General features: G+C 41.8%; 111 protein-coding genes, 6 pseudogenes and 1 other annotated feature (1 of these 118 running past the window's edge). Of the genes and pseudogenes, 21 read left to right on the forward strand and 96 right to left on the reverse strand.

Translation table 11 applies throughout. The features are described 5' to 3' along the window. From I4V44_RS17420 to I4V44_RS05350, 34 genes and pseudogenes are all read right to left on the reverse strand, one after another. Positions 1 to 214, reverse strand: a 214-nt coding sequence (locus I4V44_RS17420) for a hypothetical protein (protein WP_207744230.1), incomplete at its 3' end; no start/stop codon positions are given. Between the two features lie 400 nt (positions 215 to 614). Continuing rightward, a pseudogene (locus I4V44_RS05185) lies at positions 615 to 1,662 on the reverse strand (acyltransferase family protein). 5 nt (positions 1,663 to 1,667) lie between these two features. Then, positions 1,668 to 3,011 (reverse strand): lipopolysaccharide biosynthesis protein, encoded by a 1,344-nt coding sequence (locus tag I4V44_RS05195; RefSeq protein WP_118567162.1) that lies wholly within the window; start codon positions 3,009 to 3,011, stop codon positions 1,668 to 1,670. 7 nt (positions 3,012 to 3,018) lie between these two features. Then, positions 3,019 to 3,318: a hypothetical protein gene (locus I4V44_RS05200; protein WP_173679636.1), complete on the reverse strand. Its 300-nt coding sequence runs from the start codon at positions 3,316 to 3,318 to the stop codon at positions 3,019 to 3,021. A gap of 159 nt (positions 3,319 to 3,477) precedes the next feature. Next, positions 3,478 to 4,353, reverse strand: coding sequence for a hypothetical protein (locus I4V44_RS05205; RefSeq protein ID WP_118567164.1), 876 nt, complete (start codon positions 4,351 to 4,353; stop codon positions 3,478 to 3,480). 9 nt (positions 4,354 to 4,362) lie between these two features. Next, the gene (locus I4V44_RS17875) at positions 4,363 to 5,634 is read right to left on the reverse strand and encodes an O-antigen ligase family protein (protein WP_118567165.1); all 1,272 of its coding nucleotides are present in this window, start codon (positions 5,632 to 5,634) and stop codon (positions 4,363 to 4,365) included. A 42-nt stretch (positions 5,635 to 5,676) separates the two neighbouring features. Then, positions 5,677 to 6,462, reverse strand: coding sequence for a glycosyltransferase family 2 protein (locus I4V44_RS05215; RefSeq protein ID WP_118567166.1), 786 nt, complete (start codon positions 6,460 to 6,462; stop codon positions 5,677 to 5,679). Positions 6,463 to 6,489: 27 nt separating this feature from the next. Next, a complete protein-coding gene (locus I4V44_RS05220; protein ID WP_173679635.1) occupies positions 6,490 to 7,662 on the reverse strand; it encodes a glycosyltransferase family 4 protein in 1,173 nt (390 codons plus the stop codon). A 31-nt stretch (positions 7,663 to 7,693) separates the two neighbouring features. After that, complete coding sequence (locus tag I4V44_RS05225; protein ID WP_118567168.1) at positions 7,694 to 8,125, reverse strand: 4Fe-4S binding protein; 432 nt, start codon at positions 8,123 to 8,125, stop codon at positions 7,694 to 7,696. Further along, entirely contained in the window at positions 8,106 to 9,068 is a 963-nt protein-coding gene (locus I4V44_RS05230; RefSeq protein WP_118567169.1) for a Coenzyme F420 hydrogenase/dehydrogenase, beta subunit C-terminal domain, read from the reverse strand. The genes I4V44_RS05225 and I4V44_RS05230 overlap by 20 nt, the downstream gene beginning before the upstream one ends. A gap of 32 nt (positions 9,069 to 9,100) precedes the next feature. Beyond that, a complete protein-coding gene (locus I4V44_RS05235; RefSeq protein ID WP_118567170.1) occupies positions 9,101 to 10,201 on the reverse strand; it encodes a glycosyltransferase family 1 protein in 1,101 nt (366 codons plus the stop codon). A gap of 11 nt (positions 10,202 to 10,212) precedes the next feature. Beyond that, complete coding sequence (locus tag I4V44_RS05240) at positions 10,213 to 11,214, reverse strand: polysaccharide pyruvyl transferase family protein (RefSeq protein WP_118567171.1); 1,002 nt, start codon at positions 11,212 to 11,214, stop codon at positions 10,213 to 10,215. Further along, on the reverse strand, positions 11,211 to 12,275 hold the full coding sequence (locus I4V44_RS05245) for a glycosyltransferase family 4 protein (protein WP_202017211.1): 1,065 nt from the start codon (positions 12,273 to 12,275) through the stop codon (positions 11,211 to 11,213). The genes I4V44_RS05240 and I4V44_RS05245 overlap by 4 nt, the downstream gene beginning before the upstream one ends. Before the next feature lie 170 nt (positions 12,276 to 12,445). Next, positions 12,446 to 13,345, reverse strand: coding sequence for an acyltransferase family protein (locus I4V44_RS05250; protein WP_196002443.1), 900 nt, complete (start codon positions 13,343 to 13,345; stop codon positions 12,446 to 12,448). Next, positions 13,345 to 14,133 (reverse strand): WecB/TagA/CpsF family glycosyltransferase, encoded by a 789-nt coding sequence (locus tag I4V44_RS05255; protein ID WP_226839744.1) that lies wholly within the window; start codon positions 14,131 to 14,133, stop codon positions 13,345 to 13,347. Before I4V44_RS05255 ends, I4V44_RS05250 begins: the two co-directional genes overlap by 1 nt. 35 nt (positions 14,134 to 14,168) lie before the next feature. Next, a pseudogene (locus I4V44_RS05260) lies at positions 14,169 to 14,450 on the reverse strand (glycerol-3-phosphate cytidylyltransferase); the annotation flags it as partial. A 56-nt stretch (positions 14,451 to 14,506) separates the two neighbouring features. Then, positions 14,507 to 15,508, reverse strand: a pseudogene (locus I4V44_RS05265) (NAD(P)H-dependent glycerol-3-phosphate dehydrogenase); the annotation flags it as partial. A gap of 832 nt (positions 15,509 to 16,340) precedes the next feature. Then, positions 16,341 to 17,795: a sugar transferase gene (locus I4V44_RS05270; protein WP_118567175.1), complete on the reverse strand. Its 1,455-nt coding sequence runs from the start codon at positions 17,793 to 17,795 to the stop codon at positions 16,341 to 16,343. Between the two features lie 84 nt (positions 17,796 to 17,879). After that, a complete protein-coding gene (gene loaP, locus I4V44_RS05275; RefSeq protein ID WP_226839743.1) occupies positions 17,880 to 18,386 on the reverse strand; it encodes an antiterminator LoaP in 507 nt (168 codons plus the stop codon). Between the two features lie 235 nt (positions 18,387 to 18,621). Next, positions 18,622 to 19,248 (reverse strand): hypothetical protein, encoded by a 627-nt coding sequence (locus I4V44_RS05280; RefSeq protein ID WP_008704454.1) that lies wholly within the window; start codon positions 19,246 to 19,248, stop codon positions 18,622 to 18,624. A 140-nt stretch (positions 19,249 to 19,388) separates the two neighbouring features. Then, complete coding sequence (locus I4V44_RS05285; RefSeq protein WP_227219277.1) at positions 19,389 to 20,426, reverse strand: LCP family protein; 1,038 nt, start codon at positions 20,424 to 20,426, stop codon at positions 19,389 to 19,391. Between the two features lie 30 nt (positions 20,427 to 20,456). Beyond that, positions 20,457 to 21,419, reverse strand: a complete 963-nt coding sequence (locus I4V44_RS05290; protein ID WP_226839742.1) for a hypothetical protein — start codon at positions 21,417 to 21,419, stop codon at positions 20,457 to 20,459. 63 nt (positions 21,420 to 21,482) lie between these two features. After that, positions 21,483 to 22,193: a polysaccharide biosynthesis tyrosine autokinase gene (locus tag I4V44_RS05295; protein WP_118566290.1), complete on the reverse strand. Its 711-nt coding sequence runs from the start codon at positions 22,191 to 22,193 to the stop codon at positions 21,483 to 21,485. A 21-nt stretch (positions 22,194 to 22,214) separates the two neighbouring features. Continuing rightward, on the reverse strand, positions 22,215 to 22,994 hold the full coding sequence (locus I4V44_RS05300; protein ID WP_055059399.1) for a YveK family protein: 780 nt from the start codon (positions 22,992 to 22,994) through the stop codon (positions 22,215 to 22,217). A 140-nt stretch (positions 22,995 to 23,134) separates the two neighbouring features. Next, positions 23,135 to 23,881 carry a CpsB/CapC family capsule biosynthesis tyrosine phosphatase gene (locus I4V44_RS05305; RefSeq protein ID WP_055057883.1) on the reverse strand — a complete coding sequence of 249 codons (747 nt, stop codon included), beginning with the start codon at positions 23,879 to 23,881 and terminating at the stop codon, positions 23,135 to 23,137. A 147-nt stretch (positions 23,882 to 24,028) separates the two neighbouring features. Continuing rightward, the gene (rpsA, locus tag I4V44_RS05310; RefSeq protein WP_008704462.1) at positions 24,029 to 25,105 is read right to left on the reverse strand and encodes a 30S ribosomal protein S1; all 1,077 of its coding nucleotides are present in this window, start codon (positions 25,103 to 25,105) and stop codon (positions 24,029 to 24,031) included. Then, entirely contained in the window at positions 25,086 to 25,964 is an 879-nt protein-coding gene (ispH, locus tag I4V44_RS05315) for a 4-hydroxy-3-methylbut-2-enyl diphosphate reductase (protein ID WP_196002444.1), read from the reverse strand. Before ispH ends, rpsA begins: the two co-directional genes overlap by 20 nt. A gap of 18 nt (positions 25,965 to 25,982) precedes the next feature. Further along, a complete protein-coding gene (gene cmk, locus I4V44_RS05320) occupies positions 25,983 to 26,654 on the reverse strand; it encodes a (d)CMP kinase (protein WP_196002445.1) in 672 nt (223 codons plus the stop codon). 185 nt (positions 26,655 to 26,839) lie between these two features. Then, positions 26,840 to 28,183 (reverse strand): NAD(P)/FAD-dependent oxidoreductase, encoded by a 1,344-nt coding sequence (locus tag I4V44_RS05325; protein WP_196002446.1) that lies wholly within the window; start codon positions 28,181 to 28,183, stop codon positions 26,840 to 26,842. Between the two features lie 216 nt (positions 28,184 to 28,399). Continuing rightward, entirely contained in the window at positions 28,400 to 29,812 is a 1,413-nt protein-coding gene (locus I4V44_RS05330) for an oxaloacetate decarboxylase subunit alpha (RefSeq protein WP_008704465.1), read from the reverse strand. A gap of 142 nt (positions 29,813 to 29,954) precedes the next feature. Next, on the reverse strand, positions 29,955 to 31,103 hold the full coding sequence (locus I4V44_RS05335) for a sodium ion-translocating decarboxylase subunit beta (protein ID WP_008704466.1): 1,149 nt from the start codon (positions 31,101 to 31,103) through the stop codon (positions 29,955 to 29,957). A 16-nt stretch (positions 31,104 to 31,119) separates the two neighbouring features. After that, complete coding sequence (locus tag I4V44_RS05340; protein ID WP_008704467.1) at positions 31,120 to 31,488, reverse strand: biotin/lipoyl-binding carrier protein; 369 nt, start codon at positions 31,486 to 31,488, stop codon at positions 31,120 to 31,122. Between the two features lie 27 nt (positions 31,489 to 31,515). Next, positions 31,516 to 32,271 carry an OadG family transporter subunit gene (locus tag I4V44_RS05345; RefSeq protein WP_055201366.1) on the reverse strand — a complete coding sequence of 252 codons (756 nt, stop codon included), beginning with the start codon at positions 32,269 to 32,271 and terminating at the stop codon, positions 31,516 to 31,518. Positions 32,272 to 32,285: 14 nt separating this feature from the next. After that, positions 32,286 to 33,722: an acyl-CoA carboxylase subunit beta gene (locus I4V44_RS05350; RefSeq protein WP_008704469.1), complete on the reverse strand. Its 1,437-nt coding sequence runs from the start codon at positions 33,720 to 33,722 to the stop codon at positions 32,286 to 32,288. 559 nt (positions 33,723 to 34,281) lie between these two features. On the opposite strand from I4V44_RS05350, the gene I4V44_RS05355 reads away from it, so the two are divergent. The 3 genes from I4V44_RS05355 (at position 34,282) to aroD (ending at position 38,227) form a co-directional block, all read left to right on the forward strand. After that, entirely contained in the window at positions 34,282 to 36,279 is a 1,998-nt protein-coding gene (locus tag I4V44_RS05355) for an oxidoreductase (RefSeq protein WP_022381144.1), read from the forward strand. Between the two features lie 39 nt (positions 36,280 to 36,318). Further along, entirely contained in the window at positions 36,319 to 37,197 is an 879-nt protein-coding gene (locus I4V44_RS05360; protein WP_196002447.1) for a shikimate dehydrogenase, read from the forward strand. 268 nt (positions 37,198 to 37,465) lie between these two features. After that, on the forward strand, positions 37,466 to 38,227 hold the full coding sequence (gene aroD, locus I4V44_RS05365; RefSeq protein ID WP_196002448.1) for a type I 3-dehydroquinate dehydratase: 762 nt from the start codon (positions 37,466 to 37,468) through the stop codon (positions 38,225 to 38,227). Positions 38,228 to 38,380: 153 nt separating this feature from the next. On the opposite strand, the gene I4V44_RS05370 is transcribed toward aroD, so the two are convergent. The 5 genes from I4V44_RS05370 to I4V44_RS05390 all read right to left on the reverse strand — a co-directional run bounded on the left by I4V44_RS05370 (position 38,381) and on the right by I4V44_RS05390 (position 45,253). Then, positions 38,381 to 39,769, reverse strand: a complete 1,389-nt coding sequence (locus I4V44_RS05370; protein WP_196002449.1) for a hypothetical protein — start codon at positions 39,767 to 39,769, stop codon at positions 38,381 to 38,383. 248 nt (positions 39,770 to 40,017) lie between these two features. Continuing rightward, positions 40,018 to 41,217, reverse strand: coding sequence for an MFS transporter (locus I4V44_RS05375; protein WP_055059408.1), 1,200 nt, complete (start codon positions 41,215 to 41,217; stop codon positions 40,018 to 40,020). A 20-nt stretch (positions 41,218 to 41,237) separates the two neighbouring features. Beyond that, entirely contained in the window at positions 41,238 to 42,122 is an 885-nt protein-coding gene (gene aroE, locus I4V44_RS05380) for a shikimate dehydrogenase (protein ID WP_062808294.1), read from the reverse strand. 228 nt (positions 42,123 to 42,350) lie between these two features. Then, positions 42,351 to 44,276, reverse strand: a complete 1,926-nt coding sequence (locus I4V44_RS05385; protein WP_055057866.1) for an oxidoreductase — start codon at positions 44,274 to 44,276, stop codon at positions 42,351 to 42,353. Between the two features lie 134 nt (positions 44,277 to 44,410). Continuing rightward, positions 44,411 to 45,253 carry a sugar phosphate isomerase/epimerase family protein gene (locus tag I4V44_RS05390; RefSeq protein WP_022381137.1) on the reverse strand — a complete coding sequence of 281 codons (843 nt, stop codon included), beginning with the start codon at positions 45,251 to 45,253 and terminating at the stop codon, positions 44,411 to 44,413. 298 nt (positions 45,254 to 45,551) lie between these two features. Between I4V44_RS05390 and I4V44_RS05395 the strand changes: the two genes are divergently transcribed. Next, complete coding sequence (locus I4V44_RS05395; RefSeq protein WP_008704500.1) at positions 45,552 to 46,460, forward strand: LysR family transcriptional regulator; 909 nt, start codon at positions 45,552 to 45,554, stop codon at positions 46,458 to 46,460. A gap of 151 nt (positions 46,461 to 46,611) precedes the next feature. Here I4V44_RS05395 and I4V44_RS05400 read toward each other — a convergent pair whose 3' ends face one another. From I4V44_RS05400 to I4V44_RS05460, 13 genes are all read right to left on the reverse strand, one after another. Further along, a complete protein-coding gene (locus I4V44_RS05400; RefSeq protein WP_196002450.1) occupies positions 46,612 to 47,400 on the reverse strand; it encodes a shikimate kinase in 789 nt (262 codons plus the stop codon). 255 nt (positions 47,401 to 47,655) lie between these two features. After that, the gene (locus I4V44_RS05405; RefSeq protein WP_243101917.1) at positions 47,656 to 48,888 is read right to left on the reverse strand and encodes a D-alanyl-D-alanine carboxypeptidase family protein; all 1,233 of its coding nucleotides are present in this window, start codon (positions 48,886 to 48,888) and stop codon (positions 47,656 to 47,658) included. Between the two features lie 180 nt (positions 48,889 to 49,068). Beyond that, positions 49,069 to 49,863: a zinc dependent phospholipase C family protein gene (locus tag I4V44_RS05410; protein WP_119252691.1), complete on the reverse strand. Its 795-nt coding sequence runs from the start codon at positions 49,861 to 49,863 to the stop codon at positions 49,069 to 49,071. Positions 49,864 to 49,882: 19 nt separating this feature from the next. Further along, positions 49,883 to 50,452 carry an SMC-Scp complex subunit ScpB gene (scpB, locus tag I4V44_RS05415; RefSeq protein ID WP_008704505.1) on the reverse strand — a complete coding sequence of 190 codons (570 nt, stop codon included), beginning with the start codon at positions 50,450 to 50,452 and terminating at the stop codon, positions 49,883 to 49,885. Between the two features lie 22 nt (positions 50,453 to 50,474). Further along, on the reverse strand, positions 50,475 to 51,287 hold the full coding sequence (locus I4V44_RS05420; RefSeq protein WP_062807616.1) for a segregation and condensation protein A: 813 nt from the start codon (positions 51,285 to 51,287) through the stop codon (positions 50,475 to 50,477). A gap of 67 nt (positions 51,288 to 51,354) precedes the next feature. Beyond that, the gene (locus I4V44_RS05425; protein ID WP_118331287.1) at positions 51,355 to 52,164 is read right to left on the reverse strand and encodes a metallophosphoesterase; all 810 of its coding nucleotides are present in this window, start codon (positions 52,162 to 52,164) and stop codon (positions 51,355 to 51,357) included. Positions 52,165 to 52,222: 58 nt separating this feature from the next. Then, positions 52,223 to 53,257 carry a molybdopterin-binding protein gene (locus I4V44_RS05430; RefSeq protein ID WP_055053455.1) on the reverse strand — a complete coding sequence of 345 codons (1,035 nt, stop codon included), beginning with the start codon at positions 53,255 to 53,257 and terminating at the stop codon, positions 52,223 to 52,225. Positions 53,258 to 53,371: 114 nt separating this feature from the next. After that, a complete protein-coding gene (locus tag I4V44_RS05435; protein ID WP_118758917.1) occupies positions 53,372 to 54,571 on the reverse strand; it encodes a D-alanyl-D-alanine carboxypeptidase family protein in 1,200 nt (399 codons plus the stop codon). Between the two features lie 167 nt (positions 54,572 to 54,738). Then, a complete protein-coding gene (cls, locus tag I4V44_RS05440) occupies positions 54,739 to 56,226 on the reverse strand; it encodes a cardiolipin synthase (RefSeq protein ID WP_173744649.1) in 1,488 nt (495 codons plus the stop codon). 189 nt (positions 56,227 to 56,415) lie between these two features. After that, positions 56,416 to 56,592: a 30S ribosomal protein S21 gene (gene rpsU, locus I4V44_RS05445; protein WP_004222305.1), complete on the reverse strand. Its 177-nt coding sequence runs from the start codon at positions 56,590 to 56,592 to the stop codon at positions 56,416 to 56,418. A gap of 289 nt (positions 56,593 to 56,881) precedes the next feature. Continuing rightward, positions 56,882 to 59,521 carry an alanine--tRNA ligase gene (alaS, locus tag I4V44_RS05450; protein WP_055053453.1) on the reverse strand — a complete coding sequence of 880 codons (2,640 nt, stop codon included), beginning with the start codon at positions 59,519 to 59,521 and terminating at the stop codon, positions 56,882 to 56,884. 68 nt (positions 59,522 to 59,589) lie between these two features. Beyond that, positions 59,590 to 60,819 (reverse strand): tyrosine--tRNA ligase, encoded by a 1,230-nt coding sequence (gene tyrS / locus I4V44_RS05455; protein ID WP_118758916.1) that lies wholly within the window; start codon positions 60,817 to 60,819, stop codon positions 59,590 to 59,592. Positions 60,820 to 60,866: 47 nt separating this feature from the next. Next, positions 60,867 to 61,159 (reverse strand) — a binding site (T-box leader). 97 nt (positions 61,160 to 61,256) lie between these two features. Continuing rightward, positions 61,257 to 62,630, reverse strand: a complete 1,374-nt coding sequence (locus I4V44_RS05460; RefSeq protein ID WP_055201388.1) for a cell wall hydrolase — start codon at positions 62,628 to 62,630, stop codon at positions 61,257 to 61,259. 267 nt (positions 62,631 to 62,897) lie between these two features. Here I4V44_RS05460 and I4V44_RS05465 point away from each other — a divergent pair, with 267 nt between their 5' ends. Then, complete coding sequence (locus I4V44_RS05465) at positions 62,898 to 63,218, forward strand: hypothetical protein (protein WP_022381125.1); 321 nt, start codon at positions 62,898 to 62,900, stop codon at positions 63,216 to 63,218. 74 nt (positions 63,219 to 63,292) lie between these two features. Here I4V44_RS05465 and I4V44_RS05470 read toward each other — a convergent pair whose 3' ends face one another. Then, positions 63,293 to 63,478, reverse strand: a complete 186-nt coding sequence (locus I4V44_RS05470) for a hypothetical protein (protein ID WP_118568681.1) — start codon at positions 63,476 to 63,478, stop codon at positions 63,293 to 63,295. Between the two features lie 178 nt (positions 63,479 to 63,656). Between I4V44_RS05470 and I4V44_RS05475 the strand changes: the two genes are divergently transcribed. Both I4V44_RS05475 and I4V44_RS05480 read left to right on the forward strand, forming a co-directional pair. After that, complete coding sequence (locus I4V44_RS05475; protein WP_118670038.1) at positions 63,657 to 64,022, forward strand: hypothetical protein; 366 nt, start codon at positions 63,657 to 63,659, stop codon at positions 64,020 to 64,022. Further along, complete coding sequence (locus tag I4V44_RS05480; protein ID WP_008704527.1) at positions 64,015 to 64,287, forward strand: hypothetical protein; 273 nt, start codon at positions 64,015 to 64,017, stop codon at positions 64,285 to 64,287. The genes I4V44_RS05475 and I4V44_RS05480 overlap by 8 nt, the downstream gene beginning before the upstream one ends. 155 nt (positions 64,288 to 64,442) lie before the next feature. Here the strand turns inward: I4V44_RS05480 and I4V44_RS05485 are convergent, their stop codons facing one another. The 7 genes from I4V44_RS05485 to I4V44_RS05515 all read right to left on the reverse strand — a co-directional run bounded on the left by I4V44_RS05485 (position 64,443) and on the right by I4V44_RS05515 (position 69,107). Then, positions 64,443 to 64,958 carry a CinA family protein gene (locus I4V44_RS05485; RefSeq protein WP_119252698.1) on the reverse strand — a complete coding sequence of 172 codons (516 nt, stop codon included), beginning with the start codon at positions 64,956 to 64,958 and terminating at the stop codon, positions 64,443 to 64,445. Between the two features lie 16 nt (positions 64,959 to 64,974). Then, positions 64,975 to 65,514: a CDP-diacylglycerol--glycerol-3-phosphate 3-phosphatidyltransferase gene (pgsA, locus tag I4V44_RS05490; protein WP_008704529.1), complete on the reverse strand. Its 540-nt coding sequence runs from the start codon at positions 65,512 to 65,514 to the stop codon at positions 64,975 to 64,977. Further along, the gene (gene rimO, locus I4V44_RS05495; RefSeq protein WP_055053449.1) at positions 65,498 to 66,835 is read right to left on the reverse strand and encodes a 30S ribosomal protein S12 methylthiotransferase RimO; all 1,338 of its coding nucleotides are present in this window, start codon (positions 66,833 to 66,835) and stop codon (positions 65,498 to 65,500) included. The genes pgsA and rimO overlap by 17 nt, the downstream gene beginning before the upstream one ends. 88 nt (positions 66,836 to 66,923) lie before the next feature. Beyond that, entirely contained in the window at positions 66,924 to 67,283 is a 360-nt protein-coding gene (gene rpoZ, locus I4V44_RS05500; RefSeq protein WP_118670019.1) for a DNA-directed RNA polymerase subunit omega, read from the reverse strand. Positions 67,284 to 67,325: 42 nt separating this feature from the next. Further along, entirely contained in the window at positions 67,326 to 67,949 is a 624-nt protein-coding gene (gene gmk, locus I4V44_RS05505; protein ID WP_055150107.1) for a guanylate kinase, read from the reverse strand. After that, on the reverse strand, positions 67,942 to 68,214 hold the full coding sequence (locus I4V44_RS05510) for a DUF370 domain-containing protein (RefSeq protein WP_008704535.1): 273 nt from the start codon (positions 68,212 to 68,214) through the stop codon (positions 67,942 to 67,944). The genes gmk and I4V44_RS05510 overlap by 8 nt, the downstream gene beginning before the upstream one ends. A gap of 11 nt (positions 68,215 to 68,225) precedes the next feature. Next, positions 68,226 to 69,107 (reverse strand): YicC/YloC family endoribonuclease, encoded by an 882-nt coding sequence (locus I4V44_RS05515; RefSeq protein ID WP_118670018.1) that lies wholly within the window; start codon positions 69,105 to 69,107, stop codon positions 68,226 to 68,228. Positions 69,108 to 69,703: 596 nt separating this feature from the next. On the opposite strand from I4V44_RS05515, the gene I4V44_RS05520 reads away from it, so the two are divergent. The 3 genes from I4V44_RS05520 (at position 69,704) to I4V44_RS05530 (ending at position 74,542) form a co-directional block, all read left to right on the forward strand. Next, positions 69,704 to 71,449 carry an Rqc2 family fibronectin-binding protein gene (locus I4V44_RS05520; protein ID WP_196002451.1) on the forward strand — a complete coding sequence of 582 codons (1,746 nt, stop codon included), beginning with the start codon at positions 69,704 to 69,706 and terminating at the stop codon, positions 71,447 to 71,449. A 144-nt stretch (positions 71,450 to 71,593) separates the two neighbouring features. After that, entirely contained in the window at positions 71,594 to 73,150 is a 1,557-nt protein-coding gene (locus I4V44_RS05525) for an ABC-F family ATP-binding cassette domain-containing protein (protein ID WP_026650392.1), read from the forward strand. A 27-nt stretch (positions 73,151 to 73,177) separates the two neighbouring features. Continuing rightward, positions 73,178 to 74,542: an MATE family efflux transporter gene (locus tag I4V44_RS05530; protein ID WP_008704539.1), complete on the forward strand. Its 1,365-nt coding sequence runs from the start codon at positions 73,178 to 73,180 to the stop codon at positions 74,540 to 74,542. Between the two features lie 78 nt (positions 74,543 to 74,620). Here I4V44_RS05530 and leuS read toward each other — a convergent pair whose 3' ends face one another. Together leuS and I4V44_RS05540 are read right to left on the reverse strand one after the other, a co-directional pair. Then, entirely contained in the window at positions 74,621 to 77,023 is a 2,403-nt protein-coding gene (gene leuS, locus I4V44_RS05535; protein WP_022381115.1) for a leucine--tRNA ligase, read from the reverse strand. Between the two features lie 586 nt (positions 77,024 to 77,609). Then, complete coding sequence (locus I4V44_RS05540; protein WP_055053442.1) at positions 77,610 to 79,700, reverse strand: elongation factor G; 2,091 nt, start codon at positions 79,698 to 79,700, stop codon at positions 77,610 to 77,612. A gap of 513 nt (positions 79,701 to 80,213) precedes the next feature. Between I4V44_RS05540 and I4V44_RS05545 the strand changes: the two genes are divergently transcribed. From I4V44_RS05545 to I4V44_RS05555, 3 genes are all read left to right on the forward strand, one after another. Beyond that, complete coding sequence (locus I4V44_RS05545) at positions 80,214 to 81,305, forward strand: prephenate dehydrogenase (protein ID WP_025576901.1); 1,092 nt, start codon at positions 80,214 to 80,216, stop codon at positions 81,303 to 81,305. Between the two features lie 119 nt (positions 81,306 to 81,424). Beyond that, positions 81,425 to 82,699 (forward strand): 3-phosphoshikimate 1-carboxyvinyltransferase, encoded by a 1,275-nt coding sequence (gene aroA, locus I4V44_RS05550; RefSeq protein ID WP_196002452.1) that lies wholly within the window; start codon positions 81,425 to 81,427, stop codon positions 82,697 to 82,699. Between the two features lie 453 nt (positions 82,700 to 83,152). Next, on the forward strand, positions 83,153 to 84,142 hold the full coding sequence (locus I4V44_RS05555) for a 2-hydroxyacid dehydrogenase (protein WP_118330288.1): 990 nt from the start codon (positions 83,153 to 83,155) through the stop codon (positions 84,140 to 84,142). A gap of 63 nt (positions 84,143 to 84,205) precedes the next feature. On the opposite strand, the gene I4V44_RS05560 is transcribed toward I4V44_RS05555, so the two are convergent. From I4V44_RS05560 to I4V44_RS18150, 3 genes and pseudogenes are all read right to left on the reverse strand, one after another. Next, entirely contained in the window at positions 84,206 to 84,583 is a 378-nt protein-coding gene (locus I4V44_RS05560) for a hypothetical protein (protein WP_196002453.1), read from the reverse strand. 60 nt (positions 84,584 to 84,643) lie between these two features. Further along, positions 84,644 to 85,195: a flavodoxin family protein gene (locus I4V44_RS05565; RefSeq protein WP_196002454.1), complete on the reverse strand. Its 552-nt coding sequence runs from the start codon at positions 85,193 to 85,195 to the stop codon at positions 84,644 to 84,646. A 57-nt stretch (positions 85,196 to 85,252) separates the two neighbouring features. Continuing rightward, positions 85,253 to 85,384 (reverse strand): annotated as a pseudogene (locus I4V44_RS18150) (DUF6783 domain-containing protein); the annotation flags it as partial. On the opposite strand from I4V44_RS18150, the pseudogene I4V44_RS18155 reads away from it, so the two are divergent. Next, a pseudogene (locus I4V44_RS18155) lies at positions 85,322 to 85,495 on the forward strand (DUF6783 domain-containing protein). The pseudogenes I4V44_RS18150 and I4V44_RS18155 sit on opposite strands and share 63 nt — an antisense overlap. A 224-nt stretch (positions 85,496 to 85,719) precedes the next feature. Continuing rightward, the gene (locus tag I4V44_RS05570) at positions 85,720 to 87,114 is read left to right on the forward strand and encodes a CapA family protein (protein WP_196002455.1); all 1,395 of its coding nucleotides are present in this window, start codon (positions 85,720 to 85,722) and stop codon (positions 87,112 to 87,114) included. 177 nt (positions 87,115 to 87,291) lie between these two features. Here the strand turns inward: I4V44_RS05570 and queA are convergent, their stop codons facing one another. The 11 genes from queA to I4V44_RS05625 all read right to left on the reverse strand — a co-directional run bounded on the left by queA (position 87,292) and on the right by I4V44_RS05625 (position 95,165). After that, positions 87,292 to 88,317, reverse strand: coding sequence for a tRNA preQ1(34) S-adenosylmethionine ribosyltransferase-isomerase QueA (gene queA / locus I4V44_RS05575; RefSeq protein WP_025576906.1), 1,026 nt, complete (start codon positions 88,315 to 88,317; stop codon positions 87,292 to 87,294). After that, the gene (gene trmD, locus I4V44_RS05580; RefSeq protein ID WP_008704678.1) at positions 88,314 to 89,072 is read right to left on the reverse strand and encodes a tRNA (guanosine(37)-N1)-methyltransferase TrmD; all 759 of its coding nucleotides are present in this window, start codon (positions 89,070 to 89,072) and stop codon (positions 88,314 to 88,316) included. Before trmD ends, queA begins: the two co-directional genes overlap by 4 nt. After that, complete coding sequence (gene rimM, locus I4V44_RS05585) at positions 89,073 to 89,576, reverse strand: ribosome maturation factor RimM (protein WP_008704681.1); 504 nt, start codon at positions 89,574 to 89,576, stop codon at positions 89,073 to 89,075. A gap of 144 nt (positions 89,577 to 89,720) precedes the next feature. After that, complete coding sequence (locus tag I4V44_RS05590; RefSeq protein ID WP_008704683.1) at positions 89,721 to 89,951, reverse strand: KH domain-containing protein; 231 nt, start codon at positions 89,949 to 89,951, stop codon at positions 89,721 to 89,723. Positions 89,952 to 90,015: 64 nt separating this feature from the next. Next, the gene (gene rpsP / locus I4V44_RS05595) at positions 90,016 to 90,261 is read right to left on the reverse strand and encodes a 30S ribosomal protein S16 (RefSeq protein ID WP_008704685.1); all 246 of its coding nucleotides are present in this window, start codon (positions 90,259 to 90,261) and stop codon (positions 90,016 to 90,018) included. A 113-nt stretch (positions 90,262 to 90,374) separates the two neighbouring features. After that, positions 90,375 to 91,730 (reverse strand): signal recognition particle protein, encoded by a 1,356-nt coding sequence (gene ffh / locus I4V44_RS05600; protein WP_008704686.1) that lies wholly within the window; start codon positions 91,728 to 91,730, stop codon positions 90,375 to 90,377. A 3-nt stretch (positions 91,731 to 91,733) separates the two neighbouring features. Continuing rightward, entirely contained in the window at positions 91,734 to 92,057 is a 324-nt protein-coding gene (ylxM, locus tag I4V44_RS05605; protein WP_008704687.1) for a YlxM family DNA-binding protein, read from the reverse strand. Positions 92,058 to 92,272: 215 nt separating this feature from the next. Beyond that, positions 92,273 to 93,487, reverse strand: a complete 1,215-nt coding sequence (locus I4V44_RS05610; RefSeq protein ID WP_196002456.1) for a tyrosine-type recombinase/integrase — start codon at positions 93,485 to 93,487, stop codon at positions 92,273 to 92,275. A gap of 492 nt (positions 93,488 to 93,979) precedes the next feature. Beyond that, positions 93,980 to 94,276 carry a hypothetical protein gene (locus tag I4V44_RS05615; protein ID WP_196002457.1) on the reverse strand — a complete coding sequence of 99 codons (297 nt, stop codon included), beginning with the start codon at positions 94,274 to 94,276 and terminating at the stop codon, positions 93,980 to 93,982. Further along, positions 94,263 to 94,610: a hypothetical protein gene (locus I4V44_RS05620; protein ID WP_055149864.1), complete on the reverse strand. Its 348-nt coding sequence runs from the start codon at positions 94,608 to 94,610 to the stop codon at positions 94,263 to 94,265. Before I4V44_RS05620 ends, I4V44_RS05615 begins: the two co-directional genes overlap by 14 nt. Positions 94,611 to 94,841: 231 nt before the next feature. Then, a complete protein-coding gene (locus I4V44_RS05625; protein WP_196002458.1) occupies positions 94,842 to 95,165 on the reverse strand; it encodes a hypothetical protein in 324 nt (107 codons plus the stop codon). A 326-nt stretch (positions 95,166 to 95,491) separates the two neighbouring features. Between I4V44_RS05625 and I4V44_RS05630 the strand changes: the two genes are divergently transcribed. From I4V44_RS05630 to I4V44_RS05645, 4 genes are read left to right on the forward strand one after another with little or no spacing between them, the layout of a single operon-like run. Then, the gene (locus I4V44_RS05630) at positions 95,492 to 96,217 is read left to right on the forward strand and encodes a restriction endonuclease (RefSeq protein WP_227240330.1); all 726 of its coding nucleotides are present in this window, start codon (positions 95,492 to 95,494) and stop codon (positions 96,215 to 96,217) included. Next, on the forward strand, positions 96,217 to 96,405 hold the full coding sequence (locus tag I4V44_RS05635; protein WP_118046005.1) for a hypothetical protein: 189 nt from the start codon (positions 96,217 to 96,219) through the stop codon (positions 96,403 to 96,405). The genes I4V44_RS05630 and I4V44_RS05635 overlap by 1 nt, the downstream gene beginning before the upstream one ends. A 30-nt stretch (positions 96,406 to 96,435) precedes the next feature. Continuing rightward, on the forward strand, positions 96,436 to 96,621 hold the full coding sequence (locus I4V44_RS05640) for a hypothetical protein (RefSeq protein WP_196002459.1): 186 nt from the start codon (positions 96,436 to 96,438) through the stop codon (positions 96,619 to 96,621). A 44-nt stretch (positions 96,622 to 96,665) separates the two neighbouring features. Further along, positions 96,666 to 97,379 (forward strand): hypothetical protein, encoded by a 714-nt coding sequence (locus I4V44_RS05645; protein WP_118587298.1) that lies wholly within the window; start codon positions 96,666 to 96,668, stop codon positions 97,377 to 97,379. Positions 97,380 to 97,700: 321 nt separating this feature from the next. On the opposite strand, the gene I4V44_RS05650 is transcribed toward I4V44_RS05645, so the two are convergent. The 15 genes and pseudogenes from I4V44_RS05650 to I4V44_RS05720 all read right to left on the reverse strand — a co-directional run bounded on the left by I4V44_RS05650 (position 97,701) and on the right by I4V44_RS05720 (position 110,327). Continuing rightward, complete coding sequence (locus tag I4V44_RS05650) at positions 97,701 to 98,063, reverse strand: hypothetical protein (protein ID WP_118587296.1); 363 nt, start codon at positions 98,061 to 98,063, stop codon at positions 97,701 to 97,703. Positions 98,064 to 98,079: 16 nt separating this feature from the next. After that, a complete protein-coding gene (locus I4V44_RS05655; RefSeq protein ID WP_243176367.1) occupies positions 98,080 to 98,811 on the reverse strand; it encodes a Rha family transcriptional regulator in 732 nt (243 codons plus the stop codon). Between the two features lie 243 nt (positions 98,812 to 99,054). Continuing rightward, entirely contained in the window at positions 99,055 to 99,363 is a 309-nt protein-coding gene (locus I4V44_RS05660) for a hypothetical protein (RefSeq protein WP_022380613.1), read from the reverse strand. Between the two features lie 53 nt (positions 99,364 to 99,416). Then, on the reverse strand, positions 99,417 to 103,334 hold the full coding sequence (locus tag I4V44_RS05665; RefSeq protein ID WP_196002460.1) for a hypothetical protein: 3,918 nt from the start codon (positions 103,332 to 103,334) through the stop codon (positions 99,417 to 99,419). A gap of 103 nt (positions 103,335 to 103,437) precedes the next feature. After that, the gene (locus tag I4V44_RS05670; RefSeq protein WP_196002461.1) at positions 103,438 to 103,869 is read right to left on the reverse strand and encodes a hypothetical protein; all 432 of its coding nucleotides are present in this window, start codon (positions 103,867 to 103,869) and stop codon (positions 103,438 to 103,440) included. Next, positions 103,847 to 104,119: a hypothetical protein gene (locus I4V44_RS05675; protein WP_196002462.1), complete on the reverse strand. Its 273-nt coding sequence runs from the start codon at positions 104,117 to 104,119 to the stop codon at positions 103,847 to 103,849. The genes I4V44_RS05670 and I4V44_RS05675 overlap by 23 nt, the downstream gene beginning before the upstream one ends. 633 nt (positions 104,120 to 104,752) lie before the next feature. Then, positions 104,753 to 105,037 carry a hypothetical protein gene (locus tag I4V44_RS05680; RefSeq protein ID WP_178703850.1) on the reverse strand — a complete coding sequence of 95 codons (285 nt, stop codon included), beginning with the start codon at positions 105,035 to 105,037 and terminating at the stop codon, positions 104,753 to 104,755. Positions 105,038 to 105,434: 397 nt separating this feature from the next. Beyond that, positions 105,435 to 105,752 (reverse strand): annotated as a pseudogene (locus I4V44_RS05685) (BRO-N domain-containing protein); the annotation flags it as partial. Positions 105,753 to 106,305: 553 nt separating this feature from the next. Then, positions 106,306 to 106,602: a hypothetical protein gene (locus tag I4V44_RS05690; RefSeq protein ID WP_196002464.1), complete on the reverse strand. Its 297-nt coding sequence runs from the start codon at positions 106,600 to 106,602 to the stop codon at positions 106,306 to 106,308. A gap of 79 nt (positions 106,603 to 106,681) precedes the next feature. Next, positions 106,682 to 106,915 (reverse strand): hypothetical protein, encoded by a 234-nt coding sequence (locus I4V44_RS05695; RefSeq protein WP_196002465.1) that lies wholly within the window; start codon positions 106,913 to 106,915, stop codon positions 106,682 to 106,684. 1 nt (position 106,916) lies between these two features. Next, positions 106,917 to 107,117 (reverse strand): hypothetical protein, encoded by a 201-nt coding sequence (locus I4V44_RS05700; RefSeq protein WP_196002466.1) that lies wholly within the window; start codon positions 107,115 to 107,117, stop codon positions 106,917 to 106,919. Positions 107,118 to 107,271: 154 nt separating this feature from the next. Continuing rightward, a complete protein-coding gene (locus I4V44_RS05705; protein ID WP_196002467.1) occupies positions 107,272 to 107,430 on the reverse strand; it encodes a hypothetical protein in 159 nt (52 codons plus the stop codon). A 252-nt stretch (positions 107,431 to 107,682) separates the two neighbouring features. Beyond that, the gene (locus I4V44_RS05710; RefSeq protein ID WP_196002468.1) at positions 107,683 to 109,824 is read right to left on the reverse strand and encodes a VapE domain-containing protein; all 2,142 of its coding nucleotides are present in this window, start codon (positions 109,822 to 109,824) and stop codon (positions 107,683 to 107,685) included. A 98-nt stretch (positions 109,825 to 109,922) separates the two neighbouring features. Continuing rightward, complete coding sequence (locus I4V44_RS05715; RefSeq protein ID WP_005427344.1) at positions 109,923 to 110,117, reverse strand: DUF6462 family protein; 195 nt, start codon at positions 110,115 to 110,117, stop codon at positions 109,923 to 109,925. Between the two features lie 18 nt (positions 110,118 to 110,135). Further along, the gene (locus tag I4V44_RS05720; protein WP_005427342.1) at positions 110,136 to 110,327 is read right to left on the reverse strand and encodes a helix-turn-helix domain-containing protein; all 192 of its coding nucleotides are present in this window, start codon (positions 110,325 to 110,327) and stop codon (positions 110,136 to 110,138) included. A gap of 131 nt (positions 110,328 to 110,458) precedes the next feature. On the opposite strand from I4V44_RS05720, the gene I4V44_RS05725 reads away from it, so the two are divergent. After that, complete coding sequence (locus I4V44_RS05725; protein ID WP_196002469.1) at positions 110,459 to 110,839, forward strand: helix-turn-helix transcriptional regulator; 381 nt, start codon at positions 110,459 to 110,461, stop codon at positions 110,837 to 110,839. A 127-nt stretch (positions 110,840 to 110,966) separates the two neighbouring features. Next, entirely contained in the window at positions 110,967 to 111,608 is a 642-nt protein-coding gene (locus I4V44_RS05730) for a hypothetical protein (protein WP_196002470.1), read from the forward strand. Positions 111,609 to 111,970: 362 nt separating this feature from the next. On the opposite strand, the gene I4V44_RS05735 is transcribed toward I4V44_RS05730, so the two are convergent. The 5 genes from I4V44_RS05735 to ftsY all read right to left on the reverse strand — a co-directional run. After that, entirely contained in the window at positions 111,971 to 112,648 is a 678-nt protein-coding gene (locus I4V44_RS05735; RefSeq protein ID WP_118587270.1) for a hypothetical protein, read from the reverse strand. A gap of 147 nt (positions 112,649 to 112,795) precedes the next feature. After that, entirely contained in the window at positions 112,796 to 113,056 is a 261-nt protein-coding gene (locus I4V44_RS05740) for a Txe/YoeB family addiction module toxin (RefSeq protein ID WP_022380597.1), read from the reverse strand. Continuing rightward, positions 113,053 to 113,304: a type II toxin-antitoxin system Phd/YefM family antitoxin gene (locus I4V44_RS05745; protein ID WP_022380596.1), complete on the reverse strand. Its 252-nt coding sequence runs from the start codon at positions 113,302 to 113,304 to the stop codon at positions 113,053 to 113,055. Before I4V44_RS05745 ends, I4V44_RS05740 begins: the two co-directional genes overlap by 4 nt. A 351-nt stretch (positions 113,305 to 113,655) precedes the next feature. Then, positions 113,656 to 114,867 (reverse strand): threonine ammonia-lyase, encoded by a 1,212-nt coding sequence (gene ilvA, locus I4V44_RS05750; RefSeq protein ID WP_008704690.1) that lies wholly within the window; start codon positions 114,865 to 114,867, stop codon positions 113,656 to 113,658. A gap of 74 nt (positions 114,868 to 114,941) precedes the next feature. Further along, a protein-coding gene (gene ftsY / locus I4V44_RS05755; protein WP_055200711.1) for a signal recognition particle-docking protein FtsY crosses the window boundary here: on the reverse strand, positions 114,942 to 115,343 show its end. It continues 555 nt past the right edge of the window; only the last 402 of its 957 coding nucleotides appear in the window; the start codon falls outside the window, past its right edge — the gene reads right to left on this strand; its stop codon occupies positions 114,942 to 114,944.

Consider the following 115,343-nt stretch of genomic DNA (forward strand, 5'->3'; position numbering starts at 1 on the left):
AAAAATCCAGAATATAAGCCCAGAATCGTTGAATTTTCAGCATTCTGGGCTTAAGTTGACCACATTGGGGTCTGACCCCAATGTCACTCCTAAAACATACTCTCGCCGTTTCTGTATCTTCCTCATTAATTGTGTTGTCTGGTATTCTCGGAATAAATTTCTTATATAATGGCTCATCCACGTTAAAACTTACATGATACAATGTAATTGGCATTTTTCATACCTCAATAGATTTCTATTTCCACACACTGTCAACTATCGGTCAGCTATTTATAGCTGTCTATCATCCGCCACGCAGAGGCTGTTGACTTGGATGACTACCGCACAGGTTGTGCGGCGTGTTTATAAAACTTTTAGACTTTCTTTATGAAAAATTTCCGGTACCTGACCCTTTCTATGGACCCTAGCTTAATGGCATTGCCTTCTATGTGCATAAACGAAAGGGCAGTTCACTGGAATGTCAAAACTGCTTTTTCGTTTACCCCATCATCGATTCTAACCTAAAGAATTTATTTGTATCTGCATAACATGCCTCAAACGGGGGGTATATCCGTTACAAGAATGTGAACAAACATGCTTAAAGATCATATATGCAAATTCTTCTATAAAGTATTCTATCTTCCACCTAATAAGCAAATGCTTAATGGTTTTATCTTTTTTAAAAAAAGCGTTATTCCACAGCAAATGCCCAAAATCAACAGCGCCTCAACAATTACCAATATAAAAGGAACATCTACTCCTACTATTGCAAAGACTGGTATTATGACATATTGAAAAACATATCCCTGTACTGCATAAATTCCCATAGAGAGCGTTCCCACCACCCCTAGATATTTGGCGGTTTTGAATTTATTCACTGTCACATTCATTAATAAATTAATTCCTGAAAGCACAAATACCGATCCAGCAAAGCCGATAGTCCATCGGTATAAATCGTAATACATTTGTATCCATGGATTTTCTTTTCCTAATATTGCAAATCCAGAAATATAAATATAAGTGCCCGTCTGCATAAAGTGCAACAAGATTAAAAGCACAAAGCCTGATACTATCAATACAACCTTCTGAATTTTATTTCTGACTCTTACACCATGTAAATTCCACATATAACCAGCAACAAAAAATGGATACAAAAATTTCATATACCCTAAATTGAATTTATCCGGAGTAATAAAGAAGGCAATCATCAAAAGCAACATTACAGCCTTATTGTCCCTAAATAGATAATGGATTCCGGCTACTATAGCAGAGCATAGCAATATCGCCCACAAAAACCAAAGCGTTCCAAACAAAGTAATCACATAACGCTTAACCCACCAGATGATTCCTGACCCGTTCAATTGCCCCGTTAATATTCTGACTGCAAAATCGATTGTTCCCCAGCAGATAATAGGAAGTACAAGCGTTTTCACACGGTTTATAACCAGCTCTTTCGGAGTACGCTTCTATTGTATAGAAGAACAAATATCCACTCAACAATGCGAACAGAGGCATATGAAAACTGTAAATCAGCTTAAAAACCGGATCATTAAAAAACAGCCTACTTCCCACATAAGAAATCTTACTTCCATATTGAATGGAATGTCCGAGAAGTACTAGAAAAATTGAAATGCCTTTCATAATGTCCAAATATAAATTTCTCTGTTTCTTATCCAAGTTCATCTTTGCTATTCCTCAATTTTATTCTTCAATTTCTTTATAGTGAATATAGGTGCCAAAACTTCGTATGGCAACATAGCTAGCACATTAGCAAGAACAACGGCTATCCAACTTCTAGTAATCTGAACCAAAATATAGGCCAACGGTATAAAAATAATTCCAGCGAACGTCATCCAAATCATTTGTAACTTAAAATATGACATACCGTTGCCTATCGTAGTATTCACATTATGTGCAACAAAAACGACACTTGAACATACAAATACTAACCCGTATACTAAGTTTGCACGAATTACCCCTGTACCAAGCCAAATATCAAATACTACACCCAAAAAAGGGACAATCAGAAGTTCCGCGACAAAGCATGCCAATGTTAAAATTAAAAATATACGGTATATTTTCAATATCCAGACATAATTCTTTTGGGCTTGTGCTTTCGTTACTGCTGACCAAACAGGAGTTAATGCAAGTGAAATTATCATTGCGGCGGTTTTAAATATCTTGAAATACGCCTGATATTCAACAACATATTCTGGTGCAGTAAAATTTGAAATCAAAAATTCATTTGCCGAAGAAACAACCATAAAAACGATCTGAAGCCAAAGAAGTGCTATTCCCACGTTACAAATTTGCTTGATGTAATTTTTATTGAAACATTTGAAACTAGGAACCTTACCTTTTAACATGGTTGAAAATACTACAATGCTACATATTATGTAGGGAACGTTAGCCGCCAATACGTTAACCCAAGACATCATAAGAAGGTTTTCAGAAATACTTTTCGATGGCAAAACCAAAAGGAAAAGCAGAATTAGAATATTCGTGAACAGGGCTAAAGCATTAACTATTGCAGAACGTTGATATGCATACAGGATAGATGTAATAATTTTCAAAACAATCTGCAACATTATCCCAATAAAAACAATTCGAACACATTTGACTAAAATGAAATTTTCAACCAATGATGAAGAGACATTGAAAATACTGTTCCAATCTGCTAAAGGAATACAGGCATAGCCTGCTATTCCAATCACGATAGCAATGATTGACATAAGAATATATGTCGTTGAAATACTATCCCTTATACCTTTTTGATCATTTTTTTCAATAAAAGCAGGAAGCTGATTTCTTAAACCTTGCCCTAAACCTAGATCAAAGAGCACCACCCAATTTAATATAGAAAGAATTGTATACCAAATTCCCAGAACAGTTTGGTCTCCAAAGAATCTAAGATACAATGGAAGAAGCACGACAGAAACAATTAAAGATCCTCCTTTAACCACAAATGCCCCGATAATATTTTCAAATAATTTTTTATTGTTTGTAATTATTTCCTTCAGCTGATCAATCATATTTTTTCTATCCTTCAAATTGTATTTCATAAGCTTTTTTGTTTTCAATCTTTCGTGCAAAATACATGAAAAATGTGGTAAACAATAATGTCATATAATGGGGTTCAGTATTTATAATGATTAATGTAATAATAAGAATCACAGCAGAAATACAACGATTATCCGTCATCTTAAAACACGCTTTTATCTGCAATAATAAATATAAAAGTCCCGGAAGCACTCCGTAATATAACATCATAGTAAACGTAGTATTTATATTTGAACCATCTACCACATATCCCAATCCCCCCACCGTCTGAACTCTCATACTATCAATTTCCAATATATCGATTCCAAACGGATGTCGTACAACAAGGTTTACGTCTATCAAAGTACGCTGAACAACACTGCAAAAACAAACCAAAGCGATGCCTTTACTGGTGCAGACATACTACTATATTTTGTAAATATTTTGTTCATAAGATTGCTATCGTCCTCCGGTTTTTTTTATTTTCCGAATAGTCTTTTTTACCATTCGACCGCAAATATAGGGTATACTTTCCATAGGACTATTGGTTGCAAACATGAATCTTTCTGGGCTAATTTTTCTTTTATTGTATTTTTTGAAAAGATTATCCAGCTCACAGTACGACATACATAGTACTTCTCTAATAGAAATACCATACAAAGGTGCTCCATGCACTTTCCCATTAATTGAAAAGAATCTTACATTCTCCAGATCTGCAATATGCTCATATTGTGCAATATCTTCGTCACAGGCATTCGCATAGAAGAAATACAATGTACCCTTGTATTCATTTATCAACTGTTTCAAATCCATATACTGCTGCTCAACACGATATTTATCGAAATATCTAATTGGATGATATTTGTTATAGATTTCCAGCGATATCTGTGGGGAAAAAGCATAAATTGCTTCTGCATTCAATAAACATCCAAATAGTATTGCCATGAATCCACCTGCCGAAGATCCAACTGTAACTACTTTATATCCTTGAGTTAACATTTTCAGTTTTTCAGCGACCTTATAATGGCTGTTAAATTCCGCGTTAATCCCTTCAATACAGAAATTTTTATAAATATCCCTAACAAAAATCTGCTTTGCAGCTTTTTCTTGAAGTTTTTGTTCGCTTCCAATATTCATCCATTCAAATTTATCTTTTTCAACAACTTCTTTTTTAAATTCTGAAATTGTTGTTGGAAAAAACAAACCATGGGAAGTAAAAAATATGTAACAGTACTCCCCCTGCCTGTCAAAATTCAAAACCTTATAATTTTGTAAATTTGAATAAGCTTCAAATATTTCTTGATTGTCTCTTGCATTTTCAAATATTTCATACATAATATGCGTCTACCTCTCCACTTCTATTGCGTTCCTTTTTCTATTGGCTCCATCCAATAAATAAGGTAACAGAATTAAAAACGGATAAATATATCTTGATTGTGCTAAACTTGTATTCAGCCACACCAGTGCAAATACTAATCCTAATATAATATTCTTCTTTTTGAGAATTGGCTTTAGAATATACGGGTAATAAACAAATATTGCCACAGGGATTCCTGCTACTGTTGCAAAACTTACAATAAACGCACCTGTCGCATAAACCCCACTAGTTACAATAGCATTGGTTAATGCAGTAAATCCTGAGCCTAAGAACAACGCCAAAGGATTATTTTTGATTATCTCACCACATACATTCATCATCGATAATCTAGCATTCCCTGATGCATTTTCAAAACTTTGCATCTCATTAAATTTTGAAAACACAAAAATATTCAAAATACTATCTGTACCACGCATACTGTTGTTAATAATTAAGAAAATCAGAACAACAACTATAATGCCAATAACATATCTTCGTGCTCGCCGATTTAGTATATCAGTATTACGCTTGACAAGAAATCCAACAATAATAATCCCCAAAGACATATATCCAGTCGTACTACCAGTTGTTAAGATGGTAATGATGAGAAGCAATATGCTTATTGTATAATGTTTCTTGGGCATCTCAAGATATTCCGGAAAGTAAAGTTCAATCATCAGCGCCGCATTAAGTACCATTTGATATAAACCTGGTTCTGTAAAAATCCCATTATTTCTGAAACCGGCATACACTCCACGATAGGTATAAAAAAGCGTACCATAAAAGTCACTCAGTTCCCAACCAGGAACTTGTACCAAATATTGTTTTAATTTACTGGCATCAAAAATCTGAACAAGATAGAATCCTAAGCTTATTACTGCAAAGAAGAGAATAGCCTTCACAACTCTATTAAAAAAATGCTCTTTATCGATATTAAATGCAGTAAATAAAAGGATGAGTGGTTCTATAACCTTGATTGCAGCAGTGACAAAATATGGCTGACTGTGAACAAATACTAATACAAACATTAAAACAGCAATAAGCAGCATATGGACAATATATTTATTTTGAAATTTATTTCTATTCATCAGAATGTACACAACACCGATAATTAAACTCATGTATGTAAATGTCCATTCATTTAACGAATAGATTTTTGCGCCGTGTGATATTATCAGTAAATATATCAAGAAATACTGCAAAATAGTATTGATATTAGTATTACATATCACCTTGTTTTCACCAATCGTGATTTTCACTTTACTCCCCCTTAAAACGCCAATCAGGATATATTTAATTGATTACAACTCCTCTACATGAATCGCCAAATCTTTACTCCTGACTGAAACAATCCTATCAATAATCTTATAAATCTTCAGTTTCGCCAGCACTCTTTCGTAAGATTTCATGCCGCCTTCTTCATTTAGGTATGCCAACCTATCGCCTGACTTCTGTCCTTCGTGAATTCTAAAACCAGAAACAACGGAATTGATGCTATACAATCGCTCCTTTTCCGCAAAACGCTTCCACAAATCAAAATCACCAGCGAGTTTAAAATGGGTATCAATACCACCAACAGATTCATACAATGCTCTACTCCAAAAACTTGATTCTTGTTGCAGACATCCCAATTTAGGTCCATTGTGCCAGCCTTTACGAATAAATTGATGTGGAAACACCTGAATGCCTTTACCAACGACATAATTAATTCCATCCTCAGTATACCGTGAACCAAGTCCTACACACCACTGAACTTTATGTCCGTTGACCTCTTTATTGATTACCTTATTGATGGTAGCAAGCGTCCAAGGCATATACATATCATCGGAATTAATCCAACAAAAGACATCTCCTTTTGCCATTTTGAATCCTTTTGAAATAGCATCATACATACCATTATCCTTCTCACTTATCCAGCGCATCGGATATTTTCCTTCATATTTCTTTATAATTTCAAGCGTCCCATCTTTAGATCCGCCGTCTACAATAATGTGTTCAAAATCTCGATAAGTTTGAGACATCATACCTTTAATACACTCTTCTAAATATTCTTCTGAATTATATGTAGGTGTTATTACACTGATCATGCGTTACTCCCTCTTTATTTCTGACATTCACACTTCAAGAAACTTATTCAATCTGTTACTCCAACTTCTATAATCAAACATTGTTTTCGAATTTTCTTTGGAGTTATTTTTTAATTGTTGTCTTTCTTCAAAAGACTTTGATATAGCTCTTCTTATTGCATTTGCACAATCTTCTGGTTCGCAACCATCAAAAATGATGCTGTCAACATTGTCTGTCAAAAAGTCTTCCGTATAATCACCTACTCTGGTACAAACCGGTACGATTCCATAATTCATCATTTCAGGAACCTTACTCGGAAAATTTGATATCGTATATTGATTATTCGGTCTTGCTAACAACAAATAGTCTGCAGTAGAATATAAGCTCATCAATTCTTCGTATTCGAGCCATCCGTGAATATGAAGAATATTTTTAAATTTATCTAATATGTATCCGTATTTTCCCAGATATTCTTTGATCTGCTCAGGTTTATTATTTGTTATGTGAAATTGGAACTTCTCCAATTCTTCACCGGAAAGTAAATCCAAGGCAATTAACATGCTATCAAGTGCATCTTTCTTAGAAAACGCACCAGCATAGATAAATTTAACTGGGTTACCATTTTCACAAACTTCACCCAAGCCGGATTCTTCCGAATCGATTAAAGGCGGTAAATAAAAAGTACTACAACTCAAAGCATCAAAATGCCTTTGAAGATTTTTGCTAATTACAATCACTTTTCCCCAATATGGCATCCATTTATAAAATATCCTATGCCATAATAGATACACAGGATCTAGCTTGCCAAACTTATACTGGCTTGCCATCGGCCATTCTACTACGCATGTAATTATATGTTTTTTAGGAATGCATTGATATTTTTTTGCTATTTGTGAAAACAAACTAATATATCCGCCATACAAGATGAAATAATCATCTGAATTAATATTCCATTTGCTCAACTCACGATGTATTAGATTTCCAAATAACAGCGTTCCCTTGATTTTCATTGGCATCTTTTTCTTCTGAAACGGAATATTAACACAAATTAAATTTTCGTCAACTTGTACTTCGGTTCTATCTTCACCATTATGGCTTCCGATTGCAATTACATCCCATCCGGCATAAGCTAAGGCTTTGCTCATATATAAAATATAATTAGAATTAGCATCCCCATGTGGCAATTTGCTGTTACTTAAAATAAAAACTCTCTTCTTCATTATGCTGTGTTCCTCACATTCCGTTACACAATCAATGGTTTGGACACGCATTGATACATTTGTAACATCTTATACAAATTTCGGCATCAACAACGGGGTATAAAAATCCCTCTTCGTCAGGCAAGAGAGTTATTGCGCCGGTATGAATATAATCCTTCACAAGATTTTTTCCTATTTGGCAGCTAAAATTATAACCATCTTCACCGTTAAGATTTCCTTCTATATTCCGTTTTGCTCGAATTGGTCTGTCATCTCCACTCAAGGGACACACCGCATAACATGCACCGCATCCACAACATTCTTCACGCTTTGCGTATAGTTCCGGTAGCTTTTTCTCATTTTCAGAATCTTTCACAAAAACATAGCGCACCGATTCGTGTGGTCTATATTTCTGCCACTTATTTGATACTGGTTGGCACTCATCTGGTAAATACACTCCAGCCTTATTTTGATAAATTTTCATCGTTTTTTCCCAATCTTCTAAATAATTGATATGCTGCTTTTCTCACATATCGTTTAACCTTGAACAGGCCAGTTCCATTTTCAAATAACATTACATCTAGAATGTCAGACGAATGATATTTTCTCCAAAATGCGTTTCTATCCGCAGGTTCCTTAAACGATTCTGTAAGTGCAGGCTGCATATAATTTTGAATATCTACTTTTCTTACATACAAGTCTACATCTTCCATCATTTTTTCTCCGCGATTGGAATTAACCAAAACCAGTGATATGCCTTTTTCATCAAAGAAATCTGCTTCTCCTACTCCCCAAGCGTCTCCCAATGTTATATCTGATACACGATTCAGCCCTCTATACAAGCACTTGTAACAGCTAGGTCGTATCATGTTATGTCCATAAAATAATTTTGCATATTCATCACTATCATACTGTTTGGAGTTTGTGTAAATTGTTTCCTTAGCTGCCGCCCATCCGAATTTAGATTTATTCCGAAAATCGAATTGAACCAACTCTTCATCAATACTTTCCATTTTCTTATTAAGCCATGCGGTGCATACACCAGGGCTCGGAATTCCCCGACATACTATATCCAGCGTAAAAAGATTATTCTTTTCAACCTTAGGGCACGCACTAATTATTCCTGCAACTTGACAAGCTGTTCCTGAAAACAGCACTTTTTTACCATTATGTAAATCTATCAGTGCTTGTTTCATTCCCTCTGAACTGTCACTTTGTACATATTTAGACCCCTGCAATTTAGGCAGATCCGCCGAATTATCTATTCTAATATGTTTAGCTGCTTTTTCACCGATTTCAAAATAGCACCCATACACTACACCATCGTATTCATCCATAAATCGCTGTGCTATTGCAAAAAAAGCACCGCCGGATCTCGATTTCATCCTAATATCATCTGTTGTATGTTTTGCAACATAAGCCTTCATGATGTTCCCCTTTATGTGTCTATACTACAAATCTAAATACTTTCAAACCACGCAAAAAGTTTCTGAGAAGCTACTTTGATATCAAATCCATGTTCAATAACGCTTGTGCACTCATCTTTTCTTTTGAAGTCGTAAAACTTTTCTATTTGTTTTGACCACTGTTCTGCAGATGTCCCTAAGCTCAAATAAACTGCATTTTCCGTCACTTTTGTTTCATGTGGAATTACATCAGACATAATACAAGGCAATCCAGCCGTCTGTGCTTCAATCGCAACAATTCCTAATCCTTCAAATCGGGATGGCATTAAAAACACATCCATAGCCTGAAGCAAATCCGGTACATCTTTTCTTAATCCAAAAAAATGTATATTATCTTCTAAACCGTATGTTCTTACCTTTTCTTTTAATCTCTTCTCATCTTCTCCGCTGCCAATCAACAATAAGACTGCATTTGGTATTTTCTTAATTAATTCACGAAAAATTTCTATCATGAAGTCCTGATTCTTCTGAAAGTGTAACCTACCGACATTTCCTATAACAAAGTTATCTTCCAAGCCCAAATCTTTTCTCATCTTACAGCGTACCTCTTCCCGAAAGCGGTAATTTATCGTATTGATTGCGTTTGGAATCACTTTGTAGTTTTTATTCTCTTTCACAGAATTGGGATAGCTCCATTCAGCCGCCAAATCAGAGCAAGCCCAAAAATCAGTTGCATATTTCACCACAAAATTTTTATTTATCGTATGACGAATCAGCTGTGATTTACTTCCCATTGCTTCAGAGTTATGAGCATGTATAATTCTTGTTTTAATACCAAATTTCTTTGCGAACTTTAACAAATCTAAATTACAGAACATACAGTCATTCAGCCATACGGCGTCATACTCATTAGCATGTTCCTGCATATACTCTTTGAATCTGCGATGGTATTCAAAAAATGATTTTTTTCTGCTCGGAAGATGGTATACTTTTCCCCCAAGGGCAATTACTTCTTGTTCAATTGCAATTTTTTCATACGGGGCAATAAAGTCAAACACAATATCGTTATCCTGCATCCCTCGTATATAACTCAGCATAAAAGTTTCCATACCGCCCAGATTATCAGTCATTCCATATACAAGAACCCGCTTCATTACTAACCTCCTTAAGAAATAAATCCTCTTAAGTACTGCTGAGATTTATCTCTTTTTTCTTTTAATTCTTCTGAAACTTTTTCATAATCCACTGGAACCTGCTCCATTTCACTCAGTGTTCCATACCTACAAGCATTTCTGTGTTCTAAATGAAATTCTTTAATGAGCTCAAGTATTTTTTCTTTTCCATCTGCAAATGTACAGAATTGCCTATGAAAATGAATCGACAATGCAGTTCCATGAAATGTATCCGTCACCACATATTCTGCGTTCATAAAAAGCCCTAAAACTTCAAAAGGTGATGCTGGAAGGCTAAAATCGCACCAATCAAACTTATTTCCAACCGCTACAATCTTTAAGCCTTTCTGCTTTGCAAACTCTTTTGTTCGTTTAATTTTGTCCGCATCAAAAGAATATGTATAGACTAAAAGATACTTGTCCAATTTGGGCTTAACAGCATACTTTCTTAGATCGATTAAAAATGTAGGGTCTACATGCACACCGATTTCTTTATCTGTTAATGCTTGATAGGCGCTCTGAGTTCGTGTATCACGAACAGAAATACTATCCAATTTACGAATGCCATCCATTACAAACTGATATCCTCGTGCCTGCTCTGAAGATGTCCCGTTAGAACAAACCGCATAAGTGATAATCTTTTTGCTGTCGATACCCACGCCCCAATATTCTGGTAATGGTTTTACCGTCTTTCCATTTAACTGCCACATCTCATCACTTCCAATGATGACAAGATCGTACCCGCTCTTTTTCTTCGTCTTTTTTAATTTCTTCTGTGCTTTATTCCATTTATGTCTGAACTCATTTCTGAAAGCAATTCGGTCCAGATGATACGCATATAAATTGTGAATATTCCAATAAAATGACTTCAAAGATCTTGTAGTAATATATTCCACATCCTGATCGTTTTCTTTCAAAAATTCACCTAATGAAAACGCCTGTAAAAAAGCACCATAATTCACAGCTTCGCAGAATGTAATTATTCCAATTTTCATTTGCAAATTACTCCTTCATACACTTTCTCAATTTCCTCAATATGCTTCTCCAGCGAATATCTTTCTTTAACAATTTTCAGACTCTGCTCACCCATATTTTGTCTCATACTATCATCCGTCAGAATTTGAATAATCTTCTCCGTAAAACCAGTCATATCTCCTGGCTCACGCAGGAAGCCATTTTCGCCCTCATGCACAATTCTCGGAATCCCCCCAACATTGGTAGAAACAATCGGTAAACCATATCCCATTGCATCCAGCACCGACATGGGCATGCCTTCCGTATAGGATGGCAGGAAGAAAATATCGCTCTCTTTCAGTAGTTTTTCTTTCTGTTCTCCACGAACCCAGCCTGGGAAAACAAAATGCCCAGCAACACCTTCTGCTGTCGCTTTAGACGTTACCTGCTCGATTTCACCTGCACCTGCGACTACCATTTTTACATCCGGTACAACTTCAGCTACACGCTTGGTCACATCGACCATATCATAACAGCCCTTCATCTGGTTAATTGCTCCTAAAAACAACACCTGATTGTGGCACAGACTTCTGTCAATTCCATCTTTTACGATACTGTAATTTTCAATAACCGTCATTTTCTCGGTTGGAATAACTTCTGAAAATCGCTCTTTCCAACTTTCTGACAAAACAATAAATCTGGCACATTTACTCCACGCCTTCCGAACCAGCTTCTTTTTTCGCTCAGATGCGTTGGTGTAAAGCTTATCAAACTCCGAACCGTGAATATGATTAATCATCGGTTTCTTTGCCCAAGATGACATATAGATAAAGGGAAGTGAACGATAAAAAGAAGGACCAAAGGAAGAATGCATATGTACAATATCAGGACTGTCTACCAACAATACTTTAGCAAAGTGGAAATATCCGCAGATACCCTTGAATAACTTTGTCAGTTTTCCACCATCTTTGTAGGACTCGACATATATCATGTCATAGTCCTGTTCCAACTTAGAGCCATAATATCCGCTTACTACAGCAGCAATACCACCCTTGACCATTTTATTCTGTACAATCATGCAAACCTTAGTTTTCTTTTGCATTCATATTTCCTCTCAGTTCATTTTATTTAAAATTCGTTTAATCAGTTTTCCTGATGCCCTTCCTACAAAACGCCAGGAAAGCCATGCAAGAGCAAATGTTACTGTAACAAGCAGTAACAAGCACCAACCCCAGTCCCACAGGTTAATCAAGTCATAATGCACAATTACATTCAGCACAACCCAGTGATAGAGGAAAATTCCGTAGGTGAGGTCGCATTTGATACGAATCGCAGGTAAGCAGTACCCCCCCCCCCAATAGCAATTAGCGGTGCTAGAATTCCAACCATAATTCCCGCATAGTATCCCGGAAGATTCCAGTTTAAGAGTCGCAGAACTGTATATACAGCCAGTAACGGCAGTGTCAGTTTTTTTAGAACTGGAATAAGTACATCACGCTTATGGTAGATAAAGCATCCCAATAGGAACCAAATGAAATACGGCACAAATGCCCGTTCAATCATCTTGGCAATCGCCCCGCCGAAGTATTTTGCGGCATAGTCACAGCCCACATTGACTGCAACACTTACTGTCAGCGCAATTCCCCACTGCACATTGTTCATCTTCTTCAAAAACCCATTGAAAAAGCAAATGACAATGTAAAGTTGAATTTCCGTGAAGATTGTCCAAAGGGAACCATTTACACTGCCTGTTGCGAAATTTGATAGGCAGCTAGGGGTGTTGGCAACACCGAAAACCTGCGTTCCAAGCCAAACAATAATACTTTTATCCAGCAAATTCGGCACTACGATACATAGCATAATAAGATTCACAATAGTACATACCCACAGTTCCGGGTATAGACGTACAACTCGTTTGAGCATATATTCCTTTTTTGACTTAGAACGCTCCAGAGAAGCTGTAACAAGAAATCCGCTAATTGCAAAAAGCAATACGACTCCCGGGAAAAAGTGCATGATAGATACCATTGTATCCATCGCCTTTATTGGCGTATTTGTAAAGGCCTGTGCCCTCCATGCAAAGTGCCCGAGCATTACGCTAATAGCAGCCCAATAGCGTATCAAGTCAAATCCATTATTATAAAAATCTTTGTCTTGAAATTTTTGAACCATTATTTTCCCCTTATCACAGCATTCCAAATGAACTTCGTGTTCGTCACCAAGTATCTTTTGAACAGTCTCTTCGGATCCTGCATCAATCTATACACCCATTCCAGATTGCACTTCTGCATCCACTCCGGGGCTCTCTCAATATTTCCAGCAAAATAGTCAAAACCAGCACCCACACCGACCATAAAACCATCAATCACACCCTGATGTGCTGCCATCCACTTTTCCTGCTTCGGAGCGCCAAGACCAACCCAAACGAAATCCGGTTTTGTTTCATTGATGCGTTTCACCACAGCAGCATCTTCTTCCGGAGTTGTCGGTCTGAATGGTGGGCTGTACATTCCGGCAATCTGAATGCCGGGATAACTGGCGGTCAGTTCTTGATACAATTTCTCCAAAGTTTCCTCTGTAGAACCATAAAAATAATGCCGATATCCCTTTTCAGCAGAAATTTTCAAAATTTCTCCCATATAGCTCGGACCCGTGGTCCTTTCCATATTCGTGCATCCGCGTTTCCGACCAACCGAAGACAGAGGACCACCATCTGGAATAGCCATGATACCGCCGTTCTGGACAGCACAGTAATCCGCATCACCAGAAGCTGTAACAGTGGTATGTACGTTTGAAACACACATATAATCACCGGACAAATCTTTAATATTCTTATCTGTAAAATCCAGCAACCACTCCATATTGATGGCCGCAATATTTACACCCATGATGTTGCATGTGGGGATCTGGGTCTTATCCACTATGCGATTATAATTTGGGGCAAAGGTTCCTATATTCATACTCAGTGGACTCCTCCCTGCTTTTCCAGTTTAATTTACTTCTTATTCAGATCATTCTTAATCTGTGTCGTACTGATTTCAGGTGTTCTTGGCAGATAAACAACTTCCACGCCTTCATCTTTTAAGAAGTCAAATTTACCTTTCCAGTCATCGCCCATTACAAAAGTATCTACATGATATTCATGCACATCTGTTCTCTTCTGTTCCCAATTTTCTTCAGGAATAACAAGATTGACATAACGAACAGACTCCAGCAATGCTTTTCTCTCTTCATATGTGAAATAACATTTTTTCTGCTTCTCATTCCAGTTGAACTCCTTCTATTTTTTAATATTGTACTTTCAAAATTGATGTCCAAAATGGACTTTGGCAACTCACTCTTTTTATCTCTGCTCATGAGGCGGGTCACTATTTCTTTCGGATCTGCCCCTTCATTGACAACAGCATTAACCGCAGTAACAATCGGCATATCAATGTCATATCGCTGCATTAGTTGCATAACTGCTGGAAGTGCATTAACGCCTTCAACAACCATGCCAACTCGTTTGATTGCATCCGAAGGTGAACAACCATTTCCAATCAACTGTCCAGCTCGATTATTTCTACTGTGTTCACTAGTTGCGGTCACAATCAAATCGCCAATACCTGCAAGACCATTAAATGTCTGTTCCATGCACCCCATGGCAACTCCTAATCGAGATATTTCTGCCATACCTCTTGTAATGAGTGCCGCCTTAGCATTATCGCCATAACCTAATCCCTTAGAAATACCGGCTGCCAATGCGATGATATTTTTCAATGCACCACACAATTCAACACCGTGTACATCCACATTGGTATAAACACGCATACAGGTGTTCATAAAAACATCCTGTACTTTCTCTGCCACGTCCAAATCAGTACAAGCAGAAACGATTGTAGTTGGCATGTCGCAGGCAACTTCTTCTGCATGAGTGGGTCCCGACAAAGCAACAATCTTCGCATTAGGGTGTAATCCATCTTTCTGTATTTCATCTCGAATTACTTCCGACATCGTGTAAAGTGTGTCAGCTTCTATTCCCTTCGCAACATCAACTACAATCTGACCATCTGGGATATATTGACGTGCTTTTTCTGCTGTACTACGAACAAAAACAGAAGGAACTGCGAACAAAATAATATCCTTTTGTACACATACTTCTTCAATTGATTTCGTGAATACTATAGTGTCTGGGATAATCATATCTGGTAAGTTTGGATGACACCTTGTTGAAGACAAATCATCTATTTCCTTTTTTATTGCCGACCACACAGTAACATCCTGCCCGCTATTTGAAAGCATTCTGGCTAATGCCATTCCCCATGTGCCTGCACCTAATACTCCAATTGAACTCATTCTCAAAGCCTTTCTTTTGTGAATAGATTTTATTTAAACCGCTATGCAGCGAAATGAATCTCATTTAACTAATCTTCATAGGATAGACCCATGTACTATTTTCTTTTTTATTCTCAACAATGAAGCGATTTGGATACAGACCACAGCAAAATACCTTCGCCACTTCTCCGTACCCATCTACCGCAAAACCCTTGATTTCACTACATTTTCAGCCATAACTACCTTTATCACTCTCTGCACCCCTCTATCCAAAATGCAGAAAATCACCTTTTTCCCCCGCGTCTGACTTCCTCATTTCGTGTTAAAATGATGTTATCACCGTGAGCAGTATGTCTATCCAAAATGCTGATTTTTACAGTTTCTGGGGTGGGTTCCACCCCTGTGGACATGATTTTTCCTGTCATTTTAAGCCACTAATTTCAGAGGATAGACATTGCGTAACATCAAGTGTAGCAAGATATGTAGCCATGTACACATCCTTTTGGATGTTGCTTTTTAATAATTGTGTCTTGTTTAGACCACCACTGAATCTTTCATGTGGACCTGTCATTGGCTACTCACTCATTTCGCTTCAACTGAAACTTTATGGTAAACACCTTCATACCAGCTCACCAACAAAGTGTTAAGTCTTATTGTCATAACTCGCAGTCGCACTTCTCCATTTTTCAAAGTGCTGACCCTTATTGTCATAACCTGTTCGCCAGCTCGCTTTGTTAAAACTGTACACATCTTTCAATCCATATTCTATAGGTAAACCCATCCATAATAACAACAAAATTCGCTCCACTTCATGCTCCTTTGCATTCCATGTGCGGACTTTGCCGAATTTTCTTCATACCGATCCTTCCCTCTTCAGAACCATAATTACTGTTTTAAACAGTATTTTAATATCCAAGCCAAAATTCCAGTTACTGATATATTCTGTATCCAGTCTCACAACTTCTTCGAAGTCAGTGATGTCACTTCGTCCGCTTACCTGCCACATACCAGTGATTCCCGGTTTAATAGCGATTCGAGCCCTGTGATGTAATTCATATTGACGCAGTTCGTCCTGAAGGATCGGACGAGTTCCTACAAGGCTCATGCTCCCATTTAGCACATTCCAGAACTGTGGAAATTCATCAAGGGATGTTTTCCTGATAAATTCGCCGATTCCGGTTTTTCTGGTTCCGTCCGGCAAAATCTTATTTCCGATTACTCGGGGATCGAAATCGAGTTTGAACATACGTCCATCACTCATTTTGTTCTGAGCCATCAATTCTGCTTTCCGTTCTTCTGCATCCATATACATACTCCGGAATTTGTACATCTTAAATGGCTTTCCGTTTTTTCCAATCCTTGTCTGTGAGAAGAAAATCGGACCCGGAGAACTGATGTAGATAGCCGGTGCTATGAAAATAAAAATGATTCCTGTCAGGAAGCAGCCTACCAGTCCCCCCAGAATATCCAATACTCTTTTGGCAAGTGCCTGTCTGTCTGTGGCATAGTTCATGGTGGTTGTCAGAACTGTATATCCGCCAATTGCCTCCACAAATTGTTTCTGTCCGGGAGTACTTCTGACTTTTGCCAGGTTTACATGGACCGGCATTCCCATTTCCAGCAACTCTTCTATCAGTTCCTGAGGGTATGGATATGTTTCATCTACATTTACAAAGACCTCATCTACCCACTGCTGACAGATAAAGGATGGTGCGTTATTTAAGTCTGCTACTACCTGGACTCCTGCAATTTCTTTCCCTGTCATATCTTTATCAATGAGTATCAGACCATTGATGTTGTAACGGTTATAATTGTGTTCTTTTACATTTTGGATTACTTTTGATGCAAGGTCATAATTGGTTACAATGTAGAGAGAATGCTCTCCACCTTCTGCCATTTTATGCAGCAGATGTTTTTTCCATATTATTCTTGTACAATAGGATAAAAGCACATAGAAAATTCCCATAAGATAAAGGATTATTCTTGAAAAGGTATGTCCGCCACTGACAGTAAACAGGTACAGACCACTTGCCAGTTCGATCAGGATCATCTGCCGGATAACAGAGCGCAGCTCCTGATAACGTCCTCTTCTCAGAACTCCTTTATAAGATTCAAACAAAATGATCAGGAACAGATCCACCAATATGACAAATATCATCACATTGCGATAAATTCCCAGTGTAAACAGGTTCCTGACAGAACCGTTTCGAATCAGATACGCCAGTATTAAAGCCATAAATAAACACGCAAGATCAATTAATATGAAATCTTTGTGTTTATACCATCCTCTTGATTTTTTCCTGTACATACGTTTTCCTAACCTCTCCTTCTTTTTTATTCAAAAAGGCATATTTACAGAATCGTTTTCCTGTAAATATGCCATCATTTTTTATTATTCTTTTCTTATAATTTCCAATCCCACCTTCATTTCTACTGTTCTTCCAAACATTTCTATTTCCATATATGCCATTCTTTTGTGCCGGTCTATCCTGCAGATATTTCCTTCCATTCCCATCAGAGGACCTGCCAGGATCTGCACTCTGTCATTCTCGATAATGCCGGAAGACATCTCTACAAGCTGTTTGTCTGTGCCTATTTTCATAAGCAAATCTATTTCTTCCTGAACCAGTGGGACGATCTCATCGCCGGTTCCGATCAGCTTCGTCAGTCCGATGACTTTCCTGAGTCCATTTACCAGTTTTTCCGGATCTTGGGTAATTAAAAAGACATACCCGGGAAAGAGGATTCTTTCCTGGATATGCCATTCGCCCTGAAATCGTTTCTTCTGTTGGTAATATGGGATAAAGCAGCGTTCTAAGACATTGCTGCTTATTAACCGCTGACACTGACAGCGGATGTTTTCTTCGGTGCCTGTGCGCACCTGCATCACATACCACACTGGATATCTTACCTCCGTATTCTGGGTATGCTTCGCCATTCTGCCTGTGTTTCAAGGCAGACTCATACTTCAAGATATGTATTATCCATATCTTCAAACGCGGCAAAGCGACGATTTAAAGACAAAAGATTTACGTCGTGTTTTATTATAACTACGTCAATAAAAAAATGCAACATATTTCTACAAAAAAACAGCCGCCATCTCTGGCGACTGCGTTCTGATTCCGAATTATTGATTATTTCGCATCTGCGATTACCATGAAGAAATCTCCATCGTTTAAGTTAACAGTAAGAGTTTTGCCCTCTTTGTCAATATTAACCGGATCAATGACTACAAACTTCTTTGTGCCGTCTTTGCTGTAGACCCAAAGCTGAATACCTTCCATAGTGTCTGTAAGACTCGGAACATTAAGCTTTACTTCATATGTTCCGTCATCATTAGGCTTTGCTTCTTCTGGCTTCAGTACGTTGAATTCATTGACAAATGTAACAATCATTTTTCCTTCGAGTTTAGCAATGGCATCTTCAAGGTCTGCTTTGTCTGCTTCATCTACGGAAAGGGATTTCAATACTTTTATGAAATCTTCCATCTTCATTGTTCCATCATTGATTTGTTTAAAAGCATCTGCCAGATCTTTATATTTTGCCTGCAGATCAGCAAAGCCCTGTGTTTTCTCAAGTTCCTTAACAACTTCATAAATTGAAGAATGTTCAGAATCCACAGTAGTTTCGCTTGTCCTACTTGGCGCTACCGCGGCCAGATCACTCGTGTTGCTTGGCGCTGCACCGACACCTACAGTAGCACATCCTACTCCAAGGGCAGCTGCTAAAGCAAGTGTCATAAATTTCTTTGCGATTTTCATAATGCACCTCTCCTTTTGGATTAATTTTTATATAGATAACCGTACAGAATGTCTGCACGGACTATCTCTGAATAATAACAGTGATAATTATTTATCACAGTACAGTGTATTCTGTATTCATCATACTATGACTAATACAATCAAATTTTCTCATAAAACATGGAAATAATCAAATCTGACAATGCATCTTCATCGATATGATACTCATCAAAGTTCTCCCCATGTGTTCCCTCACCCGGTACTGTCTCTGTATCAGTGATTCCATTCTGTGATGCAGCCAGCAATTTGGCAAATATATCATTTCCCATATTTGTAACTGTATAGCTTTTAACACTGTCATAGAGACCTGTCACAAATCCGGCGTCCTCTCCTGCTTTTTCCTGAGCCTTCTGCACCAGTGCCTGAAGAAAGGTTTTCTGTCTCTCCTGACGGACCAGAGCACTCTGGGTTTTGTCAATATCACGATATCTTACAAACTGTTCTGCAGTTTCCCCTGTAATATCCACAACAGCACCTTTTTTATATTCCGGATTCACATCTGCGAGACTGTCATCAGGGATTGTGAGCTGTATTCCACCTACGAAATCTGTAATCACTGAAATGCCATCCATGTTCATGGAACAATACCCCTGGATCGGAAGTCCATCCAGCATATCGGAAACTGCTGTTTTCATCAGTTCACAGCTTTTCTCTTTTCCGTCCCCGAAGGCATACTGTATATTCAGATGATCTGTTGTCTCTCCAAGGCTCTGACCATATGGATTAAATACTTCTATCCTGGTCATGGAATCTCGTGGAATAAACAGAACTTTTATCTTTTCTGTTGCACGATCCATGGACACCAGGAAAATTGCATCTGCCTGCCCGGCATCTGCCTGTGACTGATAAGTATCTACAGTTTCCCTTGTATCAATTCCCAGGAATAAATAATTGCTGAGATGATCGTTATATTTGTATGTCTCACCTTTATATTCCACGGTATCACTGTTTTGGTTCAAATCCGTCTGATTCCGGCTGTCACTGTTCTGACCGCCGGCTTTTGACGATGCAACATTTTTCTGGCTTAACAGATAATAACCGCCGCCAAGAATGGAAAGAACTATGATCAGGATAATAATCAAAAGCATACAGATCTTACGCTGTCTGATGGCTTTTCTTGTGGTTTTTTTCATTTTCATTCCTTCAATCTCTGTATTTCAGTTATCTCATCAGTTTTTGCTGATATAATTAAGCTCCTGCAATTTCTGTAATATTGCCTCTGCCATTGCCTGCTGAGCCTCATAGGTAGAAGACGGCTGTGCAGTCACATCTGCAAGACTGATATAGTGTTCTCCCCATTTCTGGCTGAGCACCTGATCCAGTGCTTCAGAGGTTACGCTTCCGTCCATAGGGCGTGTTCCTACTACAATAAACTGATCTTTATTCTGAAATGTATTTAAAATCTGTTCCTGCTGGTCTGCCAGTTCTGCAGGATCATGATTCCAGCCGCCATAATAGCCCATGAAGATAACAGGAATACAATCCATATCATTTCTTGTAGTCTGTTCTTCTGTCAGATCACGTATTCCGGTCTCTGTTACATTCAGCTGGGCACCGTTTGCAGCCTGCTGATGTTTAGTAATATAGCTCTGAATAGTTTCATCACTTACACCAGCCATCTTCATCATGGAGAGAGTGCCGCCTCCCTGAAGCGTTTTATTGAGCACTGTCATATTATAGCCATTATCGGTCAGAAGCTTCTGAAGTACTGTCATATAGGAATATGTATTGGATTCTTCCCCATTGATCAGATCATCTCCCCAGCACACAATACCTGAAGCAGCTGCCGTCGCATCTTTTGTATCTTCTGTCTTATCTGCATCTTCTGTGTCAGCTGTATCCGTTTTTTCTGTGTCTTTTGTGTCTTCTGTGTTCTTTGATTTAATGTCTTCTGTATCTTCTGCTTCTTCGGAAGATATCTCCTCCAGCTCTTTTGCACGTTCTTTTACTGCTTCGTAATCTTCAATCCCACTCTGCTGGTCGTCCGCAATTTCTGACAGGTGTCTGGATTCCTTCTGTTCCGATTTATAACTGGTCACAAGAATAAAGCCCAGGAGAACTGCCAGCAGAATGCAGATAAAGCCCAGTAAGATATTCGTCTTTTTTATTTTTTTATTCCTTATTTTGCTCACTTTTCCAAATTCTCCTTTATCATTAATCATGGTTTCTGTCTTACTGCCAGATAACAGCCCGTATTATTTAATCTGGGCTTCTTCGTCACTTCTGCGATAATACTCTCCATAATGCTTATAATAAGAAGAATAATATTTGTCATCACTGGTATCTATCTTGTTCATAACAGCTCCAAGAATACGGCATCCGCTTCTTTCCAACTGTTTAAATGCTTTCTGTGCATCCCGGTACCTGACATTTCCCGGTTCGATCAGAAAGACTGCACCATCGCAGCATCTTCCGATCACTGCCGCATCAATTACTGTTCCGATAGGCGGTGTATCGATCAGGATATAATTATAATATTCTCTGATTTCCTTTAAGAATACCTTAAAGATATTCTCACTGAGAAGTCCTGACGGGTTCGGTGCATTTGGACCTCCGAATATGATATCCATATTCGGAAAGTTTGTAGAATAAATAACCTCCTGTAATCCCACCTGACCGCTCAGAAGCTGTGAGAGACCTTTCACTTCCTCTTCCACACCCAGTCGTCCGGCATATGCAGTCTTCCTGATATCCGCATCCAGAAGGAGAACCTTCTTGCCAATGCTCCCAAGCTCCTGGGCAAGACTGAGTACTATATCACTCTTACCTTCGTTTGGATAACAGCTTGTAACCAGAATTGTCTTTATGCTCTGACCCGACAGCTGAATATTGGTACGCAGAGTTTTGATCGCCTCACTGTAAAAATAATCCGGATTTCTTTTATCTGTTAAATTGAGTTTCTTCATTGCTCAGATTCCTCCATCAGTTTAATGGTGCTTCTTATTCTTGTTCTTTGATTTCCTGTTCTTCGAATTTATAAAATCTTTTCTGTCAGGAACCTTGGCAAGAACAGAAACTCCCAGGTATTTCTCAATATCTTCCTCTGTCTTAATAGTATCATCCATTACAGCGTATACAACCACGATTGCCGCACATGCAAGGAAACCGAGTAAGAAGCCGAGTGCTGCATTCTTCTTTACGCTTGGAGAAGTTCTTACAGTAGCAATCTTACCAACTTCAATAATCTTTGGCGGAATAACTTCCATTTTATCGCCAATATAGGATGAAGAAACATTCGCAATCTCATCTACGATCTTCTTTGCCATTTTAGAATCTGTATTATTGACAGTAATCTCAAGGATACGGGTATCTGTAGGATTATTGATACTTACGCTTCCTTTCAGCTGTTCTGCAGTCATATCCAGATCCAAATCTGAAATCACCTGTTCCATCACAGGGGTACTTGTGATCAGAACTGTATAATCACTGGTCAGGCTGGCACCTAACTGCAGATCCGCCAGTGATGTCAGTGTGGTTTCTTTCGAAAGTACAAGGATACTGGATGTGGAGCTGTAGATCGGTGTCATTAAAAACTGCGTATATGCTGCTGCAATACAGCCTCCGACAAGAGCAACCATCAGTACCAGAAGGATTTTTTTCTTGAGCGCATAAAATATTTCCAGTAAGTCGATTTCGACTTCATCATCATTTGCATCGGGTCTCTGTGCTTTGCTGCTCTCAAAGTTACTGTTCAAATTGTCTAACATCTGATAATTTCCTTTTCCCTTTTTTCTTTATAGTTTTGTACATTACTGTTCACAGGTAATATTCTGTCTTATGTATTTCTGAAAGTAAACAGCAAAATTGACATAAACCGATTTTATTGTATATCAGCCAATAAAAAAAGTCAATCTGTAGCCTCATGTTTTTGTTTCTGTTTCAGAATTTCTGCAGGATTATGAATAAACAGTTCATCTGCATAGTCCTGCCCGAATTTCGCTGAAACCATACGATATGCCTCTCCAATCCTGCTGCTCCTCTTTGCACTGTTGTGACAGTCTGATCCGACGAAATGAAGGAGTCCGTCTTTCATGATTTTATTACAGTACCGTTTAGTAAAAAATCCGTCTTTTCCTGTGATGCTGTCTGCATTGATCTGCATATAGACGCCCATATCTGCCAGTTCTTCCACAAAATCCAGACTATTGCGTGTGGCTTCGTAACGTTCTATATGTGCCATGATCGGCTTATATCCTCCGGAGAGCAATGCACCGAGACGTTCCCGTATATAGCTTTCTTCCGAGTTATGGGAAAATTCTGTAAGAACATACCGCGAACCGGCCATTGTCATTACTTTCTGTTCTCTGAGCATGGGAAGCATCTCCATATTAGCGTGAAACTCACATCCCAGATACACATGGAGATCCGGGCTGATCTCTGATGCCGCTTTCTCCACCAGTCTGAACTGCTCTCTGACTTTCTCCGCAGGTGTTTCAAACATCCGAAAGCGGAAATGGGGAGTTGCAATAACCGTCCGCACGCCCTGTTCATATTCCATCCGGAGTAATTTTACGGTTTCTCCTATATCTGTGGCTCCATCGTCTACACCGGGTACAATATGACAGTGTATATCATAAATTCCTTTTATGGACATCCTATAATTCCTTCCTGACTGTCTGCAGCATTTCTGATGCTCCTGTAACTGCTGACCACATTCGTAATCTAAAAAAACAATCAACCGGCTCTGTATGATCATCCTCATACAAAGCCGGTTTCTGAATATTTATGAGTATTCTCTTGATTATTCTTCTGTAGCTTCCTCAGCCGGTGCCTCAAGAGCTTTCATGCTCAGGCTAATCTTCTTGTCTTCGCCGTTGAAGTCAACAACCTTAGCTTCGATCTCCTGTCCGATGGAAAGTACGTCTGAAGGTTTGGCAACGTGCTCTCTGGAAATCTGGGATACGTGAAGGAGTGCGTCTACTCCTGGTGCAAGCTCTACGAATGCGCCGAAGTCTGTCATACGTGCAACTTTACCTTTTACTACGTTTCCTACAGCGAAGTCCTCAGCTGCTGTGAGCCATGGATTTGCTTCCGGGAATTTAAGGGAAAGTGCAATCTTCTCTCCGTTGATCTCTTTGATAAGAACTTTAACTTTATCGCCAACAGTGAATACTTTCTTCGGGTTCTCTACTCTGCCCCAGGACATTTCGGAGATGTGAAGAAGTCCGTCTGCTCCGCCAAGATCGATGAATGCACCGAAATCTGTAACGTTCTTAACTGTTCCTTCAACTGTGTCGCCAACATGGATCTTCTCCATTAATTCTTTCTGTTTCTCTGCTTTCTCAGCAAGAAGAAGCTGCTTACGGTTACCGATGATGCGGCGTCTTCTCGGGTTGAATTCTGTGATAACGAATTCGATCTCCTGATCTGCATATTTGGAAAGGTCTTTCTCGTATGTGTCGGAAACCAGACTTGCAGGAATGAATACTCTTGCTTCGTCTACGTTTACACAAAGTCCGCCGTCAAGTACCTGAGTTACAGGAGCTTTTAATACTTCCTGATTCTCAAATGCTTCTTCAAGACGTTTGTTGCCTTTCTCTGCTGCCAGTCTCTTGTAAGTAAGAGTAACCTGACCTTCTCCATCATTTACTTTGAGAACTTTTGCTTCCATTGTGTCTCCAACGTGAACAGCATCTGTGAGTACAAGGCTTGCATCGTTAGAGTATTCGTTCTTTGTGATAATACCGTCTGCTTTATAACCGATATTCAGAATAATCTCATCTTCTTTAACATCGATGACAGTACCCTGTACAATCTCTCCATTTCTGATAGTCTTTACGGAATCTTCCAGCATTTGTTCAAAACTTAATTCTGACATGTTCTTGAACCTCCTCAATAATTTTGTTTGGGGTGGAAGCCCCTGCTGTAATACCTACATAACTACTGCATTGGAACATTTCAGAATCCAAGTCTACAGGTGTTTGTATATAGTAAGTATTTCCACATTCCTTTTTACATATTTCAAACAGCTTTTGAGTATTGGAACTATGCCGGCCGCCTACGACCAACATAGTGTCTACCTCTCCGGCTATGTTTTTTGCTTCTCTCTGCCGTTCTTCGGTAGCATTACAAATAGTGTTTAAAATATTGAGAATATTTAAAACATTATTATCATACCTCTTTTTGCAAAGAATTTCAACTAAATCTTTAAATTTGTTGTAATTAAATGTCGTCTGGGACACAATACTTATTTTTTTGCCTTTTGGGGGTACAAATACTTCGGCTTCTTCTTTGTTTCTGATCACCGTGTACGGTCCCTGACACCAGCCACAGATGCCCTGTACTTCGGGGTGGTCTTTGTCGCCGATGATGATGATGTGGTTTCCTGCAAGGCTTTCTTTTTCCACGATCCTGTGGATTTTCAGAACGAAGGGGCAGGTCACATCTACATAAGAGATGTTTTTTTCTTTCAGCTTATCGTAGATGGCTTTGCCTACACCGTGAGAGCGGATGACTACTGTTCCGTTCTGCAGGGTATCATCCGGGAAATCCAGGTCTGCTTCTGTGATAACGTGGACGCCACGAGCTTCCAGATCCGCTACTACGCCTTCGTTGTGGATGATCGGGCCCAGAGTGAAAATAGGTTTCTGTTCTGTGTCTATGAGTTCGTAGACTTTGTTCACTGCACGTTTGACGCCAAAGCAGAAGCCTGCTGTTTCTGCTACTTTTACTTTCATAAAATAATCCTTCTTAAATTATTTCTGCACTTTTTCCTTATATACATTAAGAATCGCATTTACAACATCATCAATTCCCATTTCCGAAGAATCTACAAGCACTGCGTCCTCTGCCTGTTTCAGAGGGGAGATTTCGCGGTTCATGTCGCGTTCGTCGCGCTCGATGATGTCTTTTCGGATCTGGTCCAGGTCGAAGGGTTCTCCCTTCTGCTCATATTCCAGTGCTCTTCTTTTTGCTCTGGTGTCTGCGCTTGCTGTGAGGTAGATTTTTACTTCTGCGTTTGGAAGAATGGTTGTGCCGATATCTCTGCCGTCCATGACTACGTCGTTTTTCTCTGCCAGAGTTCTCTGAAGTTTCAGAAGATGAGCTCTGACTTTCGGGTTTGCGGAACTTTTGGATGCCATGTTTCCTACTTGTTCGGTGCGGATCATAGCATTTACGTTCTCTCCGTTGAGGATGACAATCTGTTCTCCGTTTTTGTATTCGATGGAAATGTCAGCGCCGGAACATACGGCTTCGATCTCTTCCTGATTTTCTCCGTTTACGCCATGGTTCAGAAGATATAAAGCCATTGCCCTGTACATGGCTCCTGTATCTACATAGATAAATGATAATTCTTTCGCTACTTTCTTTGCGATGGTGCTCTTTCCTGCTCCTGCAGGTCCGTCGATGGCTATGTTACATCCCATTTTCGTGGTTCCTCCTGTTTCTATTATTCAAACAGATTTTCTCTGTTTTATTATTAATGTTTATTAATCAGTCAAGCGGATATTCGCAATCCACTTCGCTACTTGCTCATAACCGAATCATAGATATAATTCGCATACACGGTACTCATCATCTGCTTGTTTCTGTTGTTTCTATAGTAAGCAGCTTACTGTATGGCCTGTGCTGCCAGATATGCGGTAGACCAGGCAATCTGTAAGTTATATCCACCTGTCACTGCATCCAGATCCAGTACCTCGCCTGCGAAGTAAAGACCTGAGATTTTCTTTGATTCCATCGTTCCGGGATTGATCTCTTTGACAGAGACGCCGCCTCTGGTGATGATGGCTTCTTTAAACTCACCCATTCCTGTGATTGTGAAGGGGAAGGCTTTGATAAGGTCAATGAAGTGCTGGCGTTCTTCTCTGGAGATATCGTGGATTTTCTTCTCTGCGGGGATTCCACCCAGTTCCAGCATTACCGGCGTCAGAGATGACGGGAAAAGTACGCCAATCACATTCTTGAACTGTTTGTTTGGTCCTGCTTCAAATTCACGCAGGATCCTGGCATCCAGTTGTTCTCTGGTGAGTGCAGGCTTCAGATCCAGATATGCGGACAGTTCGCCGTTTGGTGCTTTTGCCAGTTTTGCACCGATGTGGGCACTGGCGGAGAGGATCATGGGGCCTGTGACTCCGAAATGGGTGAACATCATCTCTCCGAAATCCTCATAGAGTACTTTCTTTCCATTCTTTATGGTGAGTCCTGTGTTCTTAAGGGAAAGTCCCTGAAGCTTAGGGACATAGTCTTCTTTTGTCTTTAATGGCACAAGGGAGGGAGCAATGTCCGTGACTTTCAGTCCCAGTTCTCTTGCGAAGCGGTATCCGTCACCTGTGGAGCCTGTACTCTGATAAGAGAATCCACCGGTTGCCACGATGACTGCATCTCCTTCCATGAAGGTTCCATCTGTAAGGATGACTCCTGTGATCTTCTCCTGCGGTATGTCAGGTGATTTTTTTCCTTTTCTGCCTTTTCCTGCACCAGATCCTGATTCTGTTAATGTAGCTTCTGATTCCAGGGTATTTGCCGAATCTGTTACAGGTTTCTTTACGATTTCCTGCACAGCAGTGTGAAGATGAATCTTTGCTCCTGCTTTCTTCAGCTCACGCTCCAGAGCGCGGATGATGTCTGAAGAATGGTCAGACTGTGGGAATACTCTGTTTCCACGCTCTACCTTCAGAGGGACACCTGCTTTCTCAAAGAACTCCATTACATCCTGAGGGGTAAATGAATAGAAACTGCTGTAGAGGAACTTGGGATTGCTCATCATTGCAGGAAAGAGTTCTTCTGTGTCGCAGGCATTTGTCACATTGCATCTGCCTTTTCCTGTGATGAAGACTTTCTTTCCCAGTTTCTCGTTCTTCTCTAATATATGAACTTCATGATGATTACGGGCTGCAAAAACCCCTGCCATCATTCCGGCGGCTCCGCCGCCGATTATTATAACTTTGCTCATGGAATATTCTCCTGTATTTATTTTACCCTGCAGATTGTCTATTTCATCATAGTTCCACGTTTCCGCTTCACTAAGATCAATATAGATATGTACCACTGGCAGCATATACCCATTGGCACATTATATTCCCGGGTATCATATTCTTTCATAATAACGCAAAGGAGCCTGCTTACGCAAGCTCCTTTTTTCGTTTGGACATATTTAATTACTGATCAATTATACAGGATATGCTCCGTTCTTTTTATCAGCTGCTTTCTCGTCAACTTTTGTTTTCTGAGCCTGACGGTATTTGAAGAAGTCCATAGCTACCTGTGGGAACAGTGCGTATGTTAATACGTCTTCATCCTGTTCCTTGTACTGAGCCATTTCGCTCTCAAGTTTCTCAAGCTCGTTGTCAAGAAGGTCTGCCGGACGGCATGTGATCGGTTTCTCATCGCCGATGCACTTCTTCTGTACTTCCGGATTAAACGGTTTTACAGTTGCGCCGTATTTTCCTAACAGGATATCTTTTGTTTCTTTTGTAACCATTTTGTATCTCTCGCCCATGAGTACGTTGAATACAGCCTGTGTACCAACGATCTGTGAAGACGGAGTAACAAGTGGCGGTTCACCAAGGTCTTTACGTACACGCGGAACTTCCTCGAGAACATCGTAGAATTTGTCTTCTGCGTGCTGTTCTTTTAACTGGGAAGTCAGGTTGGAGAGCATACCGCCCGGTACCTGATACAGTAAAGTCTTGATGTTAACACCAAGGTTCTTCGGATTGAGCAGTCCGCTGTCAAGAGCTTCGTCACGGATTGGACGGAAGTAGTCAGCGATCTCGGAAAGAAGCTTCTGATCAAATCCTGTGTCGTATGGTGTATCCTTGAATGTCTCAACCATAACCTCTGTTGCAGGCTGGGATGTTCCCAGTGCAAATGGAGACATTGCTGTATCAATGATATCCACACCTGCTTCTACTGCTTTTAAGTAAGTCATGGAAGCTACACCGGAGGTGTAATGTGTATGAAGGTCGATCGGGATCTTAACTGTTTCTTTTAATGCTGTAACAAGCTCTGTAGCTTTGTTTGGAAGGAGAAGACCTGCCATATCTTTGATACAGATGGAATCAGCGCCCATATCTTCAATACGTTTTGCAATGTCTGTCCAGTATTCCAGTGTGTAAGCATCTCCTAATGTATAGGAAAGAGCTACCTGTGCATGAGCCTTCTCTTTGTTTGCAGCGCTTACTGCTGTCTGCAGGTTACGAAGGTCATTGAGGCAGTCAAAAATACGGATGATGTCGATTCCGTTTGCAGCTGATTTCTGTACGAAGTATTCTACAACGTCATCTGCGTATGGACGGTATCCAAGGATATTCTGTCCACGGAAAAGCATCTGAAGTTTTGTGTTCTTGAAGCCGTCACGTAATTTACGAAGTCTTTCCCATGGATCTTCGTGAAGGAAACGAAGGGATGCATCGAATGTTGCACCACCCCAGCACTCTACTGCGTGATAGCCGACTTTGTCAAGTTTATCTACGATCGGAAGCATCTGTTCTGTGGTCATACGTGTTGCGATCTGGGACTGATGAGCATCACGGAGAATGGTTTCCACAATTTTAACAGGTTTTTTCTCTAATTCTGCCATTATTAAATCTCCTTTATAGTTCTGTTTAATCGGATATTCGCAATCCGCTTCGCTACTTGCTCATAACCAAATAGCTGCTCCGCAGCTTATCAGAAGGAGTTGCACTCCTCCTGATACAAGCAAGATAGCTTGCTTGATTTGGTTATACTCCGAAAATAGCCATGAATGTTCCGGCTGCTACGGCTGTACCGATAACACCGGCAACGTTCGGGCCCATTGCGTGCATCAGAAGGAAGTTTGTAGGATCTGCCTCTGCACCCACTTTCTGGGATACACGGGCTGCCATAGGTACTGCGGATACACCTGCGGAACCGATCAGCGGGTTGATCTTTCCATGAGTCAGTTTGCAGAGCAGTTTACCAAGCATACATCCACCGAATGTACCGATTGCGAATGCAACAAGACCTAAAACTACGATCTTCAGAGTATCTGCGTTTAAGAATGCTTCTGCACTTGTGGAAGCACCTACGGATGTACCCAGAAGGATAACTACGATATACATCAGGGCATTGGATGCTGTTTCTGTCAGCTGTTTTACAACACCGCACTCTCTGAACAGGTTACCAAGCATGAGCATACCAACCAGCGGAGCTGTTGTAGGCAGGATCAGGCAGACAACGATTGTGATAACGATTGGGAACAGGATCTTCTCCAGTTTGGAAACCGGGCGAAGCTGATCCATTTTGATCTTACGTTCTTTCTCTGTTGTGCAGAGTTTCATGATAGGCGGCTGGATGATCGGAACCAGTGACATATAGGAATATGCTGCCACTGCGATCGGTCCCATCAGTGCAGACTGTCCAAGTTTACCTGCAAGGAAAATGGAAGTCGGGCCGTCAGCACCACCAATGATGGAGATAGCTGCTGCTGCTTTTCCGTTGAATCCAAGGAAGATTGCAAGGAAGTAAGCTGCATAGATACCAAGCTGTGCTGCTGCACCCATCAGGAAACTGATCGGGTTGGCAATCAGCGGGCCGAAGTCTGTCATGGCACCTACACCCATGAAGATCAGGGATGGTAAGATACTCCACTCATCAAGGATGTAGAAATAATGAAGAAGTCCGCCTACACCGTTAGACATATCTTCCGGATTTGCCATAATGTCCGGATAGATATTTACAAGCAGCATACCGAATGCGATAGGAACAAGCAGAAGCGGCTCGAATCCTTTCTTGATAGCAAGATAAAGGAATACGCAGGCTACTGCGATCATCAGGTAATTGCCCCATGTCAGATTGAAGAATGCTGTCTGGTGAATCAGGTTGGACAATGTTTCTGTTACATAAGACATTTGACTACCTCCCGTCTTAGTTCATTGTTGCTAAAGTATCTCCGTTTTCTACAGAGGCACCTTCTGCAACATCAATGCTTGCGATAGTACCGTCCTGAGGAGCTACTACAGGGATTTCCATTTTCATGGATTCAAGAATAACTACGCTGTCTCCGGCTTTTACTGCCTGTCCAACGCTTGCTGCTACTTTGACAACTTTACCAGGTACGGAAGCAGTTACTTTCACTGCGCCGGCGCCTGCTGCAGGAGCTGCTGCTTTCGGAGCTGCTGCAGGTGCAGCCTTAGGTGCTGCTTTTGGAGCTGCTGCAGGAGCGGATACGCTTCCTGTTTCTTCAACAGTTACTTCATATGCTGTACCATTTACTGTAATTGTATAGCTTTTCATTTTAAAATCCTCCTAAATAAATGACAATTATCTTCTATTTCTTTTTACTTTACGGATGGAACGAACTACGAAGCCATCTGTTGTAGTTCCTTCTGCTGCTGCGATAGCTGCTGCGATAACAGCTACCAGCTCTCCGTCATCTGCAAGGTTCTCTTCTGCCTGTGCAGGTGCTGTCTGTGCGATGGCTGCTGCCTCTGCCTCTTTTGCAGCTTTGGCTGCTTTTGCTTCTGCTGCTTTCTTTGCTTCCGGATTCGGAATAAATCTAAACAGAGAAATCAGAAGGCTTAATAAAATCAGCATTACGAATACAGTTCCAATACCCATCAGAGTATTAAGACCTGCTCTCTGAAGAGTCTTGCCCATACCATACTGTACATCTACAGACATGGAAGTCGGTGTTCCCTGTGAGTCAAAGACATATACAAAGTTTGCTTCTGCTTTCTCAAATTTAAGAGGAACAGTAACTGTGTACTGATCATCTTTGAAAGTTACAGTAGTTTCACCATTGCTGTCCTTCTTTGCGCCAAGTTCATCCTTGGATGTCTGCCAGGACTGCATGGCACTTGTTGTAAAGTCATCTCCTGAACTCATGTAATTCTCGATTTCTTCATCTTTAAGCTGGACAATGGCATCTGTCAGTCCTTCTGCTGTAGTTACCAGTGTGGACTTAACAGTATCATCAACCTTATCTGCGGCAAATACCACAGAGGTGCTGCCAATCACCAGCGCAGCCATTACGAGAAATGTCATGAATACAGAAGTTATTTTTTTGATCATTTTCATATGCGTCACCCCGCTTAGACCGTTCCATGTTTCTTAGACGGACGATCTTCTCTCTTTGTGAACAGCATCTCAAATGCACCGATTACATATTTTCTTGTGTCAGCCGGGCTGATCACAGTGTCAACATAGCCTCTTGCTGCTGCGGAAGCAACACCATTCTGAAGCTCTCTGTACTGAGCAGCTTTTTCATTCAGTTCAGCAGCATCTGCATCTGCATACATGATCTTGGCTGCCAGGGAAGCATCCATCATACCAATCTCTGCGTTATCCCATGCATATACAAGGTCTGCACCAATAGATTTGCTGTTCATTGCCACGTAAGCTGTACCGTAAGCTTTGCCGATGATCACATTTACCTTCGGAACAGTTGCATCTGCGAATGCAGCTACCAGTTCACCTACGGATTTCGCCATCATCTTCTCGCTGCATAAGGTTGCCATGAAGCCTGTTGCGTTTGTAAGTGTAAGTACCGGAATATCAAAAGCGTCGCAGAATTTCACGAAATCTGCTGCTTTTCTTGCGCCTCTTGCAGAGATGCTTCCGTCAAATGTTTCTGTTTTCTTGCCTTCTGCGTCATATACTTCGCTTCTGTTTGCAACAGCACCTACTGTAGCGCCGTTTAAACGGATAAAGCCTGTAACCATGTCTTTTGCATAGTCTGCTTTTGTCTCGAAGAATTCACCGTTGTCAGCGATCTGGGAAAGTGCGATTGCTGTGTCACCTGCACAGTTTGCAAGATCTGCGCATACGCGGTTAAGATCATCTGTACACTCTGTGTAATTGTCTGTGTCTTCATTATTAGAAGGAAGAAGTGATACTAAGGAACGGATCTGGCCAAGAATCTCATCCTCTGTACCAACGCCATCAATCACACCTGTCTCTTTGCTCTGGAAATCAGCTGCTGCTGTGTCGCATTTGTCTGTGTTGTTTCCTTCCAGTGCGTTTGGTGTGTTGACGAACATTTTTCCTTTTTTGGATTCCATGAATGTGAAATCTGTCAGGGACGGGATAACTGCCATACCACCGCCACATGTTCCGAAGATTGCTGTGATCTGCGGGATCACACCGGATGCCAGTGTCTGTTTCAGATAGATCTGTCCGAAAGCTTCCAGTGCGTCTGTTGCTTCCTGAAGACGGATACCTGCACAGTCAACAAGTCCGATAACCGGAGCGCCTGTTTTCATGGCAAGATCATAAAGTCTTGTGATCTTCTTTGCATGCATTTCACCAACAGTACCGTTTAATACAGATGCATCCTGGCTGTATACATAAACCAGTTTGTCATCGATCACACCATATCCGGTGATAACACCGTCAGATGGTGCCTTGTTTGCAGTCATGTTGAAATCTGTGGATCTGGCTGTTACACCCTGTCCGATTTCGACAAAACTGTTTGCGTCAAGCAAAGAAGTAATTCTTGTGCCTGCTAAGCTTTGTGTTGCATTACTCATTCTTGTTTGCCCTCCATCTTTATGAGAATATTTAAAAGTTAACCCAAAAATTTAGCCGATTTTAATTTTACCTTTTCCGGCAGAAAATTTCAACATTTATTTGTCATTTTCGTTAAAAATATAGCAGAAAAATTTGTCAGGTTTCTCCAAATTTTGTTTTTTTGAGCATTTCTTCCTATTTAATAGAGGGTATTACGGTTATTTTGTATTGTCCCGTATTTCACCCTCTCCCGCAAACCAGTGTATCGACAAGTTGATTTCTCGAACAATCCTGCGTCTGAATTTCTTATTTCTATCCTGCAAGACTGTTTCAAGAATCAACTTGTCGGCACACCAGAGCGTGTTTGAGGTAACTATACCACTCACTTGTCTGCGAATCCGACTGCACAGGTATAAAAGTCTCAGCAAAACCATAGATGTTTTTTATTATATAGCACGAATTATCAATTAGATTTATGGATTATCCCATTATATAATTAACACATCAAAGAAATTCAGGCCACAACTAAAGCACTGAACAATTATAGATCCAACAGAAAATTTCAGGAGGAAAGACGTAATGAAAAGCAATTACCAGCATATTTTCACACCACTCACAGTAAAAAATATGACTATCAAAAACCGTATCGTTATGATGCCTATGGGAACCAATTACGGGGAACAGAACGGCGAAATGAGTTTTCTTCACATTAATTATTATAAAGAGCGTGCCAAAGGCGGCACAGGTCTGATCATCGTAGAGAATGCAAGCGTAGATTCTCCGCAGGGTTCCAACGGAACTACTCAGCTTCGTATTGACCACGACAACTATCTGCCGCGTCTGTACAAATTCTGTGAAGAGATCCACAAATATGGTACCTGTATTGCGATCCAGATCAACCACGCAGGTGCTTCCGCTGTTTCCGCACGTACAAATATGCAGCCGGTTTCCGCATCTGATGTTCCGTCCAAAGAAGGCGGAGAAATCCCGCGTCCGTTATCAGTGGAAGAAATCCATCACATTGTAAAGAAATACGGCGAGGCTGCAAAGAGAGCCCAGGCTGCAGGTTTTGACGCAGTAGAAATCCATGCGGGACATTCCTATCTGATCAGCCAGTTCCTCTCTCCTCTTACAAACAAACGTACAGATGAGTTCGGCGGATCTGTGGAAAACAGAACACGTTTCTGCCGTATGGTCATTGAGGAAGTAAGAAAACAGGTCGGACCTTTCTTCCCGATCATGCTCCGTCTCAGCGCAGATGAGCTGATGGAAGGCGGCAACACTCTCGAGGATACTCTTGAATATCTGGAATATATTCAGGATGAAGTTGATATCTTCGATGTTTCCTGCGGTTTAAACGGTTCTATCCAGTATCAGATCGATGCCAACTACATGAAAGACGGATGGCGTTCCTATATGCCTAAAGCTGTCAGAGAGAAATTCGGCAAACCATGTATCTCCATGGGAAATATCCGTAACCCAAAGGTTGCCGAGCAGATCCTCGCTGACGGCGATGCAGACCTGATCGGTATGGGACGTGGTCTTATCGCAGAACCTGCATGGGTAAACAAAGTAGCTACAGGCAGAGAATGTGACCTTCGCAAATGTATCTCCTGTAACATCGGATGTGCAGGAAACAGAATCGGCTTTAACCGTCCGATCCGCTGTACTGTAAACCCGGCTGTTCTGGAAGGTGATGTTTATAAGAATCAGAAAGTGAACAAAAACTGTAACGTTGTAGTAATCGGAGGCGGTACTGCCGGACTGGAAGCTGCCTGTACAGCCGCAGAAGTAGGCTGTAATACCTTCCTTCTGGAAAAAGGTGAGACTCTTGGCGGTCTTGCTTCTGTGATCTCTAAGATTCCTGCAAAGAAGCGTCTGGCTGATTTCCCGAACTATCTGATTCACAGAGCAGAGCAGCTTGAGAATCTTTATATCTTCACAAACACAGAAGGAACACCGGAAAATATCCGCAAATTCCATCCGAACCTGATCGTAAGCTCCACAGGTTCCGCGCCACTGCTTCCTCCGATCAGGGGACTTCACGACCGCATTGACAAAGAAGGCAGCAAGGTTGCTTCTATCCTGGGAATGATCAATCACATCAATGACTATCCGGAAGATATGACAGGCAAGAAGGTTGTTGTTGTGGGCGGCGGTGCTGTTGGTCTTGATGTTGTGGAATTCTTTGCAGCAAGAAACGCTGAGATTTCTATTGTGGAGATGATGGATCAGATCGGACGTGACCTGGATCCTGTTACAAAGAATGACATGAAGGACCAGATGAAGAAACATCATGTGGCCCAGCTTACAAAGACAGCTCTTCAGGAAGTAAAAGACAGCTCTTTCCTTGTAAAAGATGCAGAAGGTGAACGTGAGCTTCCATTTGACTACGGATTCGTATGTCTTGGTATGAAAGCTCAGGGACAGCTTTTCGCAGAGCTTTCCGATGCTTTTGTTTCTGATGATGTTGAGATCCTGAACATCGGAGACAGCAAACGTGCAAGAAGGATCATCGACGGAACTCTGGAAGGAAGAAATATCCTTAATACACTGACTCAGATGGGATACCTTTAATAAAAACCTTTACAACAAAATACGAAAGGGGATATTATAATGGCTGAAAGAATTACCGGACATACTGAATTAATCGGTCTGATGGCTTACCCGATCCGTCACTCCAGCTCTCCTGCAATGCAGAATGAGGCTTTTGCAAAACTCGGGTATGACTACGCTTACCTTGCTTTCGAGGTTGGCGCAGATGAAATTGAGGATGCAGTAAAAGCAATCCGTACTCTGAAAATGAGAGGATCCAATGTTTCCATGCCAAACAAAACTCTGGTTGGAAAATACCTGGATGAGCTTTCTCCTGCTGCAGAATTATGCGGTGCAGTTAACACGATCGTAAATGACAACGGTCATCTTACAGGTCATATCACTGACGGTATCGGATTTATGTCTGCCCTGAAAGATAATGATATTGATGTGATCGGAAAGAAAATGACTATCGTCGGTGCAGGCGGTGCTGCCACTGCTATCGAGATCCAGGCTGCTTTGGACGGCGTTGCCGAGATCACAATCTTTAACCGCAAGGATGAATTCTGGGATCGTGCAGTATCCACAGTAGAGAAGATCAACACAAAGACATCCTGCCATGCAGTTCTTTATGATCTGGCAGACCTTGATAAACTGAAAGCTGAGATGAATGACAGTTTTATCTTTGTCAATGCTACAGGTGTGGGAATGAAACCACTGGAAGGACAGTCCGTTGTTCCGGACAAATCTTACTTCCGTCCTGAGCTGATCGTTATAGATGTTCCTTACTCTCCTCTGGAAACAAAAATGCGTTCCATGGCCAAAGAAGTAGGATGCAAGACAATGAATGGTCTGGGAATGATGTTATTCCAGGGTTCCGCTGCATTTGAGTTATGGACAGGCGAACCAATGCCTATCGAACATATGAAAGAGATTCTTCACATCTCCTATGATGACTGATACCTGATGGTATCTTCAGTAAAGATATCTCATATTGTGATGCAGAACAAATCATTTCACTGATCTTTCTGCACATAATATTTGATATATACCGCTTTTCGGCGTACTGCAGGAGATGTACTGATATATTACTCCGCGCAGAATGTACATATCCTGCAGTTTGCTTCAAAAAGCTGTTGATCATGCGGTTATGTTACGGTTATTCTTATAACAGTTCCATAATAATCCGGAACTACTATAATACAACAGAAAATATGAGGATAAACAGATGAACACAGTTCAGGTAAAAAACACTGTGATCGGCGAGGGCAGACCTAAGATCTGCGTTCCCATCGTAGGAAAAACAAAAACAGACATTCTCGAAGAAGCCAAAAAAATCCCTACTCTTCCTGTTGATGTAGTTGAGTGGCGTGTAGACTGGTTTGATGATGTCTTTGCTACTGAGAAAGTATTAGAAACCACTAAAGAGCTTCAGGAAGTTTTAAAAGACATTCCTGTTCTCCTTACATTCCGTACTTCCAAAGAAGGCGGTGAGAAAGAAATTTCTGTAAATGACTATGCTGCTTTAAATATTGCAGCTGCTCAGAGCGGTTATGTAGATTTAATTGATGTAGAAGCATTTACAGGTGATGAAGTTGTTAAGACAATCATCAATGCTGCTCATGAGGCAGGTGTAAAGGTAATTGCTTCCAACCATGATTTCTTTAAGACTCCGGAGAAGGAGGAGATCATCCGACGCCTCTGCATGATGCAGGAGCTGGGTGCTGATATCCCTAAGATTGCAGTAATGCCTACCTGTAAGCAGGATGTTATCACACTGCTGTCTGCCACTCTGGAAATGTCTGAGAAATATGCAGACCGCCCGATCATTACCATGTCCATGGCAGGAACAGGCGTTGTAAGCCGCCTGACAGGTGAGACATTCGGCTCCGCTCTCACCTTCGGTGCTGCTTCCAAAGCTTCTGCTCCGGGACAGGTCGGTGTACATGAATTAAAACAGGTGCTGGATATCATTCACAGCAGCCTGTAATCTGTTGATGAATGATGTGATATCAGATGTTATTCTTGCCCATAGTCGTCTGATATCACTTCTATCTGGCAACAGAAGATTGATTTGAATTCAAATATTTTGACTCCTTAAAAAATAAGAAGAACAGCCCGACACGGCTATTCTTCTTATTTTTTATTTCATTTCTTCTAAATTATTCTCTTGTTCTTTTTTCTCAAAGGGATTCCAGTTAGACAGGAAGATATTCAGTCCGAAGCCAACTGCCAGTGCCCATGCAGATGCCCATGCGGTTCCCTGGGTTGCGAGGACTGCTGCCATTACGCCTGCGATCATCTTGTCTCTGTCGCTCTTGCAGTAATCCATACCAATTCTCGCACATACAAATGCCTGGAACATCAGAGTAATGGAAGAGCCTACTCCGAAGATGGGACGGAAGAAACTTACTACAGGAATGATCAGCACACTTAAAAATGTGGCCAGTCTGAAAGAAGCCATTCCTCCGAGAAGAGACTTCATAGCTTTCTTTCCTTCTTTGTAACGCATGGATACGGATACAGTCATTCCAACCCATAACGGACCAGAAAGGGGAGGAAATGGTGCGATGATGGACAGAATCAGGTTTCTCAGACCGCTGACCAGATTGGAACGGCTGGAATTGAAATCAATATACTCATCATCTCTTGCGTGACGTGCCTCTGATACAAGAGTCTCTGTAGTAACAAAATCACCAAATGCAATAACATAGCACACCAGTGCCAGCGGCAGTGCTTTGATAAACATAGATGCAGGAGGAATCCCTACGCCAAAGATGCTCACCTGATCAATGATATCTTTAAACTGAGGAATCTTGATAAAAGTACCAAGCTCCAGTCCCGGAGCATCCAGTTCGCCAACCAGAAGTCCTACTACCATTGCGATAAGATATGGGAAAAGATTTCCGTATCTCGCAACCAGATCAAGAAACTTATTTGTTTTTCTCTTCTCCTGATATTTGTCAGAGAAGCTAATCAGGATCAGGAGGCCTACGCCTGCAACAATAGCCAGAGGATATTTGTGCATATTACCGTTCTCTCCCAGCTGTCCTGCCATAACTGTAACTGGTGCTGCAAGAAGAATTCCGCCTTTGACAGAATTGGGAACTGCATGAACAAATTTATCTGCCAGTCTGGTCACACCCATAAAGATAAATACCAGACCTACCAGCATCTGCAGTGCGATCATAGCCTGTATTCGCTCTTTTCCCATAGGGAAGCCTTCCAGAAATACAATAGTCAGCGGCAGTGTGGGTGTGATCCACCCCGGTACTACCGGATCGCCGAGCAGGCTGTGAAGCAGATAAAGGAAGGTTTCAATAATTACACAGCTCCACGCCAGCTCATAAGGAAGCCCCAGATATTGCTCCAGATAGGGAACAGCTGCCAGTGCTGTTACGCCCAGGATCAGACCCTGAATGAACTCAACAGATTCTATCTTGTAGTGTATGAATGGAAGTCTTATCTGAAATGGTCCAAAGGGGATGTAGGGCAGTTCATTTTCTCTTCTTTGTGTTCTTGTATTTGCCATACAGATTCTCCTTTTCAATAAATTGTTAGATTACTTCTATATTTCAGCTTGTATATTCTATCTTTTTGTTAATTTTTAGACAATCCGGATTTTAATAAAATCCAATCCGACCGGAAAAAATTTGAAGCTTGTAACGTCCAAACGTATCTTCAGTTAGATTGGATTTCAATATCACAGGATTTCTGTATCTTATTTATTTCTATCGCTTATTTATTTCTATCACTTATTTATTTCTATCACTTACTGGCTTACTTATTTCTGTTCTTCTTTACAAAGAGAGCGAGCAGAATACCTACGATGGTCACTGCCATGTTCAGAAGAAGGATCATTCTCGGAGCACTGCTTCCGCCCACTTTGGTAATGTATCCTGCAAGGCTTAAGATTGTGTAGTTCGCGATGCTGGATGCGATCATTACCAGTGAGGTTGCTGTTCCCTTATTCTCAGGGAAGAACTCTGCTGTTGTGGAAACTGCCAGCTGGAGAACACCGCCTGCACCTGCATATCCGATCACAAAACCACCTACCAGACAAATAAACGGAGCCTGGATAAAGTAGCAGAGAGCCAGCATAATTGTAGAGATTAACGGATAGAGGATCAGGACGTTAATCTCTTTCAGACCTTTTTTGATAAAAGCTGCTGTTGCAAGGATGGCAGTTGCAGTTCCCAGGGCATACAGGGACTGGATCTTTGAAGGGTCTGCCATACCATAGGAACGGGCAAGTTCCTGATTACAGTTCAGCCATAACATAAAGGTTGAGGAGCTGGTGAATCCGATCAGAATTGCAGCGATCGCTGCAGGGGAAATCTTGTGTCCGGATTTCTTCTTATCAGCTTTAGCCTGTACTGCCTTCTCTCTCGCCGGAAAAGGGAGGATCAGGATCAGGATTCCGTCAATGAGGATTGCAATACCTGCTACAATAAAGATTGTCTTATATGACATATTTGCAGATGCTACGATTCCGATCAGGAATGGAAGCAGGAACTGGCTCAGGCAGATGGAAAATTTTGTAAACAGGTTGGCTACTGACGGGTTGTTTACATAGATTTCCATACAGGTGGGGCTTACGCAGGTATCGAGGAAAGAGTTTGCAATTCCGCCGATCACTGCAAATGCATATCCCATTGCCATGGATGTGGAATTAGCCATTCCAAAGAAGTATGCCACATAACAGAGCACACCGATAATTCCGCTCAGTTTTCTTCCGTATTTGTCAGACAGAGGACCGGAGAAAGGAAGGGAAATCAGACGTCCCAGTCCAAGGGCTGCAATTACAGATACGACCATACTTACATCCAGTGTGCCATCAGCCAGGGGCTTCGCACCCCAGGCAGCTGCAAACTCCGGTTTGTACTGCCCCAGGATAGAAGCACCGATTCCATGGATAAAATAAGTAAAATATGCTGCAAGGGAGGTGAAAATGAGCATTTTGTTTGTTTTCTGTTTCATTTTGGTCTCCTAGGTTATTATTACTTGTTTTCGTTTTCTTCCTGGAATTTCTGATATTCAGCTGTTGGCATTTCCAGTCCTGTGTAGAGCTTGTAAGCTGCAGCTCCCTGCCATAACAGCATTCCTTTTCCGCCGATTGCAAGCTTGCAGCCTGCTTCTTTGGCTTCTTTTACCATTCTTGTTTCAGCAGGATTGTAAACAACATCTGCTACTACAAGGTCAGGGCGGAACATGGATTTATCTTTGATCAGAGTAAGTTCTTCGTGAGGTTTCATTCCTGCAAGTGTTGCGTTTACGAGGATGTCTGCGTTTGCAACCTCTTCTTTCAGTTTTGCCTCATCTTCCAGATCAAATACAGAAACTTTACAATCCGGTGTTTCTTTGCTCAGTTTTTCTGCTGTGGACTCTGCACGTGCAAAGAATGGGTCTTTCGGATTGAAGATAGAAATGGATTCTGCACCGTCTAATGCACACTGTACCTGGATTGCTGTTGCAGCACCGCCTGCACCGAGAACTACCATTTTTTTGCCTTTCACATCAACGCCGTGTTCTTTTAAGTTGCGGACAAATCCGATACCGTCTGTGATATGTCCTACTAATTTGCCGTCTTCATTAACGATTGTGTTAACCGCACCGATGATTCTTGCTGCAGGTGAAAGCTCATCCATGTGTTTTGCAACTTCGTTCTTGCATGGCATAGTTACGTTTGCGCCTCTCATTTTGAAAAGACGGATTGCATCCAGAGCAGCCGGAACCTGGTCTTCCTTGATGTCAAATGCCATGTAAGCATAGTCAAGGTTATGATGACGGAAGCTGAAGTTATACATTGCCGGTGATCCTGAGTGTCCTACCGGGCTTCCGATAAGTGCCATTAATCCTGTTGTTCCTTTAATTCTCTGTTCCATTTCTTGTTTGCCTCCTGAATTTTTTTGTAAAATCATTTTCAAGCTGCTGTCCGCTGATAATATCATACAGCGTCTCTTAACTGCAACTATAAAACGAATAAATTATAAGATTCGAAATTCGCTGATTTACTGCGTAAATCGCTACTTTCTCATGTTTGGCGGGTCCCAGGTTCAAAAATCTTATCGTGCAAGCACGAACGACTTTTTGAACTTTTGACCCTGATATCATCATAATGTGGAAGCTACCTCATACGCTTCTTTCGTAGCATCAAGTGCTCTTCTTGCGCGGGTGGCATCGCCGATCACATAGGTATCCGGTACGATGGCTTTGATCTCTTCGCCGAATGGGTTGTAGTTTCTGAATCCCATGGAGAGGATGACAGAATCATAGCCTCTGGATTCATGTCTCTGTCCGTCTGCTGTCTCGTACTCTACGCCGTCCTCATAGAATTTGCATACCTTTGCACCTGTGATCTCTTTGATCTTGTAATCTTCGAAATCTTTCATCAGGTAAACTCTATGCTCGTGGATCACGTCGGCACCTACAGTGTCTCTGAACTCAATGACTGTTACATCATGGTTCTGCTCACCGAGGAATGCTGCTGTCTCGCATCCCACCATTCCGCCGCCTACAACCAGTACTTTCTTTCCTGCTGCTCTCTTTCCGTCAAGGAGATCAGAGCCATGGATAATTGCAGGATTGTCGATACCTTCGATCGGAAGGATCAATGTTCTGGAACCGGAAGCAACAATTACGCTGTCTGGTTTCTCTTCCCTGATAAGATCCAGAGTTACTTCCTGATTCATTTTGATTGTTACGCCTGCTTTCTGGCAGCGTACGATATAGCTGCGGATCATGTTTGTGATGTCGCCTTTTCCCGGAGGATAAGCAGCAAGACGCATGTTTCCGCCAAGTTTATCACTTGCTTCATAAAGTGTTACCTGATGACCTTTTTCCTGTGCGATAAATGCAGCGCAAAGACCTGCAACACCGCCGCCGATTACCATTACTTTTTTCGCTTTTTCTGCAGGAGCAATGCCCTCAGCTTCATGTCCAAGGAATGGGTTTACAAGACAGCATACAGGGTTTCCTGCATACATGTTTGCCACGCAGCCCTGAAGACATGCGATACATGGAATCATATCCTCCAGTCTTTCTTCCTGCGCTTTTAATGGCATATAAGGATCTGCAAGGCTCTGACGTCCGAATGCAACCAGGTCACAGCGTCCTTCTTTTACCATTAATTCCGCAAACTGCGGTTCTGTATAACGTCCTACTGTGATCACCGGGATAGATACGGCACGTTTGATCTCTTCTACCTGAGAAGCGGAGAAACCGCCGTGTGTGACTGTCGGTGCCCACATAAATTCATCACGGATGTGAACAGCTCTGGATACATGGATGGCATCCAGTCCGCATCCTTCCAGATATGCAGCGATCGCAGCACTGTCATGCACATCAAGACCGCCCGGTACTTCATCACAGCTGTTGATTCTTGCAAGAACTGCAATCTTTCCTTCTGTCATCTTCTTAACTTCTTCGATGATCAGACGGGAGAAACGCATTCTGTTCTCAAAGGAACCACCGAATTCATCCAGTCTCTTGTTCGTTCTCGGAGAAAGGAAGGTGCTTACCAGATAGCCGTGTGCCATATGGATCTCAACTGCATCTACGCCTGCTTCCATGGCTCTCTTTGCTGCGAGGCCATAGCCTTTTACCAGTTCATAAACTTCTTCAGTTGTAACTTCCTTTGGTGTATCTCTTCCACAGTCTGACGGAATGCTTGTAGCTGCCTCAATCGGTGCACCTGCGTTCTTTGCATTTCCTTCAGGACCTGCATTCTGAAGCTGTACGGAAACCTTTGCTCCCTCTGCATGACAGGCATCTACTACCTTGCGGAAGCTTTCGATTGTGGAGTCATCATAAAGACATGGCTTGCGGGGGCCGCCCTTTGCACCTTTATGTACTACTGTTGCTTCGATTGTGATCAGACCGAAGCCGCCCTTTGCTCTTTCACGATAATAAGCAGCGGACTGTTCGCTCATGCTTCCGTCTGTGTTTGCAAAGTTGTTTCCCATTGGCGGAACTACGAAGCGGTTCTTTACTGTCATTGGACCGATGTTGATTGGCTGAAACATTGCATTAAATTTCATGTGACCTTCTCCTTTTTTCGAATTCTTTTCTATTAATTATTCATTCTCTATTTTGTGTTCATTCAGAATGCGGATCAGGCAGGCGTGGAGATTTCTGCCTGATCCTTTAATCTGTCGGTTTATCCGTCAGATACTTACTGAAGAACCTCCGGCCATGCTTCCTCAAGCACTTTCTTTGTGTTCTCATATGTATGGTTTGCAGCATATTCAAGTCCTTTTGCAAGGATTGCATCGCTGATGACTTCTACACCGATTGCGTTTGGTTTGATTCCTTTTTCTTTTACCATCTTAACGAACGCTGCTGTACATCCGATTCCTGTTCCGGGAGCAAGACGGTCATGCATGGATTCGTCTCTTAAGATTGTTGTTGCATATGGTCTTTCCCATACATCGTTGATCTGGATGGATACGATCTTGTCTGCCGGGATGTCTTCGATCACAGAAAGGTCAACCGGCTGATTTGCTCTTACCCAGTGCCAGGTATCCATGATCAGTTTTGCATTCTCGCAGTCAGCTGCCTTTACAACTGCCCAGCCTTTTTTCATATCCGGGATTCCGCTGTATGGCATTGGCTCAACACCGATGATGTATTTTCCTGCTCTCTGGCATAATTCTCTTAATTTCTGAGCAGTATATTCTACGGAGTAGTTTTCCATCAGACCGCAGTTGATCTGTTTTACGTCAAATAATTCACACATATGGAAGCAGAGCTGTTCTTTGTATTTCTGTTCGTAAGATCTGTGTTCTTCAGCCCACTGTACGATGTACTCAACCTCTGTTACTTTCATACCATGTTTGTCCAGAATAGCAAGAATGTCTTTGTCAAAAAGTCCCTCATTCAACGCATCTACATAAGTTTCTGCACGAAGGCCGATTCCTTCGTATCCTGCGTTCTTTGCAGCGATCACTCTGTCTTCAAATTTGCACTGATCTCCCAGTGTCCAGGAACTGATAGTAATTGGAAATTCTTTTGACATCTTTTTGTCCTCCTGATAAAATCGCATAATTTTTCTATTTATTTTGATAATATTTTGTATCTTTTTGATATAAGCATTATATATCTTTGTTAAATATAAAACAAATTAGTTCTATCCTTTAAATTCATAGATTTTTTCAATACATCATGATATAATCTACGTATATGACAAATACAGCGCGGATTATTTGTGCAAGAGTGACTATAATTATAGTTTTCCGAAACATTAAAGGACTGTGAAAGCCTGCACATAAAATATAGTCACTTATAAAATACTTATCAGAGAAAGGAGTTTTTCTATGAACCTGTATCATCTGCGGTACTTTTCTACGCTGGCTCATATTGAACATTACACAAAAGCCGCTGATATTCTGGCGATCACCCAGCCTTCGCTGAGTTATGCGATCTCCACTCTCGAGGAAGAACTGGGCGTGAAACTGTTTGAAAAAAATGGAAGGAATGTTACTCTTACCAAGTATGGAAAAGTTTTCCTGAATGACGTGGAAGAGGTACTGAACCGTCTGGACTCTTCTGTGAACAGTCTGAAGCTGGCAGGTAAAGGGGAAGGCTGCATTGATGTGGTATTCCTGCGTACACTTGGAATTGATTTTCTTCCTAAGATCATGCGGGGATTTCTGGAGGAAAATCCTACTAAAAAGATAGATTTTAATCTGTATTGTGATAAAGTTTTAACATCTGATATTCTGAACGGATTAAAAGAGAAGAAATATGATCTGGGGTTCTGTTCCAAACTTGATAATGAGCCGCTGATCGAGTTTATTCCGGTTGCCAGACAGGAGCTGGTTGTGATCGTACCTCTTGATCATCCGCTGGCAGTAAAGGATGAAGTACGGCTGGAGGATACCATTCCTTATAAACAGATTATATTTAAGAAGAGAAGTGGTCTGAGACAGATCATTGACGGACTATTTGAATGTATCGGGCAGACACCGGATGTGGCTTATGAGATTGACGAGGATCAGGTTGCTGCAGGCTTTGTCTCCAACGGCTTTGGAATCTGCGTAGCTCCCAATATTCCGATCCTGCAGTCTCTGAATGTAAAGATCCTTCCCTTAGTTTCTCCAAGCTGGCAGAGAAACTTCTATATGGCGATGCTGAAGAACGTATACCATCCACCGGTTGTGGAAGCATTTAAGAAATATGTGATCGAACAGGCACAGAAGGAATGGGATTATAAGACCAGCTGATCTGACATAATAAAATATCAGAATACAAAAAGATATGGGACTGTCCCGTCAATCGAGATACCCCATATCTTTTTATAATAACCGATACATTCAATATTATGACTTGATATCCGGCACTTCTGATATCATAAACCAGATCTGTCATGTTATATTATTTTTCTTCATCTATGGTGCGGAGTCTGTGTACCAGTTCTTCGCAGATCTCCAGTTCGTTCTTGCCGTCTGTTTCGATGATGATATCAGCCGCTGCCTCGTATTTAGCGCGGCGTTTCTCCATCAGATCTGCGATAAATGGAACAGTCTTATTGTTCTCGATCAGCGGACGGTCATGGTTATTTTTGACGCGGTCAAGGATTGTCTCCGGTTTTGCTGTGAGGAGAACAACACGGCCATTCTTCTTCATCTCTACTACATTGCACTCTCTCATTGGAGTACCACCGCCGCAGGAGATCACAACATTGCTGCGTGACTGCATTTCGATAAGCAGATTTGTCTCAAGATCACGGAAATACTGCTCACCGTATGTCTCGAAGATATCGGAAATACTCATTCCCTGTCTCTGGGCAATGATCTGATCCATCTCTACCACATCCATGGCAAATACATTCTTAAGTAAATCAGAAATTGTGGACTTTCCCGCACCCATGAAACCGATCAGCACGATGTTGTAGTTGAAGAGTTTTCTTGCCTGGATCCGTTTACTGTTTGTGCGGATGCATTCAAATACATCGGAAACCTCATCCTTATGGCGTCTGCCTTCCATTCTCTTCTCCAGCCATTCTTTCTGCTTCGCTTCCTGCTCAGGCTGTAAAATCTGGAGTCCGTTGGCTTCTTTATATGCCATAATGTCCTCCACGATCCTGTTACGCATGATAAGTGCATCCAGAATGATCTCATCACACTGGCCAAGACTCTCTCTGAGTATTTCTAACTGATTCATATCTCTTTCCTCTGTCTTTCCTATGTCAGCTTGCAGCAGACCGCAGATCAGCCACAGGCTGACATAAACTATTCACGAACGGCAATATATGAATGCCGACTGTTAAGATTTATTATATCAATATCGCTTTCGTATAGCAACCCTTTAAATCATTAAATTATTTCATCTGTTCGATAGTTTTTTTCTATGAATTCGACAGATGATTCTATGACAAGACTCTGATGACGGTTCTTTAAGGTTCCCATATAAACGTATCTAATGGAAAAAATCATGAAATACTTTTTCAGTGTACCATTTAAAACTGATTTTTTCCACTGATTTCTCCGCATAGACCGGATAAAAATCTATCAGTTTTCCATCCAGGTAATAGGCAATGCGGCCAAGCTTCTCCCCCTTAAGAACCGGTGCACTGACTTTCTGTGGAATTTCTATTTTACATGTTACAGTTTCCCCTTTTTTCAGAAGGACTTCTTTTTCCCTGTCATATGCGGTTACACTGCATTTACCCCTCAGATAGATTTTCGTTCCTATATCCTGATTATCTTCCACACCGTCTGTTACCAGAATTTTTCCGGTCTGTGGTTCTTTCCAGTAGATTTCGTACTCGTAGTTGTAATCTCCGAAGTCCAGCAGTTTCTCTGTGTCACTCCATTTATAGGTTTTGTGGTTGGGCCATCCACAGCCAAGAAGACTGACGATAAATGTTTTGCCCTCTTTCTCCCAGGCACATACATAACAGTAGCCTGCCTGGGAAGTATAGCCTGTTTTTCCGGCAAGAACTCCGTCTCTCATGTCAAGAAATGCGTTGGCATTATGTACAGAAAAGGTTCTCTTTCCTGTGATCTCAGAGAATGTATAGTCTCTGGTCTGTGCAATGTGCAGGAATGTTTCGTTTTTAATAGCATAGCGCATGATCAGTGCCAGATCTTTGGCTGTTGTGTGATGTTTTCCGTTCTCATCCTCAGCATCCAGGCCATTGGGTGTGATAAAATACGTATTCTTACATCCTATCTGTTTTGCTTTCCGGTTGAGCATTCTGGCAAAGCCTTCCACGCTTCCCCCGCAGTGTTCTGCAATGGCAACCGCTGTATCATTGTGGCTTTTCAGCATAAGGGAGTACAGAAGATCCTCCAGATAATACTGTTCTCCCTTCTGAAGTCCCAGCTTTACTTCCGGCTGGGATGCCGCATTCTGAGAAATCAGAACATAATCATCCCCCGGAGAGTTCTCCAGTGCCACAATACAGGTAAGCACCTTGGTTGTGCTGGCATTTGCCAGAGGACGCTCCCCGTCCTTTTCATAGAGTACCCTGCCGGACTCTCCGTCCATGAGGACTGCTGATAATGCGTACAGTTCTGCCGGTTCTTCTGCAACAGGTTTCATATCTACTGTCTGAGGTATTTTGCACTCCGCTCCCCGGGCGGAGGTGTATGTCTGCGTAAACAATAATACCGCCGTCACAACAATGACAGCGGCAATATGTTTCATTCTCATACTCCACCTCACATGCTGGCAATCCATGAATATCACTGTTCATAATTTACGGTTATTCACAGATTTGTTGTTTACAGGATATCTGCAGGATTTTGCTTCACCCTATAAGATAATTTATGCCTGCATGTCCGGAATATGACTGTCACAGTTCCGAAAAATATCGGGATATGCCCATTACCCGTTATAAGTCCGGTCCCATCTTTTGCTCAGATGATAAGCTCCCTCTCTTAAGGTATAAAGTTCTCCCAGATATTCCACAGCTTCAGGAACCGCCTCTCTGTAAAGCCTCTCAAGTTCAGGCATGGGAGCTTTTGCCTGCTCTACTGCTTCGGCAGTCATGAAATGTTCAATGACAGAGCCGATGGACTCTCCTCCCAGTCTCAGAAGTTTCCCCAGAATCCTGCGTTTTCTTCCATGATCATCACACACCATGAAATTGGTAAGAATTTTCATCATCCTGACAGAAATATAAATGTTCATGGTTTTCACCAGAGGAATGGCCCTGTGGATCACTCTGGCATATTCCATCTTCGGCATGATCCCGCAGGCCGGATAATAATGGTCGGGATCTTTACCTGTCTCTTCCATAAGCACACGGTCAAATTCCTTCTCCAGAACAATGTGAGGAATGACGCCTTCTGCAGCCATCTTATTTACATAGGGATGGCATGCGGAGTCCAGAATATAATGACAGCCAAATCCAAGAAGATATGCAAAAAGTGCCTCATCATCATTTCTTCTGACCTGCCGCATCCCTTCTTCAAAAAAGGCTCTTGCCTTCTCATGATGCATCTCAATCCCGAACTGGGTGACAGGATTCTTTGAAACCATATAGTAGAACAGGATATCCGGCCCATGTAAACCGATCCTGTACAAGTCCCCATGTCTGCGGATCAGGGCTTTCATATCTGAAGGCAGTCTCTTATATACTTCTTTTCCAAATAAATCATGTGCATATGTGGTTGGCATTAGTTTTTTCTCCTTTATCTTACACATCCAGTTTCAGCTGGATTTCTTCCTCTGCCTCTGCCTTAAAGTCCTCGATCTGGACAGGATCAGGGACAGGCAGGGATTCCAGATCCTGTACGCCGAAGCAGCGCAGAAACTCTTCCGTGGTCCCGAGCAGGATCGGACGTCCGGGGGCATCCAGACGCCCCAGCTCCCTGACCAGACTGTATTCTACCAGCTTGTTGATGGCGTGGTCACATTTTACCCCTCGGATCTTCTCGATTTCCGCCTTTGTAACCGGCTGTTTGTATGCAATGATGGATAAGGTTTCCAGCATAACATCTGACAGTGCCGGTTTCTGAGGATGCAGGGCAATATTGATCAGATACTGATAATATTCTTTCTTTGTACACATCTGGAAAGAATTCTCCAGCTCTATGATCTGGATGCCTCTGTTCTCTTCCTGATAACGGTCCATCATATTGCGGATGATCCTTCCTGTTGTCTTCTCGTCCACACCGATGGCTCTGGCGATCCGGGGCAGTTCTACAGAACCGCCCATTGCAAAAAGTATTGCTTCTATCGCAGCTTCTGTCTCCTTAATCTTCACTCAGTCTTCCTCATTCCTTTTATTACATATTGATCTCTGTATTCTGCGGTTCATCTTCCGCAAATTCTGTAAGATTCTTCCATGTATCCGGGTCTGTCTGTACTTCAACAGAGATATCGTCAAACAGCCCGTCCTGCTCCACGTGGATATGTCCCATTTTCATCAGTTCCAGTATGGATAGAAAGGTGACGATCACCTGTACTTTCGAGCACTGACTCTCCAGGAGATTGCGGAAGCTGAATTTCCGATGGGTACGGGCAAAATCTTTGATCTCTATCATCTTATCAGACAGACTGACCTCTTCCTTCTCGATGGTTCCGAATTTGCTTCGGATAGGATCGACCTTGTCTTCCTGCCTGCGGATGATGGACTTGTAGATTGCATTCAGCTTCTCCAGTGTGAGACCTGCCAGAAGTTCCTTTGGATCTACAGGCTCTCTGTACTGCAGTACCTCATCGGGAAGAGTGGGCTCTTTAAAGAATACATTTGCCGCATCGTCCATCTTGTCCTTCAGTTCATAGGACATGAACTTATACATCTTATATTCCAGAAGTTTCTCCACCAGTTCCGCTCTTGGATCTTCCTCTTCTCCCTCCTCATTGACTTCTTTCGGGAGAAGCATTTTACACTTGATATCCAGCAATGTGGCTGCCATAACCATGAACTCACTCATGACTCCAAGGTCTTCCCGCTCCATGGCATGGATGTATTCCATATACTGATCTGTGATCTCCACGATGGGGATATCATAGATATCTATTTTATTTTTTTCGATAAGGTGCAGTAAGAGATCCAGAGGACCTTCAAATACTTCCAGCTTTACCGGAATTCCCATAGCACAGTCTTTTCCTTTTCAAGTAAATATTTCGCTGCCATACAGTCAGCAGACAGTAACAATATTCTCAGGCATTCGGTTTCAGATCCACCATCAGCAATTCCCTGGGATTATGGATCCTTACAGGTATGGTGTGTTCCCCTGCTCCTGCGCTTACCAGCATATGCTGTTCCTTCCTGTGGAAATCTCCGCAGCAGAACTTCGGAAATGGATGAAGCTGTGGGGAAAGCAGCCCATTGTGCCTGCCAATTCTTACAATCCCTCCATGATAATGCCCGCTCAGAATCAGATCTGCCCCCCAGTCAAAATAGGTATCTCCATATTTGGGACTGTGAGCCAGAAGAATATTCAGGGAATCGGAAGATGGTTCTCCGATCAGTTCCCTGATTTCCTCTCTTTTAAGCTGTGGAGAAAATGGCTTTTTATAATAGATCAGAGGTACTTCCAGACCATAGACAGTAAGGCTGGTTTTTCCCACCTGCAGGCTGCAGGATTCATTATGCAGGATATGGATCCCGGCTGTCTTCAGCTCCTTTTCATATTCCTGATATCGGGCTGCCATACAGTTCTCCTGAGGATCTGTCCTGTACAGCTTATATTCATGGTTTCCCAGTGCATAATAAACCGGATACTGCTGAGCAAGGCTCCTCAGAAGAGATGATGCAGTCTTTAAAGAAGCAGCATCATTTCTCACGATCATATCACCGGCAATGAGAATCCCATCTGGTCTGTATCGGTGGATCGTCTCCAGAAGCTTTCTGTTATCAGGGCCAAATTCCATGCCATGAAGATCTGCGAGCACCGCAAATCTGATGCCTCTCGCATCCTTTATTTTGTTAGAATGGATTGTATAATGTACGGTTTTAAATCTTTTCATGCAAGTTTTCTTTTCCCTTTATGTTCACTTTATGTCTGACAACGCATTCTGCGGGATATTATTTTCCGAATCCGCAGTTCGGGAATGTACAGACATCACAGTTCAGGCAGAGTCCACCCTCTCCAAGTTGGTTAATCTCTGATAATGTGATCTCATCATCTGCCATCAGTCTCGGCAGAAGCAGATCAAAGATGGTATTCTTTGCATACATAACACATCCCGGAAGCCCAAGGATCGGTATCTGCCTGCCGTCTTTCTCATAATAGGAAACCAGCATCATAGCTCCCGGAAGTACGGGTGCACCGTAGGATACGATGCGGGTTCCTGTTGCTTTGATCGCACCCGGAGTTCTGTCATCCGGATCTACGCTCATTCCACCGCTGCAGACTACCATATCGGCTCCCTCTTCGATAAATTTCAGGATATCGGCTGTGATCTGTTCCATATCATCACCCGGTTTTGTCTGACCGATGACCTCTGATGGAAATTTTGCAAATTTATCTCTCAGTACAGGAGTGAAGGTGTCAGTGATCAGACCTTTCTGCACTTCGCTTCCTGTTGTTACGATACCCACCTTTTTCTTCTTATATGGCAGAATGGAAAAGATCGGCTCTGTGCCTGCCACCTCTGCTGCACGATCCATTTTCTCTTTCTCAATCACCAGAGGGATAATTCTGGTTCCTGCCAGTTTGTCGCCCTTCTTTACAGGAAAATCTCCATGGCGGGATGCGATCATCATCTCTCCAAGTGAGTTGACAGCCAGCAGAGCTTCTCTGCGTATCTTAAGCACTCCGTCAATGTCTGCGATCAGCTCGATTTTTCCCTCTTTTATATCAGAACCATGCATGGTGTCCGAATCTCCGGCACAGATTTTATAAAGGATCTCTGCGCCTTCATTCTCATGAAGGATTCCTTCTTTCTTCTCCCACACATATAAATGTTCTTTTCCTACAGAGAGTAACAGAGGAATATCCTCTTCTCTGACAATATGACCTTTCTTAAAAAGCACCCCTTTTTTTACATCTTTGATAATCTGTGTGATGTCATGGCATAAAATGTGCCCTACGGCATCTTCTGTACGGATTTCTTTCATTATATAGTACCTTCCTTTTGTTTTTTATTTCCCTCAATACCCATTTGGATTTTATTATACATCGGATTGCTGTCCTTTGTCAAAAAATTATAAAACTGTCCAAAATATTTTTATCTACAGTCTTGTCACAACTTTTTTCAGGCAGTCCAGATATGTGGCTTTCCCTGCATTTTCTCCATAAAGGATCCGCACTCTTCCCAGTTCCTTCCCATCGACGGAATAGATCATCTCCCCTGCCAGGGTGTTCTTTTTCACCGGGGCCTTTACTTCCCTGTGGATCCTCAGCTTTCTTTTTACATTCCCGATATTCTGTCCTGTAGTGTCCAGATAGTGAAACTGTTCTTCATAAACCAGGGAAACCGTCTTTTTCTTTCCATTTCTGACCGGAATCTCAGGCAGAGCTTCCATTTTCTTATCTATGTACAGGCTGCATTTTGAAAAGCCATAATTTAACATAGAAGCAGCATCTTTAAATCGCACTTTATAGTCCGGGGCTGCCATCACTACTGCGATCAGAGTAATGTCATTTCTTTTGGCGACTGCGCTGAGGCAGTATTTTGCAATGCTGGTGCTTCCTGTCTTCAGGCCGACACAGCCCTCATAGCTGCGGATCAGTTTGTTGGTATTGGTAAGTCCGAATTCTTTTGTCCCCTGCCTGGTCACATGGGTGATATTTTCCATCCATATGGAAGAATATTCCAGGATCTTCGGATATTTTGTGATCAGTTCCCGGCTCATGATGGCAATGTCCCTGGCTGTTGTATAATGACCGGGAGATTCTGTCAGACCACAGCAGTCTTCAAAATGAGTATTTTTCATCCCAAGTCCTTCTGCCCGTTCATTCATGTGGCGGACAAATTCCTGTTCACTGCCACAGATATGCTCTGCCATTGCTACGCTGGCATCGTTTCCTGATGCGATCACAATGCATTTGATCAGGGTTTCCACTGTCTGGATTTCCCCCTCCTCCAGAAACACCTGAGAACCGCCCATTGACTTTGCATGAGCACTGGTTGTGACTGTGTCGTCCATTTTCAGGCTGCCTTTATCCAGAGCATCAAAGATCAGGATCAGAGTCATGATCTTCGTGATACTGGCAGGGCTTCGTCTGGTATCCGCATCCTTCTGATAAACGACTGTTCCTGTCTGCGCTTCCATTAAAATTCCTGATGGTGCTTCAATAAGATCTGTGGATTCTGCCTGTTTGGTATTGCTTTCCTCGGGCAAAAAGATTCCGGCGGCATAAGCAGGGGTAATGATAGTGCAGACCATGATGATCACAGCGCATATTATGGAGATCCATTTTTTTCGCATATTCTCTCTCCGATCAATGTACCGGCAGGCTGCCGGCTCTAAGACTACTTTCTTTATTCATTATATAGCAATCCAATAAAATAATGCATCTTAATCCGATCCGATACCTGATCATGATCAGATAAAAAGCACTGAAAACCATAAAAATACGATTTTCAGTGCTCATTTTACATCAGCGGCGCAAACGCGCGGAAAATATTCTGCATGATACGCAGTCCTATATTTCTGTTCAGGCAGAATTCCGGTTCTATCTGCCTGCAATATTCCATAGTCTGGATAAAATCATCTTTGATATCCTGTATTACTCTGTTTCTGTAGATCCATACACCATCCTCAAAATGAAGATAAAGACTTCGATAGTCCAGGTTGATGGTTCCCACAACGCCAATCTCATCATCACTCACAAAGGATTTTGCGTGAAGGAAACCGGGCTGATATTCATAAATCTTTACACCGGCTTCCAGAAGCTGTCTGTAATAGGATTGGGTAAGGATAAATACCAGCTTCTTGTCAGGGATTCCCGGCGTCATAATACGCACGTCCACCCCGCTTTTGGCTGCCAGACAGAGGGCAGTCATCATCTCATTATCTATGATCAGATAGGGAGTACAGATATATACATATTTTTTTGCCTTGTTGATAATGTTCAGATATACATCTTCACCGACAACCTCCTCATCCAGAGGTGTATCACAGAACGGCTGGACAAATCCGTCACTCTCAAATTCTCCCTCATGATATCTGTGGGGAAAATAGGCTTCATAATCGATACTTTCTTCAGATCTGCCGATCACCGCCCACATATGGAGAAACATTACCGTCATATTCCAGACAGCTTCCCCTTTGAGCATAACTGCAGTGTCCTTCCAGTGTCCGAAACGCGCTTTCTGGTTGATATATTCATCTGCAAGATTGATGCCTCCCGTAAATCCAACCCATCCGTCAATGATACAGAGCTTCCTGTGATCCCGGTTATTCTGGATAATATTCAAAATGGGACGGAAAGGATTAAATACCTGACATTTGATTCCTTTTTTCTGAAGCTCTTCATAATATTTATGGGGAAGTGTTGTGAGACAGCCAAATCCATCATAGATCAGGCGTACATCCACGCCCTCCTCAGCTTTCTTTTCCAGAATATTCAGGATTGTCTGCCACATCACCCCATCATTGATAATGAAATATTCAATAAAAATGTATTTCTTCGCCTGTTTCAGTTCCCTCACAAGCACCGGAAACATATCGTCTCCTACCTGAAAATACTCTGCAGTTGTGTTCTCATGGACCGGAAATCTGGAAACATCCGAAATATATCTGGACTGATTTGAAGCCGAGGGATCCAGAGCCTCCAGCTTCTGCCTCGTCTGTGGCCGATCCCGCAGATACTCCCTGCTCTCCTCAATCCTCTGTTCAAAATGCTGCTGCATGATCGCAGCGATCCTGGAACGCCCAAATACAAAATATAATACCACTCCAAGGATTGGCAGGATCAGGATCAGCATTGTCCAGGCCAGTTTGTAGGAAGGGTTTATTTCCTTATTCAGGATCCATAATACCAGCACAATACCTATCAGCCTCAATCCGATATCAATATATCTGGAATAAGCGGCCAGACGCAGTACCATCATTAAGATCCATCCGAGCTGGACAAGCATTGCAACCGCAACATAAAAGATTCTGTTGAAAATCAGCTTTGCCAGTTTTTTAAACAGTAAAAGGATCCAGTTTTTCTTTTCTTTAAGTATTTTGTTATTTTCTGCCTTCAAGATTACTTCCTTCCCCTGATTATTGTCCAAATTATGATAAAAATCCCTGACAGAACTGCCAGGGATTTTTGCGCACAATTAATTATATTTACGTTTTCTTGCGGCTTCAGATTTCTTTTTACGACGAACACTTGGTTTCTCGTAATGCTCTCTTTTGCGGATTTCCTGCTGGATTCCTGCTTTTGCACAGCTTCTCTTGAATCTGCGAAGAGCGCTATCTAAAGTCTCGTTCTCTTTTACGATTACGTTTGACATAGACTCACACCTAACCTCCCTCCAGTTGTAGATTGTGCTAAAATACAACTGTCTGGGTATTTTTTCTTGCACAAGTGATATTATATATCATTGCCTGTGGATTCGTCAACATCTTTTTGGTTAAATTTTGCAGATTTTTTTAGTTACTATTCACACGCCACTATCCCGCGAGGTGTTTTGGCATATATATGCCAAAATCCCGAGACATACCGCGCGAATTTATGCGATTAGCATAAATTCTGTGCATCGCGAAGCGTGTTGCTGGTCACAAAGTGAGCAGTAACAATTTTTACTTTATCTGACCTTCAAGGATTCCTGCTGCTGCATCTACGGCTTCCTGAGCTTTGGCAGGGTTCTTTCCGCCGGCCTGAGCCATGTTCGGACGTCCGCCGCCGCCACCGCCTACGATAGCTGCCACTGCTTTGATCAGGTTACCTGCGTGAGCGCCTGCTTTCTGTGCTGCATCAGTAGCCATTGCAAGAAGGTTTACTTTCTCACCGTTTACTGCTGCCAGAAGGACAACACCTTCACCAAGTTTGCCTTTCAGCTGGTCGCCAAGGTCACGAAGTCCGTTCATATCCACTCCGTCTACTTTTGCAGCAAGAAGTTTCACACCTTTGACTTCTACTACTTTATCCATAACATCTCCCAGAGCTCCCTGAGCCAGTTTGCTCTTTAAGGATTCGTTCTCACTGGAGAGTGCCTTTACTTCTCCCTGAAGATGTCCGATCTTCTCTACGATCTCTGCAGGATTTGCTTTCAGGGCTTTTGCAGCTTCATGAAGCAGTTCTTCCTGTTTCTTATAGTATTCCAGAACACCATTTCCTGTCAGAGCTTCAATACGGCGCACACCTGCTGCGATACCGGATTCGGAAACAATTTTGAACAGCATGATGTTGCCTGTGTTTGCCACATGAGTACCACCGCAGAGTTCCTTGGAGAAGTCGCCCATGGATACCACACGTACCTTCTGATCATATTTCTCTCCGAACAGAGCCATTGCTCCGGATTTCTTAGCCTCTTCCACATCCATAACATCTGTACGGACTTCAAGACCAGCCTGGATTTCTTTATTAACAAGCGCTTCTACCTGTGCGATCTCATCAGCTGTCATAGCCTGGAAATGAGCAAAGTCGAAACGAAGTCTGTCCGGTGTTACCAGAGAACCCTTCTGTTCTACATGACTTCCAAGAACTGTCTTTAATGCTTTCTGAAGAAGATGTGTTGCACTGTGGTTCTTCTCAGTGTCTCTTCTTGCAGCTTCATCCACTTTCAGGGAAACAGTTTCGCCTGTGGAGATCATACCGGATTCCATATGACCTACATGTCCGAATTTACCGCCGCGAAGCTTGATGGTGTCTTCTACTACGAACTTACCGTTTGCAGTTTCGATCACACCTGTATCTCCGACCTGTCCACCCATAGTTGCGTAGAATGGAGTCTGCTCTGTAAAGACAGTTCCTTTCTGTCCTTCCATCAGGGAGTTTACGATCTCTGTCTCTGTTGTAAGGACTGTTACTTTGGAATCAAAGGTAAGATGATCGTATCCTACGAATTCTGTTGTAACATTTACATCAATATCATCATATACAGTTGCGTCAGCACCCATATAGTTTGTCACTTCACGTGCAGAACGTGCTTTGTTTCTCTGCTCTTCCATACATTTCTGGAAGCCAGCTTCATCGATATCATATCCTTTTTCCTCAAGGATCTCTTTTGTAAGATCCATCGGGAATCCGTAAGTATCATATAATTTGAATGCATTTTCGCCGGAAAGTGTTTTCTCTCCTGCTGCTTTCATCTCATCTTCCATCTCTCCAAGGATACGAAGACCCTGGTCAATGGTCTTGTTGAACTGGTTTTCTTCATTTGTGAGAACTTTAAAGATAAATTCTTTCTTCTCTTCCAGCTCCGGATATCCTGCTTTGGAACCATTGATCACTTCTTCACTTAATTTTGCAAGGAAGGTGCCTTCGATTCCAAGAAGACGTCCGTGACGTGCTGCACGACGAATCAGACGGCGGAGTACATAACCGCGGCCTTCGTTTGTAGGCATGATACCGTCGGAGATCATAAATGTTGCAGAACGGATATGGTCTGTGATCAGACGGATGGATACGTCATCATTATAATTCTTCTCGTATTCTTTTCCGGAGATCTTACATACCAGGTTACGCAGTGCGCAGATAGTATCTACATCGAAGATGGAATCTACGTCCTGCACAACAACTGCCAGACGTTCCAGACCCATACCTGTATCAATGTTCTTCTGTTTCAGTGTTGTATAATTTCCGTTACCATCGTTCTCAAACTGGGTAAATACGTTGTTCCATACTTCCATGTAACGGTCACAGTCACATCCTACTGTACAGCCAGGTTTTCCGCAACCATACTTCTCTCCACGGTCATAATAGATCTCTGAACATGGACCACAGGGGCCTGCGCCATGCTCCCAGAAGTTATCTTCTTTTCCAAAACGGAAAATTCTGTCAGCAGGGATTCCGATTTCTTTGTTCCAGATGTCAAATGCTTCATCATCTTCCAGATATACGGAAGGATACAGACGGTTTGCATCCAGTCCTACTACCTCTGTGAGGAATTCCCAGGACCAGTGGATGGCTTCTTTCTTAAAGTAGTCACCAAAGGAGAAGTTACCAAGCATCTCAAAGAATGTACCGTGGCGTGCGGTTTTACCTACATTCTCGATATCACCTGTACGGATACATTTCTGGCAGGTACTTACTCTTGTTCTCGGCGGGATTTCAGCACCTGTAAAATATGGTTTCAGCGGAGCCATACCTGCGTTGATCAGCAGAAGACTCTTATCTCCCTGTGGTACCAGGGAAAAGCTTTTCATTACCAGATGTCCTTTGCTCTCCATGAAGTCGAGGAACATCTGACGAAGTTCGTTTACTCCGTATTTCTTCATAATCTTTTCCTCCTGAAATCGGCGGCACCGGTTCAGCAGTATCCGCCGATATTTCTATAATGAATTTTTTATTTTGCCAGAACTTTATTGAATTTCTTTTTGCCTTTTTTCAGCACTACACCTTCACCTGTAAGTGCATCTTTGGCAACTGCGTATTTCACATCTGTGATCTTCTCACCGTCAATGGAAACACCGCCCTGTTCAATGGCACGACGTCCCTCGGAACGTGTTGGAACCATTCCTGCTTTTACAAGCATGGAGATCAGGTCGATTGTTCCTTCTTCTGAGAAGTCTTCGTCTGCAAGCTCAGTTGTCGGCATATGTGCTGTGTCAGCGCCGCCTGCAAAAAGTGCTCTTGCGCCTTCCTGCGCTTTCTTTGCTTCCTCTTCGCCATGAACCAGATTTGTCAGCTCGTATGCAAGGATTTCTTTTGCTTTATTCAACTGGCTTCCTTCCCATTTCGCCATCTCATCGATTTCTTCTAACGGAAGGAAGGTAAGGAGACGCATACATTTGATAACATCTGCATCATCCACGTTTCTCCAGTACTGATAGAAATCGAAAGGAGAAGTCTTCTCCGGGTCAAGCCATACAGCACCGGACTGTGTTTTACCCATCTTCTTACCTTCGGAGTTCAGAAGAAGTGTGATCGTCATGGCATAGGCATCTTTGCCAAGTTTACGACGGATCAGCTCTGTACCGCCAAGCATATTTGCCCACTGGTCATCACCGCCGAACTGCATGGTGCAGCCGTATTTCTGATACAGCATGTAGAAGTCGTAGCTCTGCATGATCATATAGTTGAACTCAAGGAATGTAAGTCCACGTTCCATACGCTGTTTGTAGCACTCGTGAGAGAGCATACGGTTTACAGAGAAATGTGGTCCAACATCACGAAGTACTTCTACATAATTTAAATTCATCAGCCAGTCTGCATTGTTTACCATTAATGCCTTGCCGTCTGAGAAATCGATAAAACGCTCCATCTGTTTCTTGAAGCAGTCGATGTTGTGCTGAATGGTCTCCACTGTCATCATCTGACGCATATCAGATCTTCCGGACGGGTCACCGATCATACCGGTTCCGCCGCCTAATAATGCGATTGGTTTATTTCCCGCCATCTGCAGACGTTTCATCAGGCAGAGCGCCATGAAATGTCCTACGTGAAGGCTGTCTGCGGTAGGGTCAAAGCCAATGTAAAATGTGGCTTTTCCATTATTTACCATTTCTTTGATCTCTTCTTCGTCTGTTACCTGGGCAATCAGACCACGGGCTTTCAGCTCGTCCCAAACTGTCATTGTTTGTTTCCTCCTCGTAATAAAATAAAACAACCCGGTTCCTGTCCATTTAGGACGAGAACCGGGTCCCGCGATACCACCTAAATTCGCAGAAAACTCGCATTCTCTGCCTCAATAAGTAACAAACCATGCCATTGTTATGATAAACAACGGTTCTCTCTGTTACTTAAGCATGTTAACGGATGCCACTCCGCTGCAGCCTACTTACCCTTACAATATCTCTGAAGTGTTCGGTGCAGAGCTCCGGGAGGTATTCACATAAGTTCCCCACGCGCCTCTCACCTGCCGGCAACTCTCTGTCTGTTTTCCCTATGTTACTCTTTCCCATCTGTGCTTTTTTATATCATATATCTGCAAGTATACAAATACAAAATTTATTTGTCAAGGAATTTATAGCAATCCTCTTCATATTTCACCAACTTAAAGCATTAATGTACTCACCCTGAAATCCAGTCCACAAAGAATACATGTCCTTTGTACTGTTCATATTCCAGCTTGCTGAAATTAAGGTTCTGTGCCTTAAATGCTGCCGGAGTCATAAAGAATTTGTAATTGAAATCCTTTGTCTTAAATCCCGGGAGTGTTCTCTTTGTGCCATGATTCACATAGTTACTGAACACTTCCATGGCTGCCTTTGCTGCCGCATAGGCATTGGTCCTGTCCTCAAACTGGCCTTTCAGTCTTTTAAGAAGTGCTCCGTCTGTGACAACCGCATACTGGGTAGGTTTTCCCTGATATACCACATAACGGATCTGTGACGGAAATTCTTTATACTGGTCAATGGTACAGTTTAATACGCAAAGCGCAACTGCCTCCATTCCCACGACTCCCTGATCTCCTGCTTCTGCATCACACACTGCTGCCAGAAGATCCAGATCTGACACCTTTCCGTCTGCAATTCCCGGATGTTCCAGGAACTCTTCTTCCATATAGTAGTATTTATTATTCTTCGCATCAAAGACCTTGACATATTTGCCCTCTACTGTGTAATCATTACCGGAAGTCTTTGTTGCAGCACCGTCAGAATCAAACCTGTATGTAGTTCCGTCAATGGAAGCGATGGTATTTGCCAGCATCACTCCTGATGTATCAAAATAATATTTCTTTCCATCAAGCTCAAGCCAGCCTGTCTTCGCCTTACCATCTGAAGGGTTGAAATAATATTTCTTACTTCCTACGGTTCCGAAACCTTTCTGATAACGGACACCGGTTGATTTTGAAAAATAGTAATAGTCTGAGTCAATTTTCTCCAGACCTGTATACATTATTCCATTTGACGGCTTAAAGTATCTGTAATTTCCGGCACTGCTCTTCACCCAGCCTGTACACATACGTCCATTGGCCTGACTGAAATAGCGTTTCTGTTCTTTTTTGTTCTCCACCCAGCCTTTGGCCATAACGCCGGAACCACTGTAAAAATAATATTTATATTCATCTGTATCTGTGAGCCAGCCTCTTGTCAGCAGGCCTGTTGTCTCATCAAAATGACGGGTATTTCCATTGGAATCAGTGATAAATCCTGTCACCATATATCCGGCTCCTCTGGTAAAGTATCGGATCGCCTGTCCGCTGGAGTCTTTTACCCAGCCTTTTACCTGAACTCCTGTTTTCTTATCAAAGTAATATTTCTTACCCTTAAGTTCCAGCCAGCCTTTCTGTTTGGAACCGTCTTTGTTTATGTAATAGGTTTTCCCCTTCTGAGTGACAAATCCTGTTTTTGTTGCCGCGGATACACTAAAACAGCCCATTACAAAAACGGTCATCACAAAAAGGAGCAGATACTTTAACAATAGTTTCCCATGTTTCTTCATTCTTATTCTCCGTTTCCTCTCTTTTTATACGTATTGTTTTACGTTTTAATTGGGTTATTGTTGCATTTCTTTCTCAATCATTACAGATTTGTTACGTGGTATATTATATCGGATTCATATATTATTGTCAACTTGTGAAAAGCAACAATTCGCATCGAACTTAAGGTTATTGGTTACTGTGAACATAATGAACAATGATGAAACTGTAACACTTTTTGCGGTTCCACATATGATAGGATTGTAAAGAAAAAAAACGGAGGATTTAATATGAGCGACTTAGCTGCTACAAATTGCGGATGTGAGGACAGAGGAGGATGCGGATGTGGCTGCGCTAATAACAGCGGATGCGGATGCGACAATGGCTGCGGATGTAATAACGGATGTGGATGTAACAGTGGATGGGGACTTTCAGGCGGAAATAATTCCTGCTGTAATATCCTCTGGATCATCATCCTTCTGTGCCTGTGCGGAAACAATAACTGCGGATGCAGCAATGGCTGCGGCGGATGTGGCAACGGTGACAACTGCTGGATTATTATCGTGCTGCTTCTGTTATGTGGAAACAATGGCTGTGGATGTGGCTGCTGACAATCATTTTCTGTTGGCAGGGGGATCTTTCCCTCTGCCTCTTTATATTTTACAGGATTATAATTTCGTCCTTATTATTCATGCTGCCTGATATTATCCTTATCTTTCATATTCCGGGAATTGATCCTGTCTGTTTTCTTTTCCGGGTGCACTGTCTGAGCACATTGTTTTTTCTTTTTCACACACTCCAGATCTATCTCATAAAAAGCATTTCCATCTATAATAAGCATTTCTTTCTTTTCTTCTGACTCTGGTCCCATATCTGATTCTCCATTTTTTGCAACTGCAAACGCATGATACCTGCAGCAATTCCATAAAATTTGAGGCAGCGTGCAGTAAAGCAGTCTCACAGTTACTTAAATTCTACTTTATTATATGTCAGAATCCTTCTCCCCGTCATATTCTGTTAATAAAAAACATAAAATGGAAGCAGATATTATGAATGAAGAGCAGATTTCCCAGACTTTACTGGATCAGATGGTCAGTTCTGACCGCGGACAGATGATAAAAGCCGCCATTCCTTATCTTCCGCCAAAAGGACAGCAGATTTTCTCAGTCTATGAAAAAGCGGTTGAATTTATCAATACGGTTTCTGTTTTCAGCAAAAGAAGTTCCGGCAGCGATCTGTGTGCCATGAGCATGCCGGCCCAGAATCCGGTGGATATCATCAATGATATCCGCAGCTTCTGTTATGGTCCCAGCAGGGATAAATTAAATCAGATGGTAAATATGATGGCTATGGTTCAGATGCTGCAGCTCATGAACCAGCCTGCAGATGGTGAGAAGGAGGATTCCCATGAATGATGACTGGCGCAACAACCCGAAGCTTGCAGGTATGGATCGTTCCAAGCTTGATATGCTTCAGAATCTGGCTTCCCAGGGAAGTTCAAAGGGTGCAAATGAGATGCTGCCTTTCCTGATGAGCGCAGCTGCTCAGGGAAAAAAAGGTGGTCTGAAATTTAATGCTGATGAGATTTCTGCGATCATTGAAGTGCTGAAGATGGGAAAATCTCCCGCAGAGGCACAAAAACTTGATAAAGTGGTGAACCTTATGAAAATGATGCGGTGACCAAGTCCCCACTCACTGCTTATTGCTTTTCGCAGACTCCGCAGAAAACTTACCTGATTCGGTTAATATGAATTGCTATGATAACAAAAAGAGTACATTTCATCAACTTTCCGAAATGTACTCTTATGTTCAGTAATGTAACTTGTCACCAATTATTATCTGTCATATTTGCGCAGCCTGTCGCAGATAAATGTCAGTGCCTGTTCAACTGCCTGGTCTCTGATACTTTTTCTGTCGCCCTCAAAGTGAAATTCCCTCACAGTTGTCTTTCCTGCACAGTAACATCCCATAAATACGGTTCCCACCGGTGTTTCCTCTGTTCCACCGCCCGGGCCTGCAAGTCCTGTCACAGAGAGACAGACATCGGTTTTGGCTGCTTTTGCTCCGCCTTTTGCCATCTGTCCGGCACATTTGGCTGAGACAGCACCTTCTTTCTTCAGTGTACTCTTCTTTACTCCAAGACATTTTCTTTTGGCGCGGTTTGTATATGTGACATAACCACACATAAATACCTCCGAAGCTCCCGGTACATTTACGATGTCCGCTGCTACCGCACCGCCTGTACAGGACTCGGCAAGAGACAATGTCATTTTCTTTTTTTTCAGGAGTCCTACAACTGTTTCTTCTAATGCTGTTTCCTCTAATGCTGATGCTTCCTTTTCTGAAGCCATATCTAAAGCCTTCTTTCTAATCCTGCATGGACAGAACACTCCTGTTCTGCCAGATATATGTGATCAGGGAAATAACGGTAAGTGCCAGAGAAAGCCAGATAAATATCTGTTCCAGAATATCAAACACTCCGCCCAGATCGATCAGCAGTAAAATGATCATGATCATCTGAGAAACCGTCTTGAATTTGCCCCAGTAGTTCGCAGCGATCACAACGCCGTTCTCGGCTGCGATCAGACGGAATCCGCTGATAATAAATTCTCTTCCTATAATAATGATAACAAACCATGCCGGAAGTTTCTCCAGTTCAATAAAGCAGATCATTGCAGAACATACAAGAAGCTTGTCTGCAAGAGGATCCATGAATTTTCCAAAGTTTGTCACCAGATTGTATTTTCTGGCAAGCTTTCCGTCAAACCAGTCGGTCACACTTGCAACAACAAAAATAGCAAGTGCTATATAGCGGTTTGCCTCACCGCCCAGATCTGTAAGCATAAACAGTACAAGAAACGGAACCAGAATCATTCTGGCTACTGTAAGTTTATTCGGTGTATTCATCTGCCAACTCTCCTATCAAATCATATTCCAGTGCACCGGTCACACGTACCTTTGCAAAATCTCCTGTCATCAGGAGTTCTCCTGTCTGCACAAAAATATAACCGTCGACCTTTGGTGCATCTCCGTAAGTTCTGCCAATGTATGCGCTCTCATCTGCAACTTTTCCCTCGATCATCACGAGAAGTTCCTGTCCGATACGGTCAGTTCCCTTATCATAGGAAATCTCCTGCTGAAGCTCCATGATCTCGTCACGTCTGGCCTCTTTGACTTCTTCCGCAACCTGATCAGGCATCGTTGCTGCAGGTGTATCTTCTTCCGGTGAGTAAGTAAATACTCCCAGACGGTCAAATTCCATCTCATCCACAAAGCCCATCAGCTCTTCGTGGTCTTCCTGTGTTTCCCCGGGGAATCCGGAGATCAGAGTGGTACGGAGCACGATGTCAGGAATCTCCCGGCGAAGCTTATTTACAATCTCCACCAGCTCTGCCTGTGTTGTCCTTCTTCCCATTCTCTTTAAGATACGGTCACTTGCATGCTGGATCGGAAGATCCAGATAATGGCAGATCTTCTTCTCCTCTTTCATGGTCTGGATCAGTTCATCGTAAATTTCCTCCGGATAGCAGTAAAGCACGCGGATCCAGCGGATTCCTTTGATCTTGCATAACTCTTTCAGGAGGATATGAAGAGATTTCTTTCCATATATGTCAGTTCCATATACGGTTGTCTCCTGTGCGACAAGGATCAGCTCCTTTACGCCTTCCTCTGCCATCTCCTTTGCCTGTGTTACCAGACGTTCCATCGGAACACTTCGGAATTTACCGCGAAGTTTCGGGATGATACAGTAGGTGCAGTGTTTATCACAGCCTTCTGCTATCTTGAGGTATCCGAAATGTCCGCCTGTTGTGAGAACACGTTTGCCAAGCTTTTCCGGAAGGTAATCAATATCTTTAAATTCCTGGAAATGTTTTCCTTCCATTGCTTCACGGATTGCCTTAAGGATGTCTCCGTAGGAAGTTGTGCCAAGTACTGCATCTACTTCCGGTACTTCCTCAATGATCTCATTCTTATAACGCTGTGCCATACATCCTGTGACAACCAGGACTTTACAGCTCCCGGTTTTCTTGTATTCTGCCATCTCAAGGATGGTGTTGACGCTCTCTTCCTTTGCGTCATTGATGAAGCAGCAGGTGTTCACCACAATGGCCTCTGCTTCAGTTTCATCATCTACGATCTCGAACCCGTTACCTGTAAGAAGTCCGAGCATTTCTTCGGAATCTACAAGGTTCTTGTCACAGCCTAATGATACGAATAATAATTTCATAAATTCTCCTATAAGAATGTGCCTGAAAATATACCTCTGTAATTCTCAGACACATCCTTTTGTTTATCTATTGTGTTACCATCAGTTCTTACTCTTCAGTTGTTTCTGCAGTTGTTCCTTCTGCTGTTTCAGCAGTCTCTGTGATTTCAGAAGCCTGTGCTGATTCTTCTGTCTGTGCCTCAGCTGTCTGTTCTGTTCCTTCTTCATCCTCTTCTTCCGGAGCAAGGATCTTTACTTTTCCTTTGTAGAGCTCGTCGATCGCAACTGAGAGAGGTTTCTTGCCTGCCGCACCCTCTACCATTGGTTTGGAACCTGCAATGATCTGGCGTGCACGTTTACTTGCAGCAAGTACAAGGGAATAACGGCTGTTAAGAGACATTGTTGTATCGTCGTCCTCACTGTTTGTATTGATTGCTTCGATTAATTCTGTATAAGACGGATGTATCATGTATTTTCTCCTTTCTTTTAAGCGGTCTGGGCCGCATGTTTATCATTTCTGAAATGCTTTTGTCTGTTTCTGGATATCCGCGATAAATTCTGCATTTCTGGATACTCTGGAATGTTCACTCACAATAATCTGATGAAGATGGTCTACGCATTCCTCTACAGTATCGTTGACAAGAATATAGTCATATTGTCCCATACCTTCTGCCTCTTCACCGGCTCTTGCAAGTCTGTCTGCGATCACCTGTGCGGTTTCTGTTCCTCTGCCTGTGAGACGGCGTTCCAGTTCCTCCACAGTCGGCGGAGTTACAAACACCAGAAGTGCTTCCGGTATTTTCTCTTTGATCTTCATTGCGCCCTGGATTTCGATCTCAAGGATTACATTTCTGCCTGCCTGAAGCTGCTCTTCGACATAAGAGCGTGGAGTACCGTAATAATTTTCCACATACCGGGCATATTCAAGCAATGCATCCTCTTCGATCAGTTTCTCAAATTCATCCCTTGTACGGAAGAAATATTCTCTGCCGTCCTCTTCACCGGGACGGGGTTTTCTGGTTGTTGCGGAGACAGATAATGCATAACCATCATATTTCTCCATGAGGCGTTTCATTACTGTGCCTTTTCCTGCACCGGAAAATCCGGAAACCACTACTAAAATTCCTTTATTCATGGGTCTCTCCCTTATCCTCGTTTTCATATATTTCTGCAAATCTCCGGGCAATGGTCTCAGGCTGAAGTGCGCTGAGCACCAAGTAATCGTCGCTTGTGACAATCACTGCTTTTGTCTTTCGCCCCTGAGTTGCATCAATCAGTGACCGGGTTCCCTTTATGCTCTGCACCATTCGTTTTACAGGTGCCGCATCCGGGCTTACCACTGCCACGATTTTCTGTGAATTGACTACATTTCCAAAACCGATATTAATAAGTCTTGCCACGTTTTCTTCCTCTATTCTACGTTCTGGATCTGTTCTCTGACTTTCTCGATCTCTGTTTTCAGATCAATGGCAATGTTGGAGATCTCCAGATCACTTGATTTGGATAAAATCGTGTTTGCTTCTCTGTTCATTTCCTGTGCCATGAAGTCCAGTTTGCGTCCGATGCCTTCTTTCTCTGTTGTGAGCATCTTTTTCATGTTCCTGATGTGGCTGTGAAGGCGGACGGTTTCCTCATCATTGCAGATTTTGTCTGAAAACAGGATGACTTCTGCTGCGATGCGGTTGTCGTCGATCTGTGTGTCTTCCAGCAGCTCGGAAACTTTTGCTTCCAGTTTGGTCCTGTAGGCATTGACTACTTCCGGAGAACGGGCTTCTACACGTAATACTTTTTCTTCAAGGCTGTCCAGTTTTCCGATAAGGTCCTTCTCAAGGTTTCTGCCTTCCTGTGTCCTTGTCTGGACAAATTTCTCACATGCCTCGCGAAGGGGCGGTTCCAGAGATTCCCAGAGTGCTTCCTCATCAACAGACTGTTCTTCCATGACAAGTACCTCCGGATAGCGTGACAGGGTGCTGACTTTGATATCGTAGTCAAGGTCAAAGTCCTGCTGCATCTGTTTAAGACAGGTGATGTATTCGGATGCGAGTTCTCTGTTGTATTTGAGAGCTCCGTTGTCCAGGGTGTAGTCTTCGTATGTGATGTATACATCAACTTTGCCTCTCTGGATGTAGGTTTTCATCAGGTTTCTGACTGCGCCTTCCAGGAAATTGAGTTTTCTGGGCATTTTGATGCTGAGGTCCAGGTATCTGTGGTTGACAGATTTTAGTTCGATTGTTATTTTTCTTTCTTTGGTCACGACTTCTGCCCGGCCGAAACCTGTCATGCTTTTTATCATAGTTTTTCTCTCTTTGTCTGTCTATTAGTGTCGGGGTATGTGTGCCTGTTCTGGTTTACATACAGATTTATTATAGTTCATTATAGAATGGGAGTCAAACATTTTTTCGTTGATGGCGGTAGGAAATGTGTGGTATACTTACAAGAGGGACGCCGCAGGTGGGACGCAGGTAGGACGCAGGAGAAAATAAATAGTTCCGAGCGCGGTTTCGGGGTTTAGTCAACTCTAAGGCTTCGGAAATCTGCTAAAGGCATGAAAAAAACAGCAAAACTCGCTTCGCTCAGACAGGTTGCTGTTTTTTTCATAACGCAGATTCCCGAAGCCTAAGAGTTACTACAACCCCTGCAAATGCGCCCGGAACTATTTATTTTCTCCTGCTGGCAGCTGGCTGTTGGAGGTATATGGTATATTCTTTAAATTGAACGGCTTTCAGAAAAGCTTATTATAGTTTGTTTGTCAGAAAGGGCTTTGCCTTTCTGACGTAAAACGTTAATTATTCTGACTAATTGATTTATTTTTTCTTTTCTTGATCGTACTGTCGTATTGATTGAGTTTTGATTATTTTTACTGATTATTTTTTAAAGGAGTGTTTTTATATGGCTTTTGATGGGATTACGATTGCGGCTATGGTGAAGGAGCTGCATTTGAATTTGGATGGAGGACGGTTTAATAAGATTGCTCAGCCGGAGGCGGATGAGCTTTTGATTACGGGGAAGGGGGCGAATGGGCAGTGCAGGCTGCTGCTTTCGGCCAGTGCTTCTCTTCCGCTGATTTATTTTACTTCCAGGAATAAGCCCAGTCCTATGACTGCGCCTAATTTCTGTATGCTGCTGCGTAAGCATATTGGAAGTGCGAGGGTTTCGGATATCAGGCAGCCTGGGATGGAGCGTGTGGTGATGTTTGAGCTGGAGCATCTGAATGAGCTGGGGGATCCCTGTAAGAAGGTTCTTATCATGGAGCTGATGGGCAAGCACAGTAATATTATTTTCTGTGATGATAAGGGGATGATCCTGGATAGTATCAAGCATGTTTCTTCTCATATGAGTTCTGTGCGTGAGGTGCTTCCGGGAAGGGAGTATTTTATTCCGAAGACGCAGGATAAGCTGGATCCGCTGACTGTGAGTGAGGAGGAGTTTTGTGATGTTGTGTGCAGGAAGCCCTGTAATATTTCCAGGGCTGTTTACTCTTCTCTTACGGGAATCAGTCCGGTTGTTGCGGAGGAGATCTGTTTCAGGGCTTCGATCGACGGGAGTGATGTAGCGCAGTCTCTGGATGAGGCGGCGAGGGTGCATTTGTATCATACGTTCCGCAGGCTGATGGATCAGGTTGTGGAGGGGGATTTTTCTCCGAATATTGTTTACCGGGGGGAAGAACCTGTGGAGTATGGTGTGTTTGCGTTCCAGCAGTATGGACCGGAGTATCATTCTGTGGAGTTTGAGAGTGTTTCACAGATGCTGGAGACTTATTATGCGACAAAGAATACGCTGACGCGTATCCATCAGAAGTCTTCGGATCTGAGGAGGATTGTGCAGACTGCGCTGGAGCGTAACCGTAAGAAGCTGAGTCTGCAGGAGAAGCAGATGAAGGATACTGCGAAGAAAGAGAAGTATAAGGTTTACGGGGAGCTGATCAATACTTACGGGTATGGGCTGGAGGATGGATGTAAGTCGTTTAAGGCTCTGAATTATTATACCAATGAGGAGATTACCATTCCTCTTGATCCTACTATGACTCCGGCGGAGAATTCCAAGAAGTATTTTGACAAATATGGAAAGCTGAAGCGTACGGAGGAGGCTCTGACTGAGCAGATTGCAGATACGAGAAGTGAGATTGAGCATCTGGAGTCTGTTTCCAATGCTCTGGATATTGCTCTGGCTGAGAGTGATCTGGCACAGATCAAGGAAGAGCTGATGGAGTATGGATATATTAAGAAGCATTATGACCGCAGGAAGGGACAGAAGGCACAGAGTAAGTCTAAGCCGTTCCATTATGTGACTGAGGATGGGTATGATATTTATGTGGGAAAAAATAATTTCCAGAATGATGAGCTTACCTTTAAGTTTGCCACAGGGAATGACTGGTGGTTTCATGCCAAGAAGATGGCCGGTTCGCATGTGGTCGTGAAGTCTAAGGACGGCGAACTGCCAGATCATATCTTTGAGATTGCGGGACAGCTTGCTGCTTATTATTCCAAAGGACGTACTGCCCCTAAGGTGGAGATTGATTATATCCAGAAGAAGCAGGTGAAAAAACCTGCAGGGGCGAAGCCCGGATTTGTGGTTTATTATACAAATTATTCGCTGATGGCTGAGCCGTCATTAAAAGGAGTCAGGGAAGTCTGATCATACTGTTGTATAGTTACAAATATTAAAAGAATTGCGGGAGCTGCTTTGCAGCGGAGTAAGTAATTCGTGGATGTCAGGTCAGGGGTGAAATACCTTTTGACCCTGACATTATATAACAATAATTAAGGAGAATTTCTTTTTATGAGTATTTTGAATGTTGAACATCTGACACATGGTTTCGGAGACAGGGCGATTTTTAATGATGTGTCTTTCCGCCTGTTAAAGGGCGAGCATATTGGACTGGTTGGTGCCAACGGGGAAGGTAAATCTACTTTCTTTAATATTGTAACCGGAAAGCTGATGCCGGATGAGGGTAAGATTGAATGGGCGAAGAATGTACGTGTCGGCTATCTGGACCAGCATTCTGTCCTTTCTCAGGGTATGTCCATCCGTGACGTGCTGAAGTCTGCGTTCTCTTATCTCTTTGAGATGGAGGAAAGGATGAATGAAATCTGTGACTCTCTTGGCACTGCTTCTCCTGAGGAGATGGATACTCTGATGGAGGAACTGGGAACTATTCAGGATACCCTTACCATGCATGATTTCTATGTGATCGATGCGAAGGTGGAGGAAGTTGCCAGAGCTCTGGGGCTTCTTGATATCGGACTGGAACGTGATGTTACAGATCTGAGTGGTGGTCAGAGAACCAAGGTTCTACTTGGCAAGCTGCTTCTGGAGAAGCCGGATATCTTGCTTCTGGACGAGCCTACCAACTATCTGGATGAGGAACATATCGAATGGCTGAAGCGTTATCTGCAGGATTATGAGAATGCATTTATCCTTATCTCCCACGATATTCCGTTTCTGAATTCTGTTATCAATCTGGTTTATCATATGGAGAATCAGGAACTGAACCGTTATGTCGGGGATTATGACCATTTCCAGGAAGTGTATGAGGTGAAGAAGGCTCAGCTTGAGGCTGCTTACAGACGCCAGCAGCAGGAAATCAGTGAACTGAAGGATTTCGTCGCAAGAAATAAGGCCAGGGTTTCTACAAGAAATATGGCAATGTCCAGACAGAAGAAGCTGGATAAGATGGATGTGATCGAGCTTGCTGCCGAGAAGCCGAAGCCTGAGTTTCATTTTAAATACGGACGCACTCCGGGGAAATATATTTTCGAAACGAAGGATCTGGTTATTGGTTATAATGAACCTCTTTCCAGACCTGTTACTCTCTCTATGGAAAGAGGAAATAAGATTGCGCTGGTTGGTGCAAACGGTATCGGTAAGACAACTTTACTGAAGAGTATTCTGGGGTTGATCCCGTCTCTGAAGGGTTCCTGCGAACTTGGGGAGAATCTTCAGATTGGATATTTTGAGCAGGAAGTAAAGGGTGATAACAAGACTACCTGTATTGATGAGATCTGGGCGGAGTTTCCGTCTTATACTCAGTATGAGGTGCGGTCTGCTCTCGCCAAATGCGGTCTGACTACCAAGCATATTGAAAGTCAGGTACGTGTACTGAGTGGCGGGGAGCAGGCGAAGGTGCGTCTGTGTAAGCTGGTGAATAAAGAAACGAACATTCTACTTCTGGACGAGCCTACCAATCATCTGGATGTGGATGCAAAAGAAGCTTTGAAGCAGGCATTGATCGAATATAAGGGAAGCATTCTCCTGATCTGCCATGAACCGGAGTTTTACCGCGATGTGGTTTCTCAGGTATGGGACTGCAGTAAATGGACTACAAAAGTATTATAATAATTGGTACATGAAGGGTTATTACAAATGAGTAAAGCAAAAACTGTGGATCTGACTTCCGGTCCGATCCTGAAAACTCTGGCAGAGCTGGCTCTGCCTATCATGATTTCTTCCATGCTGGGAACAGCATACAGTATTATGGATATGGCATGGATCGGACTGCTTGGTGCAAAGGCGGTTGCAGGCGTGGGAGTAGGCGGAATGTATGTCTGGCTCTCCCAGGGGCTTGCATCCCTGTCAAGAATGGGCGGACAGGTAAATACAGCTCAGGCATGCGGGCGCAAAGATTATGACCAGGCACGTTCCTATGCTGCCGGTTCTCTGCAGCTCACTGCACTGTCCGGCATTTTGTTTGCTGCTGTCTGTGTTATTTTCATACAGCCTCTGCTGGGATTTTTTAATCTGACCGACGCAGAAACTTATACTGCTGCCAGATCTTATACATTGATCACTTGTGGACTGATCCTTTTTTCTTATCTGAATCTGACGTTGACCGGACTCTCTACTGCACAGGGAGATTCCCGCACTCCCCTGCTTGCAAACTTTATCGGGCTTGCCGGAAATATGATCCTGGATCCGCTGCTGATCCTTGGCATCGGACCTTTCCCGAGGCTGGAGGTTGCCGGAGCCGCTATTGCGACAGTAAGTTCACAGATTCTGGTTTTTGTAGTGATGGTTCTGCGTATCCGGCATTCCAGACTGGAGCCAAATGTTTTACAGCATCTGAATCTGCTGTCTGTTTTTCCAAAAGAATATTATAAGCACATTTTCAGGATCGGGTTTCCCACAGCTATACAGGGAAGCATTTACTGTTTCATCTCCATGGTTCTGACCCGTATGGTTTCCGGTTATGGTGCCGCCGCTATTGCAACGCAGCGTGTTGGCGGACAGATTGAATCCGTATCCTGGAATACTGCTGATGGTTTTGCTTCAGCACTGAATGCTTTTATTGCCCAAAACTACGGTGCACGAAAAAAAGACCGTATCCGTAAAGGTTACAGTCTGTCATTTCGCGTTCTCACAATTTGGGGCCTGTTTGTCACTGCAGCTTTTGTCTTTCTTCCGGAACCAATTGCCAGGTTATTTTTCCACGAAAAAGAAGCACTGGATACTGCTGTCAATTATCTGGTCATTATCGGATTCAGTGAAGTCTTTATGTCCATTGAGCTGATGACAGTGGGCGCATTATCAGGACTTGGACGCACCAGATTATCCAGTACGATCAGTGTGATCCTGACAGGCTCACGAATCCCGCTGGCATTGATCCTGACACATGCGGGAATGGGATTAAATGGTGTATGGTGGGCGCTTACAATCTCTTCTATCGTGAAGGGAATCGTGTTTACACTGACATTCCGGCATATCAGCAGGCGGTTGCCTGAAAAGGTCTAAAGGTTTCTTAATACAGCTGGCAAACTCAAAAGAGGACTGTTCAGAAAATTTCTGTCAGTCCTCTTTTTACTGTTTCTATTATTTCGCAACAAAGTTTACGATCTTGTTCGGTACATAAATCTCTTTGATAAGGTTCTTACCTTCCAGGAAGGAAGCAATTCTCTCGTCTGCTTTGGCGATCTCGAATGCTTTTTCTTTTTCGCATCCGTTAGGAATTACGATTGTTCCTCTTACTTTACCGTTCACCTGTACACCGATCTCAACGGTCTTGGCAATTGTTTTGCCTTCATCGTATTTCGGCCATTCGGAAACTGCCAGTAAGCCTTCACCTCCGATGAATTCCCAGATTTCTTCGCAGATATGCGGTGCGAACGGGCTAAGCAGTTTGATAAAGATGGTAAGGTCATCTTTGCTTAAGTGTCCTTCTGCTGTGATCTCATTAATGAGTGTCATCAGGCTGGCGATCGCTGTATTGAATTTCAGGTTCTCGATATCAGAAGAAACTTTCTTGATGGTACGGTGGAGTTTCATCTCCAGTTCATCAGATACAGATTCTTCAGAAAGGATATCTGTCAGACCTGCAACACGGTCCAGGAACTTCTTACAGCCCTTTACAGAGTTCTCGCTCCATGGTGTAGCTGCGCCATAGTCACCCATAAACAGCACATAGGTACGAAGAGTATCTGCACCATATTCTTCTACAATATCCAGCGGGTCAACTACATTACCCTTGGATTTACTCATTTTATCTCCATCCGGTCCGAGGATCAATCCCTGGATGGAACGTTTTGCGTATGGTTCCGGTGTATTTACTACGCCAAGATCATACAGGAAATGATGCCAGAATCTGGAGTAGATCATATGTCTGGTAACATGCTCCATACCACCATTGTACCAGTCAACAGGCATCCAGTATTTCAGTTTGTCCATATCAGCCAGTGCATTTGCATTGTGCGGATCTGTGTATCTTAAGAAATACCAGGAAGATCCTGCCCACTGAGGCATGGTATCTGTCTCACGTTTCGCTGCAGCACCGCATTTCGGGCATGTGCAGTTTACGAAAGAATCAATCTTTGCAAGTGGGGACTGTCCGTCTTCACCCGGCTCGAAGTCCTTTACATCCGGCAGGCGCAGCGGAAGTTCGTTCTCCGGAACTGCCACAACACCGCAGTTCGGGCAGTGGATAAGCGGGATTGGCTCACCCCAGTATCTCTGGCGGTTGAATGCCCAGTCTTTCATCTTATACTGAACACCGGCTTTACCGATTCCTTTTTTCTCCAGTTCTTCCAACATACGCTCAATAGAATCTTTCTTCTTTGCATATCCGTTCAGGAAATCGGAGTTTACCATTTCGCCGTCGCCTGTATAGGCTTCTTTGGAAATATCTCCGCCTTTGATAACTTCGATAATGTCGATGCCGAATTTCTTTGCGAAATCATAGTCACGCTGGTCGTGAGCAGGTACTGCCATGATAGCACCTGTACCATATCCCATCATTACATAGTCAGCAATGTAGATCGGGATTTTCTTACCGTTAACCGGGTTGATTCCCTCAAGTCCCTGGATTCTCACACCTGTTTTATCTTTTACAAGCTGAGTTCTCTCAAACTCTGTTTTCTTTGCACACTCATTACGATATGCAGTGATCTCATCCATGTTTGTGATTTTATCTGCATATTTGTCAATGATCGGATGTTCCGGTGCGATTACCATGAATGTTACACCAAACAGAGTATCCGGTCTGGTTGTATAGATTTCAAGTTTCTCATCGATTCCGTCAACATCGAAGTTAACGAAAGCACCTTTTGATTTGCCGATCCAGTGGATCTGCTGCTGTTTTACATTATCCGGATAATCTACATCTTTCAGACCTTCCAGAAGCTTATCTGCATACTGGGTAATCCTTAAATACCATACATCCTTGGATTTCTGAACAACATCGCTGTGGCAGATATCACATTTACCGCCCTGGCTGTCTTCATTGGAAAGGACTACTTTACAGTGCGGGCAGTAATTAACCAGTGTTCTGTCTCTGAATACAAGACCTTTTTCGAACATTTTCAGGAAAATCCACTGTGTCCATTTGTAGTAGTCTTCATCTGTTGTATCGATCACACGATTCCAGTCAAAGGAAAATCCAACTTTCTTTAACTGGTTTGAGAATCTCTTGATGTTCTCATCTGTGATGATACGTGGATGTGTTCCGGTCTTTACTGCGTAGTTCTCTGTCGGGAGACCAAATGCATCAAATCCGATCGGGAAAAGTACATTATAGCCTTCCATACGACGTTTTCTGGAAATAACCTCCAGACTGGAATATGCTTTGATATGTCCTACGTGCATACCGGCACCGCTTGGATATGGGAACTCTACCAGACCATAGAATTTAGGTTTGTCACTGTTATCTTTGGCTTCGAAGACTTTGGCTTCTTCCCATTTTGCCTGCCACTTAGGCTCGATCTTTTTAAACAAGTATTTCATCTCTATACTTCCTCCAACATTTTGCTGTATGTGAACTACCCGGCAACAGAGTTACCAGGGCATCTGACTTAAGGCGAGATACCGTCTTTTTCAGGGTGCGTCCATGACACCACTACTGTTTGCTCCACTGAGCTACACAGCTGCTTTTATTATTTCCGGCGGTTTCAGTCCGATTATGGACATCTTATCCTAAAAATTTATTTTAATTCAACAAAGGCTGTTTGTCAATGTAACGTTTCGCTGTATCGAGTGTTTTTGCTTTAAAAATGGGTTACTGTTCACTCCGTTCACAGTAACGTAGCCAAAATTCATTCCAGATTGCCTGTGGCAATGGAATTTTGGCTTGTATGTCTCGGGATTTTGGCATATTCATGCCAAAACACCTCGCGGGATAGTGGTGTGTGAACAGTAACAAAAATGGCATTTATTTCGCATTTTCGAGTAATACACCACTAGAGTGTGTCAATAAAACGTAAAAAACAGGACATTCCGCATCTCTGCAAAATGTCCTGCCATTTTTATTTCTTAACTATATTTTAATTACTGCGCTAACACAAATTACTGCTCTGTCAGTAATTACCCTTTTTTATTCTTCCGCTTTATCTACCTTACTTGCTCTGGCTTCAATTTCTTTTGCCTGAATATCTCCAGGAGCCTGCTCGTAGCGTGCAAATTCATAGGAGAATTCTCCGCTTCCACCTGTCATAGAACGAAGATCTGTGGAATATCCATAGATCTCAAGCTGAGGTACATCTGCCTCAATGATCGTATTTCCCTGATGGTCAGGAGTCATACCCAGAACACGGCCACGACGTTTGTTCAGGTCGCCCATAACATCACCGGTAAATTTATCCGGAACAGTTACTTTCATAGATACGATTGGCTCTAAGAGTACAGGTGATGCATCCATAAAGCCTTTCTTAAATGCAAGAATCGTTGCCATCTTGAATGCCATTTCTGAGGAGTCTACTGGATGATAAGATCCATCATATAAGGTAGCTTTCACACCAACTACAGGATATGCAGCCAGAGGTCCTTTTAATACGCATTCCTGAAGACCTTTCTCAACTGCCGGGAAGTAGTTCTTCGGAACTGCACCACCAACTACAACCTGTTCAAATTCATAAGGTGTCTCCAGATCGCCTGATGGCTCGAAACGCATCTTAACATGTCCATACTGTCCATGTCCACCGGACTGTTTCTTATGTTTGCCTTCTACATCTGCATTCTTACGGATTGTCTCACGGAACGGAACCTTCGGTTTGCTCAGCTCAACATCTACTTTGTAGCGTTCTTTTAATTTATTCATAACGATATCGAGATGCTGATCACCGATACCATAGATAAGGCTCTGACGGTTTGCACTGTCATTTACTACACGAAGTGTCTTGTCTTCACTCATCATCTTCGCAAGTGCCTGGGAAATCTTATCCTCATCACCCTTCTTCACTGCTTTAAATCTCTTGCAGGTATATGGTGTGGAAAGGAGTGCCTTCGGATAAAGAATCGGATTTGCTTTTGTCGCAAGGCTGTCACCAGTCTGTACGCTGTTTAATTTGGCAATTGCACCAATATCACCGGCATGAAGTTCCGGAACCTCGATCGGTTTGGATCCTTCAAGTACATATAATTTATTCAGACGTTCTTCTTCGCCTTTCTCTACGTTTAATAAAGTGTCATCGGATTTGATAACACCGGAGCATACTTTAATAAGAGAATATTTGCCAAGGAACGGGTCTGCAATTGTTTTCCACACATATGCGGATTTCACTTTCGTGAAATCGTAGTTTGCTTCGAAGATCTCATTTGTCTTCTGAGCGATTCCGTTGCAGGAGCGTTTGTCCGGACTTGGGAAATATCCGCAGATATCATCCAGTAAGTTGGATACACCGCGAAGATTGATCGGTGAGCCCATGCATACAGGTACGATAGATGCTTCCTGTACGTTCATTGCAAGTGCTGCGGAAACCTCTGTTACCGAGAATGTATCACCTTCAAAATAACGGTCCATGAATTCCTCGCTGGTCTCTGCAACAGATTCCATAAGGATATCGTGATATTTCTCCAGATATTCATCCAGGTATTCAGGAATCGGGCATTCCTCTTTCTTACCTTTATCTATGTACTTACGTCCTGCCTGTTTTACAACATTTACATATCCTACAAATTTGCCGTCTTCACGAATCGGGAAGTGAAGCGGTGCGATCTTCTTGCCGTAGAGTTCAGTGAGCTGTTCTACTACTTTACGGTAGCTGACATCATCTACGTCCATATCTGTGACAAAGATCATTCTCGGAAGTTTATATTTCTCACATAAGTTCCATGCCTTCTGTGTTCCAACCTGAACGCCTGCTTTACCGGAAACTACAATGATCGCTGCATCTGCTGCGCTTACTGCTTCTTCTACTTCGCCTACGAAATCGAAATATCCGGGAGTATCCAGCACATTGATCTTTACCTTATCCCACGGTACCGGGATCAATGTGGTAGAAATGGAAAAATGTCTCTTAATCTCTTCTTTGTCATAATCGCTGACAGTATTTCCGTCTTCTACTCTTCCGAGACGGTTAGTCATTCCTGCTAAGTAAGCCATTGCTTCTGCCAGTGTAGTTTTGCCAGCGCCCCCATGACCTAAAAGGACTACATTTCTAATTCGGTCAGTTCTAAATACATCCATGTTGCGTACCTCCCTGTTTGTCTGTTATGTTATTGCCGCCTGTAACGTCCGCAGCAACGATATGGCTATATATTACTAAATTTTTTTATATTTTTCAAGTATTTTATGAAATTTTAACATCTTTTTTTGTGAACTTCTTGTAAATTGATGAGCATTTTATATATTTTCAGTAATTTTTACGGATCTCGACTGTGAATTTTATCTCAAGTGCGCAGCTGGCTGACTGATTTTGATTGTACGAATATTTATAGTGCATTGTTTTTTTCAGTTGACTATAGCAGTCCTCGTAACCGGAGCGTGTTTGAGACAGTTCAACAGAGTGTGAAAGACCGTGGAGATATCTTCATATGATACGGCGTTCGCTTTGTCGCTTTAAATTATTTATGTATAAAAGTGCCGTATGAATTGACTTTTCAAATCATATCCTTTAAAATAGTAAATTATGAAATCATGTAACTGTTCCGTATTTTCACAGTTACGAATAATGTTACCTGAAAGGATGCAAAAACCACTATGAAAACTATCGGTTTTATCGGTCTCGGACTGATTGGCGGATCAATTGCCAAGGCCATCCGAAAATACCATGAAGACTACCGACTTCTTGCTTATGATCAGGATCGGGAAACACTTGCTGCAGCAGTAAGCAGCAATATGATCGATGCTGTATGCGAAGAACATGATGAACGTTTCAGGAGCTGCGATTATATTTTCCTGTGTGCTCCTGTAGAATTTAATGTAAAATATCTTGAATATTTCAAAGACAATATCGGTCCTGACACGATCCTCACAGATGTTGGAAGTGTCAAGGGCATTATCCATAAAGAAGTAGAACGTCTTGGAATGGAATCCCGTTTTATCGGAGGTCATCCAATGGCCGGTTCTGAGAAGACCGGATTCGAAGCTTCCAGTGACCGTCTGATTGAGAATGCTTACTATATTATTACTCCGGGCGGTGAAGTTGCACTGGAACGCCTGACAGATTTCACAGAGATGATCTCTTCCCTTGGTGCGATCCCGATGGTCCTTACAAGTGAAGAACACGATTTCATCACTGCCGGAGTCAGCCATCTGCCTCATATTATCGCTTCTGCACTGGTAAATCTTGTCAATATGCTGGACAGCGATCAGGAATATATGAAAACGATTGCAGCCGGAGGTTTCCGTGATATCACACGTATTGCTTCTTCTTCTCCAATTATGTGGGAGCAGATCTGTGTGGAAAATAATCAGAATATCTCCAATGTTCTGGATGACTACATCCGCCTGCTGGTTCAGATCAAATGTTTTGTGGATAACAAGGACTCCAGGAGTCTGTATCAGATGTTTGCAAGTTCCAGGGATTACCGTGATTCTATTGATGTGGTAGACAATGGTCTGCTGAAAAAGGCTTATGTCCTGTATCTTGATATTGCGGATGAGGCCGGCGGTATTGCTACGATTGCCACTATCCTTGCGATGGAGAAGATCAGCATTAAAAATATCGGTATCATTCACAACCGTGAATTCGAGGAAGGTGTCCTCAAAATTGAATTCTACGACGGAATCTCTATGGAAAAGGGTGCCGCACTCCTTAAGAAAAGAAATTATATTGTCTACGAGCGTTAGAGCGTGTCTAAACAGATCACACTTTGACATTCATTTCAAAAATATTTTGTCAAAAGCAGATTGCTATAAATAGCTGCAGGGAAATACAGAAATATTATAAAAACAGGCAGGAATCAAACATGGAAATAAAAAAACAGACAAACCTCAGAGGAGAACTCACTGTACCCGGAGATAAATCCATTTCCCATCGTGCAGTCATGTTCGGTTCTCTTGCACAGGGTACTACAAAGATCACACATTTTCTTGAGGGAGCTGACTGTCTCTCTACTATCTCCTGTTTCCGGAAAATGGGAATCGATATTGAAAGAAATGCTTCCGAAATCCTCGTTCATGGAAAGGGACTTCACGGACTCAGTGCTCCGTCTGAAACTCTGGATGTGGGAAACAGCGGGACTACCACAAGACTGATCTCCGGAATTCTGGCAGGACAGTCTTTTACCAGCGAATTAAACGGCGACGCTTCCATTCAGTCCCGTCCAATGAAAAGGATTATGACTCCTCTTCTGTCTATGGGCGCTGATATCGTAAGTCTTAGAGGCAATGGATGCGCACCTTTGCGTATTACAGGAAAGCCTTTACATGCCGCTCATTATCAGTCACCGGTTGCTTCCGCACAGGTAAAATCCTGCGTGCTTCTGGCTGGTATGTATGCAGATGGGATCACCAGCGTTACTGAGCCGGTACTTTCCAGAAATCATACGGAGATCATGCTGAATTATTTCGGCGCAAATGTGACTTCCCAGGGAACAACTGCTTCTATTGAATCGGAGCCTGTACTGAACGGACGCGAGATTAAAGTTCCCGGAGATATTTCTTCTGCTGCTTACTTTATCGCAGCAGGGCTTCTTACTCCCGGAAGTGAGATTCTTCTTAAAAATGTAGGCATTAATCCAACCAGAGACGGAATGCTTCGTGTATGCAAGGCTATGGGGGCTGATATTACTCTGCTGAATGCAAGTACAGAGGGTGAGCCTACCGCTGACCTGCTGATCCGCACAAGCAGTCTTCACGGAACCACTGTTGAAGGTGAGATCATCCCCACACTGATCGATGAAATCCCGATGATCGCTGTAATGGCAGCTTTTGCAGAGGGGACTACTGTTATCAGGGACGCACATGAGCTGAAGGTAAAAGAATCCGACCGTATCGCAGTGGTAACAGAAGGGCTGAAACGCATGGGAGCTGATATTCAGCCGACTGATGACGGAATGATCATCCATGGAGGAAAGCCACTTCATGGTGCCGAGATCAATTCTTATCTTGATCACCGTATTGCCATGTCCTTTGCTGTTGCAGGTACAATTTGTGACGGTACACTTACTATCAAAGATGGGGACTGCGTTAAAATTTCCTATCCGGAATTCTATGAAGATCTGTACTCTCTCGGAAAATAGCAACTGTCATTTATAATTATGCTGCTGTCAACATATCATTTTTTTATGTTTGTTGACAGCAGCATAATTTTTACTGTTCACCGGTAATATCCCGCAAAATGTTTTTTATCCTGCATATCTTTTGTCTTTCTGTACATACTTTTCATAATAAAACATAATTTGCAATTCCTATTTACAGTATCTTCATACTCTCTCAGATTGTATTTTTATAGATACTTGAGAAATTTTATCCAAAATAGTCTTTTCTTTTTCCGATAAATCGGTTATAATGTGAATCGTCAGAAGATTGTTATTATTTTAACATTATTCGATTTGTTTTACTATAGCAGGATTTCACACTCTGATGGTCTGGATTAAGATGCATTATTTATGAGGATTGCTATAAACACTGATATTATAATTTTCACGGTGAGTATACCATACAGGTATACAGCCAGAGAGGAGCTAACATTTATGAAAATCTTATTTTACGGCACAAAAAACTACGACGAAGAATTTTTCGAGAAGCTTCTTCCTTCCTATCCGGGAATTACAATTAAATTTACTGAAGCAAATATTCACGAAGAAACTGCTTCCCTTGCAAAAGGATATGAGGCAATCTGCGCTTTTGTAAACGCTGATCTGAGCACTCCTGTTATCGAAGAACTGAATGCTCAGGGTGTAAAACTGATCCTTATGCGTTGCGCAGGATATAACAATGTAGATCTGGAAACTGCTCACAAATTCGGAATGAAGGTTCTGCGTGTTCCGGGATATTCTCCGGAAGCTGTGGCTGAGCATGCAATGGCACTTGCGCTGACCGCAAACCGCCACACACATAAAGCATACATCAAATGCCGCGAAAACAACTTCTCTTTAAGTGGTCTGATGGGACTTAATTTCTATCAGAAAACTGCCGGAATCATTGGTACCGGAAAAATTGGCCAGGCAATGGCAAAAATCTGCAAAGGTTTTGGTATGAGAGTTATCGCTTACGATCTTTTCCCGAATAAGAACCTGGATTATCTGGAATATGTATCTCTGGATGAGCTTCTGGCAACCAGTGATCTCATCAGTCTTCACTGCCCGCTTACAGAAGAAACCAAACACATCATCAATGAAGAAACTATCGCCAAAATGAAAGATGGTGTAATTCTTGTAAACACTTCCCGCGGCGGCCTGATCAAGACAGAGGACCTGATCTCCGGAATCCGTGATCATAAGTTCTTTGCAGTAGGACTGGATGTTTATGAAGAAGAAACTGATTTCGTATTCGAGGATATGTCCGAGCGTATTCTGCAGAGCTCCATTACCCAGCGCCTGCTCTCCTTCCCGAATGTAGTGATGACTTCTCATCAGGGATTCTTTACAAAAGAAGCACTGACTAACATTGCCGAGACTACTCTCGAAAATGCGAAAGCATTTATGGATGGGAACGAACTGAAGAACGAGGTTCTTTCCTGATAATTACAGAAATATGATCAGGGGGCTGTCGCAATAATAATTCCAGCGACAGCCCCCTTGTGATTATTTTTCAGTTTTCGTTTTAGTTTCTGATTTCGTTGTATCTGCAGAATCTGATGTTTCAGTTTTATCCGCAGATTTTTTTGCAGAAGAATCTGAAGTTTCTGCTTTATCTGTATTTTCCGTTTTATCTGTAGTTTCTGTTGCATCTGTAGTATCTGTAATGTCAGCGGTTTCTTCCTCAGGCTCATCAATCTGTTTCATATCCTCGTCAAAAGTATCTGCATCCATTTCATTCAGCTCTTCTTCTGTCAGCGGTTCAAGATCCTCCTGATAAATTTCCTTATTTGTAATATCATCTTCTGACTTCTTCCCACATCCGGCAAGACCGATGGATGCCAGAAGCATTCCTGTAATCATAAAGTATTTTATTTTTTTCATTTTAATCATCCTTTCGTCTGTTCCACATAACACAAATGGTGTTTCATTTTCAGATAATATTTATTCTGCTGTTCTCAATCTGCCTGCCAGATCTTTTATTTCCTGTATGATATCTTCTCTGTCTCTGACCGGCACTTTATCTGTACGGTTCACATATACAGTCCCCAGACTGTCACAGCTCATCTGACGAAGCAGCATCTCTGCCGTACTTTCCGCTTTTTCTCTGGGTCCGATACTTCCTGCTGTCAGCAGAACTGCTCCTGTTTTCTTCTTAGGAACAGGTTCTTCTTTACGGATATATCTTGCACTGAAATAGGTCTGCAGTCTGCTCATCACAGCAAGAAGCATTCCCGTAACCTCCTCAAAATATACAGGAGATGCCATAATAATATGGTCACAATCTTCAATGTACGAAAGAACCTCCTGCCATTCATCTTTGACTGCGCATCCTGCATGGTCAAAACACCATCTGCAGTCTATACACGGTCGGATATCTGCCCTGTAGGCATTAACCACCTTAAAATCCCCTCCAAGATTTTCCTGCAGAGTCCGGATCATATATGCAGTTTCACCGTTCTTTCGCGGTGAACCGTTGAATATCAATGTTTTCATCTTTATTTTTCCTCATATTCTTTCCTGAGAAGTGCTATCTCACGTACCCATCTCTCATTATCTTTGAGTGCTTTCAGAGCATGTTTCATACGCTTTAGAGCGTGTCTGAAAAAGGCTTTCTGCAAGATGTGCGTCACAATTTGTGGGATATTTTGCCCGAATGAGGGCGCCGTAGCGGGCTACGGCAACTGAATTCGGGTGAAATATCCCGCAAAGTGGGGCGTGCAGATTGCGGGAATGATTTTTCAGACACGCTCTAGGATAACACATCTCTTTTTTCTGTCTGTAATATTTATGTAACCTTTTGTCATGGTATTATAACAAAAATACGGTTTTATGAAAAGACTTATTTCTTGACGATTCTGTGAATTCTCTATATACTTTGAATATATCCTATAGCAATTACGATTTATTTTTTGTTAATTCTGATCATCTGTTCAGATATTTTAACTGCCCGGTCTCTTTAATATTTTTTTAAATACTATATCTCTAATCTATTATAAACGAAAGCGAGAACTATACATATGAGCCTACAATCCAACAAGCGAAGCCAGACGAAATCTTCTTCTGCACGCAGGAAAGACATCTACAAAAAATCAAAATACTATCAGGAAAAAAGGCAAAAATTGCTGATTGCAACAGGTATCGGTATCTTTGTTCTGGTTTTTATACTTATTCTGGCAGGTATCCGCGGATGCAGCAACTATATGAGTTCCAGACAGGCAGCAGCCAAAAAAACTGTTTCCATGAACGCTTCTAAGGACAACTGCCAGAAAGCATCCTCAGATTCTCAGAACACGGATTCCTCCAATGCTACAGTATCTTCTCCTGTTTCTCTGACACTCAGTGTTGTCGGCGACTGCACTCTTGGCACAGATGAAACTTTTGATTATGATACCAGCTTAAATGCTTATTATGAAAATTACGGTGCAGATTATTTCCTGCAGAATGTAAAAGATATTTTCTCTACAGATGATCTGACTATTGCGAATTTTGAGGGAACACTCACCGATTCTGATGAACGGGAGGACAAAACATTTGCGTTTAAAGCACCCGCATCCTATGCCTCTATTCTGACAGGCGGATCTGTAGAAGCCGTAAATACCGCTAACAATCACAGCCATGATTACGGTGATCAGAGTTTCGATGATACTCTGGCAGCACTGAATGATGCAGGAATCGTTCATTTCGGATATGACGAAACTGCTGTTATGGATGTAAAGGGAATCAAAGTGGGATTAGTCGGTATCTATGAACTGTACGACCATCTTGAGCGCGAGCAGCAGTTAAAAGACAATATTGCAAAAGTAAAGGCAGACGGGGCACAGCTGATCGTAGTGATCTTCCACTGGGGTAATGAAACGGAAACCGTTCCGGACAGCAACCAGACAACACTTGGACGCATCGCGATCGATGAAGGCGCTGATCTTGTATGCGGACATCATCCGCATGTACTTCAGGGCATTGAAACTTATAAAGGCAGGAATATTGTATACAGCCTCGGAAACTTCTGCTTCGGCGGCAACAGTTCTCCAAGTGATATGGATACCATGATTTATCAGCAGACCTTTACTATTGATGCCGATGGGGTAAAAAAAGACAACGTAACCAATATCATTCCCTGCTCCATTTCTTCTGCTGCCTATGATGGATATAATAATTATCAGCCAACTCCGGCAGAAGGTGATGAGGCAACAAGAATCCTTGGAAAAATCAATGAGCGGAGTTCCTGGATTTCTACTGCAGAAGGCAGTACTTTTACTGCAAAATATAACAGTAATAACGACTCCCAGAGCAGTTCTGCAGATACAGCTGCTTCAGATAGCGATATCGTTGATATGAACAGTTCAGATTCAGATGACACAGACGCAGAGACATACGACGAATCCTATGATACTGATAATTCGGACGCTGAATAAATGGAGCCTTCATTCATCCAGAATCACATCCATACTTCAAAAGAGCTGAAAAATCCAGTTAAGGACTTCTCAGCTCTTTTTTATATTTTTACTATGCTTTTATCAGGCAGATAAAAGCATCCTCTTCGCTACTTGCTCATAACCAGATAATTGATTGATATAATTATTTGGGTGACATTATATGATAATCATAGCATCTCCAAAAGAGAAAAATCTGTACTTTTCCTGCACTGCAGTCTCATAGGCATGCATGATATTCTCCTTGCCTGCCAGCGCAGACACCAACATCACAAGTGTGGATTCCGGCAGGTGGAAGTTTGTGATCAGGGCATCAATCATTTTAAAATGATAGCCCGGATAGATAAAGATTTCTGTCCATCCGCTTCCGGATTTCAGAATTCCATCTTCTCCTGTTGCAGATTCCAGTGTTCTGCAGCTTGTGGTTCCTACTGCTATTACACGTTTACCTGCCTTCTTTGTGTCATTGATCAGCTTTGCCTGATCCTCCTCTACTATGTAGAATTCGGAATGCATATGGTGGCTTTCCACGTCATCTACTTTGACAGGGCGGAAAGTTCCGAGACCTACATGAAGAGTCACATGAGCGATATTGACGCCTTTTTCCTTTACTTTTTCAAGAAGCTCTTTAGTAAAGTGCAATCCTGCTGTCGGTGCTGCTGCGGAGCCTTCGTTCTTTGCATAAACTGTCTGATAACGGTTCTTATCTTTCAGTTTATGTGTAATATAAGGCGGCAGAGGCATTTCGCCAAGCTGATCCAGGATTTCCTCAAAGATTCCTTCATAATGGAACTGGATCAGACGGTTTCCCTCGTCCACCACATCAATGATCTCACCTTTTAAAATACCATTTCCAAATGTGATCTTAGCACCCGGGCGTGCCTTCTTTCCGGGTTTTACCAGACACTCCCAGATATCATTCTCTCTCCGCTTCAGAAGCAGGATTTCAATCAGTGCTCCTGTCTCTTCTTTATGTCCGTATAACCGGGCAGGGATTACCTTTGTATCGTTGATGACCAGGCAGTCTCCCTCTTCCATATAATCCAGAACATCTGTAAAATGGCGATGCTCAATGCTGCCATCTTTTAAAGACAGATGCATCAGTCTGGATGAACTTCTGTCCTCCAGAGGATCCTGAGCGATCAGTTCCTGAGGAAGGTCATAATAAAAATCTGATGTTTTCATTTTATCTGCTCCTCTTCTTCCTTCCACTGTTTCCTTAACTGGCGCACATAGTTCCATTCTTTGTTTGTCAGATCAGCTTTCTTAAGAAGATCCGGGCGTCTTTTTGCCGTGCGGTAAATTGACTGCTCTCTGCGCCACTTTTCTATGTTTGCGTGATGACCGGACATAAGAACCTCCGGTACCTTTTTGCCATGCCACTCTTCCGGACGGCTGTACTGCGGATACTCCAGAAGGTTTCCTGCAAAGGATTCTGTCTCACCGGACTCCTGATTGTTCAGTACACCCGGAACCATTCTTGAAATGGAATCCATCATGACCATTGCAGGAAGTTCGCCACCTGTAAGCACGTAATCTCCGATAGATACGTAATCTGTGACGATTTCCTCCAGAACACGCTCATCAATTCCCTCATAGTGTCCACAAAGGAATACCAGATCCTCTTCCTGCGCCATTTCTCTGGCCATAGCCTGGTTAAATACCTGCCCCTGAGGAGTCAGATATACAACTCTTGGCTTTTTTGCCGTACGGTTTGCAATCGCCTCATAAGCAAGGTAAACCGGTTCTGCCTGCATCAGCATTCCGGCACCGCCGCCATAGGTATAATCATCCACTTTCTGGTGCTTATTGAATGCATAATCACGAATGTTCACTGCCTCCAGTGTGAGGAGACCTTTTGTGATCGCACGTCCGGTAATGCTGGTATTCATGCCATTTTCAATCATCTCCGGAAACAGGGTTAAAACATGAAAATTCATTTATATTAATCCTTTCATCAGATGAATGGTCATTACATTCTTCTCCACATCCACATCAAGGATACATTCCCTGATAGCAGGGAGCAGAATTTCTTCGCCTTTGGCATCCTCTACTACATAGACATCATTAGCGCCTGTTTCCATTACATCTTTCAGAGTTCCAAATTTGCTTCCGTCTTCGAGAACTACATCCATACCGATCAGGTCTGCAATGTAATATTCATCTTCTTCCAGCTCCTGTGCTTCTTCTCTCGGGATCCAGAGTTCTCTTTTTTTATACATCTCTATATCATTAATATTATCAATTCCCCTGAATTTCAGGATTACAAGGTTCTTGAAATACTTAACATTCTCTATTTCAAGCTTTCTTTTCTCTCTGCCTGTGTCAAGCAGAACATATTCCAGATCCAGAAATCTGTCTGCATCTGTGGTAGGATATACTTTTACTTCCCCGCGTATTCCGTGTGTCGTAGTGATCACACCAACTTTTAATAAATCTTCCATCTGCTGACTCCTATAATTTTCATATCATACGTCATTTGCATTCTGCTTTTATGCCTGCTCACAGCGAATGCTGATCCATATTCCAAATCCGCTTAAACCCAAATCAGGAGCCATGGGATGTTCCACAGCTCCTGACCCTTATTTTCATTGCAGAATATCTACAATCACTTTTTTGCTGCTTTTTGAAGAAGCTGCTTTTACCACAGTTCGGATCGCTTTCGCAATTCTTCCCTGCCGTCCGATAACCTTGCCCATGTCAGCAGGTCCGACTTTCAGTTCAACGATGATCGCGTCTTCCTTTTCTGTCTCAGTAACAACTACTTCATCCGGATTTTCAACAAGAGATTTTGCAATTACTTCCACTAATTCTTTCATTACATACCTCCCTGACCCGTCCCCTACGGACGCTGCAGAAATACCTTATCCTGGTATATCTGAATTATTTTTCAATTCCGGCATCTTTGAGGATTTTTGCTACAACATCTGTAGGCTGAGCTCCTGCTGCAAGCCATTTTTTAGCTGCTTCTTCATCAACTGTTACAGCGCTTGGCTCAAGGTTTGGATCGTATGTTCCGATTTCTTCGATACATCTTCCATCACGTTTGCAACGGGAATCTGCAACTACGATTCTATAAAAAGGTGCTTTCTTCTGTCCCATTCTTCTTAATCTGATTTTAACTGCCATTGTTTCTTTTCCTCCATTAAATAAAATATATTGTTTTCTTATGTTATATTACTGTTCAGCTATGAAACAGTAACTTTTATGTCAAAGCGTTATCCGCTTCGCTAACTTCTCAATTACAGTCCGAACGGAAGTTTAAATCCACCGCCGCGCTTACCGGCTTTTCCGCCCATAAGACCAGGCATCTGTTTCATCATCTTCTTGCTCTGCTCAAACTGCTTCACCAGACGGTTTACTTCGGAGACATCTACTCCTGCACCTCTGGCAATACGGTTCTTTCTGGAAATGTTCAGGATTGACGGATTGCTTCTCTCCTGAGGTGTCATGGAAAGGATAATTGACTTGGTTCTGTCCATGGCTTTCTCATCGATCATTCCCTCAATATCCTTCATCTTACCGCCCATACCCGGAAGCATATTCAGGATACTGCCGATACCGCCCATCTTGTTCATCTGTTCCATACTGGTAAGGTAATCGTTGAAGTCAAAGTCCATTTTCTTTAACTTCTTCTGCATGTCCTGCGCCTGTTCTTTATCGATGGAAGCTTCTGCTTTCTCGATCAGGCTCATGACATCACCCATACCAAGGATTCTGGAAGCCATACGTTCCGGATAGAACTGCTCCAGATCAGAAAGTTTCTCGCCCATACCTACATACAGAATAGGTTTACCGGTTACTGCCTTGATAGAAAGGGCTGCACCGCCTCGGGTATCACCATCCATCTTGGTAAGAATGACACCATCGATTCCTACTTTATCAGCAAATGTGCTTGCCACATTTACCGCATCCTGTCCGGTCATCGCATCTACAATGAGGATGGTTGCATCTACCTGAATGTTCGCCTTGATATCTGCAAGTTCCTGCATCATATCTTCATCAACATGAAGACGACCGGCTGTATCAATAAGTACGACATTCTGCTGATTTGCCTTCGCATGCTCTATGGCTGCTTTCGCAATATCCACAGGCTTCTGCTTATCTCCCATGGAAAATACTTCCACGCCCTGTTTCTCGCCGTTGACCTGCAGCTGTGTGATAGCCGCCGGACGGTAAACATCGCAGGCTACTAAAAGAGGTTTCTTACCTTTGGATTTCAGCTTACCTGCAAGCTTCGCAACTGTGGTGGTCTTACCTGCACCCTGCAGACCTGCCATCATGAACACTGTGATCTCATTTCCCGGGCGAAGAGGCAGATCTGTTGTCTCACTTCCCATTAATTTCACAAGTTCATCATTAACAATCTTGATCACCATCTGACCCGGATTCAGACCGCTCATAACGTCCTGTCCGATTGCCTGCTCCTGTACAGATTTAGTAAACTGCTTCACAACCTTAAAGTTTACGTCTGCCTCTAACAGAGCCATCTTTACTTCCTTAAGGGCAAGCTTAACGTCCTCCTCTGTCAGGCGGCCCTTGCTTCGCAACTTCTTAAATACATTCTGCAGTTTATCTGTCAAGCTTTCAAATGCCATATGTTATAACTCCTCTAAAATCTCATTGGAAATATTTACAATTTCATCGGAATGATATTCCCGGGCAAGTACACGGATCTGCTTTACCTGCGCCCGTATATTCAGGAATTTCTCTACAAGATGAAGCTTCTGTTCATACTCTTCAAGGGTCTTGTTGCATCTCTTGATCATATCATGCACACCCTGTCTGCTGATGCCCAGATCCTCTGCGACTTCACTCAGCGAGTAATCCTCCAGCACCACGCTCTCATAAACCTGCTGCTGTCTCTCTGTCAGAAGTTCTCCATAAAAATCATATAAATAACCTTGCTCTACAAACTTCTCCATCTGTAATCACCTTGACTATATTAACCTATTTCCAATGTGCTGTCAAGCATTTTCTCTTGACGAACTAAATTTTATCTTGTTTTGTCTTGTGTTATCCTGCGTAAAATCAACACTTCTCTGATTTGCCATCTTTTTGTCTTACTCCGTCTCGTGTCATCTTTGTCACAAAATTTGTCACAGAAATTGTCACAAAAAGGCCAGAAAAAAAGGCGCCATTACAGCACCTTTATCGTCTTTATCACCTCTTCCTGTTTTCGCTTTTTCTCCTCTGTCAGATGTGCATAAGTGTCAATTGTCACAGATGTTGATGCATGCCCCAGAATCTCACTGACAGCCTTAACATCAGCTCCGGCAGAATATGCCAATGTGGTATATGTATGTCTTGCCATGTGAGGACAAAAGTTTTCAAGCTTCTCTTTTCCATTTTCCTCTGCTTCTTCGTTGTATGATTCTATGATTCGGTTAATCAGATTTAAGAATCCAGGTTCATTCCAGACACGCCCAACAGAATTTGCAAATACAATGTCCGATACCTGCCTCCTGATGTTTCCGGAATCATCTACAAAAGGAATTGACATCGTAGGACCTGCATTCCTCATTTTTTCTTTCAGAAGCATTTTTCGTACCTCATTATTCATCGGAATCGTTCTGACTGATGTTCTGCTCTTCGGAGAAGCCAACGCCATAGTAAAACCGAAGTCTTTTTTCCGGTAACGGTTGACCGTCTTATCAATGGTAAGCATATTATTTTTAAAATCTACGTTATCCCATGTAAGCCCGGCAAGCTCTCCTATCCTTACTCCTGTATTAAATAAGAAAATAAATTCTGGATAAGCATAAGAATACTGGGGACTTGTCTTTACATAATCCATAAACAGCTTTATCTGATCTGATTCTATTGCTGTACGTTTCTTTGCTCCTGTCTGAGGTATCTGGAGATTTCTGGCCGGATTCTTCAGTATCACATCTTCATCCACTGCACATTCAAATACTGCATTTAAACAGCTTTTTAAATTCGTCATGGTAGAAGTTTTCTTTCCATCCTTAATCATTCCATTGACGATTTTCTGGCAGTCCACCTTTTCAATCTTACAGATTGGCTTCTTGCCTATTGTTTTTCTAATATATGTATTGTAATAGGATTTATAGTTGGTGCAGGTTGTCGCTTTTCGCCCGCTCTTGGCAAATGTCTCAAACCAGTAATCAAAATACTGATTTAATGTCTCTTTTGCTTTCTTTGTGTTGAACCTTGCCCCTTTATCAATCTTACATAGCAAATCATTCTCCTGCTTACGGAGATCTGCCAGATTGGCAGCTGTAATTGTCACACGCTCTCCATCAACCATTTTACGGAACATATATCGCTGATTCTTTTCATCGTAGTATTCACCTACGCGGAGGTTTCTGCCTTTAATGTCTTTTCTCGCCATAGTAATTCCTTTCTTAATATTAAGGCAGGGCAGCAGTCCGCCGCCCCTCTGATTATCCCAACAATCTTAAAACATAAGCATGAATTACTTTCAGCCAGTGAAGATCATTACATTTCTGAATCAGTTTAATAGTTTCTTCTTTGTAATCCATATCAATATCCCCTGTTCTTTAATACTCTGGCAATGAATCTATAGAAGAATTCAAGCAGGCTATCATCATTTACCTTCTGTAATATCTCAATAGTTTCTTTCTTGTAATCCATATTAGTACCCCCACTGTCTCTTAAATGAGACAATTACGTTATACAAAAATTTCAGAAATTTCTCACTCTGGATTTCATTCAAGAGATTTCCAATTTCTTTTTTATAATCCATGCTATACCTCCGTACAACTATCCTATCAGCGTTTTCATGAATACATAGATTGACCTTAGCCAATAAATGTTATCTATCTTCTCCAGCATCTCAATTATCTGCTTTTTGTAGTCCATGTTATGCCTCCGCCACTTTTGCATTGTCCTTTATTCGCTTTACCATCAAATAATTTGCAAGGTTATGTACCCTCTTGAGATCTTCCGGATCATTCATCATTAAAGCATCTGTAATCAGCCAGAAACGCTCCTGATCTTCCTCTGATAATTCCATAAATGCTTCATTGCCGGAACAAGCTATCCGAAAGAGTTCTGCCAGCTCATAGATGTGCTGTAATGATCTTCTATCTTTGTTAGCCTGGACAACGTCCATAATTGCCTTTCTGCAAGGAACCTGAGTTAAATTACATTTCTCCATTGTTTTCTGCCTCCTGTTCCTTTTTAATCTGCTGGTTATAACATCCTCTAACAAATCCAAAAGCTAAATCTAATAGTTCTACATTATCCATCCTTAACACCATGCTAATAATATCTGACTGCCTGGACAATGCTCGAACCTGCTCACGACACATATTCCAACTTTCTTCCCATTCTTTCGCTTCTTCCTTTGCTTCCTCCAGCTGTTTCTTGAGATCTGCGATAATCTCTGTTGCAAGAGCTGTGCTTACTTCTTCTGTCTCCTGTGCCGGAACACCTGTGGCCTGCATCACTTCTGTTTCTTCTGATATTCTTAATGTTTTTTCTTTGCTCATGCTTCATTCTCCTCTCGTTCTAATTCGTGTACATAATCACATACTTTAGCAGATATAAATCCACCTGCAAAAATCATAAGAACGTCCATTACTGATATCATTCTGTCCATTCCTTTCTTTTGTTGTCTGAGGGGAATGAGTATGTTATAATACGCACAGCCCCTCAATTTTAGTCGGTTGTCGGGTTGCTTTGCCTTTATCAGAGTTGCCGCTCTGGTAAGGGCTTTTTTATTAAATTGCTTCTACCTGAGACTTTCCAAAGAAACTTGCCTTGTATTCTGCGCCGTCTCCCCTGCTTCCCCAGATAAGAGAACATCCGAATAATGCTGATGCTCCATGCTTTACCTTATAACCAAGCTCTTTCCACTTAGCAAAGGTATTGGTTTCCTCTGTGATTCCTGCTGCATGTTTCGCATCTTCGATTCTCTTTGCATTGATTTCTTCTGCCTTTGCAGATAACCATGCTCTGTGAAGTGCTTCTGCAAAGCTGATATTCTTTGTCTTGCGGTAAACTTTCCATGCTTTCAACATGATCTTTGATAAGTTGTACTTCATGTTCTTATCCCTCCTTTTATCGGAATTCCCAACAGCCCCGGCAGGTCTTAAAGCTATCTAAGGTTTCTCGACCGTCTCATTATCCCCTTACCCTTGCCCGGTGTTATGTTAGTGTCTTTGGTACATCTTACAATCACTTCATTTTCACTCTTCGCTGTTGTTCTGTTCCCTTGAACTGATTATAGTATACTATGTACGTAGTTACCTGTCTATTGACTTTTTTTACAAATATGTACGTAGTTTTTTGTATCTTTTTACTATGTACACAGTTTCATCTTTTTGATATAATTTTGAAGTATTAAAATCAACTATAGGGAGAGAGAGATTTGAAAAAAATCACAACATTTTACATTCACCACAAAGTCACAGCATTTTTTACGGCTTTATGGCTTATTTTTATGGTTTACATTACAATTACTGGTTTTCAGAAAGACAGTTCACATATTATAGCCGGACTTGTTGCTACTTTAGTTATATTTGTTCCTGGTGCCGTAATAATAGCTCTTGTATGCACCATTATTTCTTCTATAGTCAGAACTTTTTCAGGAATCATCAAAACAAATTCTACTGATTCTAATGACGTAGAACCAATTATTCCGTCATATAGCAAAAGTGATTATGCTCCTGAATCCGCTTCTGAACCAGAAGACACTGTTGAATCTTATGTATCACCAGAACCACAAATTCCTGTCTACGATACAATGGAAGGACACGACTTCGAATATTATTGTGCTGAGCTGCTCAAAAATAATGGTTTCTACAATGTTAGTGTTACACAAGGTAGTGGAGATCAGGGAATCGATGTTCTTGCCGAGAAAGGCGGTGTAAAATATGGCATACAGTGCAAATGTTATTCTTCTGATATCGGAAACAAAGCAGTGCAAGAAGCCTTTTCCGGATGTAGATATTATAATTGCCATGTTCCAGTAGTAATGACAAATCGCTATTTCACCAGACAAGCAAAAGATCTTGCCCAGAAAACAAACGTTCTTTTATGGGATAGAGACATTTTAAATAAATACATACAAGTATCTCAAGGAGGAAATCTCTAATGCCTGAAATTTCAACTAAAGCCAAATATGATATCGAATATGCAAAAAATAAACTTAAACGTATTCCTCTTGATGTCCAAAAGGAAAAATACGAAGAAATCAAAGCCGCTGCGACTGCTGCCGGAGAATCCGTAAACGGTTATATCAAAAAAGCAGTTGATCAACGGATGGAACGTGACAACGCATAACTAATATTATTCACGAAAGGATGTGCTCTCATGGCAAAACGTTTATACACCTATGATGATATTATGAATCTGCCTGATTTTATCCGGGTAGAATTGATTGACGGTGTAATTCAAACAGATGACTGGACAAATCTGAAGGTTGATGAGGAAGTCTTTCAGAATCCACCATCCGAAGATCATCATGTCACCTACCGCCTTTCCATCGTAAAAAAATAAAACAATACCTGATATTTACTATTCCATTTGCATAGGAGGATTCTATGAGCCTTTTTAATAAAATTAAAAGTGTTTTCAATTCATCATCCGACGATGTTCCTGATGCTCAAACCATCTATTTCAAAAATGGAGAGATGTACAAAGTATATCCCACCGATAAAGAAAGTTGGTACGATGCCAGATATCTGGTTTCAGATGGAGTAAAATATGATCTGGAGAATCTGGATGATTTAAAGCGCATTCCTGTACCAAAATTCCCGGCACATCAAAATATAATGGAGGGATATGGCGTTACTGGAAATTTAGATTATGTTTTAAGAATGAAAGCTGGAAGCTTTTATAATCGCAAAGATAAAATAATGTGTTCTGCCTGTTTATGGAAATGCACCGAATTAATGCTCGCCCATCCTTTGTCTTGGGAGGAAAGTCATTTTTACCGGATAGTACAATGGCACGTAGAAATGGGAATGTTTGACGAAGCTGACAAGGCTGAGAAATATATATATTCCGTACTTGATTATGATGCAAACTATCAGCAATTGATCAATCACATAAAAGATAATCCTGAATACATAAAACAGCAGGAGGCATTTCATAAGAAAAATTTGATGCGTAAAGAATACTATCATATTTTTTATGAATTACCTGAACTGGCTCCCAAATCTTTTAGTGCTTATAGCAGAATGAAAAATGCTCAAACAAAAAATTTTCTCAAACTTAAAGATCAAGCAATAAAACATGGGATTTCGATAAGCTAGAACTGAATACAGTATATTTATCCAGGCAGCCAGTAGAGCGGCTGTGGTTCCCCTGATCCTGAGCCTTGACAGGAGGGGATGCTTATGAGCGATTACGAGATATTTATGATAATCCTGACAACAGCCAGCTTAATTGTATCTATCCTTACATACACACATAAGAAATAGCCGCCCTGCTCTCTGGTAAAGAATAGGCGGCTACGTCTTAAACATATATCTTGCCAGGACGGGGAACCTTGACTTCCCTTACTGGCTGTCTTGATAAGTATATTATATGCCAGCTTCAGGAATTTGTCAATTTACTATAAACTGCTGCCTTATTCATTCTTCAATATGTTCATCAGTTTTATTTTTCTTTTTTAACGCTTCTTTTCCCCTCCAAACATGTCCCGTTACCTCGTAGACTTTTCGTGGTGATACGATGTATGTGATTCGGCTACCACCGGAAAGGCTTTTAGCTGGCTTGTTGTTCTGAATAGCTACGCCAACTGGGAGCCATCCATACACAATTCCTGCTCTAACAGATGAAACAGGGATTCCTGTCATTTTGCTTACATCTTCTACGGTTATTCTTTCATTTGAGAACTCCGGCATCTGCGGTATTCCTGAGATGATTCTCGCCACTTCTGCGGCGAATTTATGTATTTCTGCGTTTTCTTTGATGTAGTCGTCAACTGCACTCATATTTTGCCTCTCCTTTCTATACTGCTTCTAAATACGCCAGGTCTTTCACCGTCTCAAGACGTTCCTTGCAGTCTTTATATATTTCCTTATAGTGTTTCCCTTTCATGATTCCCATATCAATTTCATGCAAGATAATATTCTCCATTAAAGACAGATTATTTAACTGCATCACCGTAGCTTCATCTCTTTTACTAATTCCAGCCATTTTATTTGCAAGTCTGGTATAAGTCGCATAAAGCATTTCCGCATGATCGCTCCCCTGCTCTTGTGCATAGGATACAAGCTTCTGAATAGCATCGGTTTCTACTTTTCTGGTAAACTTACCTGCTTTCCGGGTTTCAATCCATCTTTGGGTTGATTTCTCACGAATGAAGTTTTCCATCTGCTTAAACGCTCGAATATATTGCAATTTCCATTCAAGGGCATTCTTTCCGGTAAATCCCATTACCAAGAGCGAAAAACCGTCACGGTTCATCAGGTACATTTTATGATACTGTCCATCATCTGCCTTTCTTTTGCTGACAACAAACATCTTTGAGGGCTCCTCAAAATTGAGGAGCGATTTCTGCAAATTATCAATAGCACGTAATACATTATCATGCCGCATTTCAAATTTCTCCGCTACCTGTAAACTATCACATACTGCCTGTTCATTTTTAAGATATACTAAATCGTCTATAACAACGCTCCTTTCCGCTCTGCAATTATTTTTCCGAGCTATATAAGCCAATACTTCAAGTTTTTTCAAGTTCTATCTTGGAAATAACTGTACTGTTATGGGGCTACATATAAAAAATCTCAACATTTCTCAACAACCATGAGTAAATATGTTATTGCTTTTGGACTGTATATGGCAGAGACTCCACCTTTTTCCACCATAATGCTGATTCTTCACGCTTTCCTCACGCTTCGTTATCCATTCGCATGTATTATATACAGCCCCGTATCCTTGCAGTACTGTAATATTTCCACCTAATTTTCCATTCTATTGCTAAAATGGATATCTTCCACATGCCTGCAGTGCAGATCTGAATAATGCCAGTGTTTTTCGTTTGTATCCATAAACATCTGCATGGCATTTGTAATTCTGATCAATCCCTTTTCTGGCAAGGACCTGAAATGCCACGCCCTTGGATATACTGTAGAAGAGATCATCCTCAACCATAGGATTGCATTCATGCGCACATTGTAACAGCAGAAGCTTGTCCGGCAGTTCCAGATCCAGACAATACTGCTTCAACTGTTTTTCCTCTCCCTTTTTAAATCCATAATCTGTATAAGTTGCTTCTCTGGTTCGCATAATTTCTTCCTTTCTTTGCTCCGCTTTAAGTTGTTCCTGTGCCCCATTTTTCTTTATGCTAACTCAAATGGGTTTTTCCCGTTTCTGCGTCTCCTCATTTCAGCTTCACTGATAATAATATCCAGTAATTTTCTGCCAGATGCATTGACTGTAACATTGTAAGTGTTTCCATCTCCCTGTCCTTTTCCTGACTCTTCCCGGACGATCTGTCGCAACAGGCTTTCCGGCGCTTCCAAGTTATTACCTTTCTTCTGGTCGCCTAATACCGCAAGGAATTCTGACCTTGGCGGAATAACTGCGCCACTGGCCAGATACGGAACTGAGTTTACTCTTGGAAGGCTCATGGAATAATTTCCCCATCGGCGTCCACCATTAGGAAGCTGTACATTATATGAAAACGTAAAGCCTCTTTCAATTCCCGAGATTGCACTGTTTATGTTATTAATCATACCGTTTACTTTAGATATAATATTATTCAATGTAGTGCTGATTCTATCTGCCGCCCTGGATATTGCTCCGGAAAGACCACTTTCCATTCTGGATCCATAGCTTTCTACTTTGCCAACTAAGGAAGAAAGACTTTTGTCAATCGAGCCTGACATGCCTCCAACCGTCCTATTGATTTCGTCACTGGCGTTTTTCCATTTTCTTGTCATGATGTTATACTGACTCTGGAACTGACTCTTAACACCTTTGGTCATCTCACCAAGGCTTAAGTTGGCCTGTATCTTCATGGCTCGTACATTCATTTTCACTTCTTTTGCAGAATTTCCCCAGTTAAGCACTGTAGAATCATTTACTCCTGCAAAATTTTCTTCTGTACTGGACTTAATTCCGGCTGTAGCCTCTTCCACATCAGTCTGAGCAGTCTTTATTGATGAAGAAATCTTCTCCTGCGCTCCGACAATATTGGTATCTACTGCTGTGGTAACCGCCGTAGTTGCTGCCGGGAACTCTGCCCCTAATGCTGCATTCAGATCATCCAGTGGTACACCTGCATTCTTCAAAGCAGTGTAAACCATGTTCAAAGCATCCTGCGCGCTCTTGGCACTTCCGCCAGTGTCCTGAAGCTGGCTTCTGACTCCCTGATAGGTTCCGCTAAATTCATTCCCTTTCAGGCTTAATGTATAAAGAGTGTCCGATAAAACACTAATTGCTTCTTTCGCGCTCAGCGAAGAGAGATCAATCTGTCCTGCACTTTCAGAGAATCCCTGTCCCAATGCCAGCACTTTATTGGTCATATCTTCTACGAAGGTACCTGTTACGCCTGCCTGAGCACCATATTGTTCAAGTATTGCTTTCGCCTGCTCAGCAGATATGCCATATTCTGCCAACTTATGGATAAAACTGTCATACATTTCAGCATTTGATTTTCCCGCACTTTCATCGGCTTCAATCAGCTTCCAGAGATCTTCTGCCTGCTTTTGGGTTATTACATTCGAGGAACTCATTGCCCCAGCATAATCATGCAGATATCCACCCGCCTGTGTCAGAACACCGTTTCCACCCTGTAAGGTTTCTATAAATCCTGCCAGCTTTTCTGTTCCTACAATTGCCGCCGTAGCTACCGCTGCGATCAATCCCGCTGTTCCTACCAATGGGGCAAGAGATGAGGCAAGGGAAGTAAATCCGCCCGCTGCCGCACTGGCAGCTTTTCCCAGTACAGATGTCAAACTTCCAGAAAGAGCCGCTACTGCTTCAGATCCGATTATCTTCTTTCCTATTGCTCCAATCAGCAACTTTACCAGACTGCCAATCCCTGTTATATCCGCAATCTTTACAGCAATAAATGCTTTTCCGAGAAAAGCCGCTATTTTGCCGGCTGTGCCGCCCTCTTCCAACCCATCAAACAGACCTCCAATCGTTGTTTTGATTGCTTCAATGACCTGCCACAGATGTTTGCTCCAATCAATCTGGCTTAAGAATGTCCCTATTCCTTTCCCTACTTCTTCCCAATTTGTTTTTTGAGCCAGTTCAACCAAAGAAGTACATAAATTGTTCAGGAATATTTCCAGTTTCTGTCCATTGCCTTTCCAATCAAATTTTGATACAAAAGTATTGATTCCGCCCGCAATATTATCAACCATCTGTTTCCAGTTGAAATTGACAGCAAAATTGTAAAGAGTTGTAAACGCACCGTTAAGTCCAGTAGCAAGTACATCTCCTATCTCTGAAAATGAAACAGTCGAAAAAACACCGTTCAGTGCATCCGCAACCGCCTTTCCAATATCAGCATAAGGAAGATTATGAACAAATCCGCTGAATATCTTCCAGGAAATCATGAACATATTGCCAAGCAGCTGTCCAAGATTATTCCAGTTCACCTCACGAACCAGACCGGTAATACCTTCTGCAAATTTCTTTCCAAGATTCTTCCAATTTATTCCTGTAATCAGAAGATTCAGGGTATTCACAAGGGTATTAATACCAGCTCCTACAGTACGTCCTAACAAATCCCAATCAATATGATCAACCAGGCTATTAAATGTTCTTGTAAAAGCATCGCAAAATTTTGTGATCTTTGGGCCAACATTGTTCCAATTAATCACATCATAAATTTTCTGCAGGCCTTTATCAATGCCACTGGCAATATAAGCCCCCAGTCCTTCCCAGTCCTCTTTTTTAATGAGCTTTCGGATCTTATCAGCAATTCCCTTTATAGAACTTGTGATAGGAACTTCTTCAAACATATCACCGGCAGATGGACCAGTATATTTGTTCCCGCCGATTGTCCCCGCACTGTTTACGCCATCATCATATCTATTAAGTTCATCAATCGGGCTAAGATATCCTTTTACTTCCTTTGCGGCTTTCTTAGCGCTATCCGCTGTTTTATCCAAGCTGGCAGCATAGTCTTCCTGAACGCCTATTGCTTTTGTAAAAGTTTTTTGCCCGGTTAATGCTGCAATCAGCATACCTACGCGGGTAACCGCATCTGACATAAGGTTAATAAACTTAACAAGAATCGGTGCAACTGTTGTCAATATTGGCGCGAATGCTGTTGCAAAAGAATTCTTTAATCTTGTCATACTGGACATCAATGAAGACATTGCTGTGTTTGCAGTATTAGAATACTTAGCAAGATTCTGAATTCCCGTCTTTACTCCGTCACCAACAGCATTTATAGCCCGGAACATGCCCGAAAACAATAGTGACATTCCCAGCATCTTGCCCAGACCTGCCTTGGAGCGTTTTGTCTGCTTATCGAAATTAAGCATAGATTCCACTGCTTTTTTCATAGCAGAGACCATGCTTTTTACGGCTGATCCTGCGCTCTTTAAAGCAGAGCCAATGTTCTTCATGACTGCACCTACACGTGCAGCAGCTTTCTGCAGATTCTGCATTGCCAGAACTAGCTTATTGTTCTTTTTTTGATATTCCTCTACTTTTTTCTTTAGATTATTGTATGAAGAATACAGCCTTCCGTTTGTACGTTCCAGCTTCTGTGATTCCTCATCGTACTTCTGCAATGTATTTTTATAGGCATCTGTCGATTTAGGATCTATGTACGCGCTGCCGGATACCTGCATCCCCTTCTGTTTGTTCTGCAGCCTCTTCATGTCCGCCCATATTTCATCCAACTGCTTATCCAGTTCTTTGATAGGCCCAGAATCAATCGGAAATCCCATATCAATCCATTCGCGCTGTTTAGATTCTACTTTTTCAAAATCTGCCTCAAGAGCCTTGATCTGATCCGAAATCAGCTTGTATCCTTCTGTTTCTATTTTGCTTTTACCCAGCTCATCCAGTTTAGATTTTAATTCAGCAACTTTTCTTTCCTGCTTTTCATAGCTTTGATAAAGGCTGTTAACTGTTGCAATCTGCCTTTGAAATGAATTTTTTGCTGTTTCTCCCATTTTTGATACCTGAGCAGTAATTCTTGTCATTCCTGCCTTGATCGTATTTAATCCTTTGGAAAGACCTTCTGTCTGAATCCTGGTATCAATGATGATTGAGCCATCAGCTGCCATATTATCTACCTCCCGACTATTTGAGGTCAGGGTACCAGTTTCAAATTACCAGTACCGAGTTATAAATTAGGGCTATCCTGTTTCCAGAACAGCCCGCATTTTCTTATTTTGTTTCGTCTTTTTTCGTGTATTTAGCAGTATATTTGTCAATCCGTTCCTGCTGCTTCTCTTCTCTTTCGGCTAATTCCTTTTCAATGATTCCGCCAATTACAGTGATAATCTGTTCGGCAAATGTCTGTCCATCTTCCAGAATTGTAAACGGATGAGTAATTTTAAAGAAGTTCTCCGATACAGGAGCACCAAACAGGAAATCTATCTTTTCCCCGGCTTCTTTCTCCAGCTCAGGAAGAATCTCTTCCAAGTCCTCCCCTTTTATTTTGTCACCTACACTTGCGAAAAACGCTGCTGTCTCTTTATATCTGTTTAAGATTCCAACATCTGTAGGAATAAACCGGAATACTCCCAGCTCATTTCCATCCTGATCTACAATCTCATAGTTCTTAGCACCTGTATTAAATGTTATCTTCTCTGCCATTACTTATCGCCTCTCCCTCATATTTTTGAAGTTCCGTTTCAAGTCTCTGAAGTTCCCTGTAATCCTGCGCAAGTTTTCTATATTTTTCTGCCAGTTCTGGAAGACCCTGTCTTAATGCTTCAATCGTTACAGAAAGCATTCCCGATGACTTCTCCAAATCATCAAGTGCCCGTCTGGCAGAAGCATTTATTGCCGCCTGAAGCTTGTCCTGTTCATATTTTCTACTTTTCTTCATTCTGATACGTCTCATTGTCTTTCCCCCTTACCGCATCATAAATAGCTGCTAATTCCATGACTGCAATCAACATCAACATGTTAAGTAAAATCACATATATCATCTCCTGTCCTATTGTGATACATATATTATCTCACATTTTGTGAGAACAGCTCTCTACCACTTTTGGGCGTTTTTGTTATTTCGACTGTTCATCGACAGTTCAAAGGCAACTGGCCTTTCGCAAAGATCACAATTCAATCTGATATTCTCGCTTGTTCCTCGCCTGCTCGAACACTCTGAGTTCTCGCCGCTTCCTCGCCGCTTTAATTCCATTTCTCACGGGTTCGTCACGGCTTTGTGCGGCTTTCCTGCGGTTTCATTATCAATAACAGGAATCCTCAAAATAGTGGATACCCCTTTTTATAACTTTTCACTGCTTCCTCACTGCTTCAATCAGACCAATACCCAAAAATCAGTAATAACACATGACCGTAAATGACCGTATTTCTCATAATAGGTCTTTTATTGAACCGTAGGTTCGGCAGCAGGATTTTATTCAATACCGACATTATCTCTTCTCTCTGTTTTATCGGCTCATTTAGCCTTTTTATTCCCTTACCCCTACAACTTTACCTTAGTTGCATTACAATTGATTTTTACTCTGTTTTATTCCTGTACTCCTTTATTTTCAGACACATTACGTCTCATCCGTTCTCCCATCTGCTGACGCTGTTCCTCTGTATACTGTTTCGGAGGAGAAATCCGGATCCAGGCTACCGGAACATGAGCACAAATACTTCCGTCCTCATTATCCGCAATAATCTGACAATCATCAGGATGTTTCTCTGACAGCTTGCGGATTACTGACTTATACCGGCCCTGAGAGAATGTTAATGTTGCTTTAGTACCATTAGTCATAAATTCAATTGCATTTTCGTTACATCCATTCATAAAAATCTCCTTTTTGTTTTGTTCGTGTATTGTTCATGTTCTCTCTGTTCGCTCTTTGTTTACTGACTCATTAAAAGGTCATTTCTCGGGGTTCGCTCGGAGTTCGATGAATCTGTGAGGTGGTGTTTTACCACCCCACGGCAGGTCATTTCTCGGGGTTCGCTCGGAGTTCAATAACATCTGAGATGTATTTTCTCGAAGTTCGTTCGAAGTTCATTCTGGAATCATGTACCAGACTTTTAAGAACTCCGAAATCTCCGAATACTCTCCCGCATATATCGTGTCATTAAATTCTTTTCGTGCACGTATCGCGTTACAAAATTTATTCGCGCGCGTTATCGTGTCAACAAATTCTGAATACCAGCAACTGAATCTGTTCTGCGATGGTCATCGGTTTATAGGAACCTGTCTTGCGGATTGTTGGAAGAACTTCATCCATAACCCATGATTCGAATTTCTCCGCTGACGGAAGTTTTGATTTCATAATCAGGCGGTACAAATCTCCCTCATTTATGTATGACATTGACTGAATGCCACTAGATGTAGGGGTGTCGCGTTTCGTTACTCCCTTACAATGGTCAAGAATGGCTTTCCTCGGATTACTGTATCCAAGAGCTTTCGCAACATCAGTGCCAACAAAGTACGGTTTACCGTCAATTTCTGCTGTTCGGATGTCCCCGAACTCTTCTGAATTAAAAATCTGTAATTCGTTCATCCAGTTATATACCGAAAAATATTAAGTTTTCTTAAGTTCTGCGCTCTTATATCCGCAAAATATAAGGTTTTTTTAGGTTTTACCTATACATACAAAAATGTTAGCTTTTGTTAGGTTCCATGATCTATACAGAAAAATATATGAGGTTTTCTGAAGTTTTCATAGAAAACATTCTCCTATATGAGCCAAAATACTAAGTTTTATTAGGCAGTCAAAGTACTAAAAAATACTAAACATTTCGACTATATATACAGAAATGCAACTATTTGCAGCCCTATTTATCAGCTATGTATAATCAGGTTCCACGTTTTTCCAAGATGTATTCCCTATACAGAGAAACAGACGGTTTTGTCATGTTCTCTGCATAAGAAAAACAAGTTTCATCAAGGTTTTCAGCTATATATACAAAAACCTTAGCATTTCTTAGCAACCTGATTCAACTTTACCAGCATCCCACTGATGATTGTTATATAGGCAAAATGTTAAGTTTTGTTAAGTTCCTCCCATATAGAGTGATATGTGGGGTTTTGTCAGGTTCTGCCAGCATCGTCTACTACAAATCTACTGTTTTCACCAGTAAATCAAATTCATGAAGTGCTTTCCGCTTATAACCATAAAAATCATTTTCAGTGCATGGAAGTTCACATGAATTGCTGTTTTTGAATATCTGGCGATATCCCACGCTTTCTGTAAAACTCTTTACCAGATGCGAAGCAAGAAAGTCATTTGCTCTGTTGCATGCTTCGATTACTAAAGAATAATACTGTTTATCTTTTACCATTTCTTTGAGTTCTGCTGCCCGTCCCGGCGTAATCCCATAATCTTTCAATTTCATTTTTCTGATGCTCATTGGTATAGAGTCCTCCTGTCCTGTTTGTGGTATAATAGCTTACAGAAAGACTCACCCCTTTTATACGGTCCTGCGTCAGTTACTTTGACTGATGTAGGACTTTTGCTTTGCGCTCCAGATCTGACGCAACATTGCACAAGATATCCCGGCACAACTGGCAATTATATTGCGATTCTATTTCGTGAAGATCATCTACCAGCTTTGACCAGTATGTATCATCCTGCGGATTCCCCGGCGGGTAATGTTCTCTGTATGCTCGCCAGGCAGCAGTGAATATGTCATAAATCGGCTTTAATTCCTTTGTGTTATCCACTTTACTCCTCCGGCATGATATAAACTTTTTCTCCTGCTGCATACTTTTGAAACATATCATTCAACACTTCTTTTGCACGTTCTGGACTTGCATATTCCGCAATACCAAAATCACCCTCACAAATACGGTTCTTACTTACATAACTGATACACGTCATTTTAAAATTTAAAACTCGTGTTTTATCCTGTGTCATTATTTTCATGATTATTATCCTTTCCGGCGGATTACCGCCTATAAAGTTTACATGATTCCTATTCGTTCAAATTACTACAAAGTGTATGCTATCAATTTGGCATTTCGATATTCTTAATTACTCCTCTGTATACTTCATCATTTCGCTTCCGAGCAAAACAGAATCAATATATATTCTTGTGGTTGCTCCTGTCTGATGGTTTACGAATTTCATAACGATATTTCTTTTTTTCTTCTGTTACTTCCTCTACAGTAAATCCTTCCAGTGGTTTGAGGTATACAATGTCATAAATCGGCTGTTTCTTTGATTTTTCCTGATACATCTTTTACATGTCCTTTCTGACGATAATCCGCCTATAAAATTCGTAGCTACCAAAGCTACAAAAACAACAGCTACAATCTTCCCAAAGAGTTTAAAGTTATATATATATACTCTTTTATACCTATATTCTTATATTTATATAATTCTTTTGATATCATGTAGTCTTTGTAGTTATTGTAGAAAGCCTTGTAAATACTGGGTTTAATCAAGCTACAATCTAACTACAAAGTCAGCTACATTCTTCTTTAAGCTTTCAATCAAATGGTATTTCCATCTGTTCTTGCCGTGATATTGGAACAAACTCAGAAAAGTTTGTAGCCTTTTCATTCTCAGTTTGTAGCACCGTTTTTTGGAATCCGCGCTGTTTACCATATCCTTCAAAATTACGCGGACTCTTCAGTTTTTTCCATCCTGGTACTTTAGCAATAATATCATTAATCTCTGTGATCTGATATTTTCTAGGCGATACGTTTTCCCCTAACGCTTTTTCCCATATTTCCCTAGCACATACCTGTGTTTTACCTTCCAGGTATTCCTGAATAATCCCCCGCTTGCCATCATCCGCCATATTCGCCTCTTGAAGTTCATTTGCCTCTTGCATATATGCTTCTGGAAGTATCAGCTGTGGCTTCTCATTTTTCCAAATATGTACAGCCTCGGCCCAAGCCAGCTTGATTGTATCCATGATTTCTGGCACAAAAAGACTTTTTGATGGTTTCTTAACACCTGTCTGGACAATTAGGAAACGCCTATTTCCCGTTTCATCCTGCAAAAAATCATCTTTATTAGTGGTTCCAGCAAATACACACTGTCTATAAAACGTGTCTGCTCGCCTTTCATAAGGAATCCTGTATTTGTCTTGCGTAGCTGTCAGAAAACGCTTTACGCTCTCCACACCGCCCGCCGTCCTTGCCAATGATTTAAGCTCTGCGAGCTCAATGATCCATGATCCTGTAAGGGACTGTACCGCTTTATCTGAATCCAAACTATCCAACGAATCATTGAACCAGGAATCGTCCAAAGCCATCAATTTCAGAAACGTACTCTTGCCAATGCCCTGTGAACCCTGTAAAATGATTGTATAATCAAATTTATTTCCGGGTTTATATACCCTTGAAACAGCTCCTAGCATCCATAAGCGCATTACCTGATATGTATAATCAGAATCCTCTGCTCCAAGATATTCCGGCAGCAGGCTTCTTATATGCTCTTTTCCATCCCATGTAAGGGAATCCAGCAATTCTCTTACCGGATGGAACTTATTACGCATAGAAACATTTTTCAATGCATCTGCAAAGTCCTGTCGGCTTTTAAGCCCATAGTCAGCCTGTATCAGTGAAAACAGGGCTGAATCATCATGACTACTCCAAGCTCTACAATTGTCCTCTTTTTCCCAAGGCACATTACCACACAAATAAAGTTGCTGTGCAAATTCATTAAACCGTATTTTCCCAGCAAAGCGGTCATCTTTATCCATGACGATTTCAAAATTATGTACAAATTGTTTTACACTTTTTATATTCCCATCTTTATCATGGTTACAATCAAGGAAGTTAAGAACCCATTCCGGATTTCCAATAACATCATCTTTGTTTTCTCGTGTAGCAACTCCTTCAGAATCTATATGAATAGGCTTTCCTTTATCATATCTAGTCGCACTTGATACAATGACTTTGACTTCCTGTTCAGTTAATGGAGGCGAGCAGGAACTTTCATTCTCAGCCATGGTAGCAGCGAACACTGATTGATCTGACGCTCCTTTCGCCTGCATCATACACGCAAAACGAAAAAGCATCTGATTTCTTTGTCCTGCTGCCACGATATTTGGCATGGTAAAAGCTGCGCCTTGTTTCTGATCGTCATGGTTCAAGAAATATTCTACATTGTTATCGGCCTTTGCAATTTCAAATTCATCCGGTGAATATTCCCATTCGTACCGATTGCCATTCTTATGTATTGATGGAGGAGCTACTACATACCCGCCATTTCCACGAATATCTACACCATCAATAATTCCGGCTCGGTTCTTTATTTTGCCATTTCCACGATAGTACAAATGGTATCCACCGCGTCCCGTGATAGCTGTCCATGTTTCTGGGAAATCACCGTGTTCACGCTGCCAATCTTCAAGCGAATGGTACCCATCTATTCCGCGATCTTCGTCAATGTCTAAATCAATTACAAATACATTCTGGCTAACTGAGCCAGTCGCAAGGCCTATATTTGCATTTGGGTATTTCTGCCACCAGGCTTTTATCTGAGCCGCGTCCGTAGTTGCATCCTTACATCCATTCCTGGTAAGCGGTACCTTATCACGATATTTCAATGGAAAAACAGCAAATCCTTTTTTTGCGTACTCAATGGCGGCATCGTACATGCTTGGATACTCGCTCATTCTTCCAACTCCTTCAGCGAACATTTAACGTCTTTTATTCTTCGTACATTATCTTTACCCGACAACAGGTTTTCATATACTTCCATGGAATCACCGCCTTATTCAGAATATTCTGCGATAATGTACTTATAAAATTTCTCTGGATTCACTCTCACAGTCCGCCCGATTCGGATTATTGAATTCGACTCTTTTGCCAGCCGCATAACTGTATTGATACCAAGATTACTATCTTCTGCCATTTGCTGATAAGTAAAAAATTTTCCCTGCGGATTATTAGATTTTAATGGATTCATAAATTATTCTCCTTCCGTTCAATCAATAATTTCAGTTATATCTGTGTTTAAAGCTGTAGCAATACGTCCTGCTACAATCGGAGTCACATTCTTGCTGTTCAGAATCACATTCAATCTTCCCCTACTTACTCCTGCCCTCTTTGAAATTTCCGTCTTTGTCACTGCTTCTCTCGCCATAGCAATTTCGAATTTCATCTTATTAATCGTCATTTAACTACCTCGCTTTCTTTAATCACTATTGTGTTTATACAATATCACTAATGTGTTTTAATGTCAATAACAAAAGTGATTGTCAAACACATTTTGATGTGATATAGTATTATCAAAAGGTGGTGAACAAAATGTTATATTGTAAACATCCAAATAAATTAGCTCAACTCCGTCAAAACGCTCATTTATCTCAAAAACAGTTAGCTCAAAAATTAGGTGTATCGCAAGCATCCATTAACTATTGGGAGAATGGTCAACGTACCCCTTCTGTTAAAGCAGCCCAAAAAATATCAGATTATTTTAAAATGCCAATATCAGAAATATTTAGCCCGTACAAAGAGGAAATTAACATCACCAATATTGTTAACGCTGCTGAAAAGTTTGCAACTTCGCGGAAAACTAATGATGATATATCATCCATTATTTTTACTTCAAAAGAATACTCTATCCAGGAACTTCAAAGTATACAAGACTATGCCTCCTTTCTAAAATCGCAACGAAATCTTAAATAGTCACAAATCGTAGAAAATTTGTCTATATTAGTTTTGTGTTATAACCATTATCTTCGTCTGGTATTATCGTACATTATCTTTTGCAGTTTTATAAGTCCTAAACAATACACGTTTAAAGGAGTTTTGTATGAGTAACGGTTTTAAAAACACGTTTGGTCAGAGATTAGAATATCTCATGCAATCGTCAGGAATAGAAATCACTAAAAAAGGAGCTAATGCTGAACTTGCAAGAAATATGTTATCAAAGGGATGTCTCCCTTTTTACGTTAACAGTGATTTTAAAAGGAGTTGTGAAAGTGCTCGAAGCCGAATTGAAAATCACAGAAAAACTGATTTTGCTACCAGCATAGAAGGTAAATGGTTAAAGGCCTATTGCGATTACTTTAAATGTAGTGCAGATTATCTATTTGGATATATTGATTACCCCAGTCACATTGAGACAGATATAGCCTCTGTAACTGGTCTAAATTCTACTGCAATTAAAATATTGGAAAAATGGCATCATATTGGTTCCCTTAAAGGGCAAGATTATTCATGGGCGCGCAATTGTACGCGTGCTATCAATGATTTGTTGGAGGAAGATATCTGGTTCTCGCATGAAGTTTTACTTCCAATTGCAGATTACTGTGTTAAGCGTCATCGATATGAAGAACCAGCTCTTTCAGATCATGAGCGGACTAAAGCATTAAAAGATTTCCGATTAGCTCTTTTTACTGCAAGTGAAGGCCTAATCTCCTGCATAAAAGCCATTTATAAGAAAGAAAAATAAAAAATCACCCAATACCTCTCCTGATTCCCCTTAAGTAGATCCGGTCATTTACCTTGTCTACTTAAGAGGCATCATGTCATAAGGCATTGAGTGCTTTATCTCATTATAGGAATACCACCAGTCAAAACGGCTGATGGTATACGATAACTTCTCTGTTAAATTTTAGCTTCAAATACTTTTCCACATTTCCTGCATCTGAATTTCTGTTTTCCCTTTGGTTTTGTATTTACCAATGTAAACGGATGCAACGGATTCAGATTCAAACTGGTTCACTGATTTCCACCCAAATACTCTACATCTGTACTTCCACACAGGAATCCTGGACATTTAATTTTTCTTGCTATTCTATTTGTCTCTCTTCTCTATTTTTCGAATCCATCTAACTCAGCTATAGATTCAGATACGTATAAATCTTTTCCAAACACAGTAGTATTAGTACTCCAGTCTAGCATTTCAAATAATTGCGATTCATCATCTGGGACATCATATACTTTATCTTCCGGATTTTGTTCATTAGCTTTATCAGCTACAAATTTTACATAATAATTTTCCAAAGCATATAATCCTGCCAAAGCATTTAATACGTTCTTCAAATTAGCTTCTTTGTATTTTTCTGTTCTATTATGCTTTACATCATTATATTGCCCCCACCATGCAGGAGATTTGTATGGTATCGATTTCCATCCCCAGAATGGTTGCAACTCAATTTCTCTCATTCTAACTTTCTGATTCACAATTCTTTTCCAAAAATCATCAGCCAAAATAACTGGTGTATATCCTCGATCCATACAACTCGCATAATCATTTCCTAATTCTTTACATATCTCTTTCAATAATACATCAATTTCTGATACAATAGCTTGATATTGTTTTATATATTCAATCGAATATACATTACTATTTTCTAAATCATTTCCATCTACAGAATACAAATAATTATCCCCTAAATCAAAACTTACAAATCTTTCTGTTTCCATAAAGTCTTTCTCTAAAGCTAAATAATATCTCCAGAATACACTGCAAAATTTATCTCTTTCCATAGCTCTCATATCTCCCTTCCATTTTCTTATATCATACTTCCAATTCTGCTATAACACAATAGATTATAATTCGACATTTTTCGACACATCAAAGCCGCACTTTCATGTAAAAAGAGCCGGAACCTTTTACAGCTCCAGCCTCTCCTTTTAATCTTCATAATGACCTCTACAAGCAATGATCCAAAGAAATCCATTCTCGTCTATGTTGTAAACCAATCTGTTAACATCATCAATCCGCCTGCTCCATGCTTTTCTATGTCTCAATGGCTCCGGCTTTCCGATTCCTTGGGACAAACCCTCTCTCTCGATAGACTTAATAAGTTCATTAATCCGCTTCAAAGTCTTTTTATCTTGTGTCTGCCAGTAAAGATAATCATCCCATGCTCTGTCAGCCCATAACTTTTTCATTCATCTACCTCGATCAGTTCGTGTTCCTGTCCATTGCCTGCTGATAACTGAGCAATTCCTCTGTCTATCATGGCAAGATACTCTGCATTCCGGGCAGCCTTTTCAAGCTGATTATATTTCTCAAGGCTCATGATCACAACATTCTTTTCGCCTTTACGGGTCACAATAACAGTCTCATGGTTATCCGTTGCCTGATCACAATAATCTTTCAAATTGTTTCTGATTGTAGAATAATTTACTGCTAACATAATTTCACCCGCCTTTCACAGTTGTACAATATGTTGTTCTATTTCTTGTACAATTATTTTACTCTATTATTATATGACTGTCAATCTCAAATCATGCAGAAAATACCTGTAATCACATCTATTTTCCCGCATTTGTCACAAGATTGTCACAGACTCCTGCCAATATGCCCGGAAAAGCGCGTATTTACGGCATTCTTTCAAAATTAATATCAAGCATTTTCTCTTGACAGCACAAATTTATTTTTTCCGATACACTTCTTTAAAATCTCATCAAAAAAGCCCCGGCATCCATATACTGAACACCAGGGCTCCATTTCATTTATTTACATGGCAGATGCTACTCTGAGACAATCACAGACTTGGACGGATCACCTTTGGTCTGCATCCTGCATCTTCGAGAGCTTTAACAATCTCATTCTTATGATCTGTGCCAAAAGCCTCCAATGTGATCTTAAGTTCCACTGCCGCATTTCTGTTCGTGCTTACAAACTGGTTATGATCCAGCTTGATAACATTGCCCTGAGCCCTGGCGATCACGCTTGCCACGCGTACCAGTTCGCCCGGCTTATCCGGAATGAGCACAGATACTGTGAAGATTCTGTCTCTCTGGATCAGACCATGCTGAACAACAGAAGACATGGTAATAACATCCATGTTTCCACCGCTTAAGATAGAAACAATCTTCTTTCCCTTCACATCCAGATGACGAAGCGCTGCCACTGTCAGAAGACCGGAATTCTCTACGATCATCTTATGGTTCTCAACCATGTCAAGGAAAGCAACGATCAGTTCATCATCCTCGATAGTGATGATATCGTCCAGATTCTTCTGGATATACGGGAAGATTTTCTTTCCGGGTGTCTGTACGGCAGTACCGTCAGCAATCGTATTTACGTGCGGAAGAGTCACAACCTCACCCTTCTTCAGAGAAGCCTTCATGCAGGCAGCCCCTGCCGGTTCCACACCAATGACTTTGATATGTGGATTTAACAGCTTCGCAAGTGTGGAAACACCTGTTGCAAGTCCGCCTCCACCGATCGGAACCAGAATATAATCAACAAGCGGAAGCTCCTGAACGATCTCCATTGCAATGGTACCCTGCCCTGTGGCAACTGCCGGATCATCGAAAGGATGGATAAAGGTATATCCCTCTTTCTCAGCAAGTTCCAGTGCATGTGCACATGCCTCATCATATACATCACCATGCAGGATAACCTCTGCACCGTAACTCTTTGTTCTCTCAACCTTGATCAGCGGAGTTGTGGTAGGCATAACGATCACTGCCTTCACACCATATTTATGTGCAGCATAGGCAACACCCTGTGCATGATTTCCGGCGGATGCTGTGATCAGACCTTTATTTCTCTCTTCATCGGAAAGAGTGCTGATCTTATAATAGGCACCACGAACCTTATATGCACCTGTACGCTGCATATTCTCCGGTTTTAAATAAACCTTATTTCCTGTAAGTTCACTGAAATAGCTGCTCTTGATCAGCTTTGTTTCCTGTGTGACCTGTTTTACGATCTCTGATGCCTGTTCAAAACTCTCTAAAGTAAGCATTGTTTTTTCCTCCATTTTGTCCTAAATGTACTCCCGGAATCTTTTTGTACTTGATTTGACTCCGAAAGTACATCCTAATCTTGAGCGTCCGGGTTTTCTTTATGGTCTACATCAAACAACGCATTTACAAATGCATCTGCATCGAATTTCTGAAGATCGTCAATACTTTCTCCTACGCCAATGTACTTCACCGGAATATCCAGTTCAGACTGGATGGCAACTGCAATACCTCCCTTGGCAGTTCCGTCCAGCTTGGTAAGGATAATACCGCTGACATTTGCGACCTCCGCAAATTGTCTCGCCTGTGCAAGGGCATTCTGCCCGGTGGTACCATCCAGCACTACCAGTGTCTCCAGATATGCATCCGGATACTCCCTCTCCAGGATCTTGTAAATCTTGCGGAGTTCTTCCATAAGGTTCTTTTTATTATGAAGACGTCCTGCTGTATCGCAGAGAAGTACGTCTGCATTTCTTGC

This window comes from Blautia sp. 1001283B150304_161114_C9, from assembly GCF_015668165.1.
In the GTDB taxonomy this organism is placed as follows: Bacteria; Bacillota; Clostridia; order Lachnospirales; family Lachnospiraceae; genus Blautia_A; species Blautia_A wexlerae.

What these genes read in the sequence shown, in the direction of transcription:
- I4V44_RS05195 (WP_118567162.1), bottom strand. Translation starts at nt 3,011, where the DNA reads ATGATTGATCAGCTGAAGGAAATAATTACAAACAATAAAAAATTATTT.
- I4V44_RS05200 (WP_173679636.1), bottom strand. Translation starts at nt 3,318, where the DNA reads ATGAGAGTTCAGACGGTGGGGGGATTGGGATATGTGGTAGATGGTTCA.
- I4V44_RS05205 (WP_118567164.1), bottom strand. Translation starts at nt 4,353, where the DNA reads ATGTATGAAATATTTGAAAATGCAAGAGACAATCAAGAAATATTTGAA.
- I4V44_RS05215 (WP_118567166.1), bottom strand. Translation starts at nt 6,462, where the DNA reads ATGATCAGTGTAATAACACCTACATATAATTCAGAAGAATATTTAGAA.
- I4V44_RS05220 (WP_173679635.1), bottom strand. Translation starts at nt 7,662, where the DNA reads ATGAAGAAGAGAGTTTTTATTTTAAGTAACAGCAAATTGCCACATGGG.
- I4V44_RS05225 (WP_118567168.1), bottom strand. Translation starts at nt 8,125, where the DNA reads ATGAAAATTTATCAAAATAAGGCTGGAGTGTATTTACCAGATGAGTGC.
- I4V44_RS05230 (WP_118567169.1), bottom strand. Translation starts at nt 9,068, where the DNA reads ATGAAGGCTTATGTTGCAAAACATACAACAGATGATATTAGGATGAAA.
- I4V44_RS05235 (WP_118567170.1), bottom strand. Translation starts at nt 10,201, where the DNA reads ATGAAGCGGGTTCTTGTATATGGAATGACTGATAATCTGGGCGGTATG.
- I4V44_RS05240 (WP_118567171.1), bottom strand. Translation starts at nt 11,214, where the DNA reads ATGAAAATTGGAATAATTACATTCTGCGAAGCTGTGAATTATGGTGCT.
- I4V44_RS05245 (WP_202017211.1), bottom strand. Translation starts at nt 12,275, where the DNA reads ATGCAAAAGAAAACTAAGGTTTGCATGATTGTACAGAATAAAATGGTC.
- I4V44_RS05250 (WP_196002443.1), bottom strand. Translation starts at nt 13,345, where the DNA reads ATGGTTCAAAAATTTCAAGACAAAGATTTTTATAATAATGGATTTGAC.
- I4V44_RS05255 (WP_226839744.1), bottom strand. Translation starts at nt 14,133, where the DNA reads ATGAATATAGGAACCTTTGCCCCAAATTATAATCGCATAGTGGATAAG.
- I4V44_RS05270 (WP_118567175.1), bottom strand. Translation starts at nt 17,795, where the DNA reads ATGTACAGGAAAAAATCAAGAGGATGGTATAAACACAAAGATTTCATA.
- I4V44_RS05280 (WP_008704454.1), bottom strand. Translation starts at nt 19,248, where the DNA reads ATGAAAATCGCAAAGAAATTTATGACACTTGCTTTAGCAGCTGCCCTT.
- I4V44_RS05285 (WP_227219277.1), bottom strand. Translation starts at nt 20,426, where the DNA reads ATGAAAATGAAAAAAACCACAAGAAAAGCCATCAGACAGCGTAAGATC.
- I4V44_RS05295 (WP_118566290.1), bottom strand. Translation starts at nt 22,193, where the DNA reads ATGAAGAAACTCAATTTAACAGATAAAAGAAATCCGGATTATTTTTAC.
- I4V44_RS05300 (WP_055059399.1), bottom strand. Translation starts at nt 22,994, where the DNA reads ATGTTAGACAATTTGAACAGTAACTTTGAGAGCAGCAAAGCACAGAGA.
- I4V44_RS05305 (WP_055057883.1), bottom strand. Translation starts at nt 23,881, where the DNA reads ATGTCCATAAAAGGAATTTATGATATACACTGTCATATTGTACCCGGT.
- rpsA (WP_008704462.1), bottom strand. Translation starts at nt 25,105, where the DNA reads ATGTCAGAATTAAGTTTTGAACAAATGCTGGAAGATTCCGTAAAGACT.
- ispH (WP_196002444.1), bottom strand. Translation starts at nt 25,964, where the DNA reads ATGAAAGTAAAAGTAGCAGAAACAGCAGGCTTCTGCTTTGGCGTCAAA.
- cmk (WP_196002445.1), bottom strand. Translation starts at nt 26,654, where the DNA reads ATGGGATGTAACATAGCCATCGACGGACCTGCAGGAGCAGGAAAGAGC.
- I4V44_RS05325 (WP_196002446.1), bottom strand. Translation starts at nt 28,183, where the DNA reads ATGAGCAAAGTTATAATAATCGGCGGCGGAGCCGCCGGAATGATGGCA.
- I4V44_RS05330 (WP_008704465.1), bottom strand. Translation starts at nt 29,812, where the DNA reads ATGGCAGAATTAGAGAAAAAACCTGTTAAAATTGTGGAAACCATTCTC.
- I4V44_RS05335 (WP_008704466.1), bottom strand. Translation starts at nt 31,103, where the DNA reads ATGTCTTATGTAACAGAAACATTGTCCAACCTGATTCACCAGACAGCA.
- I4V44_RS05340 (WP_008704467.1), bottom strand. Translation starts at nt 31,488, where the DNA reads ATGAAAAGCTATACAATTACAGTAAATGGTACAGCATATGAAGTAACT.
- I4V44_RS05345 (WP_055201366.1), bottom strand. Translation starts at nt 32,271, where the DNA reads ATGAAAATGATCAAAAAAATAACTTCTGTATTCATGACATTTCTCGTA.
- I4V44_RS05350 (WP_008704469.1), bottom strand. Translation starts at nt 33,722, where the DNA reads ATGAGTAATGCAACACAAAGCTTAGCAGGCACAAGAATTACTTCTTTG.
- I4V44_RS05355 (WP_022381144.1), top strand. Translation starts at nt 34,282, where the DNA reads ATGAAAAGCAATTACCAGCATATTTTCACACCACTCACAGTAAAAAAT.
- I4V44_RS05360 (WP_196002447.1), top strand. Translation starts at nt 36,319, where the DNA reads ATGGCTGAAAGAATTACCGGACATACTGAATTAATCGGTCTGATGGCT.
- aroD (WP_196002448.1), top strand. Translation starts at nt 37,466, where the DNA reads ATGAACACAGTTCAGGTAAAAAACACTGTGATCGGCGAGGGCAGACCT.
- I4V44_RS05370 (WP_196002449.1), bottom strand. Translation starts at nt 39,769, where the DNA reads ATGGCAAATACAAGAACACAAAGAAGAGAAAATGAACTGCCCTACATC.
- I4V44_RS05375 (WP_055059408.1), bottom strand. Translation starts at nt 41,217, where the DNA reads ATGAAACAGAAAACAAACAAAATGCTCATTTTCACCTCCCTTGCAGCA.
- aroE (WP_062808294.1), bottom strand. Translation starts at nt 42,122, where the DNA reads ATGGAACAGAGAATTAAAGGAACAACAGGATTAATGGCACTTATCGGA.
- I4V44_RS05385 (WP_055057866.1), bottom strand. Translation starts at nt 44,276, where the DNA reads ATGAAATTTAATGCAATGTTTCAGCCAATCAACATCGGTCCAATGACA.
- I4V44_RS05390 (WP_022381137.1), bottom strand. Translation starts at nt 45,253, where the DNA reads ATGTCAAAAGAATTTCCAATTACTATCAGTTCCTGGACACTGGGAGAT.
- I4V44_RS05395 (WP_008704500.1), top strand. Translation starts at nt 45,552, where the DNA reads ATGAACCTGTATCATCTGCGGTACTTTTCTACGCTGGCTCATATTGAA.
- I4V44_RS05400 (WP_196002450.1), bottom strand. Translation starts at nt 47,400, where the DNA reads ATGAATCAGTTAGAAATACTCAGAGAGAGTCTTGGCCAGTGTGATGAG.
- I4V44_RS05405 (WP_243101917.1), bottom strand. Translation starts at nt 48,888, where the DNA reads ATGAAACATATTGCCGCTGTCATTGTTGTGACGGCGGTATTATTGTTT.
- I4V44_RS05410 (WP_119252691.1), bottom strand. Translation starts at nt 49,863, where the DNA reads ATGCCAACCACATATGCACATGATTTATTTGGAAAAGAAGTATATAAG.
- I4V44_RS05420 (WP_062807616.1), bottom strand. Translation starts at nt 51,287, where the DNA reads ATGGGAATTCCGGTAAAGCTGGAAGTATTTGAAGGTCCTCTGGATCTC.
- I4V44_RS05425 (WP_118331287.1), bottom strand. Translation starts at nt 52,164, where the DNA reads ATGAAAAGATTTAAAACCGTACATTATACAATCCATTCTAACAAAATA.
- I4V44_RS05430 (WP_055053455.1), bottom strand. Translation starts at nt 53,257, where the DNA reads ATGAAAGAAATCCGTACAGAAGATGCCGTAGGGCACATTTTATGCCAT.
- I4V44_RS05435 (WP_118758917.1), bottom strand. Translation starts at nt 54,571, where the DNA reads ATGCGAAAAAAATGGATCTCCATAATATGCGCTGTGATCATCATGGTC.
- cls (WP_173744649.1), bottom strand. Translation starts at nt 56,226, where the DNA reads ATGCTTGTCCAGCTCGGATGGATCTTAATGATGGTACTGCGTCTGGCC.
- rpsU (WP_004222305.1), bottom strand. Translation starts at nt 56,592, where the DNA reads ATGTCAAACGTAATCGTAAAAGAGAACGAGACTTTAGATAGCGCTCTT.
- alaS (WP_055053453.1), bottom strand. Translation starts at nt 59,521, where the DNA reads ATGAAGAAATACGGAGTAAACGAACTTCGTCAGATGTTCCTCGACTTC.
- tyrS (WP_118758916.1), bottom strand. Translation starts at nt 60,819, where the DNA reads ATGACAGTTTGGGACGAGCTGAAAGCCCGTGGTCTGATTGCCCAGGTA.
- I4V44_RS05460 (WP_055201388.1), bottom strand. Translation starts at nt 62,630, where the DNA reads ATGAAGAAACATGGGAAACTATTGTTAAAGTATCTGCTCCTTTTTGTG.
- I4V44_RS05465 (WP_022381125.1), top strand. Translation starts at nt 62,898, where the DNA reads ATGAGCGACTTAGCTGCTACAAATTGCGGATGTGAGGACAGAGGAGGA.
- I4V44_RS05470 (WP_118568681.1), bottom strand. Translation starts at nt 63,478, where the DNA reads ATGGGACCAGAGTCAGAAGAAAAGAAAGAAATGCTTATTATAGATGGA.
- I4V44_RS05475 (WP_118670038.1), top strand. Translation starts at nt 63,657, where the DNA reads ATGAATGAAGAGCAGATTTCCCAGACTTTACTGGATCAGATGGTCAGT.
- I4V44_RS05480 (WP_008704527.1), top strand. Translation starts at nt 64,015, where the DNA reads ATGAATGATGACTGGCGCAACAACCCGAAGCTTGCAGGTATGGATCGT.
- I4V44_RS05485 (WP_119252698.1), bottom strand. Translation starts at nt 64,958, where the DNA reads ATGGCTTCAGAAAAGGAAGCATCAGCATTAGAGGAAACAGCATTAGAA.
- pgsA (WP_008704529.1), bottom strand. Translation starts at nt 65,514, where the DNA reads ATGAATACACCGAATAAACTTACAGTAGCCAGAATGATTCTGGTTCCG.
- rimO (WP_055053449.1), bottom strand. Translation starts at nt 66,835, where the DNA reads ATGAAATTATTATTCGTATCATTAGGCTGTGACAAGAACCTTGTAGAT.
- rpoZ (WP_118670019.1), bottom strand. Translation starts at nt 67,283, where the DNA reads ATGATACATCCGTCTTATACAGAATTAATCGAAGCAATCAATACAAAC.
- gmk (WP_055150107.1), bottom strand. Translation starts at nt 67,949, where the DNA reads ATGAATAAAGGAATTTTAGTAGTGGTTTCCGGATTTTCCGGTGCAGGA.
- I4V44_RS05515 (WP_118670018.1), bottom strand. Translation starts at nt 69,107, where the DNA reads ATGATAAAAAGCATGACAGGTTTCGGCCGGGCAGAAGTCGTGACCAAA.
- I4V44_RS05520 (WP_196002451.1), top strand. Translation starts at nt 69,704, where the DNA reads ATGGCTTTTGATGGGATTACGATTGCGGCTATGGTGAAGGAGCTGCAT.
- I4V44_RS05525 (WP_026650392.1), top strand. Translation starts at nt 71,594, where the DNA reads ATGAGTATTTTGAATGTTGAACATCTGACACATGGTTTCGGAGACAGG.
- I4V44_RS05530 (WP_008704539.1), top strand. Translation starts at nt 73,178, where the DNA reads ATGAGTAAAGCAAAAACTGTGGATCTGACTTCCGGTCCGATCCTGAAA.
- leuS (WP_022381115.1), bottom strand. Translation starts at nt 77,023, where the DNA reads ATGAAATACTTGTTTAAAAAGATCGAGCCTAAGTGGCAGGCAAAATGG.
- I4V44_RS05540 (WP_055053442.1), bottom strand. Translation starts at nt 79,700, where the DNA reads ATGGATGTATTTAGAACTGACCGAATTAGAAATGTAGTCCTTTTAGGT.
- I4V44_RS05545 (WP_025576901.1), top strand. Translation starts at nt 80,214, where the DNA reads ATGAAAACTATCGGTTTTATCGGTCTCGGACTGATTGGCGGATCAATT.
- aroA (WP_196002452.1), top strand. Translation starts at nt 81,425, where the DNA reads ATGGAAATAAAAAAACAGACAAACCTCAGAGGAGAACTCACTGTACCC.
- I4V44_RS05555 (WP_118330288.1), top strand. Translation starts at nt 83,153, where the DNA reads ATGAAAATCTTATTTTACGGCACAAAAAACTACGACGAAGAATTTTTC.
- I4V44_RS05560 (WP_196002453.1), bottom strand. Translation starts at nt 84,583, where the DNA reads ATGAAAAAAATAAAATACTTTATGATTACAGGAATGCTTCTGGCATCC.
- I4V44_RS05565 (WP_196002454.1), bottom strand. Translation starts at nt 85,195, where the DNA reads ATGAAAACATTGATATTCAACGGTTCACCGCGAAAGAACGGTGAAACT.
- I4V44_RS05570 (WP_196002455.1), top strand. Translation starts at nt 85,720, where the DNA reads ATGAGCCTACAATCCAACAAGCGAAGCCAGACGAAATCTTCTTCTGCA.
- queA (WP_025576906.1), bottom strand. Translation starts at nt 88,317, where the DNA reads ATGAAAACATCAGATTTTTATTATGACCTTCCTCAGGAACTGATCGCT.
- trmD (WP_008704678.1), bottom strand. Translation starts at nt 89,072, where the DNA reads ATGAATTTTCATGTTTTAACCCTGTTTCCGGAGATGATTGAAAATGGC.
- rimM (WP_008704681.1), bottom strand. Translation starts at nt 89,576, where the DNA reads ATGGAAGATTTATTAAAAGTTGGTGTGATCACTACGACACACGGAATA.
- I4V44_RS05590 (WP_008704683.1), bottom strand. Translation starts at nt 89,951, where the DNA reads ATGAAAGAATTAGTGGAAGTAATTGCAAAATCTCTTGTTGAAAATCCG.
- rpsP (WP_008704685.1), bottom strand. Translation starts at nt 90,261, where the DNA reads ATGGCAGTTAAAATCAGATTAAGAAGAATGGGACAGAAGAAAGCACCT.
- ffh (WP_008704686.1), bottom strand. Translation starts at nt 91,730, where the DNA reads ATGGCATTTGAAAGCTTGACAGATAAACTGCAGAATGTATTTAAGAAG.
- ylxM (WP_008704687.1), bottom strand. Translation starts at nt 92,057, where the DNA reads ATGGAGAAGTTTGTAGAGCAAGGTTATTTATATGATTTTTATGGAGAA.
- I4V44_RS05610 (WP_196002456.1), bottom strand. Translation starts at nt 93,487, where the DNA reads ATGGCGAGAAAAGACATTAAAGGCAGAAACCTCCGCGTAGGTGAATAC.
- I4V44_RS05615 (WP_196002457.1), bottom strand. Translation starts at nt 94,276, where the DNA reads ATGGAGAAATGTAATTTAACTCAGGTTCCTTGCAGAAAGGCAATTATG.
- I4V44_RS05620 (WP_055149864.1), bottom strand. Translation starts at nt 94,610, where the DNA reads ATGAGCAAAGAAAAAACATTAAGAATATCAGAAGAAACAGAAGTGATG.
- I4V44_RS05625 (WP_196002458.1), bottom strand. Translation starts at nt 95,165, where the DNA reads ATGAAGTACAACTTATCAAAGATCATGTTGAAAGCATGGAAAGTTTAC.
- I4V44_RS05635 (WP_118046005.1), top strand. Translation starts at nt 96,217, where the DNA reads ATGCCTGAAATTTCAACTAAAGCCAAATATGATATCGAATATGCAAAA.
- I4V44_RS05640 (WP_196002459.1), top strand. Translation starts at nt 96,436, where the DNA reads ATGGCAAAACGTTTATACACCTATGATGATATTATGAATCTGCCTGAT.
- I4V44_RS05645 (WP_118587298.1), top strand. Translation starts at nt 96,666, where the DNA reads ATGAGCCTTTTTAATAAAATTAAAAGTGTTTTCAATTCATCATCCGAC.
- I4V44_RS05650 (WP_118587296.1), bottom strand. Translation starts at nt 98,063, where the DNA reads ATGAGTGCAGTTGACGACTACATCAAAGAAAACGCAGAAATACATAAA.
- I4V44_RS05660 (WP_022380613.1), bottom strand. Translation starts at nt 99,363, where the DNA reads ATGCGAACCAGAGAAGCAACTTATACAGATTATGGATTTAAAAAGGGA.
- I4V44_RS05665 (WP_196002460.1), bottom strand. Translation starts at nt 103,334, where the DNA reads ATGGCAGCTGATGGCTCAATCATCATTGATACCAGGATTCAGACAGAA.
- I4V44_RS05670 (WP_196002461.1), bottom strand. Translation starts at nt 103,869, where the DNA reads ATGGCAGAGAAGATAACATTTAATACAGGTGCTAAGAACTATGAGATT.
- I4V44_RS05675 (WP_196002462.1), bottom strand. Translation starts at nt 104,119, where the DNA reads ATGAGACGTATCAGAATGAAGAAAAGTAGAAAATATGAACAGGACAAG.
- I4V44_RS05680 (WP_178703850.1), bottom strand. Translation starts at nt 105,037, where the DNA reads ATGAATGGATGTAACGAAAATGCAATTGAATTTATGACTAATGGTACT.
- I4V44_RS05690 (WP_196002464.1), bottom strand. Translation starts at nt 106,602, where the DNA reads ATGAGCATCAGAAAAATGAAATTGAAAGATTATGGGATTACGCCGGGA.
- I4V44_RS05700 (WP_196002466.1), bottom strand. Translation starts at nt 107,117, where the DNA reads ATGAAAATAATGACACAGGATAAAACACGAGTTTTAAATTTTAAAATG.
- I4V44_RS05705 (WP_196002467.1), bottom strand. Translation starts at nt 107,430, where the DNA reads ATGTATCAGGAAAAATCAAAGAAACAGCCGATTTATGACATTGTATAC.
- I4V44_RS05710 (WP_196002468.1), bottom strand. Translation starts at nt 109,824, where the DNA reads ATGAGCGAGTATCCAAGCATGTACGATGCCGCCATTGAGTACGCAAAA.
- I4V44_RS05715 (WP_005427344.1), bottom strand. Translation starts at nt 110,117, where the DNA reads ATGAATCCATTAAAATCTAATAATCCGCAGGGAAAATTTTTTACTTAT.
- I4V44_RS05720 (WP_005427342.1), bottom strand. Translation starts at nt 110,327, where the DNA reads ATGACGATTAATAAGATGAAATTCGAAATTGCTATGGCGAGAGAAGCA.
- I4V44_RS05725 (WP_196002469.1), top strand. Translation starts at nt 110,459, where the DNA reads ATGTTATATTGTAAACATCCAAATAAATTAGCTCAACTCCGTCAAAAC.
- I4V44_RS05730 (WP_196002470.1), top strand. Translation starts at nt 110,967, where the DNA reads ATGAGTAACGGTTTTAAAAACACGTTTGGTCAGAGATTAGAATATCTC.
- I4V44_RS05735 (WP_118587270.1), bottom strand. Translation starts at nt 112,648, where the DNA reads ATGGAAAGAGATAAATTTTGCAGTGTATTCTGGAGATATTATTTAGCT.
- I4V44_RS05740 (WP_022380597.1), bottom strand. Translation starts at nt 113,056, where the DNA reads ATGAAAAAGTTATGGGCTGACAGAGCATGGGATGATTATCTTTACTGG.
- I4V44_RS05745 (WP_022380596.1), bottom strand. Translation starts at nt 113,304, where the DNA reads ATGTTAGCAGTAAATTATTCTACAATCAGAAACAATTTGAAAGATTAT.
- ilvA (WP_008704690.1), bottom strand. Translation starts at nt 114,867, where the DNA reads ATGCTTACTTTAGAGAGTTTTGAACAGGCATCAGAGATCGTAAAACAG.